Origin of the sequence: Brevundimonas lutea (assembly GCF_003704105.1) — a bacterium.
Lineage (GTDB): Bacteria > Pseudomonadota > Alphaproteobacteria > Caulobacterales > Caulobacteraceae > Brevundimonas > Brevundimonas lutea.
This window is the reverse complement of the sequence record NZ_QUOQ01000002.1, coordinates 276,149-388,218: the sequence shown is the minus strand read 5'-3', so window position 1 is coordinate 388,218 and position 112,070 is coordinate 276,149. Positions and strand designations below refer to the sequence as shown.

The following is a 112,070-nucleotide window of genomic DNA, read 5'->3' as shown; positions in this document are numbered from 1 at the left end:
TCCTTCATCTGGACCAGCAGGTCCGACACCGATTCACCGGCGGCGATACCGACGTCCACGGCCGACTGGCCACGCTGAAGGCTGTCCTTGACGGCATTGAGCGCGCCGATTTCAGCGCGTTGCCCTTGGGCGATGGCCCAGACGGCGCCGTTGTCCTTGGCCGAGTTGACCTTCTTGCCGGTATTGATCCGGCTCTGAACCGTGCTCAGCTCTTCATTGGTGCGTTGCAGGTTCTGGAGGGCGACCATCGCGCCCACGTTCGTGTTAACGCTGTTCAGCGCCATGACACAAAGTCCTTCTTTCAAGGTGTCCGACGCCATTTTGGCTGCCGGGAGCGTTTTACTCGAACCCCGCCAAGCAAGACCGAGGCCACCCTGATATCCCAGCAACATTCTGATATTGCTGCGTTATCTTTTTGATAACCGTGATCTTGCCCGGAAGTTGACGGCGTCGAACGCGCAGAGGTCGGCAAGTTCTGCCGGCGCTGCGGCAAATCCTGCCGGGTGACCGTTAGCGTGGACGGCCGTCGAGCCAGTCGTCGACCAGACCACGCTCGACTTCCAACGTTTCCACCGCAAGGCGGCGCGCGACGTCACAAGCGACCAAGGCGGCCCCGCGCTCGGCGTAAAGCCGGTCTAGATCCTCTTGGCTGGCGTCGGCCGCCAGTCGCGGCAGGCTGCACGGCCGCACGGCCTCCGGCGGCAGCTCAAGGCGCGGGGGCGCAGCCCTCAAGCTCGGGGGCGAGCCCGCACAGCTCGCGATCGAGATCGCGCAGGCGGTCGCGCCGATTGATGTCCAAAGGCGCATCATCCTGTCCTTTTGTCTCTGCCTGGAAGCGGCCGACGGCGTCGGCGGCCGCGCGCACGCGTGTCTGGGCGTCGAGGCGGCGCTCCGCCTGCCGGCGCTCACCTTGGACCTCGAGCCCCCGAGCTTGGGCGTCGGATTGAGCGTGGGCGATGGCCTGTTCGCGCGCCGCCTCTCGCCGGGCCTCCCAGCCCAGCGGGTCCCAGCGCAGGCCGAGCCCCCGGCCCAATGCGATAGTGACGACCACCACCGCCAGCAGGGCCAGGCCGCGCCCCATCCATCGAAGAGCGGCCGGGCTCACGGATAGGCCTTCCGGTCGAGTTCGAAGTGCGGACCGTCACGCAGTCGCGGCCAGTCGCCGCCCCAGACAATGGCCACGCCGCGTTTCGCGGCCGCCTCGCGAACCGCCCCGGCGATACGGGGGTAGAGCGGCCAGTCCCATCTCACCTTGCCCTCGACAAGGGCCGCCACATCGACCGCGTGACCGGTCAGGTGGCGTGAATTCAGGGTTCGGCTGGCGCCCGCCTTGACCAGAGCCCGCTGACGTTCCGGGCTTCGGATCCCCTCGGTCACCAAGAAGTCGACGGGCGTCAGCTCAATGGCGCCCTCCATGACGGCGACGAGGTCAGGATGGACCCCGGCCATTCTGGCGCGCGAGCGGGCGGAGAGACGAAAGCTCATCGCGGTCCTCCCCCCAGACGCAATCGAGCGGCGGTGATCAGTTCCACCAGCTGCTGGGCGCTGGGCGCGACCAGATAGAGAATCAGCACCAGGCCGAGCAGCTTCATCAGGCCCTCTGCGATGGGAACGGCCGCCGCTGCGGGGGCGCGCTCCACCACACGCGCGAGCAGGGCGGTCAAGCCGAGGCTGATGGTCCACACGATCAGCCGTCGCCATAGCCATTGCGCCTCGGGCAGGCCCAGGGACTTCAGCGTGCGATCAGTCGCGCTCATGGTCGTCTCCTCGTTGTGGTTTGGGCGTTAGGCGGTCGTCGCCGAGCGCCTCCAGACACTGGACGGGGCCTTCTTCGGCCGCCTCGTCCCAAAGCTCCCGATCCAGGATCGGCAGCGGCTCCAGTCGATGATGGCGTCTCATCGGCTCAACCCAGGGCGATGATGACGGCGCGACCGCCGCCGCCGGGTCCGCCTTCGCCGCCGGTCGTCGAGCCAGCGCCTCCGCCGCCTCCCCCACCACCCGGCGAGCCCCCGGCCCCGCCGGCTCCGCCGGCGCCGGACGGCTGGGCTCCGCCGCCGCCGCCGCCGCCGCCTGCCAGGCTGATTTCACCAGCCGCCGCTTCAGCCCCGGCTCCTCCCGCCGCGCCGGCCGCGCCGCCGCTTCCCCCGGCCGTCCGCGCGCCACCGAGGATGTAAGCCCCGATACCGCCGGACCCGGCCGAGCCGGTCGCTCCGGAGCCATCGAGAGATGCGCCGGCGCCGCCCGCGCCCGGTGCGTCGTACCGTCCGGTGATCAGGCCGGATCCGCTGGAGGAGAGGCCGCTGGAACCACCGCCGTTCGAACGGGTGGCGCCGAAGCCCCCTCCGCCGCCCGTTCCGGCCGTGGAGCCCCCCGTCCCGCCACCGAGGCCGCCGCCGGCCGTCAGGATGATGCCGCCGCTGGCGGAGATGGTGCTGGTCCCGCCGCCAACGCCTGACGCGCCTCCGGTGCCGATGGCCACGCTGAGGGTCGTCCCAAGGCTGTCTGCCGGCCACTCGCCATCGCTGCGTCCCGCGGCGCCGCCCCCGCCGCCGCCGAAGCGCGACCCCGAGGCCGCTGCGGCCCCCGCGCCGCCACCGCCGCCACCGCCGGTGAGCACGACTCGCACGCGCCGGGCCCAGGCGGGGATTGCGTAGTCGCCGCCGGCGCTCAGCGTCGTGGTCTCGCTGCGGCCGCAGCCGGCGGCGAAGCTGGCGCGACCCGTAGCGCGCGACACCCGGAGCGCCTCGCGCCAGGTTTCGCCGTCCTCGCTGACCTTCAGACTGAAATCGTCATCGCCGACCAGCCCGAGCTCGGCCCGGCCCTCGAAGCCGCTCTGCAGCAGCAGCGACAGCACGTCGGCCGCGCCTTCCTTGTTCATCACGTAGCGCAGGTCGCCCGTGCCGCCGTCGGCCTCGGTCAGGGCGGTCCACAGCGCGGTGTTCAGGCGGGCGGCGAAGCGATTGGTTTCGTCCGCCGTGGTGTTGACGCCCAGCAGGGGCAGGCTTTCGCCCAGGTCTTCGCCGCCCAGATCGATCCAGGTCTCCCCTGTCCAGATCGTCAGCACGGACTCATCCGCGACCCAGGCGACAAGGCCCGGCGCACGCTCGACCGTGAACCACTGAGCGCCATCCGCCCGGACCAGGGCGCCGGGCGCGGCGTCGTTCCAGTCACCGGATGCGGCCCCGGCGGGCAGAATGTGCATCAGCCCATTGGGCGGATCGGCCGGGGGTTCGGCCTGAGACCGGCTCGCCACGGCACACTGCACCAGCGCATCCAGCCGGGTCAGGGCCTCGTTCAGAGTCACGTGCTTCTGCATCTGGCCGGCGGCCAGATAGGGCAGGCCCAGGCGGGCGGTGTGGTCCAGGCTCATGGCCATCTCCATTGTCTGTCGATGGTCAGCATGGGGGAATCCGGCCAGGGGTTGCGGATCGCGACGCTCCCTCGACGCAAAGGCCCGCCGCGCCTGGGTCACGCGTCTTCAGAAGGGGGATTAGTGTCGCGTTCCGCGGCCGGAGTGCGGCTTGACGCCCGCCCCTCCCCGCCGCATCACCCGACGCGTGACGACGCCCTCAGACGCCCCCTCGCCCGCCTTCGCCGATCTGGCCGACGGGTTCGACGCGCCCGACATTCAGACTTGGGCGCGGATGGCGCAAAAGGGACTGAAGGACCGGCCGCTGGACCGCCTCACCCTGCGCACGCCCGACGGCGTTGAGATCCGCCCCCTTTATCGCGCCGAAGACGTCGCCTCCGCCGCCGCTGTCCGCGCCGCGCCCGCGGCCGACCGAGCTCGCCCTTGGGACGTACGCGCCGTGGTCGATCATCCCGAGCCGGCTCAGGCCAATCGCCTGGCGCTGGAGGCGCTGAGCATGGGCGCCCATTCCCTGTTGCTCCGGCTGGACCCGACCGGCCGTGACGGCGTCGCCGTGGGCGGGCAGGACGATCTGGATCGCCTGCTGGCCGATGTGCTGCTCGACGCCGCGCCGGTGGCGCTGGACGCCGGGCTGATCGGCCCTCAGGCGGCGAACTGGTTGGCGGTGGCGGCCAAGGGCGCGCCGAACGCGCCGCTGGCCTTCGACCTCGATCCGATCTCAGCCTTCGCCGTGTCGGGCCAAACGCCGGGCGCCGCGACCGGCCATCTGAACGCCGCCGCCCAGGCCGCCGCGCGCCACGCCGGCGCCTATCCCAAGGCGTCGCTGTTCCTGGCCTCGGGCCGGTTCGCTCACGAAGCCGGCGGCTCGGACGCCCAGATGCTAGGCGTCGCCCTCGCCTCGGCCGTGGCCACCTTGCGCGCGCTCGGAGACGCCGGGCTTTCCGTCACCGAGGCCGCGCCGCGCATCGCGTTGGGCCTGTCACTGGACCAGCGCTTCCTTGAAGGGATCGCCGTGATGCGCGCCGCCCGCCTGTGCTGGGCGCGACTGATGGCGGCAGCCGAGATCGACCCGGCCCCAGCCGCGCGCATCGACGTGCTGGGCTCGCGACGCATGCTGGCCGCGCGCGGCGTCCACACCAACCTGCTGCGCCAAACGGCGGCCGGCTTCGCGGCGGCGGCGGGCGGCTGCGCCAGCCTGACGCTCGACTCCTTCACCCGGCCGCTGGGCGGCGCCAACGCCCTGTCGCGCCGTCAATCACTGACTCAACAGTTCGTCCTCATGGACGAGGCTCACCTCGGGCGGGTCGCCGATCCGGCCGGGGGCGCCTGGGCGCTCGAAAGCCTGACCGACCAGCTTGCCCGCGCCGCCTGGGCCGAGTTCCAGCGTATCGAGGCCGAGGGCGGGCTGATCGCCTCGCTGGAGGCGGGCGCGCTTCAGGACCGGGTCAAAGCCGCGCGCGACAGTCTCCTGGCCGAAATCCATTCCGGCGACCGCCCGCTGCTCGGCGTCACTTTGCACCCTCAGGACGAAGCCGCGACCGTGGTTGATCCCCGCCCTCAGTACGCGTCCGCCGCGCCTGATATCCGCCAGGCGGGCGACGACAGCCGCGGCCGCCCGCTCGCGCCGATCCGCCTCGACCAGGAGGCTGGACAATGAGCCTGCCCGACTTCTCCAAGGTCGCTTTCGACGGTCCCCTCGCAGGCCCCGCTGACGCGCCCGCTGCGGCAAAGCCCTGGCTGACTCCCGAGGGCCTGACGGTCGACCCCGCTTACGGTCCCGACACGCTCACGGGCCTCGACCATATCCACGGCCTGCCCGGGATCGCGCCCTATCTGCGCGGGCCCTATCCGACCATGTACGCCACCAATCCGTGGACCATCCGCCAGTACGCGGGCTTCTCCACGGCCGAGGAATCCAACGCCTTCTACCGTCGCAACCTCGCGGCGGGGCAAAAGGGCCTGTCGATCGCCTTCGACCTGGCCACCCACCGGGGCTACGACTCGGATCACCCGCGTGTCGCCGGCGACGTCGGCATGGCCGGGGTAGCGATCGATTCCATCTACGACATGCGCACCCTGTTCGACGGCATCCCGCTGGACAGGATGAGCGTATCGATGACCATGAACGGCGCGGTGCTGCCGATCCTGGCCCTCTATGTCGTGGCCGCCGAGGAGCAGGGCGTCGCGCGCGACCAGCTGACCGGCACTATCCAGAACGACATCCTGAAAGAGTTCATGGTGCGGAACACCTATGTGTATCCGCCCGCGCCCTCGATGCGGATCATCTCCGACATCTTCGCCTATACGGCGGCCGAAATGCCGAGATTCAACAGCATTTCGATCAGCGGCTATCACATGCAGGAGGCCGGAGCCTCGGCCGATCTTGAGCTGGCCTACACACTGGCCGACGGGGTCGAATATGTCCGCGCAGGGGTCGCGGCCGGCATGGAAGTCGACGCCTTCGCGCCGCGCCTCAGCTTCTTCTGGGCCGTCGGCATGAACTCTTTCATGGAGATGGCCAAGCTGCGTGCGGGGCGTCTGTTGTGGGCGCGTCTGCTGAAAGACGAGTTCGCTCCGCAGTCGCCCAAGTCCCTGGCCCTGCGCGCTCACTGCCAGACCTCGGGCTGGTCCCTGGCGGCCCAGGACGTGTTCAACAATGTCTCGCGCACCATGATCGAGGCCATGGCCGCGACCGGCGGCGGCACCCAGAGCCTGCATACCAATTCGCTGGACGAGGCCCTGGCCCTGCCGACCGATTTCTCGGCCCGGATCGCCCGCGACACCCAGATTCTGCTTCAGGCCGAAACCGGCATGACCGCCATCGCCGATCCCTGGGGCGGCAGCTGGTATCTCGAACGACTGACCGCCGACCTGGCCGCCCGCGCCCTGGCCCATATCCAGGAGGTCGAGGCGCTGGGCGGCATGGCCAAGGCCATCGAGGCCGGGGTGCCCAAGTTGCGGATCGAGGAGGCGGCGGCCAAGACCCAGGCCCGCATCGACACGGGCGCCCAGGTCGTGGTCGGGGTGAACCGTTATCTGTCGGACCTCGCCGACGACATCCCGGTGCTTAAGGTCGACAACGCCGACGTCCGCGCCCGCCAGATCTACAAGCTGAAGCGTCTCCGCGCCGAGCGTGACGAGGCCGCCTGTCAGGCCGCACTCGACGCCCTGACCGATGGCGCGCGGGGCCAGGGCAATCTGCTGGCCCTGGCGGTCGAGGCCGCTCGCGCCAAGGCCACGGTCGGCGAGATGTCCGACGCCCTGGAGGCCGCCTTCGGCCGCCATGTCGCCGAGGTGAAGACCGTCTCTGGCGTCTATGCCCGCGAGGCCGGCGCCGATCCCAAGGTCAGTCGCGCCCGCGACACGGTCGCCGCCTTTGTCGAAAACGACGGCGGGGCGCCGCGCCTGCTGGTCGCCAAGCTGGGCCAGGACGGCCACGACCGGGGCCAGAAGGTGATCGCCTCGGCCTATGGCGACCTGGGATTCGACGCCGAGGCCGGCCCCCTGTTCCAGACCCCCGCCGAGGCCGCCGCTCGCGCGGTGGAGAGCGGCGCGCATGTGGTCGGCGCCTCGTCGCTGGCGGCCGGCCACCTGACCCTTGCGCCCGAACTGCTGGCCGAGCTCAAGAAACTGGGTCGCGAGGACATCATGGTGGTGGTGGGCGGCGTCATCCCGCCCCAGGACGTCCAGCCCCTGCTCGACGCCGGGGTCGCCGCCGTCTATCCGCCCGGCACGGTCATCGCCGAGGCCGCCGTCGACCTGCTGGAAAAGCTGAACCAGCGGCTGGGGTATGCGCAAAAGCCGGTCGGCTAGGCCTTGGCCGCCCCAGCTCTGAGGCCCCGCTCGGCCAGCGCCACGACGCCGACCCCCAGCATGGTGATCGCCGACCCGGTCAGGATCTGGGGCGTCAGCACGTCGCCCATCAGGCCCCATCCGATCAGGATCGACACGATCGGTGTGGCCAGGAAATAGGGTGTCACCCGCCCCGCCTCGCGCCGCTGGACCAGCCAGAACACCAGGCTGGTCGCCACCACGGACGATGCCGCCCCGGCCCAGATCACCGCCGCCCAGACCATCGGCGTGGCCTGGCTCAGCGCCTGCCACTGGCCCGTCTCGGTCACCAGCGAACCGATCCCCAGGCCCGGCAGGGCGACCAGGGCCAGCAGCCCCTGCATCTTCAGCGGCGGCACGCTTGTGGTCCGCCTCGCGATCACCGTGGTCATGGCCCAGGAGGCGCTGGCCGCCGCCCCGACCAGAATGGCTTTCCAGTCGGCGATGGCGTGGGCGTCCAGCGTCATCCAGACCACCCCCGCGAAGGCCACGCCCATGCCCGCCAGCGCCGCCCAGCTGACCCGCTCCCGTAGCACTAGAAAGGCGAACAGGGCGGTGAACGGAATCCACAGCTGGGTCGCCACCGACACCGGGCTGACATCCTGGGCCAGCCAGAAGGCCAGATAGATCAGGCCATAGTGCAACGGCCCGCCCAGGCCGACGATCAGCAGCAGGCTCTTCCAGTTCGGAAACGGCGGCCGCACGAACCACACCAGCAAGGCTCCGGCGACGGCGAACCGCAACGCGCCGGTGAACAGCGGCGGCAGGCTCTCGGTGGCGAACTTGGCGGCGGCGTTGTTCACGCCCCAAATGACGCAGATCGCCACGATGGCGGCGATCTCCAGCCCACTCAGGGCCGACGATTTGTCAGGGACGGGGCTCACGTCGCCTCATGGCACGGTCCCGTGAGCCGCGCGCGTCACGATCGGTGACCGGGGGTTTCGATCGATGGATGCGGGGCGACTTCAGCCAGGAAATCGAGCAGGAGACGACTGACATCCTCGGCCCGTTCCTGCTGGATCCAGTGGCCGGCGTCCCCCAGCACATGATGCCCTCGCAGATCGGTCAGCCACTGATGCTGTCGCTTCTCGTGACGCCCGGCATAGTGGCGAACCGGATCCCGGGCGCCGGTGATGAACAGGGACGGCTGATCGATCCGCCGACCCTGCAGGAAGGCGGTCAGCGACCAGTTCAGATCGAGGCAGCGATACCAGTCGAGCGGGCCCCGAAATCCCGACCGGGTGAAGGCCGCGACATAGTCCGCGAAATGGCTCTCGCTCATCCAGGGCGGCAGGGTCGCCTGTTCGCCGATGCCGCCCAGCATCGAGGTCGCCGTTGCAATGAAGCCCGTCGACTGGTCGGCGGGCGCGGTCGCGCCGTCATAGGCCCAGAACATCTTGCGCAGGGCCGTGGCCGGGTCCGCGTCCATTTCGGCGTGGGCGTCGTCGGCCTGGAACCGGCTGATGTAAAGATCGCCCGCTCCGGCCCGAGCCGACAGCGCCGCCATGATCTCGGTCGGCGGGCCCGAGGCGACCCGCGGCTGGAACGGCACGCTCAAGCCCGCGACCGCCGTGACGGCGTCCGGCCGCATCAGGGCGCACTGCCAGGCTACAGCCGCACCCCAGTCATGACCGACCACCACGGCCGATTCGGCGCTCAAGGCGCGGACCAGATCGACCACATCGCCGACCAGATGCAGGATGGTGTGATCCTCGCGCCTGTCCGGCCGTTCGGTCCCGCCATAGCCGCGCATGTCCGGCGCGACCGCGTGATAGCCGGCCGCCGCCAGCGCCTCGATCTGAGCGCTCCAACTGACCGCCAGTTCGGGAAAGCCGTGCAGCAGGAGCACCAGAGGCCCCTCCCCGCCCTCCAGTATCCGCTGCCTGAGCCCGTCGGTCTGTATCAGGCGCGTCGTTGGCACGATCACGCCTCTCGCCCTCAGGCCAAGGACTTCAGTTGATCGACCAGATCGGTGTTTTCCCAGCTGAACCCGCCGTCCGCGTCAGGCTCGCGGCCGAAATGGCCATAGGCGGCGGTACGGGCGTAAATCGGCTTGTTCAGGCCCAGATGCTGGCGGATGGCCCGGGGCGTGCCGCCGCCGATGAAGCCCAGTAACCGCTCCTCCAGGACCGTCTCGGTCACGCCCTTGCCGGTACCGTGCAGGTCGACGTGGATGGATTGGGGCTCCGCCACGCCGATGGCGTAGCTGATCTGGATGGTGCAACGGTCCGCAAGGCCCGCCGCCACAACGTTCTTCGCAAGATAGCGGCAGGCATAGGCCGCCGAACGGTCGACCTTGGTCGGATCCTTGCCCGAAAAGGCGCCGCCGCCGTGGGGAGCCGCGCCGCCATAGGTATCGACGATGATCTTGCGGCCGGTCAGACCACTGTCGCCATCCGGTCCGCCGATCTCGAATATGCCCGTGGGATTGATGTGCCAGATGGTTTCGTTCGTGATGAAGCCCTGCGGCAGCACGCGCTCGACCACAGGTTTGACGACCGCGGCCACCTCGGCCTGCGTCATACCCTTTCGGTGCTGGGTCGAGACGACGATCGAGGTAGCGCGCACGGGCTTGCCATCCTCGTAGCGCAGCGTCACCTGGCTCTTGGCGTCGGGCTCCAGCGCCGTCTCGCCGCCATGACGCAGCTCGGCGAGCGCCTTCAGAATCCGGTGGGAATAGGCCAGGGTCGCGGGCATCAGCTCGGGCGTCTCGTTGGACGCATAGCCGAACATGATGCCCTGATCGCCCGCGCCTTCGTCCTTGTCGCCGGCCGCGTCGACGCCCACGGCGATATCGACCGACTGGCCATGCAGATAGTTGGAAAACGCGAACGTCTCCCAGTGAAACCCATCCTGCTCATAACCGATGTCGCGCACGGCCTGGCGTACGGCCTGTTCGATCTCAGCCTCAATGCCGGAGGCCCAGGCGCCGTGTTCCCAGATGCCCTTGCCGCGGATTTCGCCAGCCAGCACCACGCGATTGGTGGTCGTCAGAGTTTCGCACGCCACCCGCGCCTCGGGATCCTTGGCCAGGAACAGGTCCACCACCGTGTCGGAGATGCGGTCCGCGACCTTGTCGGGATGGCCCTCGGAAACGCTTTCGGAGGTGAACAGGAAGGAGGATCGGGACACGGGCGGACAGGCTCCGGACGACTGGGGCGCGGAACATATAAAGACATGCTTATATGTTCAAGCCAGCGGGCCGGCGCGCTTGAGGCTTTCCCCATGACGAATCAACTTGCGCCTTTCGCGGTTTTAGCCGAACGTTGGTCATCGGACGCTGATTTCGGGGAATAGCATGGCCAAGGGGCTAGGTGCGGTAGCGGCGGGATGCGCGCTTCTGGCGCTTGCTCCCCCTGCACTAGCGGCGACGGTTGCTGTCAACGGGGTCGTGGACGCCGCGGATCCGGATATGGCCGTGGTTTTCATCGCCACCCCCAACTGCGCGGGTCAGGGAGCGACGCCGATCGCCTATGACCTGGTCGAGTTCACGGTCGATCAGACCGGATCCTACCAGTTCGACCTCACCAGTCCGGGTGGCGGCATTCACCTGTATGTCCACGAAAACAGCTTCGACCCAGCCGCGTCCTTTCCCACGTGCATCGCCGGCTCGAACGACGATCCGGTAACGCTGAACGTCAATCTGACGGCGGGCACGACCTATTTCGCGGTGCCGTTTGACGACACTTTCGCCCAGGCTGGCGACAGCTGGGATCTGACCATCGATGGCCCGGGCGCGATCACGGTGGTCGGAGCGACCGCCGTTGTGCCGACGCTGACCGAGTGGGCCATGATCCTGCTGGCGGGCCTGCTCGGTCTCACCGCCCTGGCGTTCGCCCGCCGTCGGATCGCTCGTCTGGCCTGAACCCTCGCGAAACCGCGACGAAGCCGAGCGCCAGCACCGCGGATTTTACGACAGCGCCGATCACAAACGGAGCCAGACCGCCGTCAACCGCGGCCTCGGCCCCGATCGAATGGGCCAGCCACAGGGCGCCGCCGGTCAGAAGAATCGCATGGCCGGCCAGACCCGCCATCAGGGCGGGAAAGAAGCGTCGCATCCACCCCCGCCGCGCCGCAAATCCGACCGCGACCGCGCCCAAGGGGAAGGCGTAGAGATATCCGGCCGTAGGTCCCGCGAACCGATCCAGGCCGGCCTCGCCGCCCGCGAACACAGGCAACCCCAGCGCGCCCGCCGCCAGATAGAGCGCCACCGCCCCCAGGCCGCGCACCGGACCCAACAGGGCGCCGGCCCCCAGCACGGCCAGGCTCTGCAGAGACATCGGCACCGGGCGCATCGGCACATCCAGCTGCGCCCCCACGGCCATCGACGCCGCCGCCGCCAGAAGGGCCGCGGCCAGAGGCCAGCCGGTCGGTCGGTAGGGGGGCGTGGGGGTGCCGGTCATGATTGTTGAGATGATCCACCGCGCGCCTCGTGCCAAGCCTGATCGCGCGGGAGAGGAGACCGGCATGAGACGATCGGGCGCCCTGGCGGCGATGATGGCGATTTGGGCGACTGCGACACCGAGCTTCGCCCAGGACGCTCTCGACGGCTATCGCTTGGTGTGGTCCGACGAGTTCGAGACGCCCGGCCTGCCCGATCCCGCCAACTGGGCGTATGACACCCACGCCAACGCCACCGGCTGGTACAACAACGAGCTCCAGTACTACGCCGCCGATCGGCCGGAGAACGCCCGGGTCGAGGACGGCAAGCTGATCATTGAGGCGCGGCGCGAGACGCTCGACACCCTGCCCGACCACGGCGGCCAGACCTATTCCTCGGCGCGGCTGGTCACCGCCGGCCTGCACAGCTGGACTTACGGATTCTTCGAGGTGCGGGCCAAGATTCCCTGCGGCAAGGGCACCTGGCCGGCCATCTGGATGCTGTCGGAAAACGCAACGGACTGGCCCCTGGATGGCGAGATCGACATCATGGAGCACGTCGGCCACGACAAGGGCGTGATCCACGGCACGGTCCACACCGAGGCCTTCAACCATACCCGGGGCACCCAGCGCGGCGGCCAGAAGCGGGTGCGCGACGCCTGCGAGGCCTTCCACGATTATCAGGTGCTGTGGACGCCCGAAACGATCCGCTTCGGCATCGATGGCGGCGGCTATCACGAGTTCCGGAACGACGGCTCCGGCGATGTCGAACGCTGGCCCTTCGACAAGCCTTTTCACCTGATCCTCAACATCGCCGTCGGCGGCGACTGGGGCGGCGCCGAAGGCGTCAGCGAGCGATCGTTTCCCGCGCGTATGGAAATCGAACATGTCCGCGTCTGGCAGCGGATGGACTAGCCCGACTGCCCTTCCCGCCCGCGCCGGATCGCGGCATGGTCACTTCATGCAGGAAGACACGACCCTCGTCTGGCTCGGACTGTTCGGCGCCGGCGGCCACGCCCGCGAGATGGTCGAAAGCGCCCTTCGTGTCGCAGAGCAGACGCCGGGCCTGGCGCCCGATCGGGTCGTTCTGGTGGATCGTGCGGGGTCCGGCCCGGTGAGCGGCGTGGCCGTCCTTTCAGAGCAGGAGTTCGCGTCCCGGCCCGGAAGACGGCTGTTCGTGACGGCGGTGGGAGACGGCCGGCTTCGGCGCAAGCTGGACGCCGCCGCGCGCGCGACCGGCGCGGAGCCGGTCTCGGTGATTGATCCCTCGGCACGGGTCTCGCCCGATGCCGTGGTTCGCGCTGGCGCTCTGATCTCGCCCTTCGCCCTGATCAGCGCCGGCGCCGTCGTCGGCGAAGGCTTTCAGGCCAACTACTACGCCCATGTGTCGCACGACTGCCGGATCGGCGACTGGGTCACCCTGGGCCCCAAAGCCGGGGTCAACGGCCATGTCGAGATTGGCGACAACGTCACGATCGGCGCCGGCGCGATCATCCGCAACGGCGGGCCCGACCGGCCCCTGCGCATCGGCCGCGACGCCGTGATCGGCATGGGCGCCGTGGTGATAGCCGACGTACCCGAAGGCGCGACGGTCATGGGCAATCCGGCACGGGTCCGGCCGAACTCCTAGGTCTGGGAAAAGTGGTGCCGCCTGCGTGACTCGAACACGCGACCCCCGCATTACGAATGCGATGCTCTACCGGCTGAGCTAAGGCGGCCTCTTCAGCGTCGGCGGGGCGGGCCCGCGTGCGCGAGCCGTTCTCTATACGCGCGGCCGCGGCTTGCCAAGCGCCTGAGTCAGGGCGGCGAGCAGGCGGGACTCGTCGGGCCGCGCGGCGATCTGGATGCGGGGCGCGACGTCCGCGAGCGGGCGGGCCGCCGCCTCGGAGATGGCGACGACGAACGGCCAGACCCGTGGCGTAGAGTCCGACGTATCGGCCAGGATCGCGGCGGCCTTGGCGGAATGGATCAGGACGGCGGCCAGCGCGCTGTCGATCAGGGCGCGGCGGCCCTCGTCGGCGGGCGCGGCGACGGTCGCGTGAACGGCCACGGCGCGCGCCGTGACGCCCCGGGGCCTCAACAGCGCGGGCAGATCGCCCGAAGGCTCGCGCGGGCCCACGACCAGCACCTCGCCCGAGGGAGGACGGGCGGCGATCAGGGCGGCCAGATCGTCGAGGTCGCCCGAAGCCGAGCGCACGTCCGCGACCCCGTGATCACGGATGGCCTCGGCCGTGGCGTCGCCGACAGCATAGGCGGGCAGTCGTCGCCAGGCGTCGCCCTCGGCCAGGCGCGCGAAGGCCACCACGGCGTTGGGGCTGGTGAAGGCCAGGGCGCCCACCGTTTCGAGGTCCAGTCGAGGCCGCAGCGGAACGACCGTCAGCAACGGCGACACCAATGGCCGGAAGCCCAGGTCGGTCAACCGTTCCGCCGTGGCGTCGGCGCCCGGTCGGGTGCGGGTCACCCACACCTGTGGCGCCGGGCCGGCGTCAGACATCGATCCGCTGGTCGCCGGCGTCGTGGTGGACCTCGGCGCCGAGACGTTCGCCCAGCGTGCGGGCGCTGTCGGGTGTCGGCAGGTCGATCTCGCCGCGTCGCCGCCAGCGGGCCGAGCCGTCGGGCGCCAGCATCTCGGTGGTCAGGGCCAGGCGCGCGCCCGTCAGGGCGGCGATGGCCGCGACGGCCGTGCGGCACGAGCCCTCCAGCGCCCGCATGGCGCCCCGCTCGGCGGCGACGCAGACGGCGGTGTCGGCATGGTTCAGGGCGGCGACCCAGTCGGCCCCGATGTCGTCCTCGCGCGTCTGCAGGGCCAGCGCCCCCTGACCCGGGGCGGGCGGGAAGCGATCCATGTCCAGCCGCTCGGTGATGACGGCCTCGCGCCCCAGCCGCGCCAGGCCGGAACAGGCCAGCAGGATGGCGTCGAAATCCCCCGCCTCCAGCCGCCTCAGCCGCGTGTCGACATTGCCGCGCAGCATTTCGATTTTCAGGTCCGGCCGCGCGGCCAGGATCTGGGCCTGACGACGCAGGCTGGCGGTGCCGACCACCGCGCCCTCGGGCAGTTCGTCGAAGCCGGGCCAGTCGCGACTGACGAAGGCGTCGCGCGGGTCCTCGCGCTCGGGGATGGCGGCGATGCAGAGGCCCGGCGGCTGGTCGGCCGGCACGTCCTTCATCGAGTGGACGGCGACATCGACTCGTCCGTCCAGCAGCGCCTCCTCGATCTCCTTGGTGAACATGGCCTTGCCGCCGATCTCGAGCAGGCGGCGGTCCTGCACCCGGTCGCCGGTGGTGACGATGGGAACCAGCGGCACGCGCGCCTCGATCTCGGCCTCGGCCACGCCCAGGGCCCGGCCGATGGCGCGCTGCATCATGCCGGACTGGGCCAGGGCCAGGGCGGAGCGGCGCGTGCCGATGCGGACGAGGGGAGAGGCGGCCAAGGCGGCTCCGGTTGCGGCGGGAAGGCGGGACCGCTACCTCGCGGCCATGGATCAGGCGGCTTCTAGCAGACCCAGGGACGGGGTGAACCCCGGCGCGGCGCCCTCGGGCGGTCCCGGCGCGGCCTGGACCGTACTGGGGCTGGAGACCAGCTGCGACGAGACCGCCGCCGCCGTGGTGCGGCTGGACGAGGACGGCCGGGCCACGGTGCTCAGCTCGGTGGTGCACAGCCAGACCGACGAGCACTCCCCCTTTGGCGGCGTGGTGCCCGAGATCGCGGCGCGCAGCCATGTCGAGAAGATCGGCGAGGTCGCCCGCCGCGCGGTCGCCGAGGCCGGAGTCGGCATGGGGGGCCTGACCGGCGTCGCCGCCACCGCCGGGCCGGGGCTGGTCGGCGGGGTGATGGTGGGCCTCAGCTTCGGCAAGGCGGTGGCCCTGGCGCGAAACCTGCCGCTGGTCGCCGTCAACCATCTGGAGGGTCACGCCGTGTCGGCGCGTCTGACGGAGGACGCGCCCTATCCCTTCCTGCTGCTGCTGGTGTCGGGCGGCCACTGCCAACTGATGGAGGTGCGCGGCGTCGGCGACATGACCCGACTGGGCGCCACCATCGACGACGCGGCGGGCGAGGCCTTCGACAAGATCGCCAAGGCGCTGGACCTCGGCTATCCCGGCGGCCCGGCGCTGGAGCGGCTGGCGGCGACGGGGGACGGGTCGAAGATCGCCCTGCCCCGCGCGCTGCTGGGTCGCGACGGCTGCGACTTCTCCTTCTCGGGCCTGAAGACGGCGGCCGCGCGGCTGGCCGCCGAATGCCGGACGGACCAGGACCGCGCCGACCTGGCGGCAGCTGTCCAGTCGGCCATCGCGCGCCAACTGTCCGAACGCTCCGAGCGGGCCATGCGGGATTATGCTGAACGCCACCAACACCTCCTGTTCGTGGTCGCCGGCGGGGTGGCGGCCAATGGCGAGGTGCGGCGCGTGCTGACCGAGACGGCGACGCGTCACGGCTTCCGCTTCCTGGCCCCACCGCTGGCCTATTGCACCGACAATGCCGCCATGATCGCTCTGGCCGGCGCCGAGCGGCTGGCGTTGGGCCTGGCCTCGGACATCGACGCCGTGGCCCGCCCGCGCTGGCCGCTGGACGAGGCCACCGCCGCCGCCCAGCCGCTGCACCTCAAGGCCGGCCGCAAGGGGCCGAAAGCATGAGGATGGGGGCGTGAGCGACGCGCCGGAACCCGTCCCGACCGAGCGCAACCGCGTCTGGAAGACCCCGCCGGGTGTCGCCCTGTGTGCCGAGGCTGACCTCGCCGATCCCGGCGCGCGCGGCTTCGTGCTGCAGATCGGCGAGGCCTATTTCCACGGCTTTCTGGTCAGGAAGGACGGCCGCGTCGTCGGCTGGGTCGACCGCTGCCCCCACGCCGGTTTCCCCCTGGCCGTCGAGCTGGACCGCTACCTGACCCCGGACGGCGAGCTGCTGCTCTGCGGCTGGCACGGCGCGGTGTTCAGCCCGCTCAGCGGCGCCTGCGTCGGCGGCCCGGGCATGGGGGGAAGGCTGACGGAATGGCCGGTCGAGGTGGTCGGCGGGGTGGTTCGGACGGCTTAGCCACCCCTCACCCACCGCTCGAAATGCGCCAGCATCTTCGCCCACCCATCCGCCGCGGCATCCGCCTTGTAGCTGGCGCGGTAGTCGGCGTGGAAGCCGTGCCCTGCTCCGGGATAGACCTCGATGGATGAGCCCTCGGCGCCCTCTCGCGTCAGGGCGGCGCGCATGGCCTCCACGCTTGTCAGCGGGATGCCCCGATCCTCTTCGGCGTAGAGCCCCAGCACGGGCGCCTTGAGGTCGGCGGCCAGGTCGACGGGCCAGGGTTGGCCGCTCTCGATCTGTTCGGGCGAGGCGTCGGGCGCGGGGGCCAGGCGGCCGTACCAGGCCACCCCCGCCTTGAAGGCGGCGAAGCGAGCCACGCCCTGCCAGGTCACCTTGCCGCCCCAGCAGAAGCCGGTGATCCCCAGCCGTCCGCTGTCGGCCCAAGGCTGCTGCTCCAGCCAGGCCAGGGCGCCGGAGATGTCGCCCATCACCTGCTCATAGCCGGCGGCGGCGACGATCCGCTGGATCTGCTGCATGTCCTCCAGCGGGGCCGGATCCTCGACCCGCACGAAGAAGGCCGGGGCGATGGCGGCGTAGCCGGCCTTGGCCAGGCGGCGACAGACATCCTCGATATAGGCGTGGACGCCGAAGATTTCAGACGCCACCACGATGACCGGGAACGGGCCGGCGCCCTCCGGCCGCGCGATATAGGCGGGCATCTCGAAGCCGTCGGGCGCGGGATAGGTCACGGCCTCGGTAACCAGGCCGGCCTCGTCAGTCACGACCGGCTCGGCGGATTGCGACAGGGCGGCGGTGGCGTAGCCGGTGAACAGCACGCCGCCCAGCAGGCCCAGGCTGCGGCGGCTGAGCTTCAGATCGTCGGCCGTCTGGCCCTCGGGCGTAAGGAGGTGAGGCATGGTCGGGCTCCGCTGTGAGCGCCGACTGTGGCCCGGCGTGCGGCCGAACGTCGAGTCACGAATGCGCGGTCAGGCGGTGCGGAATTGCAGTGCCGCCAGCCGCGCGTAGAGGCCGCCGCGCGCGATGAGCTCGGCGTGGGTCCCCTCCTCGACCACTTGTCCGCCGTCGATCACCACGATCCGGTCGGCGCGCAGCACGGTGGCCAGGCGGTGCGCAATGACCAGGGTGGTGCGCTCCTCCATCGCCTGATCCAATGCGGCCTGGACCAGCTGCTCGTTCTCAGCGTCCAGCGCCGAGGTGGCCTCGTCCAGCAGCAGGATCGGCGCCTGGCGCACCAGGGCGCGAGCGATGGCCAGGCGCTGACGCTGGCCCCCCGACAGCGATTTTCCGCGCTCGCCCAGGGGGGTGGCGAAGCCTTCGGGCAGAGCATCGACGAAGGCCAGAGCCTGAGCCTTGTCGGCGGCTTCGCGCGCCTCTTCCTCGGTCAGATCCTCGCGGCCGAAGCGGATGTTCTCCAATGCCGAGCCGGAAAATAGCGGCGCCTCCTGGGACACCCAGGCGAAACGTGTGCGCGCCTCGGCCGGGTCGGCCTGGCGCAAATCGACGCCGTCCACGGTGATCGCTCCGCTCTGTGGGTCGTAGAAGCGCAGCAACAGGCGGAATACCGTCGACTTGCCCGCACCGGACGGGCCGACCAGGGCCACCGTCTCGCCAGGCCGGACGGTCAGGTCGAAGCCGCGCAACGCCGGCAGATCGGGACGCCCCGGATAGGCGAAGTCCACGCCGCGCATGGTGACTTCGCCGCGCGGCGGCGTCGGCAGGGCCACGGGGTGGGCCGGCGGCGCGATGGCCGGCTGGGCCCGCATCAGCTCATCGATCCGGGCCATGGCGCCGGCGGCCTTCTGGACGTCGCCCCAGCTTTCCCCCAGCGCGCCCACGGCCCCGCCGGCGAACACCGACAACAGCACGAACTGCAGCAGGGCGCCGGGGCTCATGCTTCCGGCGATCACGTCACGCGCGCCAAGCCACAGCACCAGGGTGACGCCGCCGAACATCACGGCGATGATCATGAAGGTCATCACCGCCCGGCTGCGCATGCGGATCAGGGAGACGCCAAAGGCCATGTCCACCGCCTGATCGAAGCGGCCGATGGCGCTCTTCTCGCGGCCGAAGGCCTGAACCGTCTCGATGGCGTCGACGCTCTCCCCCGCGAAGCCGACGGCGTCGGCGAACCGGTCCTGGGACTCGATGGTCAGCTTCCTCACCCGCCGACCAAACACGAACAGGGGCAGGATCAGCAGCGGCGTCACCAGCATGACCAGGGCCGTCAGCTTCGGACTGACGATGAACAGCAGGATGGTCGCGCCGATCAGGGTCAGGAAATTCCTGAGCGCATAGCTGATTGAAGTGGTCAGCAGGGCCTCGATCAGGGCGATGTCGGTGGTCAGGCGCGACAGCACCTCGCCGACCCGCATCTTCACATAGAAGGCCGGATCCAGCGTCAGCACCCGCGCGAACAGCCCCTGGCGCAGGTCGGCCACCACTCGCTCGCCGGTCTTGGTGACGTAGAAATAGCGGACCGCCGTGGCCAGCCCCAGGAACAGGGCGTTAGCGCCCAGAAGCAGGAACCAGCCGTTGATCGCCGCGCCGCCGTCGGCGAAGCCCTGATCGATCGCGCCGCGCGCCGTCACGGTCAAACCCAGCGACGCCGTGGTCGACAGCAGCAGCCACAGCGCCGCCAGCAGGGCGTCGCCGGTATGCCGCATCAGATAAGGAATCAGCCGCCCCAGCGGGCGCACATCCTTGGCCCGCTCGCGGCGCTTGCCCGCCTCGCCCATCTGTTCGACCAGCAACGCGCCGGTCGAGGGGCGGCCGTCGAGGGAGGCGGAGGTTTCGGTCATGGCCGCGCTATTGCCTGAAAGGCGGGTCCGGTGTAAACGCCGCCCTCCTTCCCGCCGGGCGTTCTCGGCGGGTTTCCTGTTTCATGCGCACAGACGGTCGGAATCGTCGCCGCGCAGGCGGAGCCGAGACCATGAAAGCCGACACCCACCCCGACTACCACTTCATCACCGTCACCCTGGTTGACGGTTCCAGCTATCAGACGCGCTCCACCTACGGGAAGGAAGGCGCGGCTTTGAACCTGGACATCGATCCCTCGACGCACCCGGCCTGGACCGGCGGCAACCAGCACCTGATGGACCGTGGCGGTCGCGTCTCGCGCTTCAACAACAAGTTCGGCGGCTTCATCAAGAAGTAAGCCCTGTCGCCGATCGGCCCGATCCGGGGTCATCACGCGACTCTGACGACACAGTGAAGCGCCGTCCGCTGGGGCGGCGCTTTCTGTTTGCCCGGAACAGCGATAATCTGACGCGCGTTCAGGGTTTCGTGCGTGGGGCGTGACGCCGGCGACGGCGAAGGGAAGGCTTGGGTTTCTCAATGAACAGACGGCAACTCGGACTCGGTGCGGCCGCCGCCGCCCTGGCCGCCGCCGCGCATGCGCAGGACGCGGGCCAGCTCAATACGCAGCCGCCGCTGGGCGGGCCGCGCCCCATGCCCACGCCGCCGCGCGATCCGGCCGCCGTCGCCTTCTACGAGGCCTTCAACCGCCAGATCGGCAATATCGACGAGACTCTACGGGCCGACGTCCAGACCTTCTACGAGATGAACGGCTGGCGACCGGTGTGGAACCGGGATCGGCTGCGCGCCCTGAACAGCGTCGCCCTTCGCAGCGAGCGCCACGCGATGCGGGGGCAGGACTATTTCGACTTCGTGGGTCTGGCCGCCGATCCACCGACGGCCGAGATCCGCACCACCGCTGCCGCCATCCGATACGCCCGCGCCCTGTCCGAGGGCCAGGTCCGGCCCGAGACGGTCGAAGAGCTGTGGGAGATGCAGAAGAACCGCGTCGACCTGCCGCGCGGCCTGCACGACGCGCTCCAGTCAGAGCGCCTGCTGGACTGGATGGAGGGGCTTGCTCCTTCCGACATCGGCTACACCAATCTGTCGGCCGGCTACGTGCGCTATCGCCGCCTGATCGCCGAGGGCAAGGCCTGGCCGGCGTTCCGCTCCGGCCCGACCATCGAGCCGGGTTCCAGCGACGGACGCATCCCGGCCCTGGTCGCGCGCCTGGTGGCCGAGGGCGACCTCAGCCAGGGCCAGGCCGACATGGTCACCGGCAATCGTTACACGCCCGAGCTGGTCGAGGCGGTGAAGGGGTTCCAGGTTCGTCACGGCCTGAGCTCGGACGGCCGCATCGGCACGGGCACCCAGCGGTCCCTGTCGGCTTCGGCCGAGGATCGCGCCCGCCAGATCGCCCTGAACCTGGAACGACGCCGCTGGCTCAAGCGCGACGTCGCGCCCGAGCGGATCGAGGTCAATGTCGCCGCCGCCATCATGGTCTACTGGAAGGACGGCAAGCCGATCCATTCAAACCGTGTGGTGGTTGGCACCGCAGAGAATCAGACGCCCAGCCTGGAAAAGCCCTTCGCCTCGGTGGTCGCCAATCCACCCTGGTATGTCCCGGCCGGAATCGCCCGACGCGAAATCCTGCCGCGCGGCCCTGGCTATCTGCGCAGTCAGAACATGTATGTCACCGAGCAGGGCACCGTGGTGCAACGCGCCGGCCCCCAGGCGGCGCTGGGCTATGTGAAGTTCGAGCTGCAGGACAGCTACGCCATCTTCCTGCACGACACACCGTCCAAGGCCGCCTTCAACAACGCCTTCCGCCACCGCTCGCACGGCTGTGTCCGCGTGCAGGGCGCCATCGATTTCGCACGGCTGTTGCTGTCGCCTGACCCGACAAAGCTGGGCGAATTCGATGACGCCCTGGCGTCCAAGGACACCACCCGGGTGACTACAGGACGCGAGATTGGCGTGCGGCTGCTGTACTGGACCGCCTTTGTCGATGGCCAGGGGCGCGTCGCCTTCCGCGAAGATGTCTACAAGCGCGACGAAAAGCTTGCGGACGCCTTGGGCATCGCCATCGACCTGCCCACGCCGATCGACGACGGCCAGACCGACGCAGACGACGTCGGGCCGTAGGCGGTCTTTGCGCGAAAGAGCCTGGACGCGCTGAGAAGCGCTGGCCTGCTGATGGTTGCGGCTTCAGACCGGACGGTCACGGTCGGTCTAGGTCGGGCGACACTCGCGGCGGAAAGACCTAGTTGCCCTCGGCCGCCTGGGCCTTGGCGCGGGCTTCTTCTTCGGCCTTGACCACCTGACGGAACAACAGCTTGTCTATCCGGCGGTCATCCATGTCGATGATCTCGACCTCGAACCGGCCCAACTGCAGCATCTCGCCCTCGGACGGCACGCGCGACAGCTGATGCAGAACCAGGCCGGCGATGGTGTGGAAGCTCTCGTTGTCGCCGAAATCCTCGCCAAGCGCGTCGCCCAGCTCGTCCAGATCCGTCTGTCCGTCGACCATCCAGGTTCCGTCCTCGCGCTGACGGATGTGGTGCTCGGCGTCGTCGTGGCCCTCGTCGAAGTCACCGGCGATCATCTCCAGGAGATCGGTCGCCGTGACCACGCCCTCGAAGGCGCCGTATTCATCGACCACGAAGGCCATGTGCACCTTGGAGCTCTTCATGATCTCCAGCGCCTTCAGCACCGAGCTGGACTGCGGAATGAAGGCCGGGGTGGCGATGTGGCGTTCGACGTTGAACTCGCCGTTCTCCAGGAAGCTGTCGAGCAGGTCCTTCTTGTGGACCACACCGAGCGGGTTATCGACGTCGGCGTCCTTGGCCACCACGATCCGCGAATAGGGGCAGGCGCGAACCTCCTGGCGCAGCACTTCCTCGCTGTCATCCAAGGCGATCCAGAACACCTCGTGGCGTGGCGTCATCGCCACGCGCACCGCCCGGTCGCCCAACCGCAGGATTTCCTCGATCATCAGCTGTTCTTCAGGCTCGATCAGGCCTGCGGACGTGCCTTCCGCCAGGATGGTTTCGACCTCTTCCTGGGTGACGTCCGAACCATCCTTGTCCTTGACGCCCATCAGTTTCAGGATTCCCGAGGTCGAGGCCGTCAACAGCAGCACGAAGGGCTTCAGCAGCGTCGCCACGGCCGAGATCGGCGCCGACATCTTGGCCGCGATGGCCTCCGGAAAGATCAGGGCCAGACGCTTGGGCACCAGCTCGCCGACGATCACCGAAATGTAGGTGATGCAGACGACCACCAGGGCGGTGGAGAAGACTTCCGAATAGGCGGCGAGCGCGGGAAAGGAGCCCTCGAGGATGCGGTTGAGCTCGCCGGCGATGGCCGCCTGGCCGTAGGCGCCGGAGAGAATGCCGATCAGGGTGATGCCGACCTGAACGGCCGACAGGAACTGGGTCGGCTCCTCAGCCAGCCTCAGGGCCTTGCGGGCGCCCTTGTCGCCGCGCTCGGCGCGGCTCTGCAGCCTGGATTTACGGGAGGACACGACCGCGAGTTCGGTCATGGCGAACAGGCCGTTCAGCACCACGAGGAGCAGGACAACGGCAATGGCTATGGCGAGCATTTAGGGGGCTTGGAACCCGTTGCGCGGCGCGTCAGTCGGCGTCCGCTAGGCAAGCTTACGGCATGCGAACGGATTGCGCCATCGGCTTATCCTCCGAAGTCCCCGGCGGCGTAGGGTCCGCGCTCGACCTGCTGGCCGCCTGGAGCCGTGCCGCATGCCGACAAGCCGATGATCAGGCCAATGAACAGGCCGGTGCGAATAGCTCGCATCATGGTCAACAAATCCTTAACGTCCGGCCACGAACGTAAGGATGATCCGCCGGGTTCCCGCAAGTCGCTTCGCGCGGCGGGCGAGCCGATCAGGCGGCAGGTTTTGTTCGGAGGCCGTTGGCGCGTCGCCGCAACCAGCGAAAAAACCGCCAGCCCAGCCAGACCGTCAACGCCAGCAGGATCGGGATCAGCACGGGGGCGAGGAACGCCAGGACGACCAGCAGAAACGCCCAGACGTCCTCCATCAGGCTCACGGCCGGGTTGCCGACCCCGGCGGTCGAGGCGGTGACGCCCGGCCGAACCACCGCCTTGCCGCCGTGGCTGGCTAGGGCGACCGGAGCGGCGATCATCGCCAGGATCGGCGCCAAGGCCGGATCCGAGCCGCTGAACGAAGCCCACACCACCACCCCGCCCAACACAGGTCGGACCAGGGTCATGACCGCATCGGTGGCGCTGTCCACGGCCGGAACCTTGTCCAGCACGAATTCCGCGACCACGGCGAACCCGAGGGCGGTTAGCGCCGTGTTGGTTTCCAGCCAGGCGAACCGTTCACCGAAATCCAGCCCGCCGATGTCGAACCGCGCCATCACCGCCACCATCAGAAGGGGCAGAAAGGCCCGAAGCCCCGTGGCGGCGGCAAGGCCCAGTCCAAGGCACAGGGCGAGAAGGAGACCGACAGCGTCCATAGACGGTAACCTAGGCTGATCCCGTTCTTCCGTCTCCCGAAACCGTCGCGTCGCGGCTATAGGGCTGGGATGACCCAACCCACGCCCCGCCGCCTCGGTACGCCCCTGTCCCCCACCGCCCTGCGTGTCATGCTTCTGGGCTCTGGAGAGCTCGGCAAGGAGGTCGCCATCGAGCTGCAACGGCTGGGGGTCGAGGTGATCGCCGTGGATCGCTACGCCGACGCCCCGGCCATGCAGGTGGCGCACCGCAGCCACGTCATCGCCATGACTGACGGCGCGGCCCTGCGGGCCCTGGTCGAGAGTGAACGACCCCACCTGATCGTGCCCGAAATCGAGGCCATCGCCACCGAGGAACTGGAGCGGATCGAGGGCGAGGGTCTGGCCACGGTCATCCCCAGCGCCAGGGCGGCCCGCCTGACCATGAACCGCGAGGGCATCCGCCGCCTGGCCGCCGAGGAGCTGGGCCTGCCGACCAGCCCCTACGCCTTCGCGGGATCGGCCGAGGAGCTGGCGGCGGGCGCCCAGACCGTCGGCTATCCCTGTTTCGTCAAGCCGGTGATGTCGTCCTCGGGCAAGGGTCAGAGCTTCGTCGAGGACGCCGACCAGATCGCCTCGGCCTGGGACCACGCGGTCCAGGCCGGCCGGGTCGAGACCGCGCGGGTGATCGTCGAGGGCCGCATCGCCTTCGATTATGAGATCACCCTGCTGACCGTTCGCTCGCTGGGCCCGGACGGCCAGGTCGGCACCGACTTCTGCGCCCCCATCGGCCACCGTCAGGTCAAGGGCGACTATGTCGAGAGCTGGCAGCCCCAGCCGATGAGCGACGCCGCCCTCGCCCGCGCCCACGACATCGCCGGCCGGGTCACGGACGCGCTTGGCGGGCTTGGACTGTTCGGTGTCGAACTGTTCGTGAAGGGCGACGAGGTCTGGTTCTCGGAGGTCAGCCCCCGCCCCCACGACACCGGCCTGGTCACTCTGGCCACCCAGCGGTTCTCCGAATTCGCCCTGCACGCCCGCGCCATCCTCGGCTTGCCGATCGACGTCGCCCAAACCGCGCCCGGCGCCAGCGCCGTCATCTATGGGGGCATGGACGCCCGGGGTGTAGCCTTCGAGGGCGTGGCCGAGGCTCTGGCCGTGCCCGGCGCTGACCTGCGCCTGTTCGGCAAGCCAGAGGCTTACGAAAGACGGCGCATGGGCGTGGCCCTGGCCACCGGCGGGGACATCGATGAAGCCCGCGGGAGGGCTCGAAACGCCGCCTCCAAGGTCCGCGTCGTCAGCGACTGAAAGTATCGGCTTCGGCGGTCACGACCGCGATGGCGGCGTCGAGGGCGAGATCGTCGCCCCGCAGCACGGCGTCCCAGTCGTTGGGGACGGCAAGGTCCGGCGCGACGCCATGGCCTTCGATGCGATCGCCGTCGGGCGTGATCATGTCGATCATGCCGACGCTGAGCGCTCCACCATCCGGCAGATCGATCGTGCGCGTCCCGATCACCGCGCCGCGCGTGGTTTCGCCGATCAGTTTGCCGCGGCCTTCTTCACGGACCACCGCGGCGAACACCTCGGCGCCGCTGGCGCTGGCCGGACCGGTCAGCACCGCCACGGGTCCGCGATACGGCGTCGCGGACCCATCCGCGCGCCAGCGCCGGTTGATCAGTCGCCCATCCCATTCCGCGACCTCGATGCTGCGATCGAAGAGATGGGCCAGCATCAGGGCGGTGATGTTGAAATAGCCGCCGCCATTCGTACGAAGGTCGATCACCAGCCCCCGCGGCGGCGTCACGGCGAAGTCGGCGAAGAGACCATCCGCCCACTCCAGCGTCGGCGGGTCGAAATCGTCGAAGCGAACCACAGCCACGCCGTCGTCTCTGAGCTCATAGGATCGCCGTGGCCAGCTCGGCACCTCGGCGCCCACGAGGCTGTGGGTATGGCGGCGCCCATCGCGGCTCTCGAACACGAATGTCGTGGCGTCTCCCAGGCGAGCGCTGGGGCCAAGATGCGGCGGCCCGCCATCGATGCTGATGACCTGCCAGCCCGGCTCGATCCCGGCTAGCGCGGCCGGCGAGTCCGGCGTCACGCGCGAAACCCAGCGCGCGTCGCCCTCGGGACGCACCTCGAAGCCGTGACCGGCTGCCTGTTCTCCGCGTCGCCGGGCGACGATCCGCGCACGCGAGGTTGGGCTGTGGACATTGGTGTGATCGTCATTCAGCCGATCGATCAGCGCCTTGAGCCCCAGGTAGAAATCCGCCTCGCTCTCGGCGCTGACCACCTGGGCGCGTCGGGCCGCGGCCTCGGCCGGCCAGTCGAGGCCGCCGAAATCGCGCCGATAGAACAGGCGTCCGACATAGCTTGTAGCGGCGTCATAGACCCGAGCGTTCAGGGCGTGGCGCTCGGCCGACCCGTCCTGGGGCTGCACGGCCGGAGGCAAATCCTCGAGGCGCGCATAGGGAACCGACTGGCACGCGCCGAGCGCCAGCACGGTCGCCATCGCGAAGACGGAAAGACGGAAACGGTTCATGCGCGAACTTCGCCGCACGGCGGCCAGTCTGTCCAGCCGCCCGAAGGTCGCATCAGCGACGCGTCATTGTCGTCCCCGCAACCGCGCTCATACGCAGCGCCCCGATTGCCGCGTCCAGGCCCGGGTCGACGCCCGCGCGGCGCTGGTCCAGCGAGGTGGGCGCCGCGATGTCAGGAACGACTCCGTTCCCCTCAAGCCGCCGACCGCCGTGGGTCAGGAAGTCGGCGCGGCTGAGGCTCAGCTTGCCGCCATCGGGCAGGCGCGTCTCCTGCGAAATCAGCACCACGCCGGGCGTCCTCTCGCCGATCACCACGGCGCGCCCGGCTTCCTGAAGCGCCGCGGGGGTCAATTCGGCCGCGCTGCGGCTGCCGGGCCCGACCAGCACCACCAGATCATTGTCGAACGGCGTGTCGCGATCGCCGCAGTCGCCGTCCACTTGCATCACCTCAGGCTCGCGTCCGCGGAACCGCTGCACGGCCCAGGCCTGGCCGCGCGGCAAGAAGCAGGACAGCACCGCCTCCGCCTCCGCCAGCCGCCCGCCCGGATTGCCGCGCAAGTCCAGCACCAGATCCGTCTCGGGCGGCAGCTGCTCCAGGGTCGCCGCCAGCCAGTCGCCAAGGCCCGGCTCGAAAGCCTCGATCCTGAGCACGGCGGTGTCGTGGTTGGCCCAGGACGTCGTGAACAGCGGAATCGGGTCCATCACCCGCGGCGTCAGCGTCAGGTCGCTTAGCCTGCCCGTCTGGTCACGCAGCGTCAGGATGACCGGGACGCCGTCGGTGAGGATCAGGTCCGGGCGCCACGGCTCGCCGTTCATGGCCACCAGCGCCCAGCCGCGCTCCAGCCGCGCCTCGTCGGCGACCGAACCCTCGCGGATGTCCTCAATCTTCCAGACCCCATCGTTTTCCGGCGTCATCGATAGACCCAGCACCGCGCGACGGGTTCGGGTCAGCTCGCGATTGATCACACTGGCCGGCGACTGGGCATTGGCGTGCTGGTCCTTCAGCTCGCCCAGCATGTCGCGCAGCACGGCGTAGAGCTCGTCCGCATCGTCGGCCTCCAGGGCGCGCGGCCGATAGGTCTGGCGAGAGGCGTCCCAATCGAGCCCATGCAGGCCGGGATCGTAGTACCGCCTCTGGGTGTCGCTCCACACCGTGTCGAACACGCGGGCGTTCAGCGCCTGGCGCGCCGCCGGGCTGTCGGGCGTCGCCGCCACTGTCGCGCATCCGCCCAGGCCCGAACCGGCGGCGATCAGGCCGAACGCGATCAGGGCGGGACGAAACCTCAGCATATCAGGCCGATACGGCGGCTGGCCGCGATCGGCAAATCACGAGGTCGGCAGGCGTGAGACGCACGCGACGCCGCCTGTCGATCACGCGCTGTTTCAGCCCGGCCCTTGAATCCCGCCGCCGCCGGTTCCATTGACACTGCCGACCAGACATCCCGCCCCAAGGAGCCCCCCCATGCCCGTTCGCGTCGCCATCAACGGCTTCGGCCGCATCGGCCGCCTCGTCCTGCGCTCGATCGTCGAGCATGGCCGTCGCGACATCGAGGTGGTGGCGATCAACGACCTGGGGCCTGTCAGCACCAACGCCCACCTGCTGCGCTACGACTCGGTTCACGGCCGCTTCCCCGGCACGGTCGAGGCGGGCGACGACTGGATCGACGTGGGCCTGGGCAAGATCCGCGTGACCTCCGAACGCGATCCCGCGAACCTGCCGCACAAGGATTTGGGCGTCGACATCGCCTTCGAGTGCACCGGCATCTTCACCGCCAAGGACAAGGCCTCGGCCCACCTCAAGGCCGGCGCCAAGCGCGTGCTGATCTCGGCCCCCGGGGACGGCGCCGACAGGACCATCGTTTACAAGGTCAACCACGACAGCCTGACCGCCGACGACATCGTCGTCTCGAACGGCAGCTGCACCACCAATGCGCTCGCCCCCGTGGCCAAGGTTCTGCACGACCTTTTCGGGATCGAGCGCGGCTATATGACGACGATCCACGCCTATACCGGCGACCAGCCGACGCTGGATACGATGCACAAGGATCTCTACCGGGGCCGCGCCGCCGCCCTGTCGATGATCCCGACCTCGACCGGCGCCGCCAAGGCGCTCGGCCTGGTCCTGCCAGAGCTAAAGGGCAAGCTGGACGGCTCCTCGATCCGCGTGCCCACGCCCAACGTGTCGTGCGTGGACCTCAAGGTGGTGGCCGGCCGCGAGGTCACGGTCGAGGAGATCAACGCCGCGCTCCAGGCCGCCGCCGATGGCCCGATGAAGGGCGTCCTGGCTGTGACCACCGATCCGGTCGTCTCCACCGACCTGAACCACATCGCCGCCTCCTCCACCGCCGCCCTGCCCCAAACCCAGGTCGTCGACGGCAAGCTGGCCCGCGTCCTCAGCTGGTACGACAACGAATGGGGCTTCGCTACGCGGATGAGCGACACGGCGCTGGCGATGGCGAAGTTCCTGTAGGGTGACGGCTGCTGGGCGAACGACGGCTGTCTGCGCCGCCAGTCTTGCCGCCCTGTCTACCGGATGTGATCAATCGCTATCAGCGGTAGATCTCGTCCTTATGCGGGCAGAAGGTCCGTCGCCGTTCACAGTCACAGGCCCTCGAGCCACCCCGCCTCGGCTATACGCAGTGTCGAGCGAACAGGCTGATGCGGCTCTTCGGGATTGCACTCGTCAGCATTGGCGCTTGATCGGTGAGCGGAAGCAGCAAGGATTCGCTGTCGGCACTGGGCGGACCCTCGACTTTGCCTGCACCGCTCACGAGGTAACAATCTTGGCAGAGGTCCTCATTGACCCCGCAGTAGGCATGGACGGCGTGACCTTCGCGGCCTGTGGGCCTCAGGACTGTCCCGAGCCGGTATCCGCATTTCAACACGGTTTCGCGAGAACCAATCCATGACCTTCCGCACCCTCGACGACGCCCCAGACCTCGCCGGCAGGACCGCCCTCGTCCGGGTGGACTTCAATGTCCCGATGGAGGACGGGCAAGTCACCGACGACACCCGCCTGCGCGCCGCCGTGCCGACGATCCAGCGGCTGCGCGACGCGGGCGCCAGGGTCGCGCTGCTGGCCCACTTCGACCGGCCCAAGGGCAAGCGCGTGCCCGAGATGAGCCTGGAGCCGTTGTTGGACGACCTGTCCCGCCTGATCGGCGCGCCCGTCCGCTTCGCCAAGGACTGCGTGGGCGATGAGGCGAAGGCCGTACTGGCCGACCTAGACCCCGGCGGCGTCGCCCTGTTGGAAAACGTGCGCTTCCACCCCGGCGAGGAAAAGAACGACCCCGACTTCGCCCGCCAGCTGGCCGCCCTCGGCGACCTCTATGTCAATGACGCCTTCTCCGCCGCTCACCGCGCCCACGCCTCGACCGAGGGCCTGGCCCGCCTGCTGCCCGCCTATGCCGGCGAGAGCATGCGGCGCGAGCTGGAGGCGCTGGACCGCGCCCTCGGCAACCCGGAAAAGCCCGTCCTGGGCGTCGTCGGTGGAGCGAAGGTCTCGACCAAGCTGGACCTGCTGAAGAACCTGGTCGCCCGGTTGGACCGCCTGGCGATCGGCGGCGGCATGGCCAACACCTTCCTGTTCGCGCAGGGCGTGGACATCGGCGGCTCCCTGGCCGAGCGCGACATGGCCGACACCGCTCGCGACATCATGGAGGCCGCCCGCCGCGCCGGCTGCGAGCTGCTGCTGCCCGTCGACGTGGTGGTGGCCAAAGAGGTCAAGCCCGACGCCGAGGCCGGGGTGCGGGCGCTTGACCGCATCGCCGCCGATGACCTCATCCTGGACGCCGGGCCCGAGACCGTCGCGCGGCTGAAGCGCGCCATGGACCTGTCGAAGACGCTGATCTGGAACGGCCCCCTGGGCGTGTTCGAGGTCCCGCCCTTTGATAAGGCCACGGTCGAGGCCGCCCGCCACGCCGCCGAGCTGGCCAAGGCCGGCAAGCTGATCGCTGTCGCCGGAGGCGGCGACACCGTGGCCGCCCTGAACCACGCGGGCGTGGCCGATGACATGACCTTCGTCTCCACCGCGGGTGGCGCCTTCCTGGAGTGGATGGAGGGCAAGGCCCTGCCCGGCGTCGAGGTCTTGAAAGCCTGATTTCGGGTCTTTCCCCAGGGGAATGAAATTTCCCTTATGACGGGTGGAACCGGGGTCTTGGCCGGGGGTTCTCGCCTTGCGGCTCGCGGGACCTATCCTGATCGCGTGAGAACGCCGAGGCGGTCCGGCTCCCTCTCACGCCCCCCCGACGAGTCGGGTCGGACCGCCCCATTCCCCTCGCAAAGCGCCCCATGACCGCCAGCCCCGCCCTTGACGCCGAGGTTCGCTACGCCGGCGATCTGGCGCGCGGTTTCGGCGGCGCCCTGCTGTTCAGCACGCCGCTGCTGATGACCCAGGAGATGTGGAGCCTCCCGGCCGAGATGGCCCCCGCACGCCTCTTGCTGTTCGTCGCCCTGTCCCTGCCGCTGCTCTACGGTCTCGCCTATTACGCGGGCTTTCGATCAAGCGTCGGCGTCGTGGCCAATGCGCTGGACACCCTCGCCGCCGTCGCGGTCGGCTTCATCCTCGCGGGGGTGATCCTGACGATGTTCGGCATCATCGACGGCCGCGGCTCCCCGGCCGAACTCGCCGGACAACTGGCGCTGCAGAGCATCGCCGGAGCCTTCGGCGCCCTCTTGGCCCGCCGCCAGCTGGCCCCCGCCACCGACGATGGCGAGCCGGACGAGGACGCCGACGCCGACACCTACTTCGGTGAGTTGTTCCTGATGGTGGCCGGGGCCCTGTTCATCGCCTTCAACATCGCCCCGACCGAGGAGGTGATGCTGATCGCCCACATGATGTCGGGCTGGATGACACTGACGCTCGCTGTGGTGTCAATCGCCCTGCTGCACGTCATCGTCTACCGCATCGGCCTGCCTGGCCAGCATGAACACGACCGGCCGGTCCACGCCTTCTTCGCCTTCAGCGTGGTCGGCTACGCCCTGGCCCTGGCGGTGTGTCTCTATGTGCTGTGGACGTTCGGGCGACTTGATGGACTGCCGCCCCACGAGATGCTTTCGGTGGCCATGGTCATGGCGTTTCCCGCCTCCATCGGCGCGGCCGCTGCGCGTCTGCTGGTTTAGGACAGAGAATGGCCAAGTCCCGTCAGCACGAAACCCGCACCCCCATCCTGGAATGGGCCACGGCCGCCGTCGGTCTGGTGTGCGTGCTCGCGGCTCTGGGCGTAGTGGCGTCTTCCGCCGTGCAACCGCGCACGCCGCCCGCCCTCGACGTCCGGATCGTCTCGGTCGCGACCACGCCGCGCGGGTTCACCGCCGAGATTGAGGTCACCAATTCCGGCTCAGTCACCGCCTCGGGAGTCGAGATTGAAGGCCGACTCGGCGCCGAGACATCCGCCGCCACCCTGGACTATGTCGCGGGCGGCGGTCGCGAACGGGCGTCGCTCGCCTTTTCCGCGGACCCGCGACAGGGTGATTTCGACCTCGCCGTTCGCGCCTGGACCGAGCCCTGACGATCGGCGTTCGTCGCCGTTAACGGCGAATTGGTCGTTTCCCCTCAAGCTCGCGCGCGAACTACGGGGGATCGGCCATGAAGGGCGTCGTTTTCAATCTGTTGGAGGAAGCGGTCGGCCGCGCCTTCGGGCCCGACACCTGGGACACGCTGATCGAGATGTCGGGCGTGTCCGGCGTCTACAGCTCGCTGGGCAATTATCCGGACGAAGAGATCGAGGCGCTGGTCGCCGCTGCGGGCCAGGCCCTGTCGCTGAATCGGGACGCGGTCCTGCGCTGGTTCGGGGTCAACGCCATGCCGATCCTGGCCGAGCTCTATCCGGACTTCTTTCGCGCCCCCGATGCCCGCGCTTTCGTCGAGGGCGTCAACGACATCATCCATTCCGAGGTCAGGAAGCTCTACCCTGGCGCCGCCTGCCCGCACTTCCGCCTGCAGACCCATCCCTCGGGCGACCTGGTGATGGACTATCTGTCGACACGCAGCATGTGTGCGCTGGCCCAGGGCTTCGTCGAGGGCGCCGCCGCCTGGTTCGGCGAGAGCGTCGAATTCCAGCACACCAGCTGCACCCAGCATGGCGCGCCGCACTGCACCTTCCAGATCGCCTGGGGACCGGCCAAGTCCGAGACGGCCCAGGCGGCGTGATCCCTCCGCTCGGCAGCGACGAGTCCCCGAACCTCCAGATCGAGCGTCTGGAGCGCCGTCTGGCGCGCGAACGCGAGGCCAGGAAGGCCGCCGAGACCATCGCCGAGAGCAGCCTGCGCGACCTCTATCGCGAGCAGCAACGGCTGGCCCTGGTCGAGACCATCGCCACCGCCGCCAACCTCAGCGACCATCCCGATGAGGCCTTCGCCCTGGCGCTCAGGGCGATCTGCGATTTCACCGGTTGGCGCGTGGGGCAGGCCTATATGTTCGCTGACGCCGCGCCCGGCGGGCCTCTGGTCTTCTCGGGTGTGTGGCACGACGCCGATCCGGAGCTTCGCCGCGAGTTTCGGCAGATCTCCGACCGTCTGAGCTTCGACCGGGGCGAGGGGCTGCCGGGCCGGGTTTGGGCTTCGGGCAAGGCCTGTTGGATTCAAGACGTGGCCGCCGACCCAAACTTCCCCCGCGCCGAGCCGGCCAAGCGGGCGGGTCTGCACGCGGCCTTCGCCTTTCCCGCCCTGATCGGCGAGGAGGTTGGCGCCGTCCTGGAGTTTTTCCTTGAGCGACCCGCGCCGCCCGATGAGGTTCTGCTCAAGACGCTGGACCAGATCGGCGCCCAGCTGGGGCGCGTTGTCGAACGTCACCGGAATCGCGGCCGAACCCGCGCGCACACCTTGGCGCTGGAGGAGAAGACCGCGGCCGCCGAGGCCGCCAGCCGCGCCAAGTCAGCCTTTCTGGCCGTTACCAGCCACGAGATCCGCACGCCCCTGAACGCGGTGCTGGGCCTTTCCCAGGCTCTGCAGCGCGAACCTCTGACCGCGACCCAGCACGAACTCAATGACGGTGTTCTGGCCTCCGGCGAGATGCTGCTCCGCCTGCTCAACGCCGTGCTCGACATGTCCAAGATCGAGGCCGACAAGGCGGTGGCCGAGATGGGCGATTTCGACCTGCGCGCCAAGCTGGACAGCATCCTCAGCATCTGGACGCCGCGCGCCGAGGAAGCCAGCGTGCTGCTGACCCTGGACGCCGACCTGCCACAGGCCCGGATCCGCACAGATCAGGGCCGGATCGAGCAGACCTTGGTCAACCTCGTCTCCAACGCCCTCAAGTTCACACCAGCAGGCGGCGAGGTGCGGATCGGGGCCGCGCTGTTCGGTGACCGGCTGCGGCTCACCGTCACCGACGGAGGACCCGGCGTCGCGCCGGAGGATCGCCAGCGCATTTTTCAGCCCTTTGAACAGACCGACGCCGGGCGCGACGCCGGTGGGGCCGGGCTCGGCCTGGCCATCTGCGCGGGCAACATCGCCCTTCTCGGTGGTCAGATCGGCTGCGAACCCGCCGACGGCGTCGGCGAGCGGTTCTGGTTCGACGTCCCCGTCAGCGTGGCCGCGCCGATCGCAACGATCGCCATTGCGTCACCCGTCAACGCCACGTCCAATGACCGCGCGCTTCGCGTCCTGGCCGCGGAGGACAACGCCGGCAACCGTCGCGTGCTTGAGGTTCTTCTGGCGCCTGCCGGTGTCGAGCTGACCTTCGCCGAGAACGGCGAGGCGGCCGTGGCCGCCGCTCTGGCGGACAGTTTCGACCTTATCCTGATGGATGTGAACATGCCCGTGATGGACGGGGTCGAGGCGCTGCGCCTGATCCGCGTCGCCGAGGGCGAGGCCAGCCACACCCCGATCCACATGCTGACCGCCAATGCCTTCGCCGACGACGTCGCGCGCTACATGGCCGGCGGCGCCGATGGCGTGCTGACCAAGCCGATCCAGTTGCCGCAACTGTTCGCCGTACTCGAAACCTGCCTCTCGCCGGTCGCCCAAGCCGCCTGACGCGAGCCTGTAACAATGCGTGACTTCGGCGGCGGGCGGGGCTAGAGGATCGCCGCAACGATCCAGTGCTTGGGGAGAACGCTCATGGACCTTTCCGCTCTCAATCAGGTCGCTGAGGCCATGGTGGCGCCCGGCAAGGGAATCCTCGCCGCCGACGAGTCCACCGGCACCATAAAGAAGCGGTTCGACGCCATCGGGGTGGAAAACACCGAGGACAACCGCCGCGATTACCGCGAGCTGATGTTCCGCGCCGAACAGACCATGCGCGAGCACATCTCGGGCGTCATCCTGTTCGAGGAGACGCTGTATCAGGACGCCTCCGACGGAACGCCGCTGGTCGACATCATCAGGGCCGCCGGCTCGATCCCTGGCATCAAGGTCGACAAGGGCGCCTCCAAGATGGCCGGCTTCCCCGGCGAGACGGTGACCAAGGGGCTCGACGGCCTGTCCAAGCGTCTGCGCGGCCATTACGAGCGCGGCGCCCGCTTCGCCAAATGGCGCGGCGTTATCGAGATCGCGGACGGCATCCCGACCTGGGCCTGCGTCAAATCGAATGCCCATGCGCTGGCTCGCTACGCCCGCATCTGCCAGCAGGAGCAGATCGTGCCGATTGTCGAGCCCGAGGTGCTGATGGACGGCGCCCACGACATCGCCCGCTGCGACGAGGTCACCCGCTGGGTGCTCCAGACCGTCTTCGCCGAACTGGCCGAGCAGCGCGTGGCGCTGGAGGGGATGGTGCTCAAGCCCAACATGGTCATCTCCGGCAAGGGCAGCGTCCGCCAGGCCTCGGTCGATGAGGTCGCTGAACGCACCATCGCCGCGCTGAAAGCCACCGTGCCCTCGGCCGTCCCGGGCATCGCCTACCTCTCCGGCGGCCAGACCGACGAGCAGGCCACGGCGCACCTCGACGCCATGAACCGCATCGGCGGCTTCCCCTGGAAGATGACCTTCTCCTACGGCCGCGCCCTGCAGGCGGCGCCCCAGCGCGCCTGGGGCGGCAAGCCCGACAACGCCGCCAAGGCCCAGGCCGCCTTCCACCACCGCGCCCGCATGAACGGCCTGGCCTCGCTGGGCCAGTGGGAAAAGAAGCTCGAAAAGAAGGCGGCGTAAGCCACCGTCTCCCTGCGGGAGAGGGATTGAGCGCACGGCGGCGACGCCGCCGTCCTTGCGCGAAAGGGTGAGGGGTTTCACTGTCGGCCAATGGTCCCCCACACCCTCGGCGAAGACGATCCCGACGCCGAAACCCTGGCCGTCGTGCTCCCCCCCGACGTCTCCGGGCGGCTCGACAAGGCCTTGGCCGAAGCCGTCGCCGCCATCCGCTCCGAAATCTCGCGCGCACGGTTGCAGGCCCTGATCGCCGAGGGCCGCGTCACGGGGCCGGGCGGCGCCCCCGTCTCGACCTCGGCCAAGGCCCGGCCGGGGGATTACACCGTCGCCCTCCCCGCCCCGGTCGCCGCCGATCCCCGGCCCGAGAACCTGGTCCTCCCGGTTCTCTTCGAGGACGCTCATTTGATCGTGGTCGACAAGCCCGCCGGCATGGCGGCGCATCCGGCGCCCGGTTCGGAGACCGGCACCCTGGTCAACGCCCTGCTGCATCACTGCGGCGACAGCCTGTCCGGCATCGGCGGGGTGCTGCGCCCCGGCATTGTGCACCGGCTGGACAAGGACACGTCCGGCGTCATGGTCGCCGCCAAGTCTGACCGCGCCCATCAGGGCCTGACCGACCTGTTCAGCCGCCACGACATCGAGCGCCGCTACATCGCCCTGACGCGCGGCTCCCCCTCTCCGATCAGCGGCCGGATCGAGACGCGTCTCGGCCGCTCCCAGCATGACCGCAAGAAGATGGCCGTGCTCCGCTCCGGCGGGCGTGAAGCCATCACCGACTATCGCGTCGAGCGCGCCTTCGGCCGCCCCGCCCGCGCCGGCGGCGCGTCCCTGGCCGCCCGGGTCGAATGCACCCTGCACACCGGCCGGACCCACCAGATCCGCGTGCATCTGGCGTCGATGGGCGCGCCCCTGCTCGGCGACCCCGTCTATGGCTCCGGCGCCCCCGCTGCCCCCGTGCGCGCCGCCGTCGCCGAGGCCGGCCTGACCCGCCAGGCCCTCCACGCCGCCGTCCTTGGCTTCGTCCACCCGATCACCAGCGAGGCTCTGAGATTCGACACCCCACCGCCGCAGGACATGGTGACGCTCGAACGCCTCCTGACCGAACTCTGAAAGGACCCGCCATGCCCGATCCCGACATTCGCGACGACGCCGACGGCAAACGCTACGTCCTCGATGTCGACGGCGTCGAAGCTGTGGTCACCTACAATCTCAACGGCGAAAACCTGATGATCACCGAGACCCTGGTGCCCCAGGCGCTGGAGGGCCGCGGTCTGGCCAAACGCCTGGCCGTTCACGTCCTGGACGACGCCCGCGCGCGCGACCTCAAGGTCCTGCCGGTCTGCCCCTTCTTCGCCGGCTACCTCCAGAAGCACCCAGACTACGCCGATGTGGTCCATCCGACCTATCGCGGCATCCTGGGCCTCTGACCCATTTGACGCGCCCGGGCGCCGCGAGGCTAATGGAAGTATGTTGCGCACCCTCTCGCTCGGCCTGATCATCATGGCCCTCACCGCCTGCGCCACCCGCCCGGCCGCGCCAGACGCGCCTCTTCGCGTACTCTATCTGTCGCAGTCGGTCGGCTTCGTTCACGAGACCGTCCGCCGCCCCGACGACGACGTCTCGACCGGAGGCCTCGCGCCCTCCGAGATCGCCCTCCAGCAGATCGGCCAGGCCGGCGGCTTCAGCGTCGAGCTGACCCAGGAAGCCCGCGACATCACGCCGGCTCGGCTGGCGGAGGTGGATGTGCTGGTCGTCTCCACCACCGGCCCCCTGCCCATCGACCGCGCGGCCTGGAGCGCTCTGGTCGCCGCCGTCGAGGCCGGACGCCTCGGCGTGGTCGGAATTCACTCCGCCGCCGACACCCAGCTCGACTTCGAAGGCGGACGCGAAGCCTGGACCCGGTTCCTCGGCGGTCAGTTCGACGGCCATCCGTGGATGGAGGGTGCGCCAATCCGCCTGACCAACCTCGAGCCCGATCATCGGCTAGCCTCCATGTGGCCCGACGGAGCCGCCTACGCCGAGGAAATCTATCAGTACGAGGGCTTCGATCCCGCCTCGGTGCGCGTGCTGCAGAGCCTGGACATGCGGGGCGATCCCCTCAGGCGCGCCCACCCGGTGCCGGTGACCTGGATCAAGCGCATCGGTGAGGGCCGGCTCTTCTACACCAACCTCGGCCACACGCCCTCAACCTGGGATGATCCGCGATTCCGGGACCAGATCATCGCCGCGGTCCGATGGACCAGTGGTCATCTCGCCACCATTCCGGACGGCCCCAATGCGGATGCTCAGGACCGCGACGCCGTTCGCGCCTTCCTTACCGTAGAAGGCCTGCCGACCCGCGAAGCGACGACGCCCTCTGGCGTGGCCGACCAGATCCGCGCTTTGCAGGCGTTGCATCCCGAGAAAAGAGACGGCGACGCCACCGCCTACGACACCGCCCGGGCCGCGATCCGCAGCCGCCTCGGTTACTAAGTCTTGATAAAAGACCCACCCTCTGCTATACGCTCCTCATCGCCGGTTCAGGCCCGAACCTGAGACCGGAAAGTCACGGTCGCCCATCACCGTGACAATGTGCGCCTAACAATCGGCGCAACCGATCCATAGGTGTGCGGTTGAGGGGTGAAGGAGCCGGCGCACAGCCGTGGCCGTTCCGCCAAGCCCGCTCGTTTATCGGAGGGACCAAGGCCCATGGCCAACAAGACGCTCGCGATCATGTCGCCGGAACAGGGACTGTCGCGCTATCTCACGGAAATCCGCAAGTTTCCCATGCTCACCAAGGACGAGGAATTCATGCTGGCCAAGCGGTGGTCAGAGCATGAGGACCCCGAGGCCGCGCATCGATTGGTCACCTCCCACCTGCGCCTCGTGGCCAAGATCGCCATGGGCTATCGCGGCTACGGCCTGCCGATCGGCGAGGTGATCTCCGAGGGCAACGTCGGCCTGATGCAGGCCGTCAAGAAATTCGATCCCGACAAGGGCTTCCGCCTGGCGACCTACGCCATGTGGTGGATCCGCGCCTCGATCCAGGAGTATATCCTGCGCAGCTGGTCGCTCGTGAAAATGGGCACCACCGCCGCGCAGAAGAAGCTGTTCTTCAACCTGCGCAAGGCCAAGAGTCAGATTTCGGCCTTCGAAGAAGGCGACCTCCATCCGGAGCATCTCTCCGCCATCGCCACCAAGCTGGGCGTGTCCGAGGAAGAGGTCACCAACATGAACCGCCGCCTCGGCGGCGACGCCTCGCTGAACGCGCCTCTGCGCGCGGATGGCGAGAGCGAATGGCAGGACTGGCTGGAGGACGACACCGCCGTCTCCCAGGAGACCTATGTCGCCGAAAACGAGGAGCGCTCGATCCGCATGGGCCTGCTGCAGGAAGCCATGCAGGAGCTGACGGATCGGGAGAAGCACATCCTGACGGAGCGCCGTCTCAAGGACGACCCGGTCACCCTTGAGGAGCTGGCCGGCCAATATGGCGTGTCGCGCGAACGCGTCCGCCAGATCGAGGTCCGCGCCTTTGAAAAGCTGCAGCAGGCCATGCGCGCCGCCGCCGAAGAACGCAATCTGGTCGACGCCTGATCCAGCAAGCGGGCGGGTCTACCCCGCCCGTTTCAGGCTCTCCGGACCAGCCAGCGCCAGCACCGCCTGAACCGGCCCCGCCAGCGCGGCCCGGGTATTCGCGCCGTGCGCCATCGCCGCCTCGAGCGTGCTCGCCTCCACCGCCAGTGCGGCGTCTGACTGCTTCAGCGCCAGCGCCTTCAGGTCAGTCGCCTGGGCCCGGATCGCCCGCAGGGCTTGGGCCGGATCCTCGTCAAAACGAGCGATTGCCGATGCTAGAATCTGCATCGCCTGTTCGCGGGCATTGGCGGCCGCTTCGGCCGCCGTGCAGGGCGCCTCGCCCGACCGCTTCTTGGGCCCTTCGTATTCCGCCGAATTGAACCGTCGCCGATCCGGTCCGACGTAGCCCAGAGCCTCGATCCAGTCGCGCGGCTTCAACGCCACCGCCGCCACGCGCTTGGTCAGGTCGCCGGCGGTGAAGGGCTTTCTCAGAAACTCGTGCACGCCCGCGTCCCGGGCGCCCTTGATCGTCGAGGCGGTGGCTTCACTGGTCACCATCACGATCGGCGCGAACCGCGCCTCGAAGGTCGAGCGCCGGATGCGCCGGGCGAAGGTCTCGCCATCCAGGTTCGGACCCGAACGCTCGATGAAGATCAGGGTGGGATCGAAGTCCGCCGCGATCCTCAGCGCCACCACCTGATCCGCCTCAGTGACCACGTCCCGCGCGCCCAGGCTGCGCACCACATCGGTCAACAGCTTGGCCGCCGCCGCATTGGCGTCGACGATCAGCACTCGCTTCAGCGCCGGGGCCAGCTTGGCCATCTGTTGCGACGTCAGGGAAAACACGTGGGGCCCGCTCCGATCCGAAACCCCAGCCTGCCTCGCTTTGGGTAAAGATCGCGTTGAGGACGCCCGCTAACCTTAGCCCTGGAACGGGTCTCGCATCAGGATGGTGTCGTCCCGCTCCGGGCTGGTCGACAGCAGGGCCACGGGCGCCGCGATCAGTTCCTCGATCCGCCGAACGTACTTCACCGCATTGGCCGGCAGGTCCTTCCAGGACCGCGCCCCTTGCGTGCTCTCGGACCAGCCTTCGATCGTCTCATAGATCGGCTCGGCCCGCGCCTGGTCCTTCAGTCCCGCCGGCAGATAGTCGTAGGTCTCCTCGCCGATCCGGTAGCCCACGCAGATCTTCAGCTCGTCAAACCCGTCCAGAACATCCAGCTTGGTCAACGCGATGCCGTGGATGCCGTTGATGGCGATCGACTGGCGCGCAAGCACCGCGTCGAACCAGCCACAGCGCCGCGCCCGCCCCGTCACCGTGCCGAACTCGCGCCCACGCTCGGCGATGCGCTCGCCGTCCTTGTCGAACAGCTCGGTCGGGAACGGTCCCTCGCCCACCCGCGTGGTGTAGGCCTTGACGATGCCCAGCACATAACCGACCGACCGCGGCCCCAGGCCTGATCCCGCCGCCGCCTGGCCCGCCACGGTGTTGGAGCTGGTCACATAGGGATAGGTCCCGTGGTCGACATCCAGAAGCGTCCCTTGCGCCCCCTCGAACAGAATCCGCCGCCCCTCGCGATAGGCCCGGTCCAGCAGCCGCCACACGGGCTCGCCGGCGAACCGCAGCACCCTCGGCGCGATCTCCAGCAGCTCGGCCTTCAGCCCGTCCGCATCGACCTCAGCCAGGTCCAGCCCCTTCCGAAGCGCATTGTGGTGGGCCAGCAGCCGCTCGATCTTGGCGTCCAACGCCTCGGGATCGGCCAGGTCACCGACCCGTATGGCTCGCCGCCCCGCCTTGTCCTCATAGGCCGGGCCGATGCCCCGCCCCGTCGTGCCGATCTTGGTCGCCCCGGCCTGGGCCTCGCGCGCCTGGTCCAGGTCGCGGTGCAGCGGCAGGATCAGACAGGCGTTGTCGGCCAGGGTCAGGATCTCCGGGGTGATCGCCACGCCCTGCCCCTCGACCCGCGCGATCTCGTCCAGCAGCGCCCAGGGATCGACCACCACGCCATTGCCGATGATCGACGGCTTGCCCTGCACCACGCCGCTCGGCAGCAGGCTCAGCTTGTAGACCTTGTCCCCGACCACAAGCGTATGGCCGGCGTTGTGACCGCCCTGGAACCGCACCACCACATCGGCCCGGTTCGACAGCCAGTCGACGATCTTGCCCTTGCCCTCGTCGCCCCACTGGGCTCCGACCACCGCCACATTCGCCAAGACGAAACCTCCGCTGCTCGCGGGCGGAGCCTATAGCGGGGGAATCGCCGCGTGTCGCGTCAGAGGGCCGAAACAACCGCGTCGAACGCCCAATTCAGCCACGGCCCCACCGCCTCGACATCGGCCGTCTCCACCGTCGGCCCGCACCATAGCCTCAAGCCCGCCGGCGCGTTGCGGTGGCTCTCGACGTCGAACGCCGCGCCCTCGCTCTCCAGCACTACCTTCATCCGCCACACGAACGCCTGACGCGCTTCGTCGTCCAAGGCCGTGACCCGTTCATCGACGATTTTCAGGCACACCGAGGTGGTCGATCGCGTCGCCGGGTCCGCCGCCAGGAACTCCACCCACGGCGTCCGCTCGACCCAGGCCGCCAGGGCGGCGAAGTTTCGATCCGTCCGCGAGATCAGCGTCTCGACCCCGCCGACCCGCTCGGCCCACTCCAGGGCGTCGATCCAGTCCTCGATCACCGCCACCGAGAAGGTGTTGATCATCGCCCCCTTCGCCAGGGCCCGGTCGAGCCCCTTGCCGTCCTGAATCCGCAGCACCTTGGGGACCGGCCACGGCGCCCGGTGCGTGTCCAGCCGCTCCACGGCGCGAGGCGAGAGCACCATCACCCCGATCCCGGCCTCCCCGCCCAGCGCTTTCTGAAAGCTGAACGTCACGACATCCAGCTTCGGCCAGTCCAGAGGCATGGCGAAGGCCGCCGAGGTCGCGTCGCAGATGGTCAGACCCTCGCGCTCCGCCGAAATCCATCCCGCGTCCGGCACGCGAACCCCCGACGTCGTGCCGTTCCACGGAAACACCACATCGGCGGCGGGATCGACCCGGCTCAGATCCGGCAGCGCGCCCCACTCCGCCTCCAGCACCTCCGGCTGGACCCCCAGGTGATCGCGCACATCCGTCGCCCACACCTGGCCAAAATTCTCATAGGCCAGCACCTGGCACCGTCGCGCGCCCAGCATCGACCACAGCGCCGCCTCTACCGCCCCGGTGTCGGAGGCGGGCACGTACAGCATCACATGGTCCTCGGGCGGCTTCAGCACCGCCCGCGTCAGCCTCAGAGCATGGGCGAACCGCTCGACCACTTCCGGCGCGCGAATGCCTCGCCCACTCAGATCGGTGCGGCTGACGTCCCGGCTCCAGCCCGGCCGCTTGACCGTCGGACCCGAACTGAACCACGGCCGCTCGGGCCGCACCGAGGGTTTGTCCATCCTCAGCCGCCCGGCCGGTAAGGCCGCTTCGCCCGCCAGTCCTCGGCCAGCTTGACCAGCTCGGCGTCGACCTCCTCCGGCAGCATGATCACGATCCGCGCCAGCAGGTCGCCCCGACGCCCGCCGGCGAACGCGCCCCGCCCCTTTAGCCGCAACACCTTGCCCGAGTTGGAGCCCTTGGGAATAGTCATGCTGACCGTCCCCTCCGGCGTCCGTAAAGGCACCTTGGCCCCCAACACCGCGTCCGGAACCGACACCGGCAGGTCCATGCTCAGGTCCGCCCCCTCGCGCTTCCATACAGGGTGAGGCGCGATGCGTAGCTCGATCAGGGCGTCGCCCGCCGGACCGTTGCGCCCCGGCGCGCCTTGGCCCTTGAGGCGCAGAACCTGCCCGTCGGCCGCTCCCTTCGGAATGGTCACGTCCAGCATCCGCCCATCCGAAAACTGGATGCGCCGCGTCGCGCCCGCGATGGCCTCTTCCAGGCTGACCTCCAGGGTCGCCCGCACATCCTGGCCCTTGCTGGTGAAGTCGCGCGGCCCCCGCTCTCGCCCCCGGCCGCCGAACATGCCGAACAGCTCGTCCAGATCGATGTCCTCGAACTGGGCGTTGCCGCGCTGACCAAACCCGCCCGGCCGTCCGCCGGCATAGGCGCCGCCCCCCGGATAGCCCCGGAACTGCTCGCGCCCGTCCGCGTCGATCTCGCCCCGGTCGAATTTGGCGCGCTTCTCTGCGTCGCCCAGCAGGTCGAAGGCGGCGGTGATCCGCTTGAACCGCTCCTCGGACTTCGCGTCGCCCGGATTCTTGTCGGGATGCAGATCCTTGGCGAGCTTCCGGAACGCCTTCTTGATCTCCTCGGCGCTCGCGCCCTTCGAGACCCCCAGCTCCTTGTACGGATCGCCCGCCACAGACCGCTCAGCTCCACACGCCCGGCATGGGCGCCTAGGGGTGAGTTAGGCCATCACGCCGCCCACGCAAAGGGCGAGGCAGGTCAGGTCAGCGCAATCCGCGCGCTCGCGCCCCAGCCGAACACCGCCGAGCCCTGCGCCACCTCGACCCAGGCTTCGGCGATACCGTCCGGAAAATCCGCCTCGACCTCGCCCGCCGACCACATCGCCTCCGTCGCCTCGACCTCCCAGCGCCGCACCGCCGCCTCACCCGCGCCGACACTCACCCGCCATCGCTCCGGCAGGTCGGCCTGCAATGTCTCCCCGTCCCAACGATCCCCATCCAGTCGCGTCCGCGCGGTCCAGCTAAGCCGATAGCCGCCCTCGCCGTCAGATCGCGCCGCCAGATGCGCCGGACTCCACGGCCGCGCCTGCACACCGCGCCAGGTCGCCTCGACCTCCTCAAAACCATCTCCGCCCGGCGGCGCCCCCGCCGGACCCGCCCGCCAGATCAACGGCAGGCCCCGCTCGCCCCCGCTCACCTCCAGCCGCACCAGGGCATCATCCAGCACCACCACTCGCGCCCCGATGGCCGAAACGACCCGCATCTCGCCGTCCGTCCCCTGCTGCCCGCGCAGCAGGCCGCTCAGCCGCCACAGCCCCGGCTCGATCAGGTCCGCCCGCCGGTACTGCACGATCTCCCAGCCGCTTCCGGCCTCGACCGCCACCGCGCCGGCGCCCGCCAGGATCGACCGCGCGCTCCGGCTCTCGGGCGCCTGTCCCTCCAGCCGAACGACCAATCCGTTGACCTCATCCCAACGATGCAGCGGCCCGGCCCCCAGCGGCGCTTTCAGCACCCCGACGGTGGCGGGCTGGGTCACGTCCCCGCGCGGCGTCAGCCCCTCGACACCGCCGCCGGCGTGGACCCTCATCGGCCGCCACGGCTCTACCGCCACCGCCGCCAGCGGCCGGTCGTCACCCTCGGCCCCCGGCAGGGGCGGGAGGTCCAGGATCGCCACGAACGGCCGTCCGCTCGTCCCCGGCGGATCGCCCGGCCGCCAGTCTGGATCGACCTCGACCGGCGGCCCGGGCAGATACAGCCGCGCCTCGGCTGATGGCTGCTCATCACGCGTCACCCGCCCGACCCGCCACAGCCCCTCTCGTCCCGCCACCCGCACCCCGTCTCCGGGCTCCAGCCACAGGGCCGTGATCGGGTCCAGCGCCAGGGTGATCACCTCGGCGCTCGCCCCCTCCAGCAAGCGCCGCGCCGCCCGCCGCGCAAAGCCCGTCGTCGCCGCCAGCGGCAGGTCCACATCCGCCCCGCCCCCGCCCGTATCCGCGCGCCGCGCCGACACCGCTCCGGTCTGATAGTCGGCCGTCTCGTCGATGAACCGCACCCGCACCTGATCCGGTGTCGCCTCCAGCGTCCGCGTCGTCCGGATCGCCGGCCCCTCCTCCGGCAAGGCCAGGCTCGAACTCGACACCTCGACCACAGAGTCCGGCCGGCCGATCACCGCCACCCTCCCGCCCTGCTCCGCCGCCTCCGCCCCAAATGCCAGCAGCAGCGGCTCCAGCGCGTCTCGTGTCCGCATCGGCCGGTCGATCAGATAGCCGGCCGCCGCCCCCTCGACGCCCCGGATCGAGAACTCCGCCTCCTCCAGACCGCCGCGTTCCAGCACCGCTCGGATCAGGTCAGAGCCATCCCCCATGGCCCGCCCGTTCAGCCAGTGGCCGCCCGTCCAGTTCGGCCCGTCCGCCCACACATCAACTCGCGCCGGAAAGTCCGGATAGGGCCGCGCGTCCCAGCACCAGGCATCCAGCCCCTCGATCATCCGCCCTGCGTATTCCGTCGCTTCCGGATTGTTCGCCGGATCGCGCCAATGCCTCAGCATGGCCTCCAGCGCCCGCCGCTGCATCAGGTCATCGCGGTCGCCGGTCGAATAAGGCGGCAGGTGGCTCTCGCTGCTCTTGGGATCGACGAACAGGTTCGGCGCATTGGCCCCCTTGTCCACCGCCGCGCAACCGAACTCGACCAGCCGGATCGGCTTCATCCCAGCCGTCCAGGCCGTTGGCGTCTCCGCCCGCACCCCGTCCGGCCGGTCGTGGTGCGCCCGCCCCCACCAGTTTCTCAGGTCCTTGCAGCGATAAACCCATGGCTCGTCATGCGCGCCGTCCGTGATCGGCGTCCGCGTCTGGGCATCGCGGTCCATCGGGTTGGCGTAGAACCAGTCGAACCCTTCCCCGCCCTCGATCCGGCTGTCGAGATAGTCGGGGCCATGCACCCCATCCCAGCCCTCCAGAGCGTCCAGATGCGCCTCGCCCCCGCGCCAGTCCGTGATCGGCGCGTACCAGTCGATGGCCACGTGATCGACCGCCGCGTTCGACCACAGCGGGTCCAGGTGAAAGGCGACGTGCCCCGACCCATCGGCCGGCTGATGCCCGAAATACTCACTCCAGTCCGCCGCATAGCTGAGGCTGCGCCACGCCCCCAGGATCGCCCGGCATTCGCCCGCCAGGGCCACCAGTTCCGTCACCGCAGGATAGCCCCCCGCCTCGTCCCGCAACGTCGTGACCCCGCGCAGCTCCGAGCCGACCAGCATTCCGTCCGCCCCGGCCTCGACCGTCAGTTCGGCGTAATGGCGCGCCATCCGCCTCAAACCCCAGTCGTCCGGCCCGCCGAAAAAGGCTGCGACCTCGCCCGCGACCGACGCCGTCCGATCCGATCCCGTGATCCTTCCGCGCCACGGATAAGGCGCCTGCTCGAGGCCTCCGTAGGGGTCGTCCAACCCGTTCTCCGGCGCGATGTCCATGAACACGAACGGATAGATCACCACCTCGTAGCCGCGATCCTTCAGCATCCGCACGGCGTCCACCACCGTCTGGTCCGAAGGCGTCCCGCCATAGGCCGGCCGGCCCTCATGCCCCGAGATCAGGTGCGCGTCGTCGCGCCCCAGCCCCGCCACGCCCCATTCGATCGGTTCGGTCGGCTTGTCGCGCCGCTCAACGCCCGGCCAGATCCGGCACTCCCCTGCTCTTAGGTCCGTACCGAACCAGCCCACGACCAGATTGACCCGCTTCACCCGCGGAAAATCCCGCTCCAGCTGATCGACCGCCACCCTCAGGTCCGGCGACCCGATCAGGTTGTTCAGGTTCTCGGCCGTCGTCCGGGTCAGCCCCTCGCGCCGGAACACTGGCTGGGTCGCCAGGGTGAACTCCCCGGCCCCGGGGATCAGACAGACTCCCTCCAGCATCTCTTCCAGCCCGTCCGGCGCCGACACCCGCCGCAGCACCTCGAAACTCAGCTGCGGCGGCCGGTTGCCGAACGGGGCCAGCGGCAGATCCTCGAACACCACATAGGCCGTCCCGCGATAGGCCGGCGCCGCCCCCTCGACCGCCTCGATCAACGGATCGGGCTGCTGGACCTCGGTCCCGCGATGCACCCGCATCGTCGCCCCATCCAGGCGCAGCGGCTGTCCGTCCGCCCACACCCGTCCAATGCCGTCGATCGGCCCCTCGCACAGGGCGACGGCGAAGCTCAGCGAATAGTCGTAGTCGACCGTGCGCGGCCCGCCCTTGCCGCCGCCGTTCTCGTTTCGCCGTTCCAGAAACCGCGCCGCCCAGATCATTTGGCCGGTCACGCGCACCCGGCCCAAGGCGCAGGCCATCGGCTGGCCTTCCGCCGTCGCCTGCAGCCTCAGCGTCTCCAGACGCGGCCCCCGCTGACGCGGCGCCGCCAGGCTCGACACCAGCAGACCGTCCAGCGCCCGCCCAGCCAGGGCCCCCAGCGCCCGCCCGATGCCGCCCCCGATCGCCCCGCCAACCCCGCCCAGGATCACCTGCGCCATGCATCGTCCTCCGGCCAGGTGAAGGCCGCGACCAGTCGCCGCTTCCACCAGTCGCCCATCCAGCTCTCGATCACCGACCGCCCCCAATAGGCGTGGATCATCCGCGCCCCCGGCTGGCCCACCGCGCTCAGAACAGCGCAGTGTTTCACCGGCGCCCCTTCCGCCATTCGGAACAGCAGCACATCCCCCGGCCGCGCCGCCTTGCGCGCGACCGGAACCAGCCAACGCCGCGCCGCCGCCAGCATCAGTTCCTCGCCGCTCCGCTCGGCCCAGTCCGGCGAATAGGGCGGCAAGACCTCAGGCTCGTCGCCGTAAAGCCTTCGCCACACCCCCCGCATCAGCCCCAGGCAGTCGCACCCCGCCCCCTTGACCGAGGCCTGATGCCGATACGGCGTCCCCAGCCACCCCCGCGCCTCTTCCAGAGCGAGACGCCGCGCCTCTCCCTCCCCTTCAGGGGAGGATGATCGCGCCGGCGACCGGGTGGGGGCGCTCCGAGATCGGTCGGGGCTCCTCACCGCCGGCTCCCCCCATCATGCCGCCCCCCCTCGGCCGGCACGGCCGTCAGGAAGTCGTCGCCCGGAATGTCCGGAAAGCCCCGGAACCGTGTCGCATTGCCGAACCGCTCCCGACACGTCCGAAAACTGCGGTCGCACACCGTTTCGTCGGGCCAGGCGCTGAGATCGACCCCGCAACGCGCATCGCCCAGCATCGCGTCGCAGAGCCGCCCATAGGTCCGCCCGACCACCCGCTCCAGCTTGGCCAGCGGCCCTTCCACCTCGGCGGTGAAGACCTCGCCCGCCCGCGTGATCCGGCTCAGCCGCCCGACCCACAGCCGCACCCGCAATGCCGGCTCGGACCAGTCCACGCGCCACAGCGAGACCTCCGCCCCGTCCCACAGCCCGGCCGCCACATCGCCTTCCGAAATGGTCTCGGCGTCCAGCACCCCCGACGCCGACGCCTGCCCCGGCGCCGTCCCCTCCGCCGTCTCCGCCGCCCCGGCGGCCCAGCCCGTCCCCGCCCGGCACACGACCCCGTCCACCTCCAGATCCCGGTCGTGATCCGTGAACCCAAAGCGCGCGCCATCGCCCCGCCTGGCGATCCACACATGGCAAAGCATCGCCGCTCCGCCCGCCACGCGGTCGGAGAGGCCCGAAGGCAGGATTCTCATAACAATCTCCTCTCCCTCCCCCTCGGGGGAGGGCAGGTCGCGCAGTGACCAGGTTGGGCGCTCCGCCCCTAGACCCTCACTTCAATCAACGGCATCGCCGCCATCCGGCCCGCGCCGAAGGTCTCCAGCGTCACCTCGATCCGGTCGGAATCAAACCGCACCGGCGTGTCGAACAGAAACCCCGCAGTGATCGCCGCCCCGGCCTCAGGCGGCGTCTCGAAGACCACTTCGCCGAGTCCCGGAACCGGAACCCGAACAGCCGCCCCCGCCGCGCCTCGAAGAACTCCGTCAGCGCCGCCATATCCTCCAGCGACCTCAGACCCGCCCCGATCAGATAGCGCCGGCGCCCGTTCAGCCACGGGCTCGACCGCCGTTCGAACCCGGACCCCAGGGTGGCGATCTCGGTCCGCCGCTCCACCCCGCCCGTCGATCCGAACGCCAGTCGCGCCGGCAGCCGCACCTCGTGAAAATTCATGGTCCCGACCCGCGTTCTCTTGCGCGCGCCTCCGAAACGCGGCCAACTCGCGGCCGCACTTCAGGGGAGGCTTCAACGTGCGTGGTGAAATTCTCAGCTTCGATGACGTCAGCGGCATGGGCCTGATCTCGGGCGACGACGGCCAACGCTACGCCTTCGATCGCGCCGGCTTCCCCGGCCTCGGCGTTCCGCGCGCCGGCCAGCGGGTCGATTTCGTCGCATCGGGCGACATCGCCACCAACATCATGCCCCTGGCCGGAGAGACGTCCGCCCGCCCCGGCTACACGCCCGGCGTCGCTGGCTCGGGATCCGGCCTCGGCTCGGACATCGACTGGAAGCACCTGATGCTGTCCTTCGAGGGTCGCATCCGCCGCAGCCATTTCTGGATCGCCTGGGTCATTCTGCTCGCCATCGGCATCGTCACCAGCTGGCTGCCTCTGATCGGCGGCCTGATCGGTCTGCTGCTGATCTGGCCCAACCTGGCCATCTCGGTGAAGCGCCTCCACGACATGGGTCAGACCGGCTGGTGGGTCGCCCTGCCCTGGGTCGCCGGCATCATTCTGTTCTTCGTCGGCGTGGGCATGATCGGCATGGGCGCCATCACCACGGGCCAGACATGGGACGACAATCCCTGGGCCATGATGGCCGTCATGGGACCCGCCATGGGCGCGTTTGGCCTCAGCGCCCTGATCGGCCTGGGTTTCCTGCTCTGGATCGGCCTGATGCCCGGGACGGTCGGACCCAACCGGTTCGGCCAGGACCCCAAGGGCGGCGTCGCTCCCGAAACGTTCGACTAGGCGTCACAGCCGCCGCGCGCCCAGCGCCACCGCCCGCGCCAGGGTCTGGGCCAGCTGCGCCTCGGACCGCAGCAGCCCCTCGGCCGGACCGGTCAGGCTGACATTGACGGTCACGGGGGCGCCGGTCTCGATCTGCCGCGTGGCGCTCCGCTCGATCGTTGTGCGCCGCTCCAGGCTCGGTGCGAGGGCCCCGAGCGGTGCGCTCAGCTTCCTGAAGGCTATGCCCGGCGGCGCCGTGGGTGGGACAGCCGATGATGGCTGGGCATGACTGGGAACGAGTCCGTCGCGGCTCCCTGCGGTCGAAGACACGCCTCCGAACACCGCGCTCAGGATTCCGCCCAGGCCAGACCCCAGGGTCGCGACCAGGACCTCCAGTCCGCCCGTCGCCCGACCGCCGCTGAACAGCCCGTTCAGCGTATTCAGCATCAGCCGCGCCAGTTCCGCCAGGCTGATCTCGCCATCCGCCGCCGCCCTCGCCAGCGACCGCGCCAGGCTGGATCCCGCCCGCGCAAAAGCGTCGTCGATCGCCTGGGCCGCCCGCTCCGCCGGCTCGCGCAACCCCTCCAGCGCCTCGGCCGCCTCGCCCAGACGCAGCAGGTCATCGGCTTGGTCGTTCACGGGTGGTCCGCGCTCGTCAATCATTGATTGCCTCTCCCGTCCGGTCCGGCTATGCCTCGGCCAGCGCCTCCAGCTCGCGCCGCGACATCGGCGTCGGCACAGCCGCCGGTCCGGTCAGCATCCGCCACTCCCGCACCGACAGTCGCCAGAACGCCTCGGGCGCCACGCCCATCAGCCCGGCCGCTCGCATCGCCTCGCCCCAGTCCATGATCGGGTCAGGCCGCCGCCGCGAACGCCCGCGCCACGGCGCCGGCCGCCGCGCGCGGATCGACCCGCGCCTCGCCCAGCCCGCGCGCCAGCTCGCTCTCGCCGCCGCCCCTCAACAGGGCGGCCAGCACAACCATCAGGTCGCGCGCCGACAGCGTCCGCATCCGCGCCGCCAACGCCTCGAACCCCTGAACGCCCAGGTCCGTCTCGATCTCGGCCAGCGCTCCCAGCGTCAGGCACAACGTCCGCTCCGCCCCCGCCAGCTCCGCCGTCACCTCTCCCCGCGCCCCGTTCGGCATCAGGCGACCTCGAACGTCAGCTCGCCCGCGCTCTCCAGCCCGACCGAAAAGCTCGCTTCGCCCTCGTGTTCGCCGGCGTACTCCAGCTGCGTGATCTGGAACGGCCCCTCGATCGTGCCGAAGTCCGGCACGATCAACCGCCACCGCCGCGCCGCCTGGTCGAAGAAGGCCTCGCGCATCCGGGCGTCGGACTCCGCGTCGCGGAACACCCCCTGACCCCGCACCTCCGCCGATCGCACGCCCGCGCCGGCCAGCAGTTCACGCCACCGACCGGCGCTGTCGGAATCCGTCACATCCACCGTGCGCGCGTTCAAAGCGATGGTCCGCGCCCTCAGCCCCGCCACCGTCTCGAACCCCTCCGGCGACCCGCCGTCGCCGATCTTCAACAGAATGTCCTTGCCGCGTTGAGCCGCCATTGTTCGTTCCCTCGTGAGTCGTGATTGGTAAGTCGTGAGTAGGAAGAAGGCGTCGCGTGACGGAGACAGGCCCCGTTCATCACGACTCACCACTCACGACCTCACGCGTCCTCCGTCACCGCCCTCAGCCGCAGCACCCCATAGGCCCGGGCGAAGCCGCGTCCGTGAAAGGTCTCGGCCATCATCGCCGTCAGGCTGATCACCCTCAGCCCCTCGATCTCCGGCCGCGTGTCGTCCAGACAGGCCCGCGCCGCCGCAATCGCCGCCCGCGCCTCTTCCACCCCGTGAAAGGCCGAAGAGCAGGTCAGGGTCAGCCGGTGCTCGACGCCGCAGCCCAGACCTCTGACCGGCCGGCTCTCCACCGCTCCCAGGGTCAGGAACGGCTCGCCCGCCTCCGCCGGCGCCCGGTCCCACACGCGTGGGGCCACGCCCAGCACCGCCCGCACCCCGGCGTCCGCCTTCAGCCAAGCGATCAGGGCGGCGACCAACAGCCCCGCGTGATCCGCAATCCCATGCCCGCTCATCGCGTCGTCCTCTCCAGGCTCAGCGTCGCCCGCCCAGGCCGGGGCTGGTCCGGATCGACCAGCCGGATGCGCCAGTCCCGGCCGTCCAGCCGGACCACCCGGCCTGCGACCAGACGCGGCTCCATCCGCGTCACCGCCTCCAGCCGCTCGATCGTCTCGGTCTGGCCCGCCGTGGCGCCCTCGCTGCGCGACCGCTCGCCCAGCGCCAGCCACACCACGCCCAGCGGCTCATAGCTCACCGCCCGACCGCCCTGCGCCGTCTCGGTCTCGACCGCCTCCAAGAGCTCGCCGAGACGCCGCATTCGCCCTGCGCTCGTCACAGCCGGGCCTCGCGGTACGGCGCCAGCCAGGGCTCGACCTCCGACAGCCCCACCGACGCCTCGCCCCGCTCATAGGCGGCTAGCGCCAGCATCAGGATGGCCAGCCGCAAGCCCGCCGGCGAGGTCGAGGTCAGAGACATCCCCACCGCCCCCTCGACCCGCGTCCGCGCCGCGTCGATCAGCGTCTGGATCAGCGCGTCCTCGTCCCCATGCGCCACGCGCAGGAACAGCTTCGCCTCGGCCAGGGAAACCGGTGCGGTCATGGATCACCTCGAAAAAGAAGACCCTCTCCCGGCGGGAGAGGGCTTGAGCGTACGGTCGCGAAGCGGCCGTCCTCGCGCGAAAGGGTGAGGGGTCAGACCCTGGAACTCTGGCGTCACGCCCCTCACCCGACCGCGCCAGAACAACGGCTGCCGCCGTCGTGCGCGGTCTCCCTCTCCCGCCGGGAAAGGGAGGACTCATCAGGCCGCGCCGAACCGCATCACCTTGATCGCGTCGAAGTCCTGCACCCCGCCGCCGACACGCTTTGTGGTGTAGAACAGCACATAGGGCTTGGCCGAGAACGGATCCCTCAGCACCCGCACCCCCGCCCGATCGACGATCAGATAGCCACGCTGGAAGTCACCGAAAGCGATCGACAGGCTGCCCGACGCCATCGCCGGCATGGTCTCGATCTCGGTCACCGGATAGCCCAGCAGCGTCGGCGTATCCCCGGCCCGACCTGGCGGCAGCCAGATGTAGGCGCCGTCCGAGTCCTTGAACTTCCGCACCGCCGAAACCACGCCCCGGTTCATGACAAAGCGCGCGTTCGGCCGGTACTGGGCCTTGGGCGCATAGACCAGGTCGATCAGCCGGTCGGTCGGATCCTCCACCGCGAAACCGCCGTCGGCGCCGGACAGCACCTCGCCGATCTCGCCCCACGCCTGGGTCCCGTCCGTCACCGTCGGATAGTCCAGGAAACCGCGCGGCTTGTTGACGCCGTCACCGCGCACAAAGGCCTCGGTCTCCTGCGCCGCGAAGGCGTCCTCCACCTCGGCCGCCAGCCATTCGTCCAGGTCCAGCAAGGCGTCATCCAGCAAGGTCTGGGTCGCCGCCGGCGAGGCGTAGAGCTCGCCCGCCGGAAACTCGAGCAGCTTCAGCATCGCCGGATCGGTCTCGGGCCGCGGCGCCGTTTCGGCCACCCAACCAGAGGCCACGCCGTCGACCGACACCGGCTTGCGGTACACGCCCGCCGCCACCGTCCGGACCGTGGCGATCTCGCGCATCGGGCTGCCTGCCATCAGACGTCGCTCGATGGCCCGCTCGGTCTGCGGCGGCACTACATAGCCGCCCGAGTCCGCCGCCGAGGACAGACCCGACTTCACCTCCAGACCGACGCCGGCCCTGAGATAGCTGTCGAACGCAGACTTCTCCTCCCCATGAAATGGGGAGGGGGACCGCGAAGCGGTGGAGGGGCTCGCACCCCCAAGCGCCGGCCTGCGCCCCTCGCTCGCCAGCCGTTCCAGCCGCCCCTGCGCCGAGGCCACCGCCCGGTCGATCCGCGCCACCTTCTCCTCCAGCAGCACATCGGCCGAGGCCTTCTTCTCGATCTCGTCCAGCCGCTGGTCGTTGGCCTCCTTGAAGCCCTCGAACGCCGCCATCACGGCATGCAACGCCGCCGTCGCCTCCGGCGAAGCCGGAGCCTGTTTGGTCTCTTTCATGATGTCTCCGCTGTTCTCCCTCTCCCGGCGGGAGGGGGCTTGAGCGCGCGAGAGCGAAGCGATCGCCCTGGCGCGAAAGGGTGAGGGGTGACGACGCCGCCGCCTTGACCCCGATCCTCGAAAATCCGCTACTGCCTCAGCCGCCCTCGCGGCCGGAGCCGCCCCATGCGCCTGATCCTGATCCTGGCCGCCCTGTTGACCGCAACCCCGGCGCTCGCTCAGGAGCCTTCAGTTCCCGCGCCGCAGGCCTCAGCCCCCGCCGCCCCCGCCGACGTCCAGTCGATCGACGCCATCGTCGCCGCCCTCTACGACGTCATCTCCGGCGACGCCGGCCAGGCCCGAGACTGGGATCGTTTCCGCAGCCTCTTCCACCCCACCGGCCGCCTGATGCCCACCGGCCGTGATGCCCAAGGCCAGGCCACGGTCCGCGCCGTCTCTCCCGACGACTACATCGCCCGCTCCGAGCCCTTCATGCTCGACCAGGGCTTCCACGAACGCGAACTGGCCCGCCGCACCGAACGCTTCGGCGCGATCGCCCACGTCTTCTCCACCTACGACGCCCGCCACAGCCTCTCGGACCCCGAGCCCTTCGCCCGAGGCGTCAACAGCATCCAGCTGTTCCACGACGGCGCCCGCTGGTGGATCCTCTCCGTCTACTGGCAGGCCGAAAACCCGGAGACGCCGCTCCCGGCGGAGTATCTGCTCCCGAGCCTGGCCCGCTGAATGAGCCGCCTGGATGAGTCTTGGGACCGCTTCGCCATGTTTGCAGGACGGCGACTCCCTCGCATCGCGCAAATAGTCTGGCTTGCCTCAGAGGCGATCGTCTTCGCCGTGGCGATCCTTCACATTTTCGGAGATCGACAGCAGGCCGAAGCGTGGCTGGGCCAAAGTTCATCCGGCCGCTTGTCTCTCCCCTCGGGAAGCACCCCCATCTTTGTCCTCACGATGATGGTCCTGCTGGCGATCATTCACAGACATCTCGTCTCTCGCCGGGACGCGATCCTCGGAAAGGGCGATGATGAAGTGTCTCTGATGCGCCTGGATGGTCAGGACGAACAGCGCGCCAGGTTTCTGGTCGTAGTTATTTTCGCGATCGCAGCTATTGCGATCCTGATCTTTCGTTGGTGACCCACCCCCTCATCGGAAGTTGCAGCTCGTCCCGCCCCACAGATTGGTGACCCGCGCGGTCTCTCCGGTTCCGTTCAGAATGCCGAACACGCCGCCCGCGTCGAACTCCTGACCCAGGCTCGTCTCCTCGACCTCGACCACCGTCGGGCCGCCGTCCAGCTCCGCGCGGGTCGTGCCCACGCCCAGTCCGCCCATGGTCGAGGCGCCGCCGCCTTCGCCGTTCAGCGCCCAGCCGACAAAGACGCCGTCCTGGAACCAGGCCGTCAGCCCGTCGTCCCAACTCGCGTACTGCAGCGGCCCCGTCCCGCAGTCGGAATTGGTCCCCCGCTCGTCCGCCGCCTGGCCGCGAACCGTTTCCAGCTGGCGCATCACCTCCGCCTCGGCCTGACCGAATTCGATCAGCCGCGTGGAGCCGCTGGCCAGGATCACCGCCCGCAACCCCTCGCCATCCAGCGCCAGGGCCGCATCCGGATTGCCCGCCGGCGCCGCCTCGGTGTTCTCGACGGGCGGCGTGGTTTCCACCGCATCCGCCTCGACCGATGCGGCCGGCGCCGCCTGCTCGGCTGACTCATTGGAACAGGCCCCCAGGGCCATCACGGCGATCCCGACCATCAAACGGCGCATCCGACACTCCTTCGCGGCTCGTCCGATCAAAGCGTCTGGCCCAAAGCGCCGTTCCCATTCTCGCCGCCGACCACCCCGAACCGCGCCCCCGCCAGCATCGGAAACGTCACCAGCGACACCTCCCAGAGGTCCACGCCCGACAGCACCCTTAGCCGGCCCTCGCGCCGCGCCCGCGCCGTCCGGAACCCGATCGACAGCCCGTCCAGCGCCCCGGCCCGGGCCAGCGACCGCGCGAACCGCGCTTCGGCCGACCAGTCGAATAGCCGACCCCGCACCCGTAAGCCCCGCCCGTCCTCGACCATCTCGTCCCACACCCCGACCACCGCGCGCTCGTCGTGCTGATGCAGCATCCGCACCCCCGCCGCCCCGCGCCGCGTCAGGCTCTCGGCGAAGGCTCCCCGGGCCACCACGTCCCCGTTCAGGTCCGCCTGACCCCAGAGGGACGCGTAGCCCTGGATCGTGAGTGGTGAGCCGTGAGTCGTGAGTGGTGGTCGGTGATTAGCCGCCATCGCCTGATCCATCCTCATCCCCCTACTCACGATTCACGATTCACGACTCACGACCCGCGCCTCGATCCGCTCGACCGCCGCCCGCGTGGCCAGGCTCTGCTCCTCCAGCCGCGCCAGCCGTTCCGCCACCATCCGCTGCTCGGCGACGCGGTCCTCCAGCGTGCCGATCCGCGATGCGGCGCCCCCGGCCCACACCAGCCCCGCCACCGCCTGCGCCGCGAGCGCCACCAGCAGCGCCGTCGGCACCCGCCTGACCTGATGCTCACTCATCCCCCGACGCCGGCCATCCGCCGCCGCTCCTCGACCGACAGAAAGCTCGCCGCCTCCAGCCGCGCCCACAGCGCGTCCCGCTCCGGCTGCAGCGCCGGCACCGCGTCCAGGTCCGGCTCGATCCGACACCCCGGGAACCGCACAGCCAGCCACGCCGTCATCGCCCCCGCCGTCTTCGTGACCAGCGGCAGCACCGTCTGCCGCCAGAAGGCGACATTGGCTTCGCGATAGTTCGAATAGGTCGCGTCCCCGGGGATCCCCAACAGCTGCGGCGGCACCCCGAACGCCAGGGCGATCTCCCGCGCCGCCGCGTGCTTCCCGGCCGCGAAATCCATCTCCTGCGGGCTCAGGCTCATCGCCTTCCAGTCCAGCCCGCCCTCCAGCACCATCGGCCGCCCGGCGTTCAGCGCGCCCCGATGGCTGTCGTCCAGCTGCGCCTTCAGCGCCGCGAACTGCCCGTCGGTCAGCCGCGCTCCGTCCTTGGCCCCGTAGACCAGCGCCCCCGATGGCCTGGCCGCATTGTCCAGCAGGGCCTTGTTCCAGGCCCCCGACGCATTGTGCACATCGATAGCGAAGGCCGCCGCCTCCATCGGGCTCTGGCCGTACCAGTCGTCGCGCGGATTGAAGAGCTTCAGGTGCAGCACCGGCGAAAACCCGTCCGCCGCCCGCATCATCCGCGCCGTCCGCCCGGCCACCTCATACTCGTACCCCGCCGGCCAGCCGTTCGGCCCGGGAACCACCCGCACCCGGTCGGGCCTCAGGGCGTACAGCTCCTCCGGCGCCCCCTCGCCGCCATTAACGGCTTCCAGATAGGCGTTCCCCGCCGTCTGCAGCGCGCCGTACAGCGCCTCCAGCAGTTCCCCCGCCCCCTGCTCCGGATTGGGCCGCGCCAGCAGCGCTGTCAGCGGATGATCCGCCCCCGCCCGCTCGCCGCCATCGAACACCACCAGCGGCACGCTCGCCGCCGCCTCCGCCACCATCCGAACGCAGCGATAAGCCACCGGATTCCGCGCGAACCCCTCCTCCGCCAGGCTCAGGTAATCCCGAGGCGTCCACACCGCCCTGCGCCCCTGTGAAAACGCGATCAGCGGCCCCGCCGCCGACGCCTTCTCCTCCAGCCCGGCCGTACGCGACCGCCACCAATCGAACATGACTGCTCCAATCATCACCTCTCCGCGCGCGAAGGCGCGTGGGGAGGACAGGTCGCGCTCGCGACCAGGAGGGGGCGTCGCCGCCGCCCAATATTCTCTTCAGAGGTTCCGCACCCGCGGCCCCTCGCCGCCCGGCGCCCGCATCAGTTCGCTCACCGCCCAGACCAGCGCATCCGCCCGGTCCGGCGACCGCGTCGGCCCGTCCTCGGACCCCAGCGCCATGAGTTCTTCCTCGAGCTCGCCCAGCGCATCCCCATGCGCCACCCGACCCTGCTCATAGAGCAGGGCCACCGGCTCGGCCCGGGTCCGCTTGCCGCGCGTGGCGTGGGCCAGTCGGATCGGCCGGGTCACTCCTGCCTGATCCAGCACCGCCTTGACCATCTCGCCGCCCTGGTTGGCCTCGGCCAGGATCAGGTCGGCTTCGACCACCTCGGCCGTCCGCTTCACCGCCCCGGCCCAGGCCTCGGGCGAGCATCCGCGCACCGACCGGTCGGCCAGCACCCAGATCTCCGCCCCCGCCCGGCCCGCCGCGACGATGCCGCAGGCGTCGCCGTGCGCGCTGGCCGGCGGATCGACCGCCACCACGATCTTCTCAAACCGTTCCGGCCAATCGCCACGTCCCGCATCCCGAGCACGCCGCATGTCCTCGGCCTTGAACAGCGCCCCGCCGTCCTCGACCACCAGCCCGTCCAGTTCCTGGGTCTCCAGCCGCGTGCCGCCGTACAGCGCCTTCAGATTGGCCAGGAAGCCCGGTGACAGGTTCGCCACATTCTCAACGGTTCCGCCGCGCGTCACCTCCGTCCCCGCCTCGGCCATCAGCCGCCTCAGCGCCCGGATCGGCTTGGGCGTCGTCGTCACCACCAGCCGGGGCGCCACCCCCAGCCGCAGTCCCAGCCGCAGATTGGCCAGCACAGCCTCCGGCTCGCGCCAGGCGCAGAACTCGTCGGCCCAGGCCGCGTGAAACTGCGGTCCGCGCAAACTCTCCGCATCCTCCGCCGAGAACGCCTGCGCCACCGCTCCCGAATGATCCCACACCAGCCTTCGCCGGCTCTGCTCCCAGCGCGGACGCTCAACGCCCTCCGGCGTGGCCCGCAGGCCCGAAGGCCCCTCCACCATCACCTCGCGCACGTCGTGCAGGGTTGGCCCCACCAGGGCCAGCCGCGCATTGTCCATCCGCGCCTGCATGGCCAGCCATTCGGCGCCGGCGTATGTCTTGCCCGCCCCCCGGCCGCCCAGCATCAGCCAGGTCAGCCACTCGCCCTCAGGCGGCAGCTGGTGCGTATTCTGATCCCATCGCCGCGCCGCCTCGCGCGTCAATTCCTCCTCCGACAGCGACGCCACCCAGTCGCTCGCTGCCCGCTTCCGCTCGGCCGGACTGCTGGTCGATGAGACCGTGAAGTCGGGTCTCCAGACCGGCGCGGATTCGCTCCACCCGTTCGAAGTCATGCGCCTGCGTGTCGCCCATCTGATCCTCGCCCGAGGGGTTGCTGTTCGCCGCCGTCTCGATCATCGGCGGCAGGTCCAGGCTCGCCACCTCGCGAACCGCCCCGGCCATCATCCCGAGCCAGCGCGCAAAGCGCTGGTGCTCCAGCCGCGGATCGTCTTTCGAGACCTTCGGCGCCAGGGCGATCGCTTCGCGCGTCAGCCCGTTCAATTCTGTGAAGGCGTGTGCATGGAGGGCGCGGCCTTCCGGCCCCACCCTCTCCATCGCCATGTCGCTTTTCTTCGCCATGACAAGAACATAGCAGACTCCCGCCCCCCGTCGGACATTCGGACGCTGCCTCGGTTCTGGTCCAGCGCCGGCGGGATCGCCGCCTCGCGAAAGCGGGATTAGCGAGCCTTCAGCCGCGCCGCAGGGACGGTCGAGCGGCCGTTCCTGGTCCGGCCAGCGCCTTCCTGATCCGTTCGACCAGGGCCTCCGGCGTGAAGGGCTTCAGCACATAGCCGTTGCCGCCCATGGCCATCACGTCCCGCACCGTCTCCGCCGACTGGTTGGCGGTCATCATCAGGATCGGCGTCGTCTGCCGCCGCTCCTTGCGCACCACCTGCAGCACATCCAGACCGCTCAGCCCCGGCATGGAGATGTCCAGCAGGATCAGGTCAGGCTTGACGTGCGGCAGCATCTCCAGCGCCATGGCCCCCGTCCGGGCGCGGGCATGGGTCATCCCCGCGCGATCCAGGATCATCTCGACCATCTCGCCCAGCATCTCGTCGTCTTCGACGATCAGGATATGGCTCATGCGGGTCGCCTCCGGACGCAAGCGGTTACGGACGTCTCGTCTCTCAGATGGCGCGCGATGGTCTCGGCCAGGGCCGCCGGACTGACCGGCTTGGCCACATGGTCGTCCATGCCCGCCTCGCGACAGCGGGTCACATGCTCCGGCTGCACATTGGCTGTCAGGGCCACGATCGGGGTTTTCGCCACGGCCTCGTCCAGCGCCCGGATGGCCCGCGTCGCCGCCAGGCCGTCCATGCCCGGCATCTGCACGTCCATCAGCACCAGATCATGCCCGCCTCGCCTCAGCGCTTCGACCCCCTCGGCCCCATCCGTCGCCGTCTCGACCTGCAGGCCCAGATTCTCCAGCAGGGCGCCGACCATATCGCGGTTGGCAGCCGAGTCGTCGACCAGCAGAACCCGCGCGCCGCGCAGGTCCTTCACATCGCCACCGTCCCGCGGCTCTTCGGCGCCCATCGTCCCCGCCATCGGCAAGGTCACCTCGAACCAGAAGGTCGAGCCCTCGCCCGGCCGGCTGGTCGCGCCGATCTCGCCGCCCATCAGTTCGATCAGCCGCCGCGAGATCGCCAGGCCCAGCCCTGTGCCGCCATAGGTCCGCGTGGTCGATTGATCCGCCTGGGTGAACCGCTCGAACAGGGCGTCGATCCGCTCCTCGGCGATCCCCACCCCGGTGTCGGTGACCGCCACCCTCAGCCGCCATCCCCCGGCCACCGGCGTTCCCCCCAAAACCACGGAAACGCCGCCTTCCGCCGTGAATTTGCAGGCGTTCGACAGGAAATTCAGCAGAACCTGCCGCAATCGCCCTTCGTCGCCGATCAACGCTTCCGGTGCGCCGGCCGCGACCTCCACGGAGATCGCCAGCCCCTTCTTGCCGCACTGGCCCTCCACCAGTCCGATCGCGCCTTGCGCCCAGGCCTCGAGGTCGAACGGCTGGGGATCCATCTCGACCGCCCCGGCCTCCAGCTTGGAATAGTCCAGGATGTCGTTGATCACCGACAGCAGGGCCTCCGACGCCGTGGAGATACGGTCGGCATAGCGCCGCTCCATCTCGCCCAGCCCGTCGCTGGCTTTCAGCAGCCCGGCGAAGCCGATGACGCTGGTCAGGGGCGTCCTCAGTTCGTGGCTCATGTTCGACAGGAACTCGTCCTTGGCCCGGGCCGCGGCCTCCTGCGCCCGGATACGTTCGGTCACGTCCTGGAACACCCCGAACAGCGCCGCCGGCGCGCCCTCGTCATCCCGCTGCAGCATGGCGCGCGAGATCACCCGACGCTCCTCGCCGTCCGCCCGGATCAGGCGCTGCTGGAACTCGCCGGGTTCGCCGGTCTCCACGATGCGCTGGACGAACGCTTCGACCGCGGCCCGGTCGTCCGGATGATAGAAGTCGATGGCCCCGCCCAGATTGGGATCGAACGCGTCCGGTGCCACGCCGTGGATGCGATAGACCTCGTCGGACCAGCTGACCGCCTGCGTCTTCAGATCGACCCGCCAGTGCCCCAGGCCCGCAATCTGTTCGGCCATCTCCAGTAGCTGCAACCGGGCCTTCTTTTCGCGACGCAGCCGGGCTTCCTCCAGCAATTCGCCCGACAGCGCGGCCAGGTCAGCCAGGGTTTCCAGCTGCTCGGCGGTCGGCGTTTCATGCGGCCGGGTGTCCACCGCCGCCACCGCCCCGATGGCGCGCCCCGCTCGGTCGCGGAACACCGCCCCGGCGTAGAACCGCACCTTCATTCCGCCGGTCACGCTGGCGTAGTCGGCGAAGCGCGGGTCCCGGGTCGCGTCCTCGACCACCATCAGATCCAGGCCCTCGACGATGGCCCGGTTGCAAAAGCTCTCCTCCAGTGGAACCGACCCCGCCTCCAGGCCGACACAGGCGAAGAAGCCCTGGGCGCTCTCGTCGATCCGGGTCACCACCGCCATCGGCGTTCCAAAGGTGCGCGCGACCATGCGCGCCACCCTGTCGAAACCGGAGCTCGTCTTTTGCGCGGGGCGGGTCGTGTCCATTTACCGAGGTTGGCGGCAAAGTCCCAAGTCTTGGTTAGCGCCCGGGTGGCTTCTTCAGCCGTCGGGCGGCTGCGTCCCGCGCTCCTCGCGCCAGTCGGGCGCCTCGAAGTCCAGGGCGTCCTCGGCCTCCTTCAGCACCGTCTCCGAGATGGTCTGTCCGCGCACCGACACGCCGGCCTCGTGCACCGTCTCGCGGTCGCCCGACACCAGATGGTGCCACCAGGCCAACGGCCGCCCCTCCCACAGTCGGCGATAGCCGCACGACCTGGGCATCCATTCCAGCGCCTCGATGTTTCCGGGCGTCAACTTGATGCAGTCCGGCACATGGGCCTTGCGGTTCGCATAGTCCGAACACGCGCACCGGTCCGGGTCGAACAGCTTGCAGTGCACTCGCGTCGGGATCACCTCGCCGGTGTCCTCGTCCTCGAACCGCACCAGACAGCACAGGCCGCAGCCGTCGCAGACCGCCTCCCACTCGGCGGTCGTCATTTCGTCCAGGCGCTTGGTTTCCCAGAAGGGCTTCATGCGGCGGGCTTCTACGCCTTCCGGCGCTTGCGGGCGACCGCTGAATCCGGCCAAGTGCGCGGGCTGTCAGGGGAATGTTCGTCCATGTCTCGCCGTTTCACCGCCGCCCTGCTCGCGGCCGCCTGTTGCGCCGCCCTTCCCGCCGCCGCCCAGCCTGTGGCCGAGCGCCCGGCCTTCATCCCCAGCCCGCTGCAATCGTCCGGCTACGACGCCTCCATCCCCACGCCCGAGCAGATCCTCGGTCACCAGCTGGGCAAGCGCATCACCCCGACCGCCGCCGTCCACCGCTATTTCGAGGCGCTTCAAGCCGCCGCCCCCGACCGGATGCGCATCGGCCAGTATGGTCAGACCCACGAGGGCCGTCCGCTCCTCTGGTCCGTGATCGGCTCGCCCGAGAACATCGCCCGTCTCGACCAGATCCAGGCCGCGGCCCAGGCCCTCGCCGACCCGCGCCGCACCGACGCCGCCCGGGCCCAGGCTCTGATGGCCGATCAGCCGGCCATCGTCTGGCTGGCTCACTCCGTCCACGGCAACGAAATCAGCCCGGCGGAATCGGCCATGGCCATCGCCCGCCACCTGCTGGCCTCGCCCGACGATCCGCGCGTCCAGGCCATCCTCGACAACACCCTGGTCTTCATTCTGCCGACGCAGAACCCGGACGGACGCGAGCGTTTCATCGCCTCCTACGCCGCCGCCGCCGGCATCCGCATCGACCCCGATCCCCTGTCGGCCGAGCGCGCCGAGCGCTGGCCCACGGGCCGGTTCAACAGCGCCCTGTTCGACCTCAACCGCGACTGGTTCGCCCAGACCCAGCCCGAGACGCGCGGCCACTCCGCCCTGCTGCGCTCCTGGTCGCCGCATGTCGTGGTCGATGCCCATGAGATGGGCACGGACGACACCTTCTTCTTCCCGCCAGAGGCCGAGCCCCACAATCCGCTGCTGCCGCCGCGCCAGATGGAGACCCGCGCCGTCATCGGTCGAAACACCGGCCAGTGGTTCGACCGGCTTGGCCTCGATTACTTCACCCGCGAGGTCTACGACGCCTTCTATCCCGGCTACGGCGACGCCTGGCCCAGCTATCTGGGCGCGGTCTCCATGACCTATGAGCAGGGCTCGGCGCGGGGCCTGGCCGCCCGCCGCTCGTCCGGCGACATCCTGACCTATCCCGAGACCATCCAGGGCCATTTCACCGCCGCCCTGTCGACGCTCGAGGCCGCCGCCCGAGAGCGCGCTCGCCTGCTCTCTGACCACTGGGCCCACAGCCGCGAGGCCGTGGCCCGGACCGGCGGCTGGCTCCTGCCGCGCGACGCGGCCGATCCCGGCGCCGCCGACCGCCTGGCCGAGCTGATGGCGCTTCAGGGCGTCGAGGTCAGCCGCGCCTCCGGCGCCGCCTGCGGCCAGTCGATGCCCCAGGGCGGCTACGCCATCGCCGAGGGCCAGCCGATGGGCCCTCTGGCCCGCGTGCTGTTCGACCGCTCAATCGCGCTGCGCCCCGGCTTCCTGGAGGAGCAGGAGCGTCGTCGCGCCCTGGGCCTCGACGCCCAGATCTATGACGTCACCGCCTGGTCCCTGCCGCTAGCCTTCAACACGCCGGTGATCGACTGCCGCGCTCTGCCGACCGGAGAGCGTCTTGAGCCCGGCCGCCGCCGCGTCGGTGCCGTCACCGGACCGACCGACTCCCCCGCCTGGATCGTTCCGGCCGGAACCCAGGCCTTCCGCTTCATGACCGCCGCCCTCGACGCGGGGCTTCGGGTCCGCAGCCCGGAGGCCGGCTTCACCCTGGACGGCCGCCCGTATCCGGCCGGCTCGATGATCGTCACCCGGGGCGGCAACCCCGACGATGTCGACGCGACGATCGCCCGCCTGGCCGCCGAGACCGGCGCCGATGTCACCGCCGTCGGCGACACCTGGGTGACCGAAGGTCCCAGCTTCGGCTCCGACCGCTCGCCGGTGCTCAAGGCCGCCCGCGTCGCCCTGGCCTGGGACGACGGAACCTCGCCCACCGCCGCCGGCTCCGTCCGCCATGTGCTGGAACGCGAATACGGCTGGCCGGTCACGGTGGTCGCCGTCCGCAACCTGGCCCGCGCCGACCTGTCGGGATTCGACGCCGTCATCCTGCCCGACGGCGGCTATGGCGGCTTGGGAGAAGTGGGCCTGGCCAATCTGCGGGGCTTCACCGAGCGGGGCGGCGTGCTGGTCGCCATGGCCGGCGCCGCCGAGGCCATCGCCGATCCCAAAGCCAGGCTCCTGGCCGCCCGCCTGGAAGGCGCCGCGGCCGAGGACGCCGAGGCTGAGGACGCGCCCGACACAGCGGACGCTGCTCCCGAAGGCGATCTCCTGACCGACGAGGACGCCTATCTGACCCGCGTGCGCGGGACCGACCGCGAGCTGGACCAGGTCGCCGGGGCCTTCCTCGGCGCGCGGGTCGACCGCGACCATTGGCTGGCCGCCGGCGTACCCGAGCACATCAGCATCCTGTACGGCGGCGCGGCGGTGTTCCAGCCCCTGACCCTGGAGGACGGCGTCAATGTCGTCCGCTTCGAAGGCCCGGACACCCTGCTGGAGGCCGGCCAGCTGTGGAGCGAGAATCGCGCCCAGCTGGCCTACAAGCCCGCCGTCATGGCCCAGCCGCTCGGCGACGGCTGGATCGTCGCCTTCGCCCAAGACCCCACCCTGCGCGGCTTCCTCCGAGGCCAGGATGGCCTGCTCCTCAACGCCCTCTTCCGAGGCCCGGTGCGGTGATCATCGGCGGCGCGTGACCCGGCGCGCCGCGCGCCCTATACCCCGCCCCCATGGCCGCCAGACCTCCCCTCGTCGCCCTCAAGGATGTTCGTCTTCAGGACGGCCCGCGCCCCCTGTTCGACGGCGTCGACATGGCCATCGAGCCGCGCGCCCGGGCCTGCCTGGTCGGCCGCAACGGAGCCGGTAAATCGACCCTGATGAAGCTGGTCATGGGCCTGATCGAGCCCGACTCCGGCGAACGCTCGGTCCAGTCCGGCGTCCGCTTCGCCTATGTCCCGCAGGAGCCGGAGATCACCGGCGACACCTTGGCCGACTACGCTTCATCCGGCGCCGCCGAGCGCTGGGACGCGGAGGCCTGGCTGACCACCTTCGGCCTCGACCCCGAAAAGCCGGCCGCGAACCTGTCCGGCGGGGAGATCCGCCGCGCCGCCCTGGCCAAGGCCTTCGCCGAACAGCCCGACCTGCTGCTGCTCGACGAGCCGACCAACCACCTGGACATCCTCGCCATCGAGCGGCTGGAGGCCGAGATCCTCTCGACCCGCTGCGCCATCCTGGTGGTCAGCCACGACCGCGCCTTCCTCAACCGCGTCACCGACACTTCCCATTGGCTGGAGGGCCGTCGCGTCCGCACCCTGAACAAGGGCTTCAAGGCCTTCGACGACTGGGCCGCCAAGGTCATGGAGGAGGAGGCCGAATCCCTGCGCCGCCTGACCAAGAAGATCGAGGCCGAGACCTACACCTTCTACCGCTCCATCACCGCCCAGCGCACCCGCAACGAGGGTCGGGCGCGGGCGCTGCAGGCCATGCGCGCCGACCGCGCCGAGCGGGTCCGCGACCTGCCCAAGGAGCTCAATCTCGGCGTCGACGCCGGAGCGCTGTCCGGCAAGCTGGTCGCCGACATCAAGGGCGTGTCCAAGAGCTATGGCGGTCGCACCCTGTTCAAGGGCCTGACAACCCGCATCATGCGCGGCGATCGCCTGGGCATCGTCGGCCCCAACGGCGCGGGCAAGACCACCCTGGTCAAGGTGCTGCTGGGCGAGACCCAGCCCGACGAGGGGACGGTGCGCATGGGGGCCAACCTCGAGCCCGTCTACCTCGACCAGGCCCGCGACGACCTGAAATCGGACATGACCCTGTGGGACGCCCTGACCCCCGGTGGCGGAGACTCCATCCTGGTGCGCGGCCGTTCCATGCACGTCGCCGCCTACGCCAAGGACTTCCTGTTCCAGGAGGGGCAGCTGCGCCAGCCGATCTCGACCCTGTCGGGCGGCGAGCGCAACCGCCTTCTGCTGGCCCGCACCCTGGCCAAGCCTGCCAATCTGCTGGTGTTGGACGAGCCGACAAACGACCTCGACATGGACACCCTCGACAAGCTGGAGGAGCTGCTCGAGGAGTACGACGGCACCCTGATCCTCGTCAGCCACGACCGCGACTTCGTCGACCGCCTGGCCACCTCCACCCTCGCCCTCAACGGCCGGGGCGACGTCGTTGAAACGCCGGGCGGCTGGTCGGACTTCGTACGTCAGAACCCGGGGTTCATCAGCGAGGACGTCAAGCGCGCCAGCGATCGGCGGGAAGACGACGCCGCCGCGCCGTCGGCGGCCCTGCCGACCACCACACCCGCCGCCAAACCCCGTAAGCTGTCCTTTAAGGACGCCCACCGGCTTCAGGAATTGACGACCCTGCTCGAAGCGCTGCCGAACACGATCGCCGCCCACGACGCCACCCTGTCGGACCCGGACCTCTACGCCCGCGATCCCGCCGCCTTCGACCGCGCCATGAAGGCTGCCGCGGCGGCGCGCGAACAGCTCGACGCCGCCGAGACGGAATGGCTGGAGCTGGAGGAAAAGAAGGCCGCCCTCACGGGTTGAGGACGGCCTCCGGCTTGGCTCAGGCCAACATGCGGACCTTGGGTTCGCGATCCCACTGACGGGTCGACGCGGGCTCCACGAAACCGTCCGCGCCGTCCGATAGATCCACCACCCCGGCGTCCGCCTCGACCCCCGCCTTGTCCAGCAGCGGCTGCGCTTCGGCGGTGTGGCCGATGGCCTTCAGGTGGCCGAAAGCGTCCTTGGCGAAGTCGATGGCCGCGCCTTCCTTCAGCAGCTCAGCGCAGCCTTCCTCCGACACCACGATGGCAATGGCGTCGAACATCACCGACGGCGTTCCGGCCAGCTGCCCATCGGCCTTCAGAGCCTTGCCGCCCTTCAGGGTGACGCCGCCGATCTTGGGGGCCACGATCTTGACCGAGGCCCCGGCGCCTTCCGCCGCTGCCTTGACCGCCTCGACCACCGCGCCGTCGGCCCCGTCCGTCACCAGAATGCCCACGGCCCGGCCTTCCAGCCCGCCCGGATATTTGCCGACGATGCTGAGCGCCGGCGAGGGATCCATATCGAAGGGCGCGCTGAACGCCTCATTCGCCTCGGGCAGGTCGACATTCAGCCCCTTGGCCACGCGCTCGGCCAGGGTCTCGTCGACGTTGCGCAGATTGCCCAACACCCGGTCCCGGACGTGGTCCAGCGTGACCTTCGACAGCTCGAAAACGATGGCGCTGGCCAGGTGGGCCTGCTCCGGCTCAGTCTGCGAGCGATAGAACAGCCGCGCCTGGCTGTAGTGATCGGCGAAGCTCTCGGCCCGCAACCGGACCTTGGTCTGTTCTACCGGCGCGGCGAAGCTGCGGAAGCCGCCCTTGGGATCTTCGCGCGGACCGCCTTCCTCGCCGGCCTCGGCCAGGCTGTTGGGCTCATAGTTGGCCCGGCCGGTGAAGACCTGGGTCTGCATCTGGCCGTCGCGCTGGAAGTTCTGGAAGGGGCAACCCTTGGCCTGGTTGATCGGCAGCTGGTGGAAGTTGACTGTGCCCAGCCGCGACAGCTGGGTGTCCTGGTAGGAGAACAACCGCCCCTGCAGCAGCGGGTCTTCCGAGAAGTCGATGCCCGGCACGATGTTGGTCGGCAGGAAGGCGACCTGTTCGGTTTCGGCGAAGAAGTTGTCCGGGTTGCGGTCCAGCACCATGCGACCGATGACCCTGAGCGGGTGCAGCTCCTCGGGGATCAGCTTGGTCGCATCCAGCACGTCGAACGGCAGGGCGTCGGCCTCGTCCTGGGTCAGGATCTGCACCGCGAACTCCCACTCGGGGAAATCACCCTTGTCGATCGCTTCATAGAGGTCGCGCCGGTGGAAGTCGGGATCGGCGCCCGCGATCTTCACCGCCTCGTCCCAGGTGGTCGACTGGGCGCCCAGCTTGGGCCGCCAGTGGAACTTCACGAACACCGCTTCGTCGTCGTCATTGACCAGGCGGAAGGTGTTGACGCCGAAGCCTTCGATCATCCGCAGGCTGCGCGGAATCCCCCGGTCCGACATGGCCCACATGATCATGTGGCTGGTCTCGGGCATCAGGCCGACGAAGTCCCAGAAGGTGTCGTGCGCGCTGGCCGCCTGGGGATAGCCGCGATCGGCCTCCATCTTCACCGCGTGGACCAGATCCGGGAACTTGATCGCGTCCTGGATGAAGAACACCGGGATGTTGTTGCCCACCAGGTCCCAGTTGCCTTCCTTGGTGTAGAATTTGACCGCGAAGCCGCGCACGTCGCGGGGCGTGTCGACCGAACCGGCGCCCCCCGCCACGGTGGAGAAGCGCACGAACACCTCCGTCTTCTCGCCGACCTCGGTCAGGATCCTGGCCCGGCTGAATTCTTCCAGGCTGTCGGTCAGCTCGAAATAGCCGTGAGCCGCCGAGCCTCGGGCATGGACGATCCGCTCGGGGATGCGCTCGTGGTCGAAATGCTGGATCTTCTCGCGGAGGATAAAGTCCTCCAGCAGGCTCGGCCCGCGCGGCCCGGCCTTCAGGGAATTCTGGTTGTCCGAGATCGGCGCGCCGTGATTGGTCGTGGTCCGCGCCTCGCCGCCCGCGCCCGTCTGCTGATGGGTCTCACCCCCCTCGCCGTGGGTGGTCGAGAAGGTCGTGTCGGTCTTGGCGTCGGCCATGAATGCGCTTTCGTCTGCGGGCGCGCGACATCGCCGCCCCGCAGCCACAACAGACCCCCGTCCCGCCTGTTCCGGTCTTTCCCGAAACTTCCCACAATGACGTTGCGAGGCATTGGCATTAGCGGGTAAGGAGCAGCCTCCTCCTCAAGAATGGTTCTCAATGTCGCTCCGCCTCGCCTTTCGCGCCGCCCTCTTGTCCGGCGCCGCGCTCGCCGCCGCCCTGCCCGCACATGCTCAATCGCGCGCCCAGGACGAGCCGACACGGCTGGATGAGATCGTCGTCACCGCCCCCAACTATGTCACCACCGTCGGCGAGAGCGGGACCAAGACCGACGCGCCCCTGACCGAGGTGCCCCAATCGGTCAGCGTCATCTCCCGCGACCAGATCGACCTCCTGGGCTGGACCAGCCTGATGCAGGCGGTGCGCTACACCTCCGGCATCACCTCCGAGAACTACGGCCCCGACGAACGCTATGACTGGCTGACCCTGCGCGGCTTCAACCCGGTCCAGTTCATCGACGGCCTGCAGGCGCCGACCGGCTCGGTCGCCAACATTGGCACCGACCTATGGGGCTTCGAGGCGGTGGAGATTCTGAAAGGCCCCTCGGCCGCCCTCTATGGCCAGAGCCCTCCCGGCGGCATCGTCAACCTGACCAGCCGCCGGCCGCAGGACCGTTTCGGCGGTGAACTCGAGGTGCTGGGCGGCAACTTCAGGCAGTTCCAGCTGGCCGGAGACGTCACCGGCCCGATCGCCGCCCGGGCCGACGGCCGCCTGACCGCCCTCTGGCGCCAGCGCGACACCCAGCTGACCGGCGTGGAATCCAAGCGCGCCTATGTCGCCCCGGCCCTGTCCCTTGACCTCGCGCCGCGCACCGACCTGACCCTGCTGGGCTATTGGCAGGACGACGAGGTCACCGGCGACGGCGGCGGCTTCCTGCCGGCCTATGGAGTGATCCTGCCCAATCCGCTGGGTGACGTTCCGACCTCCACCAACCTGGGCGAGCCCGACTTCAATCGCTTCGATCGCGAGCAGGGGGCGATCGGCTACGACCTGCGCCACGCCTTCTCCGACACCCTGACCCTGACCCAGAACCTCAAGTTCTTCACCAACGAAGCCTACCAGACCGGCCCCTATGGCACCGGCCTGCTCGACGCCGACTTCGACGGCGTGCCCGACGACTACCGCACCGTCACCCGCTCCCAGTTCGCCTTTCTGGAGGATGTCGACAGCTTCGCCGTCGACACCCGGCTGAACGCCAAGTTCGCCACCGGCGCCCTTCGTCACGACCTGCTGGTCGGGCTGGACAGCCGCTCCACCGACAACCGCCAGGCCTCCTATTTCGGCGCTGCGCCGTCCATCGACCTGTTCGAGCCGGTCTATGGCGCCGAGATCGTGGAAGGCCCGCTATTCACCTTCCTGGACCAGACACAGCAACAGGTCGGCCTCTACGCCTCCAATCAGATCCGCTTCACGCCGGGCGACGAGGGGCTGGTCCTCAGCCTGTCGGGTCGCCAGGACTGGGTCGAGACCGACAACCACCTGACCGATGTGACCATCGACGACGAGGCCTTCACCGGTCGCATCGGCCTGAACTACGTCATGCCGGGCGGCTGGGCGCCCTACGCGGCGTACGCGACCAGCTTCCAGCCCGTCGCCGGCGCCACCTTCGAGGGCGAGCTGTTCCAGCCGTCGGAGGGTGAGCAGATCGAGGCGGGGATCAAATACGACGGCCGCGACCTGCCGGCCGGCATCGACCTGTTCGCCACGGCGGCGGTCTACGCCCTGACCCAGACCAATGTCCTGACGCCCGACCCCGTCCCAGGCCGCCCCTTCTTCAACGTCCAGACCGGCGAGGTGGAGGTAAAGGGGCTGGAGATCGAGGCCGTGGCCCGGATCAACGAACGGATCAGCCTGAACGCCGCCTATGGCTACACTGACAGCGAGGTCACCGCCTCGAACGGCGCGGACCTGGGCAAGCAACTGCCCGTCACGCCGCGCCACAAGGCCTCGCTGTTCGCCGACTACACCTTCCAGGACGGCCCTCTGGCCGGTCTCGGCGTCGGCGCCGGCGCCCGCTACATGGGCACGGCCTTCGGCGACGGCGCCAACGCGTTCGAAATCCCGTCCGTGACCCTGGTCGACGCCACGATCCGCTATGACCGCGACGACTGGCGTCTGGCCTTCACCGCCTCGAACCTGTTCGACAAGGAATATCTGTCGCGCTGCACCGCCCTGACCCAGTGCTTCTACGGCACGCGCGGCCTCTACGCCGTCAGCCTGAGCCGGCGGTTCTGATGACGGTGGGTCTGGCGCGCACGACGAGCCCGACGGCGCCGCCCGTCGCCGCGCCCGCGCGCCAGGCCTCCCGCACGCTTTCCCGCTTCGACCCACGCCGGCTCGCCACCCTGCTGCACCGCTATGTCGGTCTGGCGCTGGCGGGGTTCCTGATCCTGTCGGGCCTGACCGGCTCGGTGCTGGTCTTCCAGCGCGAGATCGACGCCTGGCTGAACCCGCAGCTGTGGGCCGTGACCGCCGAGGGCCCGGCCCTGTCGGCGTCGGAGATCGCCGCCCGCGTCGAGGCCCACGACCCCCGCGTCCGCGCCCGCTGGATCCCGCTGGAGCCCGACGAGGGGCTGGACGTCTGGGTGGATCCCAAAATCGATCCGGCCACCGGCGCCCCCTACGCCATCGGCTACAACCAGATGTTCGTCGATCCGGTCACCGGCGAGATCAACGGCACGCGGCGATACGGCCCGCCGACGCTGAACCGGGAAGAGTTGATCCCCTTCATCGACCTGTTCCACCGCACCCTGTCGATCCCCGGCCTGTGGGGAACGTGGCTGATGGGCGGGATCGCCCTGATCTGGCTGTTCGACTGTTTCGTGGGCGCGTATCTGACCCTGCCGAGAGGCGCCAAGGGGCCACGCGCCTTTCTGTCGAAATGGAAGACGGCCTGGACGCTGAAACCCCGCGCCTCTTCGACCCGCCGCAATCTCGACCTGCACCGCGCCGGGGGCCTGTGGCTGTGGGGAGTACTCGCGACCCTGGCGGCCAGCGGCGTGGCTCTGAATCTCGAGCATGAAATCTTCGAGCCGGTGGTTGGGGTCTTCTCGCCGATCTCGGAGAACGAATTCGAGCATCAGCCGATGGACTTCGCCAACCCGATCCCGCCGGCCTTCGGCTTTGACGAGGCCATCGTCCGCGCCCGCGACCTCGCCGCCATTCCGGCCGATCAGCGCGTCTCCGGCATCTATTACGCGGCCGAGATCGGCGGCTATGGCGTGGCGTTCGGAGAGCCTTACGAGGCCGGACTGGGGATCACCTGGGCCTATGTCGGCAATGACGGCTCGCTGATCGAACTGACCCGCCCTGGCGTCGGCACGGCCGGCGACATCGTCGCCCAGGCCCAGTTGCCGCTGCACTCCGGCCAGATCCTGGGCCTGCCGACCCGCATCCTGATCTGCATCGCCGGCCTGGCCACCGCCGGCCTGTCGATCACCGGCGTCATCATCTGGGCCAGAAAGCGCGCGGCGCGGCGTCGATAGGCCCGCCAATGACGCAGAGACGTCGACGCGATGGAAACCTGTGGATATCTGAAGATGATGGATTCGCGACGGAATTTTCATCCGTCCACCGCCCTTCACAGGCTTATCCACCGCCACTCCCGATCTGGCCCCCAGGGGCGGAGATTCGGGCGCTTGCCCAATAGCCGGTTTCGTCGGAACGTCAACGGGCCGAGGGACACGGCGGCGCGGAAAACCGGGGAGACCCGGGGCTCAAAGCGAACCGGTCCGGCTCTCTGATCAGGGCGCCAAGGGCGGTCTTCGGACCGGTCCAGGCGACCAGACAGGGCCCAGGCTTCTGATCCGGATGGCTTCGGCCGTACGGGACAGGGGGACCAGGCCGGGACTTCAGGACGACGTGGCCCAGCGCCGCGGAACGCCGGAAGCCAGGAGTCGCCAGAATACAGCCGACCTTCGCCGGGTTCGCCCGTCGATGTGAAGGCCAGGGTTCTGAACCTCAACGGCCAAGTCCAACCCGGACTTGGCGGGGGGACGCAGAGGAAGACGGCTTCGGCCCGAACCCTCGGCGTCCCCCCGCTCAATTCGGGCCCCGCTCTTCCCGACATCCCCCGCTTTTCACCGCCGACCGGGCCGCCTAGGTTGCGGTCATGCAGCGGCGCGGGAATCGGTCAGGTCGGATCAGCCGTCGCGCCCTCGTGTCCGCGGCTCTGAGCCTGGGCGCGCTCGGCCTGGCGTCCTGTTCGCGCGATGTCGCTGAGGCCCCCAACAGCCCCCGGGTCCGCCTGCGCGTCGCCCTGGACGCACGGCCCAGCGCCCTGCACGGCGGCCTGTTCCAAGCCATGGCCGACGGCCTGTATGCGCGTCGCAATCTGACCGTCGAGCCGATCTCTGGCGAGGTCCAGCCGGGCGCCGCCCAGCGGCTGGCGGCCGGGACGGCCGAGCTGGCGCTGGGGTTCGACAGCCAGGCCCTGCTGAATCTCCGCAGCGGCGGGGCGCCGGTCCGGGCCGTCGCCGCCTTCTTCCAGAAGGACGCCCGCGCCCTCGCCGTCCGGGGCGAGACGCCCCTGACCGATCTGGCCGCCCTCGCGCCGCGCCCCTTCGCTTTCGAGGAATCGGACCTCGCCGCCTTCTGGCCGCTGATCCAGGCGCGCTACGGCATCGCGGCGGACAGGTTGCTGAGCGGCGACTCCGCCCTGGAGCTGTTCCAGGCTACGCCCGACGCGGTGCTGGCGGTCGATATCGGCCCGGAACTGGAGGCCGCCGCCCGCGCGGCCGCCCAGCCGTTGCAATGGCGTCTGCCGGCCGAGGAGGGCTTCGCCGGCTATGGCTCTCTGGTCATAGCCCCGGACGGCTTCGCTCGCGACAACGCCCGGGCTCTCAGCGCCTTCATCGTGGCCACGGCCGAGGGATGGCGTGACTATCTGGCGCGTGATCCGGCGCCCGCACACGGCCTGATCTCGCGCGCCGCGCCGGGCGTGACGGCCGAGAGCCTGATGGCGCAGCGCCAGCGGATCATCGACGCGGGGCTGGTGCTGGGCGGCGACGCGCCGGTCTATGGCATCGGGTCCATGACGCTGGAGCGGTGGCGCGACTACGTCGAGGCCGCCGCCGCGGTCGGCGCCGTCGCGACCGAAACCGACCCGGCCGACGTCTTCACGGTCGACTTCCTGCCCGGGCGGGGATGAGGTCGAACCTCAGCGCAGGGCGATAGATCGACCGTCCCGCGCCCGAACATCCGCGTTAGCCCGGTTTTAAGTCGGGCCGTCTATGGATCACGGTGAGTTCCCCTGACCGGAGGCCGCCCATGCGCCCCACCGCGACCGACATCGCCCGCCTGTCCCGCCCCCGCCTGCTGCGCGGAGGCGGGCGGCTGGCCCTGATCGCGGGATTGGCCGGGCTGATGGCGAGCCCTGCGCTGGCCCAGCAGAGGATGGGCTCGCGCATGCTGAACTGGGCCGGAAAGCCGGTCGTCGCCGCCCAGTCCCAGGCTGCGGTCCAGCCCGACATGGCGGTTGTCGCTGAGGCGGCGCCCGTTGTGACGACGGTCGAGCGGGCTCCGGTGATCGGCGGATCACGCTACAGCGGGCGGCCTTCGGCCGCGCTCCAGGCGCCGCCGCGTCAGGTGACGGCCGACGCCGCGCCGGGCCTGCAACCGCAGCCTCGCCTGGCCGACGCCACGCCTGCGCCCTATCAGGCCCCGCCGCGCACGCTCGCCGCCCCGTCCTATCCGTCGATGCGCGAAGCGCCGCGCCTGCGGCCCGCCCCCTATCCCTCGATTCAGCCGGTCGATCGTTACGCCGAGGCTGCGCCCAACCGTCGCGCGCCCGTCTATCGGCCCGACCCCACGCCACCGGCGGCTCAGCCGCGCTATGCGCCGCCGCCCGTGCAAGCGGAACCGGCGCCCCAGCCGACGCCAGCTCCGCAACCTGAGCCCCGCCAGGTCGAAGCCGCGCCTGTCCAGCCAGCGAGCCGACAGCCCGAATGGGAGCCGCCCCGCGCCGACTTGACCGACTTCGAGGCGGAGGCCGACGCTCGCGCCGAGGCTCCAGACCCGCGCGCTCCTCGGGCCGACGCGCCGGTATTCCGTGTCAGCCCGGCCCAGAACAGCGCCGCCCCCTCGACGGAGCCCGCGTCTGATCGGGAAGCTCTGTCGCCGTCGCCGGTCCCGAACGCCGCCCCAGTGGCCGATCCCAACGCCCCGCGCCGCGACGCCCTGATCTTCCAGCTGAACCGGCCCCAGGCCGCCCCCCGTCCCGACGTCGCCGCTGAAACTCAAGGCGCCGATGCGACGGCGTCCGAGGCGCCTGAGCCGCAGCCTTCCACGCAGGCGTCAGCCCAAACCCCGCCTCCGCCTGCGCGGCGACGGGCCGAGGATGACGATAGCGCCCGCTATTATTCGGTCCACCGGCAGGCTGGCCGCCAACCTGATCCGACCCCGATCCCCGACCCGGTCTATCTGGACTTCGCCCCGGTCGATCTGGCCGAGCCGCCGCCCGCACCGGTGATCGCGCGCCAGAACGGCCTGGCCCCGTCGGTGGCCGAGAACCCTCTGCCATGACCCAGACGGCCGCAACCGTGGACCAGGCATCACGTCTGCCCGACCTGATCGCCATGGCCCACGAGGGCTCCAGCGAAACCCGCCGCGCCCTGCTGCGCGAACTCACTGACCATTTCTTCGGCGCGCCGGTGCGCTCCCAGGCCGAGGACGCCCTCTATGGGGAGGTCATGGCCCGGCTGGCGACCGAGATGGAGGCGGCGGTCCGCGGCGAACTGTCCGAACGTTTCTCCGTCTCGCTGGACGCGCCGCACGCCCTGGTGCGCACGCTGGCGCTTGACCCGTCACCGGAGGTTGCCAACCCGGTGCTAAAAGGATCGCCCGTGCTGCAGGACGCCGACCTGCTCGAGGTCGTGGCGCGTCGCGGCCAGTCCCAACTGCGCGCGGTGTCGGGCCGAGTCACGGTGTCCGAGGCGGTGTCGGACGTCATCGTTGAGCGCGGCGACGACGAGACCCTGGGAACCCTGCTGCGTAATCAGGGCGCGGCCCTATCGCGTCAGGCGAACGAGACGGTGGTCAGCCGCGCCCAGGCCAATCCGGGGCTGCATGCCGCCGTGGTTGAGCGCACCAGCCTGCCGCCCGACCTGCTGAACGAGATGTATTTCATCGTCGAAGCGCGGCTGCGTCGCGTCATTCTTGAGCGCAACGCTCGGATGGATCCGGCGATGCTGGACCAGGCTTTATCCGCTGGACGCAACCGCGTCGCGGCCGATGACGGCCAGCTTCCCGACGATTACGCCGAGGCCGAGGTCTATGTGCGCGAACTGGCCGCGGCCGGTCAGCTGACGCCCCATACCCTGGCGCGCCTGCTGCGTTCGGGCAGCCGGACGGCCTTCCTGATCGCCTTGGCCGACATGGCCGAGATCGACTTCCACACCGCAAAACACATTGTCGATCGTGGCGAGATCGACGCCCTGGCCGTTGTGTGCAAGGCGGCCAATCTGGACCGCTCGCTGTTCCTCACCTACGCCGTGGTGCTGCTGGCCCGCGAGCAGGACGCCCTGGCCAAGGCGCAGAGCTACACCAGCCTCTACAACGACCTGCAGCGCGAGACGGCGATGCGCACCCTGCGATTCTGGCGGCTTCGGCGCCAGGCGCACGAGGCGGCCTGATCTAACCCGCGTCGCTCCAGACGGTCTTGTAGAGGTCGAAGCGGCGGTCGCGCAGGTTTCTGACCGTTCCCTGCGCCTTGGCCCAGGCCAGGTCGGACAGGTCCAGATCGGCCACCGTGACCGTCTCGACATTCTCGGACGCCTCGGCCGCCACCCCATCGCGCGCGAAGGGGAAGTCGCAGGGCGTCAGGATGCAGGACTGGGCGTACTGGATGTCCATGTTCTCGACGTTCGGCAGGTTCCCAACGTTGCCTGACAAGGCCATGTAGCACTGGTTCTCGATGGCCCGCGCCTGGGAGCAGTAGCGCACTCTGAGGTACCCCTGCCGGTTGTCGGTGCAGAACGGCACGAACAGCAGCCGCGCCCCCTCGTCCACCAGCCGCCGGGCCAGCTCCGGGAATTCGGAGTCATAGCAGATCAGCACCCCGATCGGGCCGCAGTCGGTGTCGATCGCATGCACCTTGCTGCCGCCCTTGATGTTCCACCAGTGCCGCTCGTTGGGGGTCGGATGGATCTTCTCCTGGGCGTGGACCGAGCCGTCGCGCAGGAAGACATAGGCGACATTCTGGATCTCGCCCTCGTCGGTCTGGGTCGGGTGCGAGCCGCCGATGATGTTGATGTTGTACTCAACCGCCATCTTGCGCAGCGCCTCGACGAAGCGCGGCGTGTAGCGCGTCAGGGCCTCGATCGATTCCGCCGGCGTCAGCTTCTTGGGCTCCAGCGAAAGCAGCTGCAGCGTGAACAGCTCGGGAAAGACCACGAAATCCGAGCGATAGTCCGAGGTGATGTCGACGAAATATTCGACGTTGTCGATGAACTCCTGGAAACTCGACACCTTGCGGGCCTGCAGCTGCACGGTCGCCACCCGCACCGTCTCCTTGGTGGCGAAAGCCGCGCCCCGGCCCTCGTGCTCGGTGTAGTACGGATTGCGCCACACCATGTGGGCGGCATTGCCCTGGGACTCCTTGTCCGAGCCCAGGTAGCCCTTCAGCACGCCGATCGGCTCGAATCCGCCACGCAGGTGAAAGCCGATCACCGGGTCGCTCATCTTGCGGGCCGTCACCGCGTCGAGATAGGCCTCGGGCTCGGGATAGGGGTTCTTCTTCTTCGACAGGCCCGGCATCCGGCCGCCGAAGACGATCCCCTTCAGGTTCTCGGCCTCGCACAGGTCGCGCCGGGCGTCGTACAGCCTCTGACCGATGCGCAGGCGGCGGCGGTCGGGATCGACGCACACCTCCATGCCATAGAACCATTCCCCGGTCGGATCGTGGCGCGCCGCGTAGCCTCCGCCGGTGATCTCCGACCAGGTGTGCGGCCCCATCGCCGCTGTCTCGTCGATGCGGAACCCGGCGGCGTAGCCCACGACCTCGTCATCATACTCGACCACGAACTGCCCGTCGGGAAAGTTTGAGATCTGCCCCCGCAGCATACCGGGCGAATAGGCGGGCATGTCCTTGTAGACCTTGGCCACCAGGGCCGAGATCGCCGGCACGTCGGCCGAACGGGCGTTGCGGATGGTCAGGACGGCGGGCTTGTTCTTTTTTGTCATGCCGCCTGAACGCACCAGCTTGGCCGTGGATCACCCGCAGCGCACAAAAGCCGTACGTCAAAAACGGACGTCGTCGTGCCAGCGGGAAAAAGAACATATTGGCAACCGGAACAAACCATGCACATAGTCAGCCGGTCGCAAGGGTGGGTCGGTAGCGGGCCTCTTCCAGAACGACGTACGGGAATCGTGGCACAAGGACCGAAAGTCATGGCGCAGGCGGCATTGAAACTGGTGGGCAAGGACGACGCGGACAAGCAACGGGCGCTGGAGGCGGCGATCGCCCAGATCGATCGCGCCTTCGGCAAGGGCTCGGTGATGAAGCTGGGCAAGGGCGGGGTGGTGGCCGAGATCGAGAGCGTCTCGACCGGCTCGCTGGGCCTGGACATGGCGCTGGGCATCGGCGGCCTGCCGACCGGACGGGTGATCGAGGTGTTCGGGCCGGAAAGCTCCGGCAAGACCACGCTTGCGCTGCACACGGTGGCCGAGGTGCAGAAGAAGGGCGGGGTCGCCGCCTTTGTCGACGCCGAACACGCGCTGGACCCGAGCTATGCCCAGAAGCTGGGCGTCAATCTGGATGACCTTCTGGTCAGCCAGCCCGACACCGGCGAACAGGCGCTGGAGATCGTCGACACCCTGGTGCGCTCGGGCGCTGTGGACATCGTGGTGGTCGACTCGGTCGCGGCGCTCACGCCCCGCGCCGAGATCGAGGGCGAGATGGGCGACAGCCTGCCGGGCCTGCAGGCGCGTCTGATGAGCCAGGCGCTGCGCAAGCTGACCGGGTCCATCTCCAAGTCCAAGTGCATCGTCCTGTTCATCAATCAGATCCGCCACAAGATCGGGGTGATGTACGGCTCGCCGGAGACGACCACGGGCGGCAACGCGCTGAAGTTCTACGCCTCGGTGCGTCTCGACATCCGCCGCACCGGCGCGATCAAGAGCCGCGACGAGGTGGTCGGCAACACGACCCGGGTGAAGGTGGTCAAGAACAAGGTCGCCCCGCCGTTCCGCGAGGTCATCTTCGACATCATGTATGGCGAGGGCATCTCCAAGATCGGCGAGATCATCGACCTGGGGGTCAAGGCCAACATCATCGAGAAGTCGGGATCGTGGTTCTCCTACGACTCCACCCGTATCGGCCAGGGCCGCGAGAACGTCCGCGAGTTCCTCAAGACCAATCCTGACATCGCCGCCCAGATCGAGGACCGGGTGCGCAAGTCGACCTCCAAGATCTCCGAGGAGCTGCTCGGCACGCCCGAGCCCGACGAGGGTCAGGACCTCGAGGGCTAGGCTCTCGTCTCAGAAATCCGGGCGGGATTCCGACCCCCGCCCGTGATCTTCGCCCGGCTGGTCCTGCACGACCCGCCACCGACCCCGCGCGGGATCGGCTTGGGCGAGGCCGGGCCGCCGATGGAAACGTCGGCGGCCCATCTTTTTCGATTCTGACCCCGCCGATGGAGACATCGGCGGGGCTTTTCCTTCGGCGTCAGCCGCCCGCGAAAATCTGGGCGACGTCAGCGGCCACCGGCTTGGGCCGGCCGCGATCGTCGAACAGCAGCGGCCGATCGTTCGGCCCCCCGCCATCCTCGCGGAGACGCATCCAGCTGTCGGAATCGCGAGCGCCCCAGACCGTAAAAGCCCAGCGCTGAGCGGGCGGCAACGCCATGAAGGCCTCGGCCAGTTCGACCACCCGGTCGCGCTGCTGGCTCTCGCGCGTCGCGTCCGAGCGGACATCCACCCGGCGGCCGCTCTCCAGCGACGCGTCCAGCTCGGACACATGGATAGGCAGGCCGAATCCGGCCAGTTCGCGCATGAAGGCGGTGATCTGACCCTCGGGAATGGTGATGTCGAGGTGCGATTGCGTGCCTAGACCGGTGATCGGGGTCCCGGCCGCCAGCAGCCGCTCGACCAGCCTCAGGTAGCTGGCGCCCTTGGTCGGATTGTTCTCGAGGTTGTAGTCGTTGAGGAACAGCACAGCCTCGCCGTCGGCCTCGCGCGCCACGTCGAAGGCCCGTCGGATATAGCCGTCGACCCCACCGAACCGTCGGCTCCACAGGCACTCGCGATAGCCGTTCCCGTCCTCGGCGACCGGCTCGTTGACCACGTCCCAGCCGACCGCCCGACCACGGTAGCGCTCGACCGTGGTGCGGACGTAGCGGTCATGCTCGGTCGCGAACCGGTCCTCGGGCAGGGCCTGAAACCACGGATGCTCCTGAGCGTACCAGATCAACGTATGGCCGAAGAGGCGCATCCGCTGATCGGCGCAGAAGTCGGCCAGCCGGTCCGAGGCGGTGAAGTCCAGCGTCCCGTCATCCCTGACCAGCCGCTCCATCTTCATCTCCCACTCCGGCGTCAGCTGGGAGAAGTGGGTCGAGACCAGGTCGACCCAGGCCGGGTCGTCCAGGTGGCCGGTCATGGCGCAGACCCCAACCGGGAACGGCGCCGTGGATTTGAGCGAGGGCAGGTCGATCACCGGCGATGCGGTGGGCGCGCGGCTACAGCCCATGAGGGCGAGGGAGGGGGCGGCGGCGAGAATATGGCGGCGGCTCAAATCCTTCTGCCCTTGGGGGAGAAGGTGGCTCGCGCAGCGAGACGGATGAGGGGGCTGTGTCATCAGATCGAATGTCCGAAAGGGATGCGCGGGCCGACAGCCCCCTCATCCGAGCGGCTTCGCCGCCCACCTTCTCCCACGAGGGGAGAAGGACCGCGACTATGCACGTCGTCTCAGAGCGATCTCGTCGAAGGCGGCGTTCTCGCGCTTGGTCGCAGCGACCAGGGCCTTGAGCCGGGTCGCCTCGGCGACATGCTCGAACTTCTTCAGTTCCTCGAAAGCTCCGGACAGGGCGTCGCGGGCCCCCGCCTCCTCGGCCTCCAGCACCACCACATCGCCCTCGGCGGCGCCCTTTCGGGCCTTCCAGCCATTCAGATAGGCGTTGAGCATCATCTGGGCGGACGGGTCGGCCCGAGCGCGGTCGCGCTCGATCTCGGCCTCGGCGTCCAGCACGCCCAGACGGATGTGGGCGGCGGCTCTACGGTCGGCGATGTCGGCCAGGCGCTTCTGCAGCGTCTCGACCTCATAGGTGGAGATGCGGATGAGTGATTGCGCCCAGGTCGTCATGCGGTCAGCCCCTTATGCCGGTTCGGCCATGCCCTGGTTCAGGATTGCCTCCAGGCGGGTAAAGGACTCGTCAAGACGGGTGGCGTCTTCCGGCGCCTGGGTCAGGAATCCCTCCAGCGCGGGGTTCAGGGCGATGGCCCGGTCGACGATCGGATCGGCCCCGGCGCGATAGGCGCCGATGCGGATCAGCTCCTCCATGTTGGAATAGGCGCTGAGGCACTGGCGCGCCCGCCGGTTCAGCTCGCGCTCCGGCAACGTCTGGCATGCCGGCATGGTGCGGCTGACCGACTTCAGCACGTCGATGGCGGGAAAGCGGCCCCGCTCGGCGATCTTCCTGTCCATCACGATGTGGCCGTCCAGAATGCCGCGCACCGCATCCGCGATCGGCTCGTCATGGTCGCCACCGTCAACCAGCACGGTGAACAGGGCGGTGATCGGCGCCGCCTCGGTGCCGTCCGGACGGATCGGCCCCGGCCCAGCCCGCTCCAGCAGCTTGGGCAGTTCCGAAAAGCAGGTGGGGGTGTATCCCTTGGTGGTCGGCGGCTCGCCCGCGGCCAGGCCGATCTCGCGCTGGGCCATGGCGAAGCGGGTCACCGAGTCCATCAGGCACAGCACCTCCAGGTCCTGATCCCGCAGATACTCGGCGCAGGCCATGGTCATATAGGCCGCCTGGCGGCGCGTCAGGGCCGGTTCGTCACTGGTCGCCACCACCACGATGGCGCGCTTCAGCCCCTCCTCGCCCAGGGTCTCCTCGATGAACTCCCGGACTTCGCGGCCCCGTTCGCCGATCAGCCCGACCACCACCGCGTCACAGGTCGCCTGGCGCGCCAGCATCGACAGCAGCACCGACTTGCCGACGCCCGAGCCGGCGAAGATGCCCAGGCGCTGACCCCGGCAGGTGGTGGTGAAGACGTCCATGGCCCTGACGCCAAGGTCCAGCCGCTCGCCGACCCGGCCGCGCGCATGGGCCGGCGGCGGCGGAGCCCTCAGCGGATAGGGCGCCGGCCCCACCGGCAGCGGCCCCTTGCCGTCGATCGGCTGGCCAAAGGCGTTCACGATCCGGCCTAGCCAGGCCAGGCTGGGGCGCACGCTGGCGGCGGTGTCGATGATGCGGATGTCAGCGCTCGGCGCCACGCCCTCGACCGGGCCGAAGGGCATCAACAGCGCCTTCTCCCCCTGAAACCCCACGCATTCGGCCGGCAGGGCGTCCAGTCCCCGGCCGCGGCCGATCTCGGCTCGGGCGCCCACGGCCAACCGGCTGATCCCGCCCCGGGCTTCAATCAAGAGTCCGGACACAGCCGCCACCTTCCCGGTCACCACCAGGGGATCGACGGCGTTGATGGCTGAAACGAGATTGCGCACCCCAAGACGGATGCGGGATCGTGGTTAACGGCGGGTTAGGGTCCGGCGCTAACCCTCGATCATCTCGGTGACCTTGGCCGCCAGGTCGGCGACGACGAAGGGTTTGGTGATAACCGCCATGCCGGGCTCCAGGTGGCCGTTGCCGATCACGGCGTTCTCGGCGTAGCCGGTGACGAACAGAACCTTGAGGTCGGGCCTCAGGGCGCGGGCGGCATCGGCGACCTGGCGCCCGTTCAGCCCGCCCGGCAGGCCAACATCGGTGACCAGCAGATCGATGGCCATCTCGGAGCGCAGCACCTCCAGACCCGACGCGCCGTCTTCCGCCTGGAGGACATGATAGCCGGCTTCGCCCAGCACCTCGACGATCAGCATGCGCACGGTGGGCTCGTCGTCGATGACCAGCACCGTCTCGCCATGGCCGTTCGGCTCAGCAGCCGTCAGAGCCTCGGGATCGATCTCATCTGCCGCGCCCAGATGGCGCGGCAGATACAGGCACATGGTGGTGCCGTCGCCGGCCTCGGAATAGATGCGCACCTGGCCACCCGACTGACGCACAAAGCCGTGCACCATCGACAGCCCCAGCCCCGTGCCCTGCCCCATCGGCTTGGTGGTGAAGAAGGGATCGAAGGCCTTGTCGATGATTTCGGGCGTCATTCCCGTGCCGGTGTCCGTGACGCAGAGCGACACATACTGGCCCGGCGGCAGGTCGCGTTCGCGGGCATGGCGATCGTCCAGCCATTTGTTGGCGGTCTCGATGGTCAGCCGACCGCCTTGGGGCGCCATCGCGTCCCGGGCGTTGATGCACAGGTTCAGCAGGGCGTTCTCCAGCTGAGACGGATCGACCCGCGTGGTCCAAAGGCCGCCCGCACCGACCACCTCGACCTCCACCGCCGGGCCCACGCTGCGTCGGATCAGGTCCTCCATGCCCCCAATCAGCCGATTGAGATCGGTCGGCCGGGGGTCCAGCGTCTGGCGTCGCGAGAAGGCCAGTAGCCGCTGGGTCAGGCTGGCCGCCCGCTGGGCCGATCCGGAGGCCGCCTCGATATAGCGCTCGATGCCGGACAGGCGGTTCTCGGAAAGCCGTTTGGACAGCAGCTCCAGACTGCCGATGATCCCGGCCAGCAGATTGTTGAAGTCGTGGGCGATGCCGCCGGTCAGTTGGCCGATCGCCTCCATCTTCTGGCTCTGGCGCAAGGCCTCCTCTGCCTCGCGCAGCCGCGCCTGCTCAGCCAGCCGGTCTGTGACGTCATTGACGATCTGATAGGCCCCCAGCCGGTCGCCGTCGGCGCTCATCAGAGGGTAGTAGCGCATTTCGTAGAAGCGCCGGTCCCGGGAGGGATCGCCGAACTCCTGGACCTCGGTGAAGGGCGCCTCGGCCAGGGCGCGATCCCAGATCGCCTTCACCGCGGCCGCCTCGCCCGGCAGGTGAGCGATGGCGTCGGACATCTTCTGACCGGCTTCGGGACGGACGCCGAAGATGCGCTCGAACTCGGTCGCCGAGGCGTTGTTGATGGCTAGCCACCGGCCCTCGCGGTCGACCACCTGAACAAAGGCGTCGGCGCTCTCGATGATGTCGGCCCACAGCTTCTTCTCGGCCACAGCCTCGGCGACGCGATGCTCCAGGGTGGCGTTGAGGGCCTGAAGCGACCGCTCGGCCTGTTTTCTGTCCGTCAGGTCCTTGAACAGCACCGCAACCTGGCGACGCTCGGGATCGCCGACCCGAAAGGCCGCCAGCTCCAGCCAGCGCCCGGTGGCCTCCAGCTCCTTTTCAAAGCGTATCGGCTGGCCGGACGTCAGCACGCCGCGATACAGCTCGACCCAGCTTCCCGCTTCGTCCGGGACCATCTCGCGGACCTTCTGGCCCACGACATTCGAAATGCCGGCGTTGGCCTCATAGGCGGCGTTGGCCTCGACATGCACATAGTCGCTGAGCGGGCCCTCGGGCCCATCCAGGAACTCGATGACGCAGAAGCCTTCGTCGATCGTCTCGAACAATGTGCGATAGCGCAGCTCGCGCTCCGCCAGCGTCTCATCGGTTCGACGCCGTTCCGTGATATCGAAAGTGACTCCCGGGAAACGAATGGTCCGGCCGTCCGCGTCCCGCTCCGGCCGCCCGAGCGCCGCGACCCAGCGCACCTCGCCGTCCGCCTGGACCAGCCGATACTCCGACCGGAACGGCTCGCCGGTCGATAGGGCGTGAGAAATCTCGCCCTGCACCCGTTCGGCGTCGCCTGCATGCATGGCGGCGAAGAACTGTTCGATCGCGGCGCCGTCGCTGGCCATGCGGGGATCGACGCCATACAGCCGCGCGAACCGCTTGTCGGCATAGACGCGGTCGTTCGGCACGTCCCAGTCCCACACTCCGACGCCGCCGCCGATGTCCAGCGCCATGTCGAGCCGTTCCTCGCGCACACGGCTGCGTTCGTCGGCAAGGAAACGCTCGGTGGTCTCGGTGACGAACACCATGACGCCGGCCGGCCGGCCGGTCTCGTCGGGCACGGGCGTGTAGTCGAGGTCCATCCAGGCCGGCTCAGGCCCCTGGCCACGACGATCCAGGACCAACTGCTGATCCTTCAGCGAGACGGGCTCGCCGCCCAGCACCCGGCGAATCATGCGGTCGTTGTGTTCGGCGATCTCGGGCCAGCCCTCGCGCGTGCCCATGCCGAGCAGCTGGGGATGCCGTTCTCCGGCGAAGCGGGCGTAGCCGTCGTTGTAGATCAGCACCCCTTCGAGACCCCAAAGCAACACGATGGGATTAGGCGCCGCAACCATCAGCCCGACGGCGGTCCTGAGGCTCTGGGGCCAAGTGGCAATGGGACCGAGCGGCGTCGTGGCCCAGTCGAAGGCGCCGATACGGCGCGCCATCTCGCCCGTGCTGTTCAGAAAGGCGGTGTCGGCAGGCGGGCTCAGTGGTCGGTCTCCCCGGCGCCGCCCGTGACTACCCAGGTCGGCGTCCGGCCCCAACGTCCTGCCGGGCAAAAGGCTTCATCACGCAGCCTCAATAGGCGCGCGCCTCGGGCCCCTTGCGCACCCAGGCCAGCATGACAAAGAACAGCACCAGAGCGATGGGGATATCCAGGAAGGTGGTGAAGATCAGCCACATGTCCTGAGACAGCAGCGCCACCGCCGCCGCGTTCATCCCCGCCGATGCGAAGCCGAGAATGCCCATGCCGATGCCCAGTCGCCGCGCGTCAACATCGAACACGAAATAGCGGGCCAGGCGCGCGGCCAGTCGCTGACCGCCTGTCAGGCCGTCGATCAGGAACGGTATGGCCCCGACGATGCCCATGATGGTGCCGCGATGCTGGATGATGCGGTCATCCTGAAAGATCAGGGCGAAGGCCGCCGAGAGCAAAGCCATGACGATGCCGAACATGGCCAGGCCGCCCAGCAGGTCGATCTTGGTCAGTTTCTGCGCGACCCACAGGATCAGGCCCGCCGCGGCGCCGCCGACCGCGGCGGTGACCAGGCCGAACTCGCGCGCCACGAAGAAGAAGCCCAGGCCCAGCACGATGTCGGTCGCCAGGGACGGCCAGTTGCGCTTCAGCGCCGCCTCGTTGCGGGCCTTCATCTCCGGCGTGTTGTTGGCCTCGGCCCATTTCAGATAGGCCTGCATCTTCGGTCCGTAACCCAGCGCCTTGCCGGGATGGGTCTCGAACACGGTTTCGCCGTCCAGCCGGGCGTGGCAGCCATAGCTCCAGGTGTTGGCCGGCCCGATCTCGACGGTCAACACGCGGCCGTCGGGCCGGGCCCAGGTCAGCAGATGGTTGCGCAGGGGATCGGGCTGGCCCTTCTCCACCCCGTCCTCAGCCACGACCTCGCCATCGACCTTTAGGGTCGAGCGGCTACTCTCGACAAAGGCTTCGTGCTCAACCGCAAGGGTCTGGCCGTCGAGCGGGAAGGACTTGCGAAAGCGGGACAGGCGCATGGGCATCCGGCGTCTTTAGCCATGCCGTCGCCTGGTCACAACGGACCGGTTGTCGCTGCCTCGCCCGCTTCCTAGATCAGGCAATCCGGGAGCGCTTGGCGTTCCGCTTGCGCCCCCCGTTCGGAGCCCTCGTCCAATGTCCGACACCGTCACCCCATCGTCCTACGACGCCGCTCGCCACAGGAAGTCCGGCCGCGGCAAGGTCTATGACTCGATCCTGGACACCATTGGCGACACGCCGCTGGTCGGGCTGCCGCGCCTGTCGGCCGAGCTGAAGCCGAAGGCCACGGTGCTGGCCAAGCTGGAGTTCTTCAACCCGATCGCCTCGGTCAAGGATCGGATCGGCGTGGCCATGATTGAGGCGCTGGAGCAGGCCGGTCGCATCGGTCCCGGCTCGGTGCTGATCGAGCCGACCAGCGGCAATACGGGCATCGCCCTGGCCTTCGTCGCCGCCGCCAAGGGATATCGGCTGATCCTGTGCATGCCCGAGAGCATGTCGATGGAGCGCCGCAAGATGCTGGCTCTCCTGGGCGCCGAACTGGAACTGACCCCGGCCGAGAAGGGCATGAAGGGCGCCATCGCCCGCGCCGAGGAACTACTGGCCGCCACGCCCGGCGCCGTCAGTCCCTCGCAGTTCGAAAACCCGGCCAATCCCGCCATCCACCGTGTCTCCACCGCCGAGGAGATCTGGGCCGACACCGGCGGCGCGGTCGACATCGTCATCGCCGGCGTCGGCACCGGGGGCACCATCACCGGCGTCGGCCAGGTGCTGAAGGACAGGAAGCCGTCGGTCCGCATGATCGCGGTCGAACCGGCGGATTCTCCCGTGCTGTCCGGCGGCCAGCCGGGCCCGCACAAGATCCAGGGCATCGGGGCCGGCTTCATTCCCCCGGTTGTTGATCGCGCCGTGATCGACGGGGTCGAGACGGTGACCAACGACGAAAGCTTCGAGATGGCCAGGAAGGTCGCCCGTGTTGAAGGCATCCCGGTCGGCATTAGCTCCGGCGCCGCCCTTGTGGCCGCCTTCCGCCTGGCCGCGCTTGAGGAAAACACCGGCAAGACCATCGTCGCCATCATCCCCAGCTTCGCCGAGCGCTATCTGTCCACGGCGCTGTTCGAAGGGCTGTAGGCGATCGGCATCATCTGTCCTGCGGCGTCGCGGCGGTGACCACATAGGCGGCGCGGCCTTCCGGATTGGCGGCGTATTCGATGCGACAATGGCGCACTACCAGCCGACTGCGTCGCAGGAGGTCGACGAAGTTGTGATTCCAGCCCACCCGCCTTTCGGCGGAGCGCTCCGGCCGGTCTGGGGGCAATCCGCCGGCCAGGAACGTCAGGGCGGCTCCCGGAGCGGAGAACCCGGTGAAGAGGGCGTCGATCTCGTCGGGCGAAAGGTTGCCGAAGACGTTCATGGCCACGAACAGGACGCCAGGCTCCTGATGCCGCTCCAACATGGCCAGAGCGTCCCCGCTCTCGAAACTCAGGCCGGAGTGTTCGGCGCGCGCGCGCTCCAGTCGCGGCCCCTCCAGGTCCGACGCGACAAGGGGGATGGCCGGATATTGAGCCGAGAGGTGGGCCGCGAAATCCCCGTTGCCGCATCCGATCTCTACGATCCGGGTCAACCCGGTCAGTTGACCGATCTGCCGAAGAGCGTCGCTGTAGAGCGGCTGGGTGTCGAACTGCATCCGTCTGCGGTCCGAAAAGTCGGCATTCTGCGCCCAGGACGCCCGCAGGTCGGACTGGCGACGCGCCCCGAGGTCTTTCGATCGATCATCAGGGCTTTCGGCCATGACGAAGGCTGCCGACTGGCGCCCGGCACTGTCAAGACACGCCGTCACCCTCGGTTAACCGCTTGGCCTGTAGCGTCGGTGCATGTCCGACGCACTGCTGCTCGACGACGAGGCCCTGGGCCTGCCGCGGCAGGCGAGTTTCCGCGCGCGCCATGCGCTGCTGAAGCGTCTGGCGGACGTCGTCTCCCTGCCGGCCAGCCGGATCAACGCCTTCGAACGGGCGGTGACGGGCGACCTTCTGGTCGAGATGTTGCGCCTGGCCTCGGAGGACGAGCGCGAGAAGGTGGCGGTCCGCCTGGCGCCGCTCAACGAATTGCCCAACACCCTGACGCGCCTGCTGCTGCGCGACGAGCCGCGCATCGCCCGGCACCTGTTCGAACAGTGCGCCAGCCTGACCGACGCCGATCTGGTGGCCGCCGCCCGCGACGCGCAGCAGGCTCACCGCGAGATGATCGCCCACCGACGCGGCCTGTCGGAAGTGGTGTCCGAGACCCTGCTCAGCTTTGGCGAGACCGAGGTGATCCAGGCGGTTCTGAAGAACCAGACGGCCCGGCTGTCGCAGGTGGCGATCGAGGGCGTGGTCAGTCTCAGCCGCGAGGCGCCCGAGCTGTGCGGCCTGCTGCTGCGCCGACCCGAACTGCGGCCGTCGGGCGCCTATGTCATGTTCTGGTGGGCCGGGCCGGAGGATCGCCGCATCATCCTGTCGCGCTTCGGCGTGTCGCGCGAAGTGATGCAGGAGGTGTCCGAGGACATCTTCCCTATGGCGGCCCGGGAGAACTGGCAGGACCCGGTGTCACGCAAGGCGCTGCAGTTCATCGAGCGCCGCCAAAGGAACCGCGCCGCCATCGAGAAGTCGCCCTACGACAGTCTGGAGCAGGCGGTGGCGGCGGCCGAGGCCGGCTTCAGTCGCGAGATCGCGGCTGAGATCTCCTACCTGGCCGGCATCAAGCCGCTGACGGGGGCCAAGCTGCTGTCCGATGCGGGCGGCGAGCCCCTGGCCATCCTGTGCAAGGCCACGGGCATGACCAAGAACGATCTGACCCGGCTGTGGCGCGCCATGCGGCGGCCCGAGGTGCTGTCGGACGGAACGCTGAGCCCGGCGTGGGAGCGGGTGCTGGTCACCTACGACATGATGGCGGTGGACCGGGCCCAGACGGTGCTGCGCTACTGGAACTGGTCGCTGTCCTCGGCCCTGACGCCAGCCCTGTTGCGGGCCATCCGCGAAGGCGACGAGCAGAGCGCCGACGAATACTCGGCTCCGGAGCGGGCGGCGATGCTGGCCCTGGCGTCCGACTTCGGTCGCTGATCCGGTCTAGCGGCGCGCATTACTCACGCACAACGCGAATCGAACCCGCACTTCGGGAGCGATTTGCTTTCATCCCCCATTCTGATTATTGACGACGCGTCCGGGGCGGGCCGCGCCTCAAGTCCAGAGAAGAACATCACCGATGGTGGAAGAGACCCACGTGGACGAACAGTCCGCCCTGCTTGAGATGACCGCCGACATCGTGTCGGCCTATGTCGGCAACAACAGTGTCGCCGCCGGCGAACTGCCCGGCCTGATCCAGAACATCCATGCCGCCTTGACCTCGGTCAGCTCGGGTCCGTCCGAGCCGGAGCCGGAGCCGCAGGAGCCGGCCGTCTCGGTTCGCAAGTCGATCACGCCCGACTTCCTGATCTGCCTGGAGGACGGCCGCAAGTTCAAGTCGCTGAAGCGCCACCTGCGCACCAAGTACGACATGAGCCCCGAGGACTATCGGGCCAAGTGGGGCCTGCCCAAGGACTATCCGATGGTCGCGCCGAACTACGCCAAGGCCCGCTCGGACCTGGCCAAGTCGATGGGCCTGGGCCAGGGCGGCCGCAAGCCCGCCCGCGCCGGCCGCGCCCGCAAGTAACCAGCCGCTTCGGTTGAACGAAGCGCCCGCCTTCCGGAAGGGAGGCGGGCGTTTTGCTGTCCGGGATTGTCGCCCGGGCAGAGTCCAGTTTGTCCAGTCTGTCCAGTTCGCCGCTCAGTCGGCCGCGCCGACCCCGGCCTTAAAGTCCGGCATGGCGGCCGACGGCGGCTCGGCGACACGGGCCCAGCCAGCCACTGCGGCGCCGATCACCAGACAGGCGACGGCGGTTACGGCCAGACCGCGACGCGCGCCCTCGCCGACCGGGGCCAGAGGCCGGACCAGCATCAGGATCATCAGGGCGAACAGGCCGAGCGCGCCGGGCAGGTCCATTCCGACCGCGAGGGCGACCCCGTGCCAGTTGACCATCAGCCAGGCGCCGGCGAAGGCGGTGGCGACCAAGGGTGGGATTTGTCCGACGATGCGATCAAGCCGGGGGTCGAGCACGGCGCTCACGCCCAGCGCGACGGCGGCGACCGCCAGTGGCCAGACCACCAGCACGGCCGCGCCCGGGCTGACCGCCTGAAGGGCGCAGCCGATGACGAAGACCACAGCCGTCAGACCCAGCCAGCCGCCCCAGACCTGAGGCTCGCCGCGACGGGGCAGCAGCCACAGGCCGGCTGCGATGACGGCGGCTGCGACGGTGACGATGTCGAAGGTCCAGAGCAGCGTGGCCGCTAAGGCCATGACGGCCACGGCGACGGCGACCCACGGCCGGCGGATCGCGCCGCCCGCCAGCAGCGCAAGGGCGATGGCGGCGAAGCCCAGGGTCACGCCGCCCTCCAGCCACAGCAGCCGGGCCATCATGACGTAGTAGTCGAGTCCGCTGTCGACCGGCCCGCCGCTGAGCCCCCGCATGAAGCTGGCGACGACCAGGCCGGTGGTCAGCAGCGCCAAGCCGTCAGCGAGGCCCCGTCCAACACCGCCGAGGCTGAGCCGGCCGGCCCGTCGGGCGCGCCAGCCGGCGAAGGCCATCAGGGCGGCGGTGAGGGCCAGGGCGACCCAACCCGAGACCATCGGCAGCACCAGCACGGTCACGCCCAGCAAGTCGGCATAGACGCTGTTGACCGTCTCGCCCGGCAGGGTGTCGGCGCGGGCCAGGCGGTCGGCCGAGGCCAAGGCCTGGGCGCCGATATGCTGGACGCTGCCCTGATCCAGAGCGTCGGGCGTGGATTCGGCGGTGTGGTAGTGATCGGCACGGCCGGTGAAGGCGAGGTTCAGGCCGGGAATGCCCCGGTCGCGCGCCAGGGTGTAGTCGGTGCCGTTAGGCATGGCCTCGTAGATGGCGATGGACGCCGAATTGCTGGCGACCCCGCCCTCGACGCCCCGCGTCGCGGCGACGAAGGCGGCGATGGTCTGGGCATTGTCCGGCCCGGTCTCGAACATGGAGGCCAGGCCGCCGCCGCCCCGCGCCTCCAGATTGATGACCATGCCGATGCGATCGGCCAGCGGATGCGTCTCGAAAAAGGCGCGGGCCCCGTCGAGCCCCAACTCTTCGGCGTCGGTGAACAGCACGACGATGTCGCGACGGACCTCGCCGCGCGCCTGGATGGCCCGCACCGTTTCCAGGATGGCGGCCACGCCGGTCGAGTCGTCGGCGGCGCCGGGCGACAGCCAGGTGGTGTCGTGGTGGGCCATCAACATCAGGGCGGGCAGGTCGCGATCCTGACCCGGCAGCACGCCGATCAGATTGGTCAGCCGGCGCGAGGCGGCCTGTTCGTCGCCCCAGTCTCGCAGCCGCTCGACGCTGGCCTCCGGCAGGGCGGCCTCCTGGGTCGAGACCTCCAGGCCCAGCCCCGTCATGCGTTGGAGCAGATAGGCGCGAACGCGCGCATTCTCTTCCGAGCCGGTCGGATGCGGCCGCTGGGCGATCTCGCGGATGTCGGCCATGGCCCGCCCGGCCGAGAAGGCGGTGTCGGGCGCATCGACCGGCGCCGGGGCAGGCGTCTGCACACTCCAGACCGTGAGCAGAAGCGCTAGGCCAAGCGCCAGTGGCAGCAGCAGTATGCGGATCATGGACAGTCCCCCGTTCGCAGGGATGATGCGTCAGAGGATGGGCCCGGGAAAGCCTCAGCAAACTTGGTGACCCATCGTGGCCCGGAACTTCCGGCCTCTCGCGCCTCCCCGCGTCCCCGGCGAAGGCCGGGGCCCAGAAGGGCTTGCGTGAGGTTGGGGTGACGTCTGCGCTCGTGGCCCTGGACCCCGGCCTTCGCCGGGGACACGGCTTACTACCCTTGAGGAGAGTCGCTTTCTTCCACGCCGGCCCCTTGGGGGCCTGAAGCGAGCCCTACGCCGCCCGGTGGATCCTCGGGCGGGCCGTCTTGACGAACAGGCCGGGACGGCCCGACACGGCGCGGAAGGCGGGGTTGCCTTCGCCCGGGCTTTCGCCGAGCCCCAGGAACAGGCAGCCGTCATCGACCAGGCTGGCCTCCAGCCGCTCCAGCACCCGTTGACGGCGGGTGACCTCCATGTCGGACAGGACATAGCGGCAGAAGACCACGTCATAGCGGCCGCCTTCGGGAGGCACCGCGTCCATCAGATTATCGCGCTCGAACCGAACCATACCGCGCAACTGGGGGGCCACGCGCCAAGCTTCCTCGTGCGGCTCGAACCACTGCAGCAACTGGCGGGCGGCGAGACCGCGCTGGACCTCGAACTGGGTGTAGAGGCCGGCCTTGGCCTTCTCCAGCTGGCGCTGGGCCAGGTCGGTGCCCAGGATCTCGGCGTGGACCCCCGCGCCGGCCGCCATCATGGCCAGGGACCAGGCCTCCTGGCCCGCGCCGCAGCCGGCTGACCAGACCCGTACCCGGCCCCCGGGCCGGACGGTCGAGATGGCCGGAGCCAGTTCCTCGCCGAAGGAGGCGAAAGGCGCGCGGTCGCGACGGAACCAGGTCTCGGCGTTCAGCATGGCCTCGATCACCGACCAGGCCAGGCTGCCGACCGGCAGGTCGCGCGTCGCCTTGAGTAGATCCTCGACGGAGGCATATCCCTCGCGCCGCGCCACCGGCCCCAGGCGATGATCGGCCAGATACATGCGGTCGCGTGTCAGCGCGAACCCCGCCCGGGTCAGGAGCAGCGACTGCAGATGCTCGAAATCCTCGGGGCGCATCGTCAGCTCAGACCACCCCCGCCTCGGCGAACTTGGATTCCAGGATCTCGCCGTCGAACGGCTTCATGACGTATTCGTCGGCGCCGGCCGCCAGGGCCTCGGCGATACGGGCCACCTCGGTCTCGATGGTGCAGAACAGGATCTTCGGCCCATCCCCGCCCGGCTGGGCTCGGAGGCGTTTAAGGAAGGTCAGGCCGTCCATCACGGGCATGTTCCAGTCCAGCAGGATGACGTCCGGCAGGGCGGTGGCGCACCAGGCCAGGGCCTCGGCGCCGTCGGCCGCCTCGTCCACCTCGAAGCCGAAGCCCTCGACAATGCGACGGGCCACCTTGCGGATGATCCGGCTGTCGTCGACGATCAAACAGGTGCGGGGATCGGGCACGGGGTTCAGGCTCTGTGACACACGAGGCGTGACGCCTCCCATTGTCGGCCTTAGGCGGTTAACGAGCGGTATGGCTGGCGCCGTCGCCCGCCGTTTATTGCGGGACCCGCGCCGCCAGGGTGACCAGACCGTCTCCGGTCTCGACCACCAGAGCACCGCCCGCGTCGATGACGGCGCGCCACAGCCAGTGCGGCTGGATCCATTGCCCGGGCAGACCGTCTCCAACCGGCTCGCCGCGCAGACCGGCCAGCGCCTCGGCCTTGAGGCGCGCGCGAGGGCCCTCGGCGCGACCGGCGACAACCAGGGCGCCGCCGTCGTCCAGCCGCCCCTCGATCGTCGCAACCCCGCCACCGGGAAGCGCGGCGGCCGTCTGTTGACCCAGATTGACCAGGACCCGCGCCTGGGCCTTGGTCAGGGTCGATGGGCTCACCTTCCAGTCCAGGGTGGTACGGCCACCGCCGACCACGCCCTCGACCAAGGGCTTGAGTTCGTCCGAAGCAAAGGTTTCCGCCGTCGTCGCCGCGCCGTAGGCGACTCGCGCAAAGGCAACCAGGGCGGTCAGTTTCCCGGCGCTGGAGGCGACCATGGCCATGACGTCATCGCGCATATCGGCGTTAGCCGGATCGGTCAGCAGATCGAGGCCGGAACTGATCGCCCCCGAGGGGCTGATAAAGTCGTGGCAAAGCTTGCCGGCGATCAGGCTGGCCAAGGCCGGGCCGTCGGGATGTTCGGCGGAGGCGGCGTCGGTTGGGGCCCTGTCGGTCGAGGAAGCGGAGGTCATGGGCGGGCGGAATCCTTCTGCGACGACGCGGCGCCCCGTCATAACGGATTTGGACGATGGGAAAACCGCCACTTAGGCGTTAATGACCCCCGGTGACCCAGATCGATCCCCTCGCCCGCGACCTCGCCTCCGGCGCCCTGCCCGTCATCCTGTCGGAGATCGCCGAACAGGCGGCCGAGGTGATCCTCCCGTTCTGGCGCGCCGAGCATGAGGTCTTCTCCAAATCGGACGAGAGCCCGGTGACCGAGGCCGACCGCAAGGCCGAGGCGCTGATCCTGAAATGCCTGGCCAAGCTCTACCCGGATGTCCAGGTGGTGGCCGAAGAGGCGTCGGAAGCCGACGGCCTGCCCGACGCGGCCCATGCCCGGTTCTTCCTGATAGACCCCTTGGACGGCACCAAGGGCTTCATGCGCGGCGGCGAGAGCTTCACCGTCAACATCGCCCTGATCGACGACGGTCGGCCGGTGGTCGGCACGGTGGTGGCGCCCGCCATGGGCGTCAGCTGGCGCGGCGGCCCGGACGGCGCCTTCCGCCGCCAGAAGGGCGAGGACTGGCGCGCCATCCGCGTGCGCGTCCGGCCCGAGACCAACGCCGCCGCCGTCGTCAGCCATTCCATGACCGACGAAGAGGCCCAGCGCCTGGCCAATCGCCACGGCTGCGGCGCCTGGCAGGGCGCGGATTCCTCGGTCAAGTTCTGTCTGGTCGCCGAGGGGCGCTGCGATGTCTATCCGCGCACCGGGCCGACCATGGAGTGGGACACCGCCGCCGGCCAGGCCGTGCTGGAGGCAGCCGGTGGGCGGATGGTGACGCCGGAGGGGGAGCGCTTCGCCTATGGCAAGCCGGGGTTCCGCAACGGCGCCTTCGTGGCCATGGGCGGCTGAGGCCGACCGGGCTCGGCCGGGCGCCGACCCCCGGGCGGTTGCCACAATCCTCGTCGGATTATATACGATTCATATACGTTTCGTATATCCGGAGGCTCGAATGGGTATCGTCAACATCGAGGATGAGCTGCACGAGCAGCTGCGTCGGGCCAGTCGTGCGTCGTGCCGGTCGATCAATGGCCAGGCTGCCTTCTGGATCAGGATCGGCATGCTGTGCGAGCTGAACCCCGGCCTGTCGTTTCAGGAGCTGGCGGCGCGCGAACTGAAGGCGGCCGGGGTGGCCGCGCCCGATCTGGCCGCATGATCAAGTCGCCGGCGGAGGTCGAGCTCATGGCCGAGGCCGGACGGCGGCTGGCGGCGGTCTTCGCCCATCTGGACGGCCTGGACCTGCTCGGCATGAGCACGCTGGCGATCAACGACCGGGTCGAGACCTTCATCGTCGACGAGCTGAAGTCCCGACCGGCCAGCAAGGGCCAGTACGGCTATGGCTTCGTGCTCAACAGCTCGCGCAATCAGGTGGTCTGTCACGGTGTGCCGTCCGCGGACGAGGTGCTGGCCGACGGTGATATCGTCAACCTGGACATCACCCTGGAGACCGGCGGATTCATCGCCGATTCCAGCAAGACCTATCTGATCGGTTCGGCGGCGGCGCCGGCGCGCCGGCTGGTGCGGGCGACCGAGGAGGCGTTGTGGAAAGGCATCCGCACCGTGCGGCCGGGCGCCACTCTGGGCGATATCGGCCATGCCATCGAGCGACACGCCAAGCGCTACGGCTATTCCGTGGTTCGCGACTTCTGCGGCCACGGGATCGGTCGTGAGATGCACGAGGAGCCCCAGGTGCTGCACTATGGCAAGCCCGGGACCGGCCTGACCCTGAGGGAGGGCATGGTGTTCACCATCGAACCGATGCTGAACCAGGGGCGCCGCGCGGTTCGCACCGAGGACGACGGCTGGACCGTGGTCACCGCCGACGGCTCGCTGTCGGCGCAGTTCGAACACACTGTGGCGGTTGCCCGTGACGGGGTGCGGGTGCTGACCGAGGCCCCTGCACACAAGGTCGCGAATTGAGGCGGTCGATCGGCGTTATCCCTGTATAGGGATCCTTCGTTGGAGGGATTTCTTATGCGCGTCGTTTCGTTCCTGGCCGTGACGGCCGCCGTGGCCATAAGCGTTTCGGCCTGCCGCCCCGCCGACACCCAGACGACAGCCGGTGGCCCTGACGCCGTGGCCGCGGACGGGGCGGCCGCCCAGAGCGCGGCGGTCATACCGGCGTCGGCCGACACCGCCGAAACCTTCGTGCGCGACCTCTATGCGAATCTGGAGACCGGGCCGGCCCCGCTCGGCGTCGAAGCGCTGTGGTCCGAAGCGGCCTGGGCCGAGATGGAGGCCTATCAGGCCACCGAATCGGGCGGGTTCAACTCCGATCCGCTGTGCAACTGCCAGGATCCCTTCCAAATCGTGATCCGAGACCTGGCGGTGACCGAGACGAGCCCGGACCGCGCCGACGCCGCCGTGACCATCACCCAGGGCGAGGCCCAGACCTCAATGGTGCTGAACCTGATCCGCGAGGCCGGCGCCTGGCGCATCGACAACATCACCCGCGAAGGCGATCCCACCTTCCGCGACGAACTGGCCCAGTGGACGGCCGAGGCCGAGGCCGCGAGCTGATCGCAGGCCTGAGGCGGGACGATGGCCGGTGCGACCCTTTGCCAGACAGACTGGCGCGGCTAACTCGGTCAACACGAGCTGATGACACGTCTCGCCGTTCTCACCCTCGCCGCCGCCTCCATCCTGGCGGCTTGTGACCCGATCGACACCTCGGCCCTGACCGAGATCGAGCAGACCGTGGCGGACGCCCGCCAGACGGTCGAATTCGCCAATCAGCGCCAGGCCGAGATCGCCCAGGCGGTCGAGAACCCTTTGGGCGCCCTGCAAGCCGTCGCCGGAGCCCAGTTGGCGCGGACCCCGACCGATCAGCCGGGCGTGTTCGTGCTGACCGATGTGCTGACCGGTTGCCAGTTCCTGGCGACCTATGCCGAGGGCGCCACGGGCCCCTCCTCGATCACGCCGCGCACCGAGCCGAGCGCTGACGGCGCGCCGGTTCAACGCTGTCTCGGCGCCAAGGACCGGGCGGCGCTGGCGGACAGCCAGCCCGAGGGCTGACATGCCAGCAGCGAAGGTGTCCTTTATTCACGGGCGAACGCCCCCACGCGTCGCATGGTGCGTCAGAACAAGGATCGGCGGCCCTGCGGGGTCGGTCGCCATGCAACGGCGCTAACGCGGCGGAAAGGCTCGATCGCCGCGTGTTTCCCGCGCCAACGGGTTGCGAAGTTCAGATTTACGGACGCCCAGTAGCGCGGCATAGTCGGCGTTCGCATTGGAGACCGCTCCATGAGCCTGCGGCCGCATGTCAGTCTGGCCGACGATGTCGAGACGGTGTCCGGCGCGGGTTGGATCGTGGTGATGGCCGCCGTGATCGCCGCCTTCACCATGCTGGCGATTATTCCGTGGTCGACGCCGCCTCTTAACTTCATACCGACGCTGTTGTTCGCGGGGATGCCCATGGCGGCCTACCTCTACGCGCACCACGGGCGTCGCCCGCTGATCCTTCGCCGGATCGGGCCGAAGACCGTGATGATCGCTATCGGCTTCGCGCTGCTGACAATCGTCTGCTCCTTCATCGCCGGCCTGGCCCTGTCCCGGGTCACGACCCTGGCCTCAAACTCGATCGTCTCCAGTCTGACGACCGAAAGCCTGTCGGACCTGATCATTCTGCTGGCGCGCAGCGCGATCCAGCTGGTCGGCGAGGAACTGGTCACCATCCTGCCGCTTCTGGCTGTGCTGTGGCTGTGCACACGCCGCCTCGGCATGAGCCGCCGCACGGCGACGCTAGCGGCGGTCGTGGTTTCTACAGCGTGGTTCGCGGCCCTGCACCTGCCGACCTACGACTGGAACTTCGTGCAGTGTTTCGGGACCATCGGAGTCGCAAGGCTGGTGCTGACCACGGCCTTTCTGGTCACCCGCAGCCTGTGGGCGTCGTCGATCGCACACATCGTAAACGACTGGTCGCTGTTCCTCTTTGTTTTCATCGGCGGTCACGCCCCGATCGGCACGGAACAATGACGGTGCGAGCAGGCTCTGACTTCACGCGGCGCGAGCGTGGTGAACAGGGGGGCCGGCCATGAACGTCCTGACCATCCTGCGTTCGGTCGAGGAGTTGCTCTACGAGGTGATCTCGTGGCTGCTGTTCTATCCGCGCACGCTGCTCAAGACCCTGCTCGGCCCGCTCAAGATCATGAGCTACTCGGACCGGGAACAGGCCGACAAGCCGGAGAAGCAGTACCTGGAGACGCTGAGCCCGCCGCTGTTTCTGGTGCTCAGCATCCTGGTCAGCCACATCGTCGAACTGGCCTTCGGCTTCGACATCCCCACCGAGACCAACGAGATCGGCGAGGTCGTGACCAGCAGCGATCAGACCCTGCTGGCGTTCCGCGCCCTCTTGTTCAGCATGTACGCGGTCGTCTTCGCATGGCTGGCGCTAAGATTGGCGGGAAAGCGGATCGACCGCGAAATCCTGCGCGCGCCCTTCTTCGCCCAGTGCTACCTGTCGGGCGCCATCGCCATCCTGACTGGCCTGGCGACCACCGCGATGCGGTACGATCAAGGCTTTTCCCGGCAGGCCGGGCTGGTGGTCATGGGCCTGGTCGCCGTGTGGTATCTGGCGGTTCAGACCGCGTGGCTACGACGCGAATGCGGGCTGGACCTAGTCAAGGCGGGTGCGTTCGCAACCGTCGCGGCTATCGGCGCGACCATCCTTGTGATCCTGATCGGCTATGTCGCCGCTGCGCCTAGCTGAACGGCTCGACGTACAGCACCTCGCCCGAACCGCTGACCCGGCAGCGCGAGCGGTAGGATCCCGTCGCCATGGTCAGCTCGTATTCGTTGCGGCCCAGCTCACGCATGCTGATCGGGACGCTGGAGCCCGCCGGCCGGCTCATGAAGTCGTCGGCGCGGCGCGAGCAGGCGTCCTGGGCGGCGTCGGGCACACCGCGAATCCAGCGGCTGTTGGCGTGCCGACGGTTCGACGACTCGCTTTCGCCCGCCAGATAGCCCTCGTGGTACCCCTCGGTCTCATGCCGGTCGTCGTAGTTGGCGCCATAGAGCCCGGCCTGATAGCCCCGCTCGTACTCCCGATCATGATTGTCGTCGGCGTCGTCGTGGCGATTGTTGTGCGCGGCGAGCGCCGCCGCCAGGCCGACGAGGGCCACGCCGGCCGCCACAGCCGTGGCGTTGGATGACCCACCGCCACCACCCCCGCCGCATTCGTTGCGTCCGGCCTGATTGATCGAGGCGTAACGGCCATCGCGGGTCATGATCGCCACGCAGTCGTTTCCGCGCCGCCAGTAGGTCATGCGGCCATCGCCGACCACTTCGCTGCGGTTTGTGGCCTGATAGCCGCGACGCTGAAGCTCGCCTTCCGCCTGACCGGCGCGGGCGCCGACCATGTCGGACAGGGCCGGCGGAGTCTGCGCCAGGACCGGGGTCGCGGCCATCGCCGCGATCAGGAAGGGGGAAATCCAGCGAACCGCGCGACCCATGACGATGCTCCTCTTCGGATTATCGCCAAACGCCGATACGCGCCTTCCGCTCCCGGCCATCGTCGTTAATGAGATGTGGCAACGATAAACGCCCGCCGGATCGCTCCGGCGGGCGTCTGATCTTGTGGCCGGCGTCTGGCCTCAGGCGGCGGCGCTGGCGGGCTGGGCGCCCTCCTGCGGGTCGCGCAGGACGTATCCGCGGCCCCAGACGGTCTCGATATAGTGCTTGCCGCCGGCGGCCGTGGCCAGCTTCTTGCGCAGCTTGCAGATGAAGACGTCAATGATCTTCAGCTCGGGCTCGTCCATGCCGCCGTACAGGTGGTTCAGGAACATCTCCTTGGTCAGGGTCGTGCCCTTGCGCAGGGAGAGCAGCTCCAGCATCTGGTATTCCTTGCCGGTCAGGTGGACGCGGTGACCGTTCACCTCCACCGTCTTGGCGTCCAGGTTCACGGCGATCTCGCCGGTGTGGATGATGGCCTGGGCGTGACCCTTGGAGCGACGCACCACCGCGTGGACGCGGGCGATCAGCTCGTCCTTGTGGAAGGGCTTGGTCATGTAGTCGTCGGCGCCGCCGCCGAAGGTCTTGACCTTGGTTTCGATCTCGTGCGTGCCGGACAGGATCATCACCGGCGTATTGACCTTGCCCACGCGCAGCTGACGCAGCACCTCGATGCCGTTCATGTCAGGCAGGTTGAGGTCGAGGAGAATGAGGTCGTAGTCGTAGATCTTGCCCAGATCCACGCCTTCCTCGCCAAGGTCGGTCGTATAGACGTTGAAGCCTTCCGACTTGAGCATCAGCTCGATGCTCTGCGCCGTGGCGCTGTCGTCCTCAATCAGCAGAACACGCATTCAGCCCCTCCAGGCGTAAGCTTGGCCTTAACCCCGGTGTCGGACACTCGGGTAACCTTGCTCTCAGGTTAAGCTATCAAAACCTTAAGAGAGGTTAACGTCATCCATTAAGGCGAATCGTAGGCTGATTTGCGAATCGTCGTCCAGCGCCGTTAACGATTCGAGTCAAAGGGTGCGACGCCTGCGGTGGGATGTCGCATTTCCGCTCGCATGGCCCGAGCCGTTTGGTTAGACAGCGGCCATGGAATTCCTCGCCTCTCCCGAACTCGCCTCTCAACTTTCGGCCCTGGGCAAGGTGCTGGCCATCGACCTGGTGCTGGCCGGCGACAACGCCGTGGCCGTGGGCCTGGCCGCCGCCGCCTTGCCGCCCGAGCAGCGCAAGAAGGCCATCCTGATCGGCCTCGCCGCGGCCGTGGTGATGCGTATCGGCTTCGCCCTGATCACCGTGCAGCTGCTGGCCATTGTCGGCCTGCTGATGGCCGGCGGCTTCCTGCTGCTGTGGGTGTGCTGGAAGATGTGGCGCGAGCTGCAGGAGCAGCGCACCCACGACCAGGCGGAGTCTTCGGCCGAGATGGAGGCGGCTCTGGCGGCCCACCACGGTGGCGGGGCGACGCCGGAATCCATGGGCATCAAGCGCAAGACCTTCGGCGCGGCCCTGCTCCAGATCATGATCGCCGACATCACCATGAGCCTGGACAACGTCCTGGCCGTGGCCGGCGCCGCGCACGACCATCCGTGGATCATGGTGTTCGGCCTGGTGCTGTCGATCGCCCTGATGGGCGTGGCGGCGACCTTCATCGCGCGCATCCTGAACAAGCACCGCTGGATCGGCTATGTCGGCCTGCTGGTGGTGCTCTATGTGGCGCTGCACATGATCTGGGACGGCTATCGCTCGGTGGTGGTCAGAACCGGCCGGATGGAGGCGCATAACGCCGCCACCCCCGGCTGGCTGGACATCACGCCCGCCGAGGAAGCCAAGGCCTGGAAGGGCGTGCGCGAAGAGGACAGCGCGCTGCCCGGGACGGGCGAACCGACCGCGCCGCCCCCGGTGACGGTGACGGCGCCGGAATAGCGCGGGCGTTCTCCCTCCCCGCCAGGGGAGGGCAGGTCGGCGCGTCAGCGACGACCAGGTGGGAGCGCTCCGAAAGCGGCGCGCTGCGGTGTTCGCAAGTCCGGAGCGCCCCCACCCGGTCGCTGCGCGACCACCCTCCCCCGAGGGGAGGGAGATTTCATTTCATGTCCCAGTTTTCACTTGCGGTCGCCGCGCCGCAGGCCTGAATTGCGCCGTCGCAATTCCGGGAGCCCGCCATGATCGATCGTCGTCGCCTGCTGATGTCCGCCTCGGCCGCCGCCGCCTTTGGAGGCATGGCCGGCCAGGCTCTGGCTCAGGCCGCTCCGGCCGGCGCCTCCCCCGCTGGCCCAGGCGACGCCGCCCTGAACGCCTTGATGGACAGGATCTTCAACGAGCAGATCCTGTCGTCGCCGGAGTTCATGACCAGCCTTGGCCTGGACAAGGGTCCCAACGCCGAGGCCAAGGCCCGGCTGGACGACCGCTCCCAGGCCAAGATCGACGCCGACGAGGTCAAGTTCCGCGCCGCCGCCGCCGAAGCCAAGGCGATCGATCGCGACAGCCTGTCGCCGCGCTCGCAGGTCTATCACGATACGATCAACTACTTCGCCGATACGGTGATCACCGGCTACGACTTCCCCTATGGCGGCGGCCTGTTTCCCTCGCCCTATACGATCAGCCAGCTGGGCGGCTCCTACCAGTCGGTGCCCGACTTCCTGGACAGCCAGCACGCGATCGACACGGCGGCGGACGCGGAGGCCTATCTGTCGCGGCTGGAGCAGTTCGGCACGGCGATGGACCAGGAAACCGCGCGGATGCAGGCCGAGTTCGGCGCCGGAGCCATTCCGCCCGACTTCGTCATCGACCGCGCCACTGGCCAGATGGACGGCATCCTCAACACCCCGACCGCCGAGCTGACGCTGGTCCGATCCGTCGCCCGGCGGGCCGAGGAAAAGGGCATCGCCGGCGACTGGGCCGCGCGCGCCGAACGGATCGCCGCCGACAGCGTGATGCCCGCCCTGCGTCGCCAGCGCGACGCCCTGTTCGCCCAGCGCCCGAACGCCACCCACGACGCCGGCTGCTGGCGTCTGCCGGACGGCGACGCCTATTACGCCTACGGCCTGCGCTACTATACGACCACCGACATGTCCGGCGAGGACATCCACCGCATGGGTCTGGAGCAGGTCGCCGAGCTGTCGGCCCGGGCTGATGAATTGCTGAAGGCGCAGGGCCTGACCCAGGGCTCGGTTGGCGCGCGGATCGGCGAGTTGAGCAAGGATCAGCGCTACGTCTATCCGAATACCGACCCGGCCAAGGAAGAGCTGCTGGCCGAGCTGAACGCCCAGATGCGGGCGGTGGAGGCGAGGATGCCGGAGTATTTCGGCCGCCTGCCCAAATCACCGGTCGAGGTGCGTCGCGTGCCCGTCGATATCGAGGCCGGGGCGCCGGGCGGATACTACCAGTCGCCGGCCCTGGATGGGTCGCGGCCGGGCGCCTACTACATCAATCTGCGCGACACGGCCGAGTGGCCCAAGTGGACCCTGCCGACCCTCACCTATCACGAGGCGACGCCAGGGCATCACTTCCAGATCGCCCTGCAGCAGGAGAACGACGCCGCGCCCATGCTGATGAAGGTGCTGGGCTTTTCCGCCTATTCCGAAGGCTGGGGCCTGTACGCCGAACAGCTGGCCGACGAGATCGGCATGTACGAGAACGATCCCCTGGGCCAGATCGGCTACCTGCAGTCGCTGATGTTCCGGGCTGCGCGCCTGGTGGTCGATTCTGGCCTTCACCACAAGCGCTGGAGCCGCGAACAGGGCATCCGCTACATGGTCGAGGCCCTGGGCGACCAGGAGAGCGCGGTCACGACCGAGGTGGAGCGCTACGCCGTCTGGCCGGGCCAGGCCTCCAGCTACAAGGTCGGCCACTCCGAATGGGTGCGGCTGCGCGAGGAGGCTAAGGCCGCCCTGGGCGACCGGTTCGACATCAAGGCCTTCCACGACACGGGCCTGGAAGCCGGCGGCGTGCCCCTGACCGTGCTGGAGCGCGTCATCAAGGACTGGCAGGCGGGAATGGCTTAGGGCGGATATCTCCCTCCCCCGAGGGGGAGGGAGAATTGGGCCTCACACCTTCGCCGTCAGGCCCTCGCGTTCCCTGAGGCAGTTGTGGATCGCCGTGGCGGCCACGGCGGCTTCGGCGGTGGCGACGGCGATCTGGTTGAGGCCGCGCACCACATCTCCGGCGGCGTAGAGACCGGGCACGCTGGTGGTCTGGCGCAGGCCGACTTCCAGCCGGCCGTCCTCGCCAACCTCGGCGCCCACGCCGTGCGCCAGCTCGGCCAGGGGATGGGTGCCCAGCGCCGAATAGACGGTGTCGAAGGGCGCGGCCTGGCCGCCCCAGCCCAGGGCGGTGACCCGGTCATTCTCGATGGTCACGTCATCGATCGAGGTCTCGACCAGGGCGACGCCCAGCCGAACCAGCTCGGCGCGGTCCGCGGCGCTGAGGGCTTCAGGTTCCGCAACGTGGATCAGGGTGACTCGGTCGGAATAGCTGCGCAGGAAGGCGGCTTCGCGCACGCCCTTGTCGTCCTCGCCGATGACGGCGATGGCCTGATCGGTGGCTTCGAAGGCGTCGCAGATGGGGCAGATGCGGATCAGGCCGCGGGCGATGCCGCGCTCGACCCCCGGCAGGTCAGGATGGTGATCGACCACGCCGGTGGCCAGCAGCACGGCGGCAACCCGGATCGTGCGCCCGTTCAGTTCCGCCTCGAAATTGTGATCGCCGAGACGGCGCAGGGCCGTGACCTCTCCGCTCTCGATGACGGCGCCGTACTCTTCGGCCTGTTCGCGCATCCGGGTCAGGATGGCCTCGCCGGTGATGCCCTTGGGAAAGCCCGGCATGTTGTGGCTGACCGGAATCCAGCAGGCGCGCGGCTCCCCCCCGTCGGCGACCAGCACCCGACGGTGGAAGCGGGCCAGATAGGTGGCGGCGGTCAGGCCGGCGGGGCCGGCGCCGATGATAAGGACCTCGGGATCGTCGCTCACGGCGCCGTCCTCCAGTAGGTCGGCCACAGGTCGGGCGGGACGCCCCAGCACTCGGTCATGGCCGACTCGGCCGTAAGCACGAAGGCCCGGCCGCTCCACACCCAGGTCTGAGACACGCCGCAGTCGCCGACACCCCGCCCCTTGTTGAACGCCTCGATGGTCCGGGTCTCGGGGTCATAGCCGGCATTGACCAGCACATTGTCGACCTCGCCCGTGGCGCTCGCGAACTGGGCGGGGCGCGGGTCGCGTCCGCCCTCGGCGGTGATCCAGTAGGCCGAGCCGAAATTATAGGCACCGGTGAAGCAGGGCACGCCCCAGAGTTCGACCCCGTCGCCAAGGCGCGCCACGGTCGGGCGGGTGAATTCGGCGTCGAGGTGGCCGACGTCGGCGGCGCATTCCAGCAGCGCCGGATCGCGCGACAGACTGTCAGGCAGCATCGGCACGTCGGGCAGGCCGGCCTGGCTGACGGCGGGCGCGACCGGCACGCGCGGCAGGGGCGGCGGCGGCGGCACGGCCCCGGCCGGCCGATCGCCGCTGCGGCGGATCAAAGCGGTCGGGGTGTCGAGGCGGCCCTGACGCTCGTCGATCCACAGGAAGGCGGCCGCCGCCCCGGACAGCGAGACGGGCATCGTTTGGTCGCCGCGGCTTATCGTCATCGTCTCGCCTTGGGCGATCGCGGCGATGAGCGCGTCGATATCGCCCCGGACCCGTCCCACGGGCGGGTCGTCGACCCCGGCCGCTGCGTCGAGTTCCACCGGAAAGGCGCGACCATCGATAGCCAGGGACATCGGACCGTCCGCCGACACCCCGGGCGGAAACATGCCGATCATGACCTGAGGCCGACCCTCGGGGCCCGGTTCGACGGCCACCCGCACGAACCCATTCGCGAAGGCGAAACAGGCGTCGCCGTTGTCGCAGACCGCGATCCAGTCACGAAATCTGCGCTCCTCGGTGGGGGCGCCCGACGCCGCCGTGGACGCCCCGGCCTGATCCTCGGCGTCGGCGGGTCGAGATATCGTTTCGGCGCTCTCCTGAGCCTGGCACGCCGACAGGGCGGCGGCGATCGCCAGCGCCGGAACGGTCAGCGCCACTGCGTTTCGTCGTGCCATCCGTTATTCCCCCAGGTGAGGCGTCGACCTTGCCGGGCGCGGGGGTCGGGCGCAATCGCCCTCAGGCCTTGCGCAGCTCCTCGGGCGTGTGGGCCGCGCGGGCGCCGGTCTTGTCGCTCTCGACCAGATACTCGGGATGGTCCTCGGAGGCGGCGACCTTGTGGCCCTTGATGTGGGTTTCGCGCGTCAGCTTCCTGACCACCTTGCCGGTCGTCGTCCCCTGGCTGTGGTCCCACTTGACGGTGTCGCCGGCCTTGAAGGTCTTGTCGGTCATGTCGCGGCCTCCTCGTCGTCCAGGTCGGCCATGACGGCCCGCATCAGCTCTGCGTCGACGATGGAAGGCGGTTCTCCGAAGCGGCGGGTCCAGCAGTCGGCCAGTCTCTGTTCGTCGTCGCTCATAACGTCTCACTCCACGCGTACCGAGCGACAGGAATGGGCGAGGGTCGATTCGGGTTTCAGCTTGGCCGTGGCGGGGACAGGCTTTGCGTGGGCGAAGGCAGCCCGCTATACCGCCGCCAAACCTCCCGGAACCCCCACGAAAAGGCACCCCGCATGGCCAAGATCCAGGTCGAGAACCCCATCGTCGACATCGACGGCGACGAGATGACCCGCATCATCTGGACGATGATCAAGGACAAGCTGGTCTTTCCGTTCCTGGACCTGAAGCTGGACTACTATGACCTGGGCATGGAGAACCGCGACGCCACCGACGACCAGGTGACGATCGACGCCGCCCACGCCATCCAGAAGCACGGCGTCGGCGTGAAGTGCGCCACCATCACGCCGGACGAGGCGCGGGTCGAGGAGTTCGGCCTGAAGAAGATGTGGAAGTCGCCGAACGGCACCATCCGCAACATCCTGGGCGGCGTGGTCTTCCGCGAGCCGATCATCTGTTCGAACGTGCCGCGCCTGGTGCCCGGCTGGACCCAGCCGATCGTGGTCGGCCGTCATGCCTTTGGCGATCAGTACAAGGCCACCGACTTCCTGATGCCCGGGCCCGGAACCCTGACGATCAAGTTCGTCGGCGACGACGGCCAGGTGATCGAGCACGAGGTGTTCAAGTCGCCGTCGGCCGGCATCGCCATGGGCATGTACAATCTCGATTCGTCGATCCGCGACTTCGCGCGGGCCAGCTTCGCCTACGGCCTGAACCGCAACTATCCGGTCTATCTGTCGACCAAGAACACCATCCTCAAGGCGTATGACGGTCGCTTCAAAGACATCTTCCAGGAGATCTTCGACGCCGAGTTCAAGGCCGAGTTCGACGCGCGCGGCCTGACCTATGAGCACCGTCTGATCGACGACATGGTGGCGGCCGCCATCAAGTGGTCGGGCGGCTTCGTCTGGGCGTGCAAGAACTACGACGGCGACGTGCAGTCCGACGTGGTGGCGCAAGGGTTCGGCTCTCTGGGCCTGATGACCAGCGTCTTGATGACGCCGGACGGCAAGGTGCTGGAGGCAGAGGCGGCCCACGGCACCGTCACCCGCCACTATCGCCAGCATCAGAAGGGCGAGGCGACCTCGACCAACTCCATCGCCTCGATCTATGCCTGGACGCGCGGCTTCAAGCATCGCGGCAAGCTGGACGGCAACCAGGCCCTGATCGATTTCGCCGAGACCCTGGAGAGCGTTGTGGTCGAGACCGTCGAGGACGGCCACATGACCAAGGACCTGGCGCTGCTGGTCGGGGATCAGCAGGGCTGGCTGACCACCGAGGGCTTCATCGACAAGGTGGCGGAGAACTTGGCCAAGGCTGTCTCTCAGTAAGGGCGCTATCGCGAGCGACGCGGTCGCTCGCTGCTTGAGCGCATGAAGCGAACGAGGCCCGTCGGAGCGATCCGGCGGGCCTTTTCATGAACGGACGGCAATGAACCTGTCGGGATGGTAAGTTGCCCCGGCCGGACGCTCGCGCCTAGCCTCCCACGGATGACCAGTCTGACCGCGCTCGCTGCCGCCATCGCCCTGCTCGATCCCGCCGCCGCCTGCGATTTCGATCGCGACGCCATGTTGGCCATGGACGAGCAGACCTTTGACCAGACGCCGGAAGGCTGGCGCTCGTTGCACGGCGAAGGCTGCATCGATCAGGCCGCCCAGCTGATCGCCGACTATCGGGCGCACACCGGCTCGGAAGGCCACATGCTGTATTGGCACGAGGGCCAGCTGCGCGCCGAGCAGGGACAGTCCGACGCGGCCATCGCCCTGCTCGACCAGGCGCGTCAGCCGGCCTTGGATTTTCAGGGCTGGGATCACTACGTCGACGCCAGCATCGCCTTTCTGAACCAGGACCGTTCGGCGCTGGAGGCCGCGCGCGAGCGGCTGGCCGCCACGCCGACGCCGGACATGGAGATGATCGCCACCCTGCCGGACGGCCGCCGGGTGCGCGTGCCCTGGCCACCTAATCTGAACGTCGTCGATGGTTTCGTGCGCTGTTTCGACGAACCCTACGCCGTGGCCTATCGCGCGCCGTGCCGCGAACAGGTGGCGTTCGAGCCGGTCGAGGAGTGATCAGCTCCGAGCCGCACGGCTCGATTTGGGCGGTGACGACGGTCAGCCTATCTTGGACGGCATGACCGATCCCGCGCCGCCGCCACCGCCCGCCTCCCTACCGGTCAAGACGCCCGAGGCGACGCCGGTGATCGCGCGCGACGAACCACCACCCCCGGCGCCGCCTCCCCCGCCTCCTCCGCCCGCCCGCGGCGGCGGCTTGAGTTTCGGCCGGGCGCTAGCGGGATTACTGATCGTCGCCGTGGCGATGGCGGCGATGGCCTTCGTGACCGCGCCGATGGTGGCCTTCTCAGCGGTGCGCTCGGCGGCCGAGGCGGGTGACGTTCAGGGTCTGACCCGGCTGGTCGATTTCACCGCCGTGCGCGCCTCGCTGAGGCCGCAACTGGACGAGACGGCCCCCGTGGTCGAGGCGCCGCCGCCCAGTTTTCTGGACAATCCGGTTGAGGCCATCCGGCGCCGACTGCAGGACCAGCCGGTGTTTCGTCGCCCCGTTGGGCCGCAGCCGGACGACTATCTCAGTCCCACGGCGCTGAACCGCCTTACCCGGGGCGTCGGCCGCGAGGCCTGGCGCGAGACGGCGGCGCCCGAGCGCGAGCCCGCCGCCCGGCTGACCTACTGGGGCGTTGATCGCACCCGCATGGCGGTGACCGGTCCGGAAGGCCGCACCGTCTTCACCTTCGAGCGGCGCGGGCCCTTCGCCTGGCGGCTGGTGCACATCGGCCTGCCGCCGCGCGCTGAACCGAACGGCCAAGCTGGCGTTCAGCCCGGGAACGGCTGAGGGAGACCGATATGATCCGCTTCATCGTCCAGGCCATCGTCACCGCCCTGGGGCTGTGGCTGGCCGAGGTCATCGTGCCGGGCGTGGGCTTTACCGACACCGCCAGCCTGATCCTGGCGGCGGTGCTGCTGGGTCTGATCAACGCCTTCGTGCGGCCGATCCTGGTGGTTCTGACCTTCCCGATCACCGTCCTGACGCTGGGTCTGTTCCTGCTGGTGGTGAACGCCGCCACGATCGGTCTCACGGCGGTGCTGCTGGACGGCTTCGTGGTCGACGGCCTGTGGGCCGGCGTCGGCGCCGCCATCGTAACCGGCGTGGTCAGCTGGGTGGCGGGCGCGCTGATCGGGGATGATCGGAAGCGGGTGCGGGACTGAGGCCCTACCCCACCTTCACCCGCGTCGCCGCTTCCGGGAGGTCTTCGCCGAACGCCCGCTGGTAGAATTCAGCGATCGTCGGGCGTTCCAGTTCGTCGCATTTGTTGAGGAAGGTCAGGCGGAAGGCCGTGCCGATGTCGCCGCCGAAGATCTGGGTGTTCTGGGCCCAGGTGATGACGGTTCGGGGGCTCATGACCGTGGAGATGTCGCCGTTCATGAAGGCGTTCCGCGTCATGTCTGCGACGCGGACCATGGCGGCGATGGTGCGCTTGCCCTCCGCGTCGGCCCAGTCGGGGACCTTGGCGGCGACGATCTCGGCTTCCACGTCGTGGTCGAGATAGTTGAGGGTGGCGACGATGTTCCATCGGTCCAGCTGAGCCTGATTGATCTGCTGGGCGCCGTGGTACAGGCCGGTGGCGTCGCCCAGGCCCACGGTGTTGGAGGTGGCGAACAGGCGGAACCAGGGATTGGGCCGGATCACCCGGTTCTGGTCCAAGAGGGTCAGGCGGCCCGAGGCCTCGAGCACCCGCTGGATCACGAACATGACGTCGGGCCGGCCGGCATCGTATTCGTCGAAGACCAGGGCGATGGGCCGCTGAATGGCCCAAGGCAGCATGCCTTCACGGAATTCGGTGACCTGTTTGCCGTCTTTGAGGACGATGGCGTCCTTGCCGACCAGATCGATGCGGCTGACGTGGGCGTCGAGATTGACCCGCACCATCGGCCAGTTCAGGCGGGCGGCGACCTGTTCGATATGGGTCGACTTGCCGGTGCCGTGATAGCCCTGAACCATCACCCTTCGGTCGTGGGCGAAGCCGGCGGCGATGGCGGTAGTGGTCAGGGGATCGAATTTATAGCTCTCGTCGATCTCGGGCACATGGTCGTCGCGCTCGGAAAAGGCCGGCACAGTCATGTCGGAATCGATACCGAAGGCTTCGCGCAGGGTGACCTTTTTGGTCGGCAGAAGCGTCAGCAGCGGATCGGCGGCGGGATCGAGGGAGGAAACCATGCCTTCCCTTAGAAGCGCCGCGCCGGACGGTCCAGCCGTCAGACCGCTTCGCCGCGCAGCAGCCGGGGCAGGTCGCCGGTCGCGCCGCCCGCCTCATGCATGAAGGCGCGTCTCAGCGGGGCGATCCGGTTGACCGCCGCCATGCCCAGATCGCGGGCCAGCCGCACGGGAGCGAGGTCGTTGGAGAACAGCCGAACGAAGCCGTCGAAGCCGGCGGCCAGGGCGGCGGTGTCGAACCGGCGCCAGCGGGCGTAGCGGTCCAGCACCGTCTCGGCGCCGATATCCTCGCCCAGCCGCATCGCCTCGATCAGCACCTCGGCCAGGGCGGCCGCGTCCTTCAGCCCCATGTTCAGACCCTGCCCGGCCACCGGATGGACGGCATGGGCCGCGTCACCGATCAGCGCCGCGCGAGGCCCGGTTAGTCGCTCGGCCAGGGTGAGCGACAGGGGATAGACGAAGCGCGGCCCCTCGACGCTCAGATCGCCCAGGAAATCGCCGAAACGACGACGCAGATGGCTGAGGAAGGCGGCCTCGGAGGTTTCGCGTAGGGCCTCGGCGCGGCGGGTGGTCTCGGTCCACACCAGACTGGCGCGGTCATCCGGCAGCGGCAGGATGGCGAAGGGGCCGGAGGGCAGGAAATACTCGTGGGCCACATTGTCGTGGCCGCGCACCATGCGGGCGGTGGCGACCACGCCCGACTGTTTGTAGTCCCAGCCCAGGGTGTCGATCCCGGCGCTCTGGCGGACAAACGAATTCCGGCCGTCGGCGCCGATGATCAGGGCGGCCGACAGGGTTCGCCCGTCGGCCAGGGTCACATCGGTTCGGCCCGGCGCGGCATCGATCCCGACCACCTTGGCCGGCGCCATCAGGGTGATGTCCGAACCGCGCACCGCCTCGGCCAGGGCGTGACGGATGTGGCGGTTCTCGACCATATAGCCCAGCGGCTCGCCGCCGGTGCGGTCGCCGATCTCGTCGGCGTCGAAGCGCAGAAAGGCGGGCGAGGCGGACCGCGAGGCCGCGCCCGGCCGCCGCCCGTCGGTGACCAGAATGCGGTCCATGCGGCAGGCGTGGGCGCGCAGCCCCTCCCCCACTCCGAGCGCATCCAGCATGCGGAAGGTCGAAAAGGCGACGGCGGTTGAGCGACCGTCGAAGGTCGGGGCCAGCTGGACCTCGAACGGCTGGGGATCGACCAGGGCGACGCGCAATCCCCCCTGCGCCGCCGCGAGCGCAAACGTCGCTCCCGCCATGCCGGCGCCGGAGACGATCAGGTCGAAGCTTTGGTTGGGCGCTGCCATGGTCGCCTATGTCGCGCCCGGTCGCGCCGCCGTCCAGTGGCGGACGCAGAAAGGGCGCGTTGC

At 69.2% G+C, this 112,070-nt stretch carries 113 protein-coding genes, 1 tRNA gene and 1 pseudogene (1 of these 115 cut by a window edge); 48 read left to right on the top strand and 67 right to left on the bottom strand.

The genetic code is table 11. The features are described 5' to 3' along the window. From EES48_RS02015 to EES48_RS15225, 7 genes are all read right to left on the bottom strand, one after another. A protein-coding gene (locus tag EES48_RS02015) for a flagellin (protein ID WP_122464702.1) crosses the window boundary here: on the bottom strand, positions 1-284 show its 5' portion. The gene continues 547 nt to the left of window position 1, outside the view; only the first 284 of its 831 coding nucleotides appear in the window; its start codon is at positions 282-284; the stop codon falls past the left edge of the window. A 226-nt stretch (positions 285-510) separates the two neighbouring features. After that, on the bottom strand, positions 511-690 hold the full coding sequence (locus tag EES48_RS02010; RefSeq protein ID WP_162997934.1) for a hypothetical protein: 180 nt from the start codon (positions 688-690) through the stop codon (positions 511-513). Positions 691-706: 16 nt separating this feature from the next. Then, entirely contained in the window at positions 707-1,105 is a 399-nt protein-coding gene (locus EES48_RS02005) for a hypothetical protein (RefSeq protein WP_162997960.1), read from the bottom strand. Further along, positions 1,102-1,485, bottom strand: a complete 384-nt coding sequence (locus EES48_RS02000) for a M15 family metallopeptidase (protein WP_122464699.1) — start codon at positions 1,483-1,485, stop codon at positions 1,102-1,104. The genes EES48_RS02005 and EES48_RS02000 overlap by 4 nt, the downstream gene beginning before the upstream one ends. Beyond that, on the bottom strand, positions 1,482-1,757 hold the full coding sequence (locus EES48_RS01995) for a hypothetical protein (protein WP_122464698.1): 276 nt from the start codon (positions 1,755-1,757) through the stop codon (positions 1,482-1,484). The genes EES48_RS02000 and EES48_RS01995 overlap by 4 nt, the downstream gene beginning before the upstream one ends. Beyond that, positions 1,744-1,899 carry a hypothetical protein gene (locus EES48_RS14705; protein ID WP_162997959.1) on the bottom strand — a complete coding sequence of 52 codons (156 nt, stop codon included), beginning with the start codon at positions 1,897-1,899 and terminating at the stop codon, positions 1,744-1,746. Before EES48_RS14705 ends, EES48_RS01995 begins: the two co-directional genes overlap by 14 nt. A 4-nt stretch (positions 1,900-1,903) precedes the next feature. Next, a complete protein-coding gene (locus tag EES48_RS15225; protein WP_122465090.1) occupies positions 1,904-3,370 on the bottom strand; it encodes a DUF2793 domain-containing protein in 1,467 nt (488 codons plus the stop codon). A 151-nt stretch (positions 3,371-3,521) separates the two neighbouring features. Between EES48_RS15225 and EES48_RS01985 the strand changes: the two genes are divergently transcribed. Both EES48_RS01985 and scpA read left to right on the top strand, forming a co-directional pair. Beyond that, positions 3,522-5,027 (top strand): methylmalonyl-CoA mutase family protein, encoded by a 1,506-nt coding sequence (locus EES48_RS01985; RefSeq protein ID WP_240623184.1) that lies wholly within the window; start codon positions 3,522-3,524, stop codon positions 5,025-5,027. Further along, entirely contained in the window at positions 5,024-7,183 is a 2,160-nt protein-coding gene (scpA, locus tag EES48_RS01980) for a methylmalonyl-CoA mutase (RefSeq protein WP_122464697.1), read from the top strand. Before EES48_RS01985 ends, scpA begins: the two co-directional genes overlap by 4 nt. On the opposite strand, the gene EES48_RS01975 is transcribed toward scpA, so the two are convergent. Genes EES48_RS01975 through metK form a run of 3 tightly spaced genes read right to left on the bottom strand, consistent with a single transcriptional unit; the run spans position 7,180 to position 10,333 of the window. Further along, complete coding sequence (locus tag EES48_RS01975) at positions 7,180-8,085, bottom strand: DMT family transporter (protein WP_122464696.1); 906 nt, start codon at positions 8,083-8,085, stop codon at positions 7,180-7,182. The two genes, scpA and EES48_RS01975, sit on opposite strands and share 4 nt — an antisense overlap. Positions 8,086-8,120: 35 nt before the next feature. After that, positions 8,121-9,128, bottom strand: coding sequence for an alpha/beta fold hydrolase (locus EES48_RS01970; RefSeq protein WP_162997958.1), 1,008 nt, complete (start codon positions 9,126-9,128; stop codon positions 8,121-8,123). An 11-nt stretch (positions 9,129-9,139) separates the two neighbouring features. Continuing rightward, the gene (metK, locus tag EES48_RS01965; RefSeq protein ID WP_122464695.1) at positions 9,140-10,333 is read right to left on the bottom strand and encodes a methionine adenosyltransferase; all 1,194 of its coding nucleotides are present in this window, start codon (positions 10,331-10,333) and stop codon (positions 9,140-9,142) included. A gap of 280 nt (positions 10,334-10,613) precedes the next feature. Here metK and EES48_RS01960 point away from each other — a divergent pair, with 280 nt between their 5' ends. Continuing rightward, positions 10,614-11,066, top strand: coding sequence for an IPTL-CTERM sorting domain-containing protein (locus EES48_RS01960; protein ID WP_162997957.1), 453 nt, complete (start codon positions 10,614-10,616; stop codon positions 11,064-11,066). Here the strand turns inward: EES48_RS01960 and EES48_RS01955 are convergent. Beyond that, positions 11,020-11,604: a biotin transporter BioY gene (locus EES48_RS01955; RefSeq protein ID WP_122464693.1), complete on the bottom strand. Its 585-nt coding sequence runs from the start codon at positions 11,602-11,604 to the stop codon at positions 11,020-11,022. The genes EES48_RS01960 and EES48_RS01955 overlap by 47 nt on opposite strands. Before the next feature lie 64 nt (positions 11,605-11,668). Here EES48_RS01955 and EES48_RS01950 point away from each other — a divergent pair, with 64 nt between their 5' ends. Next, positions 11,669-12,496, top strand: a complete 828-nt coding sequence (locus EES48_RS01950; protein ID WP_122465087.1) for a glycoside hydrolase family 16 protein — start codon at positions 11,669-11,671, stop codon at positions 12,494-12,496. 46 nt (positions 12,497-12,542) lie between these two features. Next, the gene (locus EES48_RS01945) at positions 12,543-13,211 is read left to right on the top strand and encodes an acetyltransferase (RefSeq protein WP_122464692.1); all 669 of its coding nucleotides are present in this window, start codon (positions 12,543-12,545) and stop codon (positions 13,209-13,211) included. Between the two features lie 12 nt (positions 13,212-13,223). Here the strand turns inward: EES48_RS01945 and EES48_RS01940 are convergent. From EES48_RS01940 to hemC, 3 genes are all read right to left on the bottom strand, one after another. Beyond that, positions 13,224-13,299, bottom strand: a tRNA-Thr gene (locus EES48_RS01940). A gap of 44 nt (positions 13,300-13,343) precedes the next feature. Continuing rightward, a complete protein-coding gene (locus tag EES48_RS01935; RefSeq protein WP_122464691.1) occupies positions 13,344-14,075 on the bottom strand; it encodes a uroporphyrinogen-III synthase in 732 nt (243 codons plus the stop codon). Next, entirely contained in the window at positions 14,068-15,012 is a 945-nt protein-coding gene (hemC, locus tag EES48_RS01930; RefSeq protein ID WP_122464690.1) for a hydroxymethylbilane synthase, read from the bottom strand. The genes EES48_RS01935 and hemC overlap by 8 nt, the downstream gene beginning before the upstream one ends. A gap of 46 nt (positions 15,013-15,058) precedes the next feature. Between hemC and tsaD the strand changes: the two genes are divergently transcribed. Both tsaD and EES48_RS01920 read left to right on the top strand, forming a co-directional pair. Then, positions 15,059-16,213, top strand: a complete 1,155-nt coding sequence (gene tsaD / locus EES48_RS01925; protein ID WP_122464689.1) for a tRNA (adenosine(37)-N6)-threonylcarbamoyltransferase complex transferase subunit TsaD — start codon at positions 15,059-15,061, stop codon at positions 16,211-16,213. Positions 16,214-16,223: 10 nt separating this feature from the next. Continuing rightward, entirely contained in the window at positions 16,224-16,610 is a 387-nt protein-coding gene (locus tag EES48_RS01920) for a Rieske (2Fe-2S) protein (RefSeq protein WP_122464688.1), read from the top strand. On the opposite strand, the gene EES48_RS01915 is transcribed toward EES48_RS01920, so the two are convergent. Together EES48_RS01915 and EES48_RS01910 are read right to left on the bottom strand one after the other, a co-directional pair. Next, positions 16,607-17,509: a dienelactone hydrolase family protein gene (locus EES48_RS01915; RefSeq protein WP_122464687.1), complete on the bottom strand. Its 903-nt coding sequence runs from the start codon at positions 17,507-17,509 to the stop codon at positions 16,607-16,609. The genes EES48_RS01920 and EES48_RS01915 overlap by 4 nt on opposite strands. A 69-nt stretch (positions 17,510-17,578) precedes the next feature. Next, the gene (locus EES48_RS01910; protein ID WP_122464686.1) at positions 17,579-19,411 is read right to left on the bottom strand and encodes an ABC transporter transmembrane domain-containing protein; all 1,833 of its coding nucleotides are present in this window, start codon (positions 19,409-19,411) and stop codon (positions 17,579-17,581) included. Between the two features lie 131 nt (positions 19,412-19,542). Between EES48_RS01910 and rpmE the strand changes: the two genes are divergently transcribed. Beyond that, complete coding sequence (rpmE, locus tag EES48_RS01905; protein ID WP_122464685.1) at positions 19,543-19,767, top strand: 50S ribosomal protein L31; 225 nt, start codon at positions 19,543-19,545, stop codon at positions 19,765-19,767. A gap of 179 nt (positions 19,768-19,946) precedes the next feature. Next, positions 19,947-21,551, top strand: coding sequence for a L,D-transpeptidase family protein (locus EES48_RS01900; protein ID WP_122464684.1), 1,605 nt, complete (start codon positions 19,947-19,949; stop codon positions 21,549-21,551). A 118-nt stretch (positions 21,552-21,669) separates the two neighbouring features. Here EES48_RS01900 and EES48_RS01895 read toward each other — a convergent pair whose 3' ends face one another. From EES48_RS01895 to EES48_RS01890, 3 genes are all read right to left on the bottom strand, one after another. After that, positions 21,670-23,007 carry a hemolysin family protein gene (locus EES48_RS01895; protein ID WP_205679321.1) on the bottom strand — a complete coding sequence of 446 codons (1,338 nt, stop codon included), beginning with the start codon at positions 23,005-23,007 and terminating at the stop codon, positions 21,670-21,672. 86 nt (positions 23,008-23,093) lie between these two features. Next, the gene (locus EES48_RS15220; protein ID WP_276309572.1) at positions 23,094-23,219 is read right to left on the bottom strand and encodes a hypothetical protein; all 126 of its coding nucleotides are present in this window, start codon (positions 23,217-23,219) and stop codon (positions 23,094-23,096) included. Between the two features lie 86 nt (positions 23,220-23,305). Next, a complete protein-coding gene (locus EES48_RS01890; protein WP_122464683.1) occupies positions 23,306-23,902 on the bottom strand; it encodes a DUF4126 domain-containing protein in 597 nt (198 codons plus the stop codon). A 69-nt stretch (positions 23,903-23,971) separates the two neighbouring features. Here EES48_RS01890 and purT point away from each other — a divergent pair, with 69 nt between their 5' ends. Then, positions 23,972-25,186: a formate-dependent phosphoribosylglycinamide formyltransferase gene (gene purT, locus EES48_RS01885; protein ID WP_122464682.1), complete on the top strand. Its 1,215-nt coding sequence runs from the start codon at positions 23,972-23,974 to the stop codon at positions 25,184-25,186. Here the strand turns inward: purT and EES48_RS01880 are convergent. Then, positions 25,176-26,417: a S41 family peptidase gene (locus tag EES48_RS01880; RefSeq protein WP_122464681.1), complete on the bottom strand. Its 1,242-nt coding sequence runs from the start codon at positions 26,415-26,417 to the stop codon at positions 25,176-25,178. The two genes, purT and EES48_RS01880, sit on opposite strands and share 11 nt — an antisense overlap. A gap of 52 nt (positions 26,418-26,469) precedes the next feature. Further along, positions 26,470-27,705, bottom strand: a complete 1,236-nt coding sequence (locus EES48_RS01875) for a S41 family peptidase (protein WP_122464680.1) — start codon at positions 27,703-27,705, stop codon at positions 26,470-26,472. A gap of 172 nt (positions 27,706-27,877) precedes the next feature. Here EES48_RS01875 and gap point away from each other — a divergent pair, with 172 nt between their 5' ends. From gap to rpoH, 11 genes are all read left to right on the top strand, one after another. After that, on the top strand, positions 27,878-28,885 hold the full coding sequence (gene gap, locus EES48_RS01870; RefSeq protein ID WP_122464679.1) for a type I glyceraldehyde-3-phosphate dehydrogenase: 1,008 nt from the start codon (positions 27,878-27,880) through the stop codon (positions 28,883-28,885). A 435-nt stretch (positions 28,886-29,320) separates the two neighbouring features. After that, positions 29,321-30,514, top strand: a complete 1,194-nt coding sequence (locus EES48_RS01865) for a phosphoglycerate kinase (RefSeq protein ID WP_122464678.1) — start codon at positions 29,321-29,323, stop codon at positions 30,512-30,514. 191 nt (positions 30,515-30,705) lie between these two features. Beyond that, positions 30,706-31,536 (top strand): TIGR02587 family membrane protein, encoded by an 831-nt coding sequence (locus EES48_RS01860; RefSeq protein ID WP_122464677.1) that lies wholly within the window; start codon positions 30,706-30,708, stop codon positions 31,534-31,536. 8 nt (positions 31,537-31,544) lie between these two features. After that, positions 31,545-31,925, top strand: coding sequence for a hypothetical protein (locus tag EES48_RS01855; protein ID WP_122464676.1), 381 nt, complete (start codon positions 31,545-31,547; stop codon positions 31,923-31,925). A gap of 77 nt (positions 31,926-32,002) precedes the next feature. Continuing rightward, positions 32,003-32,566, top strand: coding sequence for a heme NO-binding domain-containing protein (locus EES48_RS01850; protein ID WP_122464675.1), 564 nt, complete (start codon positions 32,003-32,005; stop codon positions 32,564-32,566). After that, positions 32,563-34,392 carry an ATP-binding protein gene (locus EES48_RS01845; protein WP_162997956.1) on the top strand — a complete coding sequence of 610 codons (1,830 nt, stop codon included), beginning with the start codon at positions 32,563-32,565 and terminating at the stop codon, positions 34,390-34,392. The genes EES48_RS01850 and EES48_RS01845 overlap by 4 nt, the downstream gene beginning before the upstream one ends. Before the next feature lie 84 nt (positions 34,393-34,476). Next, positions 34,477-35,502, top strand: a complete 1,026-nt coding sequence (locus EES48_RS01840) for a class I fructose-bisphosphate aldolase (protein WP_122464673.1) — start codon at positions 34,477-34,479, stop codon at positions 35,500-35,502. A 90-nt stretch (positions 35,503-35,592) separates the two neighbouring features. Continuing rightward, on the top strand, positions 35,593-36,609 hold the full coding sequence (locus EES48_RS01835; protein WP_122464672.1) for an RluA family pseudouridine synthase: 1,017 nt from the start codon (positions 35,593-35,595) through the stop codon (positions 36,607-36,609). Positions 36,610-36,620: 11 nt separating this feature from the next. After that, on the top strand, positions 36,621-36,926 hold the full coding sequence (locus tag EES48_RS01830; protein WP_122464671.1) for a GNAT family N-acetyltransferase: 306 nt from the start codon (positions 36,621-36,623) through the stop codon (positions 36,924-36,926). A gap of 40 nt (positions 36,927-36,966) precedes the next feature. Then, the gene (locus EES48_RS01825; RefSeq protein WP_162997955.1) at positions 36,967-37,971 is read left to right on the top strand and encodes a ThuA domain-containing protein; all 1,005 of its coding nucleotides are present in this window, start codon (positions 36,967-36,969) and stop codon (positions 37,969-37,971) included. Positions 37,972-38,187: 216 nt separating this feature from the next. After that, positions 38,188-39,072, top strand: coding sequence for an RNA polymerase sigma factor RpoH (rpoH, locus tag EES48_RS01820; protein ID WP_122464669.1), 885 nt, complete (start codon positions 38,188-38,190; stop codon positions 39,070-39,072). An 18-nt stretch (positions 39,073-39,090) separates the two neighbouring features. Here the strand turns inward: rpoH and EES48_RS01815 are convergent, their stop codons facing one another. The 9 genes and pseudogenes from EES48_RS01815 to EES48_RS15065 form a co-directional block, all read right to left on the bottom strand. Beyond that, positions 39,091-39,897: a response regulator gene (locus EES48_RS01815; protein ID WP_122464668.1), complete on the bottom strand. Its 807-nt coding sequence runs from the start codon at positions 39,895-39,897 to the stop codon at positions 39,091-39,093. A gap of 75 nt (positions 39,898-39,972) precedes the next feature. Beyond that, complete coding sequence (locus EES48_RS01810) at positions 39,973-41,265, bottom strand: adenylosuccinate synthase (protein ID WP_122464667.1); 1,293 nt, start codon at positions 41,263-41,265, stop codon at positions 39,973-39,975. A gap of 59 nt (positions 41,266-41,324) precedes the next feature. Then, the gene (locus tag EES48_RS01805; RefSeq protein ID WP_122464666.1) at positions 41,325-42,476 is read right to left on the bottom strand and encodes a phosphoserine transaminase; all 1,152 of its coding nucleotides are present in this window, start codon (positions 42,474-42,476) and stop codon (positions 41,325-41,327) included. 2 nt (positions 42,477-42,478) lie between these two features. Next, a complete protein-coding gene (locus EES48_RS01800; protein ID WP_122464665.1) occupies positions 42,479-43,381 on the bottom strand; it encodes a DnaJ C-terminal domain-containing protein in 903 nt (300 codons plus the stop codon). A gap of 83 nt (positions 43,382-43,464) precedes the next feature. Then, complete coding sequence (locus tag EES48_RS01795) at positions 43,465-47,205, bottom strand: baseplate multidomain protein megatron (RefSeq protein WP_122464664.1); 3,741 nt, start codon at positions 47,203-47,205, stop codon at positions 43,465-43,467. Then, positions 47,193-47,720, bottom strand: a complete 528-nt coding sequence (locus EES48_RS01790; RefSeq protein WP_122464663.1) for an NlpC/P60 family protein — start codon at positions 47,718-47,720, stop codon at positions 47,193-47,195. The genes EES48_RS01795 and EES48_RS01790 overlap by 13 nt, the downstream gene beginning before the upstream one ends. Continuing rightward, the gene (locus tag EES48_RS01785) at positions 47,717-48,373 is read right to left on the bottom strand and encodes a DUF2163 domain-containing protein (protein WP_122464662.1); all 657 of its coding nucleotides are present in this window, start codon (positions 48,371-48,373) and stop codon (positions 47,717-47,719) included. Before EES48_RS01785 ends, EES48_RS01790 begins: the two co-directional genes overlap by 4 nt. A gap of 68 nt (positions 48,374-48,441) precedes the next feature. Continuing rightward, the gene (locus tag EES48_RS15070) at positions 48,442-48,600 is read right to left on the bottom strand and encodes a DUF2460 domain-containing protein (RefSeq protein WP_240623182.1); all 159 of its coding nucleotides are present in this window, start codon (positions 48,598-48,600) and stop codon (positions 48,442-48,444) included. Between the two features lie 18 nt (positions 48,601-48,618). Next, positions 48,619-48,848, bottom strand: a pseudogene (locus tag EES48_RS15065) (DUF2460 domain-containing protein); the annotation flags it as partial. A 77-nt stretch (positions 48,849-48,925) separates the two neighbouring features. Between EES48_RS15065 and EES48_RS01775 the strand changes: the two are divergent. Continuing rightward, positions 48,926-49,645, top strand: a complete 720-nt coding sequence (locus EES48_RS01775; RefSeq protein ID WP_122464661.1) for a DUF805 domain-containing protein — start codon at positions 48,926-48,928, stop codon at positions 49,643-49,645. 3 nt (positions 49,646-49,648) lie between these two features. Here the strand turns inward: EES48_RS01775 and EES48_RS01770 are convergent, their stop codons facing one another. The 8 genes from EES48_RS01770 to EES48_RS01735 all read right to left on the bottom strand — a co-directional run bounded on the left by EES48_RS01770 (position 49,649) and on the right by EES48_RS01735 (position 53,729). After that, positions 49,649-50,287 (bottom strand): phage tail tape measure protein, encoded by a 639-nt coding sequence (locus EES48_RS01770; RefSeq protein WP_122464660.1) that lies wholly within the window; start codon positions 50,285-50,287, stop codon positions 49,649-49,651. Between the two features lie 25 nt (positions 50,288-50,312). After that, on the bottom strand, positions 50,313-50,471 hold the full coding sequence (locus EES48_RS01765; protein ID WP_122464659.1) for a phage tail assembly chaperone: 159 nt from the start codon (positions 50,469-50,471) through the stop codon (positions 50,313-50,315). Between the two features lie 7 nt (positions 50,472-50,478). Next, positions 50,479-50,769: a GTA-gp10 family protein gene (locus EES48_RS01760; RefSeq protein WP_122464658.1), complete on the bottom strand. Its 291-nt coding sequence runs from the start codon at positions 50,767-50,769 to the stop codon at positions 50,479-50,481. Beyond that, positions 50,769-51,185, bottom strand: a complete 417-nt coding sequence (locus EES48_RS01755; protein WP_122464657.1) for a phage major tail protein, TP901-1 family — start codon at positions 51,183-51,185, stop codon at positions 50,769-50,771. The genes EES48_RS01760 and EES48_RS01755 overlap by 1 nt, the downstream gene beginning before the upstream one ends. A 101-nt stretch (positions 51,186-51,286) precedes the next feature. Next, positions 51,287-51,709 carry a DUF3168 domain-containing protein gene (locus tag EES48_RS01750; protein ID WP_122464656.1) on the bottom strand — a complete coding sequence of 141 codons (423 nt, stop codon included), beginning with the start codon at positions 51,707-51,709 and terminating at the stop codon, positions 51,287-51,289. After that, positions 51,706-52,011, bottom strand: a complete 306-nt coding sequence (locus EES48_RS01745) for a head-tail adaptor protein (RefSeq protein ID WP_122464655.1) — start codon at positions 52,009-52,011, stop codon at positions 51,706-51,708. The genes EES48_RS01750 and EES48_RS01745 overlap by 4 nt, the downstream gene beginning before the upstream one ends. Before the next feature lie 14 nt (positions 52,012-52,025). Further along, positions 52,026-52,292, bottom strand: a complete 267-nt coding sequence (locus EES48_RS01740; protein ID WP_122464654.1) for a head-tail connector protein — start codon at positions 52,290-52,292, stop codon at positions 52,026-52,028. Positions 52,293-52,490: 198 nt separating this feature from the next. Continuing rightward, entirely contained in the window at positions 52,491-53,729 is a 1,239-nt protein-coding gene (locus tag EES48_RS01735; RefSeq protein WP_122464653.1) for a phage major capsid protein, read from the bottom strand. Between the two features lie 165 nt (positions 53,730-53,894). Here EES48_RS01735 and EES48_RS14700 point away from each other — a divergent pair, with 165 nt between their 5' ends. Further along, positions 53,895-54,452 carry a hypothetical protein gene (locus tag EES48_RS14700; RefSeq protein ID WP_162997954.1) on the top strand — a complete coding sequence of 186 codons (558 nt, stop codon included), beginning with the start codon at positions 53,895-53,897 and terminating at the stop codon, positions 54,450-54,452. Beyond that, the gene (locus EES48_RS01720) at positions 54,453-54,857 is read left to right on the top strand and encodes a hypothetical protein (protein WP_122464650.1); all 405 of its coding nucleotides are present in this window, start codon (positions 54,453-54,455) and stop codon (positions 54,855-54,857) included. A gap of 9 nt (positions 54,858-54,866) precedes the next feature. Here EES48_RS01720 and EES48_RS01715 read toward each other — a convergent pair whose 3' ends face one another. From EES48_RS01715 to EES48_RS01675, 9 genes are all read right to left on the bottom strand, one after another. Beyond that, positions 54,867-55,481 (bottom strand): hypothetical protein, encoded by a 615-nt coding sequence (locus EES48_RS01715; RefSeq protein WP_122464649.1) that lies wholly within the window; start codon positions 55,479-55,481, stop codon positions 54,867-54,869. Between the two features lie 26 nt (positions 55,482-55,507). Next, a complete protein-coding gene (locus EES48_RS01710; RefSeq protein ID WP_122465085.1) occupies positions 55,508-55,990 on the bottom strand; it encodes an HK97 family phage prohead protease in 483 nt (160 codons plus the stop codon). 33 nt (positions 55,991-56,023) lie between these two features. Continuing rightward, positions 56,024-56,260, bottom strand: a complete 237-nt coding sequence (locus EES48_RS01705; RefSeq protein ID WP_122464648.1) for a hypothetical protein — start codon at positions 56,258-56,260, stop codon at positions 56,024-56,026. Further along, positions 56,257-57,411, bottom strand: a complete 1,155-nt coding sequence (locus tag EES48_RS01700; protein ID WP_122464647.1) for a phage portal protein — start codon at positions 57,409-57,411, stop codon at positions 56,257-56,259. Before EES48_RS01700 ends, EES48_RS01705 begins: the two co-directional genes overlap by 4 nt. A gap of 99 nt (positions 57,412-57,510) precedes the next feature. Then, complete coding sequence (locus EES48_RS01695) at positions 57,511-58,752, bottom strand: DNA-packaging protein (RefSeq protein ID WP_240623180.1); 1,242 nt, start codon at positions 58,750-58,752, stop codon at positions 57,511-57,513. Then, positions 58,673-59,125, bottom strand: coding sequence for a hypothetical protein (locus tag EES48_RS15060; RefSeq protein WP_240623179.1), 453 nt, complete (start codon positions 59,123-59,125; stop codon positions 58,673-58,675). The genes EES48_RS01695 and EES48_RS15060 overlap by 80 nt, the downstream gene beginning before the upstream one ends. 127 nt (positions 59,126-59,252) lie before the next feature. Beyond that, entirely contained in the window at positions 59,253-59,651 is a 399-nt protein-coding gene (locus tag EES48_RS01685; RefSeq protein WP_122464644.1) for a response regulator transcription factor, read from the bottom strand. Continuing rightward, positions 59,648-61,645 carry an ATP-binding protein gene (locus EES48_RS01680; protein ID WP_122464643.1) on the bottom strand — a complete coding sequence of 666 codons (1,998 nt, stop codon included), beginning with the start codon at positions 61,643-61,645 and terminating at the stop codon, positions 59,648-59,650. The genes EES48_RS01685 and EES48_RS01680 overlap by 4 nt, the downstream gene beginning before the upstream one ends. 54 nt (positions 61,646-61,699) lie before the next feature. Continuing rightward, positions 61,700-62,170 (bottom strand): YcgN family cysteine cluster protein, encoded by a 471-nt coding sequence (locus EES48_RS01675; RefSeq protein ID WP_122464642.1) that lies wholly within the window; start codon positions 62,168-62,170, stop codon positions 61,700-61,702. Positions 62,171-62,254: 84 nt separating this feature from the next. On the opposite strand from EES48_RS01675, the gene EES48_RS01670 reads away from it, so the two are divergent. After that, complete coding sequence (locus EES48_RS01670; protein ID WP_122464641.1) at positions 62,255-64,912, top strand: M14 metallopeptidase family protein; 2,658 nt, start codon at positions 62,255-62,257, stop codon at positions 64,910-64,912. A 50-nt stretch (positions 64,913-64,962) separates the two neighbouring features. Further along, on the top strand, positions 64,963-66,783 hold the full coding sequence (locus EES48_RS01665) for an ABC-F family ATP-binding cassette domain-containing protein (protein ID WP_122464640.1): 1,821 nt from the start codon (positions 64,963-64,965) through the stop codon (positions 66,781-66,783). 19 nt (positions 66,784-66,802) lie between these two features. On the opposite strand, the gene EES48_RS01660 is transcribed toward EES48_RS01665, so the two are convergent. After that, complete coding sequence (locus tag EES48_RS01660; RefSeq protein WP_122464639.1) at positions 66,803-68,896, bottom strand: catalase; 2,094 nt, start codon at positions 68,894-68,896, stop codon at positions 66,803-66,805. A 160-nt stretch (positions 68,897-69,056) separates the two neighbouring features. Between EES48_RS01660 and EES48_RS01655 the strand changes: the two genes are divergently transcribed. From EES48_RS01655 to EES48_RS01635, 5 genes are all read left to right on the top strand, one after another. After that, positions 69,057-71,192: a TonB-dependent siderophore receptor gene (locus tag EES48_RS01655; protein ID WP_122464638.1), complete on the top strand. Its 2,136-nt coding sequence runs from the start codon at positions 69,057-69,059 to the stop codon at positions 71,190-71,192. Further along, the gene (locus tag EES48_RS01650; protein WP_122464637.1) at positions 71,192-72,442 is read left to right on the top strand and encodes a PepSY-associated TM helix domain-containing protein; all 1,251 of its coding nucleotides are present in this window, start codon (positions 71,192-71,194) and stop codon (positions 72,440-72,442) included. Before EES48_RS01655 ends, EES48_RS01650 begins: the two co-directional genes overlap by 1 nt. 674 nt (positions 72,443-73,116) lie before the next feature. After that, positions 73,117-74,106, top strand: a complete 990-nt coding sequence (locus EES48_RS01645) for an ABC transporter substrate-binding protein (protein ID WP_162997952.1) — start codon at positions 73,117-73,119, stop codon at positions 74,104-74,106. 119 nt (positions 74,107-74,225) lie between these two features. After that, positions 74,226-75,479 (top strand): hypothetical protein, encoded by a 1,254-nt coding sequence (locus tag EES48_RS01640; RefSeq protein ID WP_122464635.1) that lies wholly within the window; start codon positions 74,226-74,228, stop codon positions 75,477-75,479. Then, the gene (locus tag EES48_RS01635) at positions 75,476-76,588 is read left to right on the top strand and encodes a DUF2336 domain-containing protein (protein ID WP_122464634.1); all 1,113 of its coding nucleotides are present in this window, start codon (positions 75,476-75,478) and stop codon (positions 76,586-76,588) included. The genes EES48_RS01640 and EES48_RS01635 overlap by 4 nt, the downstream gene beginning before the upstream one ends. 1 nt (position 76,589) lies before the next feature. Here the strand turns inward: EES48_RS01635 and EES48_RS01630 are convergent, their stop codons facing one another. Then, positions 76,590-78,137 carry a carbon-nitrogen hydrolase family protein gene (locus EES48_RS01630; RefSeq protein WP_122464633.1) on the bottom strand — a complete coding sequence of 516 codons (1,548 nt, stop codon included), beginning with the start codon at positions 78,135-78,137 and terminating at the stop codon, positions 76,590-76,592. 207 nt (positions 78,138-78,344) lie between these two features. On the opposite strand from EES48_RS01630, the gene recA reads away from it, so the two are divergent. After that, on the top strand, positions 78,345-79,424 hold the full coding sequence (gene recA / locus EES48_RS01625; RefSeq protein WP_122464632.1) for a recombinase RecA: 1,080 nt from the start codon (positions 78,345-78,347) through the stop codon (positions 79,422-79,424). A gap of 196 nt (positions 79,425-79,620) precedes the next feature. Here the strand turns inward: recA and EES48_RS01620 are convergent, their stop codons facing one another. The 5 genes from EES48_RS01620 to EES48_RS01600 all read right to left on the bottom strand — a co-directional run bounded on the left by EES48_RS01620 (position 79,621) and on the right by EES48_RS01600 (position 86,542). Further along, positions 79,621-80,685 (bottom strand): endo-1,4-beta-xylanase, encoded by a 1,065-nt coding sequence (locus tag EES48_RS01620; RefSeq protein WP_240623178.1) that lies wholly within the window; start codon positions 80,683-80,685, stop codon positions 79,621-79,623. 159 nt (positions 80,686-80,844) lie between these two features. Further along, positions 80,845-81,252, bottom strand: coding sequence for a flagellar export protein FliJ (locus EES48_RS01615; RefSeq protein WP_122464630.1), 408 nt, complete (start codon positions 81,250-81,252; stop codon positions 80,845-80,847). A 12-nt stretch (positions 81,253-81,264) separates the two neighbouring features. Further along, entirely contained in the window at positions 81,265-82,614 is a 1,350-nt protein-coding gene (fliI, locus tag EES48_RS01610) for a flagellar protein export ATPase FliI (protein ID WP_122464629.1), read from the bottom strand. A 48-nt stretch (positions 82,615-82,662) separates the two neighbouring features. Continuing rightward, positions 82,663-85,479, bottom strand: coding sequence for a PAS domain-containing sensor histidine kinase (locus tag EES48_RS01605; protein WP_122464628.1), 2,817 nt, complete (start codon positions 85,477-85,479; stop codon positions 82,663-82,665). A gap of 133 nt (positions 85,480-85,612) precedes the next feature. Beyond that, the gene (locus EES48_RS01600; RefSeq protein WP_122464627.1) at positions 85,613-86,542 is read right to left on the bottom strand and encodes a hypothetical protein; all 930 of its coding nucleotides are present in this window, start codon (positions 86,540-86,542) and stop codon (positions 85,613-85,615) included. A gap of 136 nt (positions 86,543-86,678) precedes the next feature. Here EES48_RS01600 and cysK point away from each other — a divergent pair, with 136 nt between their 5' ends. Next, complete coding sequence (gene cysK / locus EES48_RS01595) at positions 86,679-87,671, top strand: cysteine synthase A (protein WP_122464626.1); 993 nt, start codon at positions 86,679-86,681, stop codon at positions 87,669-87,671. Between the two features lie 10 nt (positions 87,672-87,681). Here the strand turns inward: cysK and EES48_RS01590 are convergent, their stop codons facing one another. Further along, a complete protein-coding gene (locus EES48_RS01590) occupies positions 87,682-88,332 on the bottom strand; it encodes a class I SAM-dependent methyltransferase (RefSeq protein ID WP_122464625.1) in 651 nt (216 codons plus the stop codon). Between the two features lie 82 nt (positions 88,333-88,414). Between EES48_RS01590 and EES48_RS01585 the strand changes: the two genes are divergently transcribed. Continuing rightward, complete coding sequence (locus tag EES48_RS01585; protein ID WP_122464624.1) at positions 88,415-89,638, top strand: DUF2336 domain-containing protein; 1,224 nt, start codon at positions 88,415-88,417, stop codon at positions 89,636-89,638. A 160-nt stretch (positions 89,639-89,798) separates the two neighbouring features. After that, a complete protein-coding gene (locus tag EES48_RS01580) occupies positions 89,799-90,227 on the top strand; it encodes a Ros/MucR family transcriptional regulator (protein ID WP_122465084.1) in 429 nt (142 codons plus the stop codon). A gap of 114 nt (positions 90,228-90,341) precedes the next feature. Here EES48_RS01580 and EES48_RS01575 read toward each other — a convergent pair whose 3' ends face one another. The 4 genes from EES48_RS01575 to chpT all read right to left on the bottom strand — a co-directional run bounded on the left by EES48_RS01575 (position 90,342) and on the right by chpT (position 94,496). Next, on the bottom strand, positions 90,342-92,240 hold the full coding sequence (locus EES48_RS01575) for a M20/M25/M40 family metallo-hydrolase (protein WP_240623177.1): 1,899 nt from the start codon (positions 92,238-92,240) through the stop codon (positions 90,342-90,344). Positions 92,241-92,511: 271 nt separating this feature from the next. Further along, positions 92,512-93,333 carry a CheR family methyltransferase gene (locus tag EES48_RS01570; RefSeq protein WP_122464623.1) on the bottom strand — a complete coding sequence of 274 codons (822 nt, stop codon included), beginning with the start codon at positions 93,331-93,333 and terminating at the stop codon, positions 92,512-92,514. Between the two features lie 7 nt (positions 93,334-93,340). After that, the gene (locus tag EES48_RS01565; RefSeq protein WP_122464622.1) at positions 93,341-93,757 is read right to left on the bottom strand and encodes a response regulator; all 417 of its coding nucleotides are present in this window, start codon (positions 93,755-93,757) and stop codon (positions 93,341-93,343) included. Positions 93,758-93,809: 52 nt separating this feature from the next. Beyond that, the gene (gene chpT / locus EES48_RS01560; protein WP_122464621.1) at positions 93,810-94,496 is read right to left on the bottom strand and encodes a histidine phosphotransferase ChpT; all 687 of its coding nucleotides are present in this window, start codon (positions 94,494-94,496) and stop codon (positions 93,810-93,812) included. A gap of 92 nt (positions 94,497-94,588) precedes the next feature. Between chpT and cysQ the strand changes: the two genes are divergently transcribed. The 7 genes from cysQ (at position 94,589) to EES48_RS01525 (ending at position 99,233) form a co-directional block, all read left to right on the top strand. Next, positions 94,589-95,377: a 3'(2'),5'-bisphosphate nucleotidase CysQ gene (cysQ, locus tag EES48_RS01555; protein ID WP_122464620.1), complete on the top strand. Its 789-nt coding sequence runs from the start codon at positions 94,589-94,591 to the stop codon at positions 95,375-95,377. Positions 95,378-95,477: 100 nt separating this feature from the next. Next, positions 95,478-95,681 (top strand): ParD-like family protein, encoded by a 204-nt coding sequence (locus tag EES48_RS01550; RefSeq protein WP_122464619.1) that lies wholly within the window; start codon positions 95,478-95,480, stop codon positions 95,679-95,681. Beyond that, positions 95,678-96,445, top strand: coding sequence for a type I methionyl aminopeptidase (gene map / locus EES48_RS01545; protein ID WP_122464618.1), 768 nt, complete (start codon positions 95,678-95,680; stop codon positions 96,443-96,445). The genes EES48_RS01550 and map overlap by 4 nt, the downstream gene beginning before the upstream one ends. A gap of 54 nt (positions 96,446-96,499) precedes the next feature. Further along, a complete protein-coding gene (locus EES48_RS01540; RefSeq protein ID WP_122464617.1) occupies positions 96,500-97,045 on the top strand; it encodes a DUF3828 domain-containing protein in 546 nt (181 codons plus the stop codon). 81 nt (positions 97,046-97,126) lie between these two features. Further along, positions 97,127-97,540, top strand: a complete 414-nt coding sequence (locus EES48_RS01535; RefSeq protein ID WP_122464616.1) for a hypothetical protein — start codon at positions 97,127-97,129, stop codon at positions 97,538-97,540. Between the two features lie 228 nt (positions 97,541-97,768). Continuing rightward, a complete protein-coding gene (locus EES48_RS01530) occupies positions 97,769-98,500 on the top strand; it encodes a CPBP family intramembrane glutamic endopeptidase (RefSeq protein WP_122464615.1) in 732 nt (243 codons plus the stop codon). A gap of 58 nt (positions 98,501-98,558) precedes the next feature. Further along, positions 98,559-99,233, top strand: coding sequence for a hypothetical protein (locus EES48_RS01525; protein WP_122464614.1), 675 nt, complete (start codon positions 98,559-98,561; stop codon positions 99,231-99,233). On the opposite strand, the gene EES48_RS01520 is transcribed toward EES48_RS01525, so the two are convergent. After that, on the bottom strand, positions 99,226-99,975 hold the full coding sequence (locus EES48_RS01520) for a hypothetical protein (RefSeq protein ID WP_122464613.1): 750 nt from the start codon (positions 99,973-99,975) through the stop codon (positions 99,226-99,228). The genes EES48_RS01525 and EES48_RS01520 overlap by 8 nt on opposite strands. 141 nt (positions 99,976-100,116) lie before the next feature. Then, entirely contained in the window at positions 100,117-100,824 is a 708-nt protein-coding gene (gene ctrA, locus EES48_RS01515) for a response regulator transcription factor CtrA (RefSeq protein WP_122464612.1), read from the bottom strand. Positions 100,825-101,065: 241 nt separating this feature from the next. Here ctrA and EES48_RS01510 point away from each other — a divergent pair, with 241 nt between their 5' ends. Both EES48_RS01510 and EES48_RS01505 read left to right on the top strand, forming a co-directional pair. Next, the gene (locus EES48_RS01510; RefSeq protein ID WP_122464611.1) at positions 101,066-101,896 is read left to right on the top strand and encodes a TerC family protein; all 831 of its coding nucleotides are present in this window, start codon (positions 101,066-101,068) and stop codon (positions 101,894-101,896) included. 236 nt (positions 101,897-102,132) lie between these two features. Further along, the gene (locus EES48_RS01505) at positions 102,133-103,974 is read left to right on the top strand and encodes a DUF885 domain-containing protein (protein WP_122464610.1); all 1,842 of its coding nucleotides are present in this window, start codon (positions 102,133-102,135) and stop codon (positions 103,972-103,974) included. Positions 103,975-104,016: 42 nt separating this feature from the next. Here the strand turns inward: EES48_RS01505 and EES48_RS01500 are convergent, their stop codons facing one another. The 4 genes from EES48_RS01500 to EES48_RS15215 all read right to left on the bottom strand — a co-directional run bounded on the left by EES48_RS01500 (position 104,017) and on the right by EES48_RS15215 (position 106,445). Beyond that, a complete protein-coding gene (locus tag EES48_RS01500) occupies positions 104,017-104,937 on the bottom strand; it encodes an NAD(P)/FAD-dependent oxidoreductase (protein WP_122465082.1) in 921 nt (306 codons plus the stop codon). After that, the gene (locus tag EES48_RS01495) at positions 104,934-106,046 is read right to left on the bottom strand and encodes a DUF1176 domain-containing protein (protein ID WP_122464609.1); all 1,113 of its coding nucleotides are present in this window, start codon (positions 106,044-106,046) and stop codon (positions 104,934-104,936) included. Before EES48_RS01495 ends, EES48_RS01500 begins: the two co-directional genes overlap by 4 nt. A gap of 61 nt (positions 106,047-106,107) precedes the next feature. Then, positions 106,108-106,320: a hypervirulence associated TUDOR domain-containing protein gene (locus tag EES48_RS01490; RefSeq protein WP_122464608.1), complete on the bottom strand. Its 213-nt coding sequence runs from the start codon at positions 106,318-106,320 to the stop codon at positions 106,108-106,110. Next, the gene (locus EES48_RS15215) at positions 106,317-106,445 is read right to left on the bottom strand and encodes a hypothetical protein (RefSeq protein ID WP_276309571.1); all 129 of its coding nucleotides are present in this window, start codon (positions 106,443-106,445) and stop codon (positions 106,317-106,319) included. The genes EES48_RS01490 and EES48_RS15215 overlap by 4 nt, the downstream gene beginning before the upstream one ends. Before the next feature lie 153 nt (positions 106,446-106,598). Between EES48_RS15215 and EES48_RS01485 the strand changes: the two genes are divergently transcribed. The 4 genes from EES48_RS01485 to EES48_RS01470 all read left to right on the top strand — a co-directional run bounded on the left by EES48_RS01485 (position 106,599) and on the right by EES48_RS01470 (position 109,703). After that, the gene (locus tag EES48_RS01485) at positions 106,599-107,813 is read left to right on the top strand and encodes an NADP-dependent isocitrate dehydrogenase (protein WP_122464607.1); all 1,215 of its coding nucleotides are present in this window, start codon (positions 106,599-106,601) and stop codon (positions 107,811-107,813) included. 159 nt (positions 107,814-107,972) lie between these two features. After that, the gene (locus EES48_RS01480; RefSeq protein ID WP_122464606.1) at positions 107,973-108,551 is read left to right on the top strand and encodes a hypothetical protein; all 579 of its coding nucleotides are present in this window, start codon (positions 107,973-107,975) and stop codon (positions 108,549-108,551) included. A 61-nt stretch (positions 108,552-108,612) separates the two neighbouring features. Continuing rightward, a complete protein-coding gene (locus EES48_RS01475) occupies positions 108,613-109,329 on the top strand; it encodes a DUF2939 domain-containing protein (RefSeq protein ID WP_240623176.1) in 717 nt (238 codons plus the stop codon). Between the two features lie 11 nt (positions 109,330-109,340). Next, the gene (locus EES48_RS01470; RefSeq protein ID WP_122464604.1) at positions 109,341-109,703 is read left to right on the top strand and encodes a phage holin family protein; all 363 of its coding nucleotides are present in this window, start codon (positions 109,341-109,343) and stop codon (positions 109,701-109,703) included. A 4-nt stretch (positions 109,704-109,707) separates the two neighbouring features. On the opposite strand, the gene cobS is transcribed toward EES48_RS01470, so the two are convergent. Continuing rightward, positions 109,708-110,712, bottom strand: coding sequence for a cobaltochelatase subunit CobS (gene cobS / locus EES48_RS01465; protein ID WP_122464603.1), 1,005 nt, complete (start codon positions 110,710-110,712; stop codon positions 109,708-109,710). Between the two features lie 38 nt (positions 110,713-110,750). Beyond that, entirely contained in the window at positions 110,751-112,007 is a 1,257-nt protein-coding gene (locus EES48_RS01460) for a UbiH/UbiF/VisC/COQ6 family ubiquinone biosynthesis hydroxylase (protein ID WP_122464602.1), read from the bottom strand. Between the last annotated feature and the right edge of the window lie 63 nt (positions 112,008-112,070).

Coding starts and splice junctions, on each gene's coding strand:
- EES48_RS02000 (WP_122464699.1), bottom strand. CDS start 1,485: ATGAGCTTTCGTCTCTCCGCCCGCTCGCGCGCCAGAATGGCCGGGGTC.
- EES48_RS01995 (WP_122464698.1), bottom strand. CDS start 1,757: ATGAGCGCGACTGATCGCACGCTGAAGTCCCTGGGCCTGCCCGAGGCG.
- EES48_RS14705 (WP_162997959.1), bottom strand. CDS start 1,899: ATGAGACGCCATCATCGACTGGAGCCGCTGCCGATCCTGGATCGGGAG.
- EES48_RS15225 (WP_122465090.1), bottom strand. CDS start 3,370: ATGAGCCTGGACCACACCGCCCGCCTGGGCCTGCCCTATCTGGCCGCC.
- scpA (WP_122464697.1), top strand. CDS start 5,024: ATGAGCCTGCCCGACTTCTCCAAGGTCGCTTTCGACGGTCCCCTCGCA.
- EES48_RS01960 (WP_162997957.1), top strand. CDS start 10,614: ATGGCCGTGGTTTTCATCGCCACCCCCAACTGCGCGGGTCAGGGAGCG.
- EES48_RS01955 (WP_122464693.1), bottom strand. CDS start 11,604: ATGACCGGCACCCCCACGCCCCCCTACCGACCGACCGGCTGGCCTCTG.
- EES48_RS01950 (WP_122465087.1), top strand. CDS start 11,669: ATGAGACGATCGGGCGCCCTGGCGGCGATGATGGCGATTTGGGCGACT.
- EES48_RS01945 (WP_122464692.1), top strand. CDS start 12,543: ATGCAGGAAGACACGACCCTCGTCTGGCTCGGACTGTTCGGCGCCGGC.
- EES48_RS01935 (WP_122464691.1), bottom strand. CDS start 14,075: ATGTCTGACGCCGGCCCGGCGCCACAGGTGTGGGTGACCCGCACCCGA.
- tsaD (WP_122464689.1), top strand. CDS start 15,059: ATGGATCAGGCGGCTTCTAGCAGACCCAGGGACGGGGTGAACCCCGGC.
- EES48_RS01915 (WP_122464687.1), bottom strand. CDS start 17,509: ATGCCTCACCTCCTTACGCCCGAGGGCCAGACGGCCGACGATCTGAAG.
- EES48_RS01910 (WP_122464686.1), bottom strand. CDS start 19,411: ATGACCGAAACCTCCGCCTCCCTCGACGGCCGCCCCTCGACCGGCGCG.
- rpmE (WP_122464685.1), top strand. CDS start 19,543: ATGAAAGCCGACACCCACCCCGACTACCACTTCATCACCGTCACCCTG.
- EES48_RS01900 (WP_122464684.1), top strand. CDS start 19,947: ATGAACAGACGGCAACTCGGACTCGGTGCGGCCGCCGCCGCCCTGGCC.
- EES48_RS01895 (WP_205679321.1), bottom strand. CDS start 23,007: ATGCTCGCCATAGCCATTGCCGTTGTCCTGCTCCTCGTGGTGCTGAAC.
- EES48_RS15220 (WP_276309572.1), bottom strand. CDS start 23,219: ATGATGCGAGCTATTCGCACCGGCCTGTTCATTGGCCTGATCATCGGC.
- EES48_RS01890 (WP_122464683.1), bottom strand. CDS start 23,902: ATGGACGCTGTCGGTCTCCTTCTCGCCCTGTGCCTTGGACTGGGCCTT.
- purT (WP_122464682.1), top strand. CDS start 23,972: ATGACCCAACCCACGCCCCGCCGCCTCGGTACGCCCCTGTCCCCCACC.
- EES48_RS01880 (WP_122464681.1), bottom strand. CDS start 26,417: ATGAACCGTTTCCGTCTTTCCGTCTTCGCGATGGCGACCGTGCTGGCG.
- EES48_RS01875 (WP_122464680.1), bottom strand. CDS start 27,705: ATGCTGAGGTTTCGTCCCGCCCTGATCGCGTTCGGCCTGATCGCCGCC.
- gap (WP_122464679.1), top strand. CDS start 27,878: ATGCCCGTTCGCGTCGCCATCAACGGCTTCGGCCGCATCGGCCGCCTC.
- EES48_RS01865 (WP_122464678.1), top strand. CDS start 29,321: ATGACCTTCCGCACCCTCGACGACGCCCCAGACCTCGCCGGCAGGACC.
- EES48_RS01860 (WP_122464677.1), top strand. CDS start 30,706: ATGACCGCCAGCCCCGCCCTTGACGCCGAGGTTCGCTACGCCGGCGAT.
- EES48_RS01855 (WP_122464676.1), top strand. CDS start 31,545: ATGGCCAAGTCCCGTCAGCACGAAACCCGCACCCCCATCCTGGAATGG.
- EES48_RS01850 (WP_122464675.1), top strand. CDS start 32,003: ATGAAGGGCGTCGTTTTCAATCTGTTGGAGGAAGCGGTCGGCCGCGCC.
- EES48_RS01840 (WP_122464673.1), top strand. CDS start 34,477: ATGGACCTTTCCGCTCTCAATCAGGTCGCTGAGGCCATGGTGGCGCCC.
- EES48_RS01835 (WP_122464672.1), top strand. CDS start 35,593: ATGGTCCCCCACACCCTCGGCGAAGACGATCCCGACGCCGAAACCCTG.
- EES48_RS01830 (WP_122464671.1), top strand. CDS start 36,621: ATGCCCGATCCCGACATTCGCGACGACGCCGACGGCAAACGCTACGTC.
- EES48_RS01825 (WP_162997955.1), top strand. CDS start 36,967: ATGTTGCGCACCCTCTCGCTCGGCCTGATCATCATGGCCCTCACCGCC.
- rpoH (WP_122464669.1), top strand. CDS start 38,188: ATGGCCAACAAGACGCTCGCGATCATGTCGCCGGAACAGGGACTGTCG.
- EES48_RS01805 (WP_122464666.1), bottom strand. CDS start 42,476: ATGGACAAACCCTCGGTGCGGCCCGAGCGGCCGTGGTTCAGTTCGGGT.
- EES48_RS01795 (WP_122464664.1), bottom strand. CDS start 47,205: ATGGCGCAGGTGATCCTGGGCGGGGTTGGCGGGGCGATCGGGGGCGGC.
- EES48_RS01785 (WP_122464662.1), bottom strand. CDS start 48,373: ATGAGAATCCTGCCTTCGGGCCTCTCCGACCGCGTGGCGGGCGGAGCG.
- EES48_RS01770 (WP_122464660.1), bottom strand. CDS start 50,287: ATGATTGACGAGCGCGGACCACCCGTGAACGACCAAGCCGATGACCTG.
- EES48_RS01765 (WP_122464659.1), bottom strand. CDS start 50,471: ATGGACTGGGGCGAGGCGATGCGAGCGGCCGGGCTGATGGGCGTGGCG.
- EES48_RS01760 (WP_122464658.1), bottom strand. CDS start 50,769: ATGCCGAACGGGGCGCGGGGAGAGGTGACGGCGGAGCTGGCGGGGGCG.
- EES48_RS01755 (WP_122464657.1), bottom strand. CDS start 51,185: ATGGCGGCTCAACGCGGCAAGGACATTCTGTTGAAGATCGGCGACGGC.
- EES48_RS01750 (WP_122464656.1), bottom strand. CDS start 51,709: ATGAGCGGGCATGGGATTGCGGATCACGCGGGGCTGTTGGTCGCCGCC.
- EES48_RS01745 (WP_122464655.1), bottom strand. CDS start 52,011: ATGCGGCGTCTCGGCGAGCTCTTGGAGGCGGTCGAGACCGAGACGGCG.
- EES48_RS01740 (WP_122464654.1), bottom strand. CDS start 52,292: ATGACCGCACCGGTTTCCCTGGCCGAGGCGAAGCTGTTCCTGCGCGTG.
- EES48_RS01735 (WP_122464653.1), bottom strand. CDS start 53,729: ATGAAAGAGACCAAACAGGCTCCGGCTTCGCCGGAGGCGACGGCGGCG.
- EES48_RS14700 (WP_162997954.1), top strand. CDS start 53,895: ATGCGCCTGATCCTGATCCTGGCCGCCCTGTTGACCGCAACCCCGGCG.
- EES48_RS01720 (WP_122464650.1), top strand. CDS start 54,453: ATGAGCCGCCTGGATGAGTCTTGGGACCGCTTCGCCATGTTTGCAGGA.
- EES48_RS01715 (WP_122464649.1), bottom strand. CDS start 55,481: ATGCGCCGTTTGATGGTCGGGATCGCCGTGATGGCCCTGGGGGCCTGT.
- EES48_RS01710 (WP_122465085.1), bottom strand. CDS start 55,990: ATGGCGGCTAATCACCGACCACCACTCACGACTCACGGCTCACCACTC.
- EES48_RS01705 (WP_122464648.1), bottom strand. CDS start 56,260: ATGAGTGAGCATCAGGTCAGGCGGGTGCCGACGGCGCTGCTGGTGGCG.
- EES48_RS01700 (WP_122464647.1), bottom strand. CDS start 57,411: ATGTTCGATTGGTGGCGGTCGCGTACGGCCGGGCTGGAGGAGAAGGCG.
- EES48_RS15060 (WP_240623179.1), bottom strand. CDS start 59,125: ATGGCGATGGAGAGGGTGGGGCCGGAAGGCCGCGCCCTCCATGCACAC.
- EES48_RS01685 (WP_122464644.1), bottom strand. CDS start 59,651: ATGAGCCATATCCTGATCGTCGAAGACGACGAGATGCTGGGCGAGATG.
- EES48_RS01680 (WP_122464643.1), bottom strand. CDS start 61,645: ATGGACACGACCCGCCCCGCGCAAAAGACGAGCTCCGGTTTCGACAGG.
- EES48_RS01675 (WP_122464642.1), bottom strand. CDS start 62,170: ATGAAGCCCTTCTGGGAAACCAAGCGCCTGGACGAAATGACGACCGCC.
- EES48_RS01670 (WP_122464641.1), top strand. CDS start 62,255: ATGTCTCGCCGTTTCACCGCCGCCCTGCTCGCGGCCGCCTGTTGCGCC.
- EES48_RS01665 (WP_122464640.1), top strand. CDS start 64,963: ATGGCCGCCAGACCTCCCCTCGTCGCCCTCAAGGATGTTCGTCTTCAG.
- EES48_RS01660 (WP_122464639.1), bottom strand. CDS start 68,896: ATGGCCGACGCCAAGACCGACACGACCTTCTCGACCACCCACGGCGAG.
- EES48_RS01655 (WP_122464638.1), top strand. CDS start 69,057: ATGTCGCTCCGCCTCGCCTTTCGCGCCGCCCTCTTGTCCGGCGCCGCG.
- EES48_RS01650 (WP_122464637.1), top strand. CDS start 71,192: ATGACGGTGGGTCTGGCGCGCACGACGAGCCCGACGGCGCCGCCCGTC.
- EES48_RS01640 (WP_122464635.1), top strand. CDS start 74,226: ATGCGCCCCACCGCGACCGACATCGCCCGCCTGTCCCGCCCCCGCCTG.
- EES48_RS01635 (WP_122464634.1), top strand. CDS start 75,476: ATGACCCAGACGGCCGCAACCGTGGACCAGGCATCACGTCTGCCCGAC.
- EES48_RS01630 (WP_122464633.1), bottom strand. CDS start 78,137: ATGACAAAAAAGAACAAGCCCGCCGTCCTGACCATCCGCAACGCCCGT.
- recA (WP_122464632.1), top strand. CDS start 78,345: ATGGCGCAGGCGGCATTGAAACTGGTGGGCAAGGACGACGCGGACAAG.
- EES48_RS01615 (WP_122464630.1), bottom strand. CDS start 81,252: ATGACGACCTGGGCGCAATCACTCATCCGCATCTCCACCTATGAGGTC.
- EES48_RS01605 (WP_122464628.1), bottom strand. CDS start 85,479: ATGGCGCGCCGTATCGGCGCCTTCGACTGGGCCACGACGCCGCTCGGT.
- EES48_RS01600 (WP_122464627.1), bottom strand. CDS start 86,542: ATGCGCCTGTCCCGCTTTCGCAAGTCCTTCCCGCTCGACGGCCAGACC.
- cysK (WP_122464626.1), top strand. CDS start 86,679: ATGTCCGACACCGTCACCCCATCGTCCTACGACGCCGCTCGCCACAGG.
- EES48_RS01590 (WP_122464625.1), bottom strand. CDS start 88,332: ATGGCCGAAAGCCCTGATGATCGATCGAAAGACCTCGGGGCGCGTCGC.
- EES48_RS01585 (WP_122464624.1), top strand. CDS start 88,415: ATGTCCGACGCACTGCTGCTCGACGACGAGGCCCTGGGCCTGCCGCGG.
- EES48_RS01575 (WP_240623177.1), bottom strand. CDS start 92,240: ATGATCCGCATACTGCTGCTGCCACTGGCGCTTGGCCTAGCGCTTCTG.
- EES48_RS01570 (WP_122464623.1), bottom strand. CDS start 93,333: ATGCGCCCCGAGGATTTCGAGCATCTGCAGTCGCTGCTCCTGACCCGG.
- EES48_RS01565 (WP_122464622.1), bottom strand. CDS start 93,757: ATGGGAGGCGTCACGCCTCGTGTGTCACAGAGCCTGAACCCCGTGCCC.
- chpT (WP_122464621.1), bottom strand. CDS start 94,496: ATGACCTCCGCTTCCTCGACCGACAGGGCCCCAACCGACGCCGCCTCC.
- EES48_RS01550 (WP_122464619.1), top strand. CDS start 95,478: ATGGGTATCGTCAACATCGAGGATGAGCTGCACGAGCAGCTGCGTCGG.
- map (WP_122464618.1), top strand. CDS start 95,678: ATGATCAAGTCGCCGGCGGAGGTCGAGCTCATGGCCGAGGCCGGACGG.
- EES48_RS01540 (WP_122464617.1), top strand. CDS start 96,500: ATGCGCGTCGTTTCGTTCCTGGCCGTGACGGCCGCCGTGGCCATAAGC.
- EES48_RS01535 (WP_122464616.1), top strand. CDS start 97,127: ATGACACGTCTCGCCGTTCTCACCCTCGCCGCCGCCTCCATCCTGGCG.
- EES48_RS01530 (WP_122464615.1), top strand. CDS start 97,769: ATGAGCCTGCGGCCGCATGTCAGTCTGGCCGACGATGTCGAGACGGTG.
- EES48_RS01525 (WP_122464614.1), top strand. CDS start 98,559: ATGAACGTCCTGACCATCCTGCGTTCGGTCGAGGAGTTGCTCTACGAG.
- EES48_RS01520 (WP_122464613.1), bottom strand. CDS start 99,975: ATGGGTCGCGCGGTTCGCTGGATTTCCCCCTTCCTGATCGCGGCGATG.
- ctrA (WP_122464612.1), bottom strand. CDS start 100,824: ATGCGTGTTCTGCTGATTGAGGACGACAGCGCCACGGCGCAGAGCATC.
- EES48_RS01510 (WP_122464611.1), top strand. CDS start 101,066: ATGGAATTCCTCGCCTCTCCCGAACTCGCCTCTCAACTTTCGGCCCTG.
- EES48_RS01505 (WP_122464610.1), top strand. CDS start 102,133: ATGATCGATCGTCGTCGCCTGCTGATGTCCGCCTCGGCCGCCGCCGCC.
- EES48_RS01495 (WP_122464609.1), bottom strand. CDS start 106,046: ATGGCACGACGAAACGCAGTGGCGCTGACCGTTCCGGCGCTGGCGATC.
- EES48_RS01490 (WP_122464608.1), bottom strand. CDS start 106,320: ATGACCGACAAGACCTTCAAGGCCGGCGACACCGTCAAGTGGGACCAC.
- EES48_RS15215 (WP_276309571.1), bottom strand. CDS start 106,445: ATGAGCGACGACGAACAGAGACTGGCCGACTGCTGGACCCGCCGCTTC.
- EES48_RS01485 (WP_122464607.1), top strand. CDS start 106,599: ATGGCCAAGATCCAGGTCGAGAACCCCATCGTCGACATCGACGGCGAC.
- EES48_RS01480 (WP_122464606.1), top strand. CDS start 107,973: ATGACCAGTCTGACCGCGCTCGCTGCCGCCATCGCCCTGCTCGATCCC.
- EES48_RS01475 (WP_240623176.1), top strand. CDS start 108,613: ATGACCGATCCCGCGCCGCCGCCACCGCCCGCCTCCCTACCGGTCAAG.
- EES48_RS01470 (WP_122464604.1), top strand. CDS start 109,341: ATGATCCGCTTCATCGTCCAGGCCATCGTCACCGCCCTGGGGCTGTGG.
- cobS (WP_122464603.1), bottom strand. CDS start 110,712: ATGGTTTCCTCCCTCGATCCCGCCGCCGATCCGCTGCTGACGCTTCTG.
- EES48_RS01460 (WP_122464602.1), bottom strand. CDS start 112,007: ATGGCAGCGCCCAACCAAAGCTTCGACCTGATCGTCTCCGGCGCCGGC.